General features: G+C 56.7%; 105 protein-coding genes (2 of these 105 cut by a window edge). 54 read left to right on the top strand and 51 right to left on the bottom strand.

What is annotated here, in order from left to right; genetic code table 11:
* Positions 1–8: the final stretch of a HEAT repeat domain-containing protein gene (locus Pan181_RS12545; protein WP_145247157.1), read on the top strand. It extends 1,594 nt beyond the left edge of the window; the window shows 8 of its 1,602 coding nt (coding positions 1,595–1,602); the start codon falls outside the window, past its left edge; the stop codon is at positions 6–8.
* Positions 5–547, top strand: coding sequence for a hypothetical protein (locus tag Pan181_RS12540; RefSeq protein WP_145247156.1), 543 nt, complete (start codon positions 5–7; stop codon positions 545–547). The genes Pan181_RS12545 and Pan181_RS12540 overlap by 4 nt, the downstream gene beginning before the upstream one ends.
* A gap of 38 nt (positions 548–585) precedes the next feature.
* Here the strand turns inward: Pan181_RS12540 and Pan181_RS12535 are convergent, their stop codons facing one another.
* A complete protein-coding gene (locus tag Pan181_RS12535; protein WP_145247155.1) occupies positions 586–1,962 on the bottom strand; it encodes a coiled-coil domain-containing protein in 1,377 nt (458 codons plus the stop codon).
* A 238-nt stretch (positions 1,963–2,200) separates the two neighbouring features.
* Between Pan181_RS12535 and polA the strand changes: the two genes are divergently transcribed.
* The 3 genes from polA (at position 2,201) to rho (ending at position 7,339) form a co-directional block, all read left to right on the top strand.
* Positions 2,201–4,939 carry a DNA polymerase I gene (gene polA, locus Pan181_RS12530; RefSeq protein WP_145247154.1) on the top strand — a complete coding sequence of 913 codons (2,739 nt, stop codon included), beginning with the start codon at positions 2,201–2,203 and terminating at the stop codon, positions 4,937–4,939.
* 63 nt (positions 4,940–5,002) lie between these two features.
* Positions 5,003–5,617, top strand: coding sequence for a dephospho-CoA kinase (coaE, locus tag Pan181_RS12525; RefSeq protein ID WP_145247153.1), 615 nt, complete (start codon positions 5,003–5,005; stop codon positions 5,615–5,617).
* Between the two features lie 240 nt (positions 5,618–5,857).
* Positions 5,858–7,339, top strand: a complete 1,482-nt coding sequence (gene rho / locus Pan181_RS12520) for a transcription termination factor Rho (RefSeq protein WP_145247152.1) — start codon at positions 5,858–5,860, stop codon at positions 7,337–7,339.
* Positions 7,340–7,505: 166 nt separating this feature from the next.
* On the opposite strand, the gene Pan181_RS12515 is transcribed toward rho, so the two are convergent.
* The gene (locus Pan181_RS12515) at positions 7,506–8,306 is read right to left on the bottom strand and encodes a hypothetical protein (RefSeq protein ID WP_145247151.1); all 801 of its coding nucleotides are present in this window, start codon (positions 8,304–8,306) and stop codon (positions 7,506–7,508) included.
* Positions 8,307–8,327: 21 nt separating this feature from the next.
* Here Pan181_RS12515 and Pan181_RS12510 point away from each other — a divergent pair, with 21 nt between their 5' ends.
* Positions 8,328–8,792 carry a helix-turn-helix domain-containing protein gene (locus Pan181_RS12510; protein ID WP_145244956.1) on the top strand — a complete coding sequence of 155 codons (465 nt, stop codon included), beginning with the start codon at positions 8,328–8,330 and terminating at the stop codon, positions 8,790–8,792.
* On the top strand, positions 8,780–9,427 hold the full coding sequence (locus tag Pan181_RS12505) for an IS630 family transposase (protein ID WP_145244957.1): 648 nt from the start codon (positions 8,780–8,782) through the stop codon (positions 9,425–9,427). The genes Pan181_RS12510 and Pan181_RS12505 overlap by 13 nt, the downstream gene beginning before the upstream one ends.
* Here Pan181_RS12505 and Pan181_RS12500 read toward each other — a convergent pair.
* The 3 genes from Pan181_RS12500 to Pan181_RS12490 form a co-directional block, all read right to left on the bottom strand.
* On the bottom strand, positions 9,415–12,522 hold the full coding sequence (locus Pan181_RS12500; protein ID WP_197529212.1) for a hypothetical protein: 3,108 nt from the start codon (positions 12,520–12,522) through the stop codon (positions 9,415–9,417). The genes Pan181_RS12505 and Pan181_RS12500 overlap by 13 nt on opposite strands.
* 70 nt (positions 12,523–12,592) lie before the next feature.
* Positions 12,593–13,534 (bottom strand): IS5 family transposase, encoded by a 942-nt coding sequence (locus tag Pan181_RS12495; protein WP_145244898.1) that lies wholly within the window; start codon positions 13,532–13,534, stop codon positions 12,593–12,595.
* A 71-nt stretch (positions 13,535–13,605) separates the two neighbouring features.
* Positions 13,606–14,223, bottom strand: coding sequence for a hypothetical protein (locus Pan181_RS12490; protein WP_145247149.1), 618 nt, complete (start codon positions 14,221–14,223; stop codon positions 13,606–13,608).
* A gap of 323 nt (positions 14,224–14,546) precedes the next feature.
* Between Pan181_RS12490 and Pan181_RS12485 the strand changes: the two genes are divergently transcribed.
* The 6 genes from Pan181_RS12485 (at position 14,547) to Pan181_RS12460 (ending at position 20,675) form a co-directional block, all read left to right on the top strand.
* Complete coding sequence (locus Pan181_RS12485; RefSeq protein ID WP_145244898.1) at positions 14,547–15,488, top strand: IS5 family transposase; 942 nt, start codon at positions 14,547–14,549, stop codon at positions 15,486–15,488.
* A gap of 346 nt (positions 15,489–15,834) precedes the next feature.
* Positions 15,835–16,545: a class I SAM-dependent methyltransferase gene (locus Pan181_RS12480; protein ID WP_145247148.1), complete on the top strand. Its 711-nt coding sequence runs from the start codon at positions 15,835–15,837 to the stop codon at positions 16,543–16,545.
* A gap of 140 nt (positions 16,546–16,685) precedes the next feature.
* The gene (gene ribH, locus Pan181_RS12475; protein WP_145247147.1) at positions 16,686–17,177 is read left to right on the top strand and encodes a 6,7-dimethyl-8-ribityllumazine synthase; all 492 of its coding nucleotides are present in this window, start codon (positions 16,686–16,688) and stop codon (positions 17,175–17,177) included.
* A 106-nt stretch (positions 17,178–17,283) separates the two neighbouring features.
* Positions 17,284–17,730 carry a transcription antitermination factor NusB gene (gene nusB / locus Pan181_RS12470; RefSeq protein WP_145247146.1) on the top strand — a complete coding sequence of 149 codons (447 nt, stop codon included), beginning with the start codon at positions 17,284–17,286 and terminating at the stop codon, positions 17,728–17,730.
* A gap of 100 nt (positions 17,731–17,830) precedes the next feature.
* Positions 17,831–18,757 carry a signal recognition particle-docking protein FtsY gene (gene ftsY, locus Pan181_RS12465; RefSeq protein WP_145247145.1) on the top strand — a complete coding sequence of 309 codons (927 nt, stop codon included), beginning with the start codon at positions 17,831–17,833 and terminating at the stop codon, positions 18,755–18,757.
* A gap of 481 nt (positions 18,758–19,238) precedes the next feature.
* Positions 19,239–20,675, top strand: coding sequence for an ammonium transporter (locus tag Pan181_RS12460; protein ID WP_231943829.1), 1,437 nt, complete (start codon positions 19,239–19,241; stop codon positions 20,673–20,675).
* Positions 20,676–22,765: 2,090 nt separating this feature from the next.
* Here Pan181_RS12460 and Pan181_RS12455 read toward each other — a convergent pair.
* Positions 22,766–23,326: a hypothetical protein gene (locus Pan181_RS12455; protein WP_145247144.1), complete on the bottom strand. Its 561-nt coding sequence runs from the start codon at positions 23,324–23,326 to the stop codon at positions 22,766–22,768.
* Between the two features lie 592 nt (positions 23,327–23,918).
* Here Pan181_RS12455 and Pan181_RS12450 point away from each other — a divergent pair.
* Positions 23,919–25,028, top strand: coding sequence for a phytanoyl-CoA dioxygenase family protein (locus tag Pan181_RS12450; protein ID WP_145247143.1), 1,110 nt, complete (start codon positions 23,919–23,921; stop codon positions 25,026–25,028).
* Between the two features lie 69 nt (positions 25,029–25,097).
* Positions 25,098–25,973 (top strand): SDR family NAD(P)-dependent oxidoreductase, encoded by an 876-nt coding sequence (locus Pan181_RS12445; RefSeq protein WP_145247142.1) that lies wholly within the window; start codon positions 25,098–25,100, stop codon positions 25,971–25,973.
* A gap of 9 nt (positions 25,974–25,982) precedes the next feature.
* Here Pan181_RS12445 and Pan181_RS12440 read toward each other — a convergent pair whose 3' ends face one another.
* Complete coding sequence (locus Pan181_RS12440) at positions 25,983–26,516, bottom strand: O-acetyl-ADP-ribose deacetylase (protein ID WP_145247141.1); 534 nt, start codon at positions 26,514–26,516, stop codon at positions 25,983–25,985.
* 114 nt (positions 26,517–26,630) lie between these two features.
* Entirely contained in the window at positions 26,631–26,966 is a 336-nt protein-coding gene (locus Pan181_RS12435; RefSeq protein ID WP_145247140.1) for a hypothetical protein, read from the bottom strand.
* Positions 26,967–27,233: 267 nt separating this feature from the next.
* Between Pan181_RS12435 and Pan181_RS12430 the strand changes: the two genes are divergently transcribed.
* The 5 genes from Pan181_RS12430 to thpR all read left to right on the top strand — a co-directional run bounded on the left by Pan181_RS12430 (position 27,234) and on the right by thpR (position 32,768).
* Complete coding sequence (locus Pan181_RS12430) at positions 27,234–28,922, top strand: glutamine--tRNA ligase/YqeY domain fusion protein (protein ID WP_145247139.1); 1,689 nt, start codon at positions 27,234–27,236, stop codon at positions 28,920–28,922.
* 21 nt (positions 28,923–28,943) lie between these two features.
* Positions 28,944–29,294 carry a hypothetical protein gene (locus tag Pan181_RS12425; RefSeq protein WP_145247138.1) on the top strand — a complete coding sequence of 117 codons (351 nt, stop codon included), beginning with the start codon at positions 28,944–28,946 and terminating at the stop codon, positions 29,292–29,294.
* Positions 29,295–29,404: 110 nt separating this feature from the next.
* Entirely contained in the window at positions 29,405–31,060 is a 1,656-nt protein-coding gene (locus Pan181_RS12420) for a DUF1559 domain-containing protein (RefSeq protein WP_145247137.1), read from the top strand.
* A gap of 139 nt (positions 31,061–31,199) precedes the next feature.
* A complete protein-coding gene (locus Pan181_RS12415; RefSeq protein WP_145247136.1) occupies positions 31,200–32,102 on the top strand; it encodes a PfkB family carbohydrate kinase in 903 nt (300 codons plus the stop codon).
* 90 nt (positions 32,103–32,192) lie between these two features.
* Positions 32,193–32,768, top strand: a complete 576-nt coding sequence (gene thpR / locus Pan181_RS12410) for an RNA 2',3'-cyclic phosphodiesterase (RefSeq protein WP_145247135.1) — start codon at positions 32,193–32,195, stop codon at positions 32,766–32,768.
* Between the two features lie 27 nt (positions 32,769–32,795).
* Here the strand turns inward: thpR and Pan181_RS12405 are convergent, their stop codons facing one another.
* Positions 32,796–33,905, bottom strand: a complete 1,110-nt coding sequence (locus tag Pan181_RS12405) for a DUF4912 domain-containing protein (protein WP_145247134.1) — start codon at positions 33,903–33,905, stop codon at positions 32,796–32,798.
* Positions 33,906–34,602: 697 nt separating this feature from the next.
* Between Pan181_RS12405 and Pan181_RS27030 the strand changes: the two genes are divergently transcribed.
* From Pan181_RS27030 to Pan181_RS12350, 11 genes are all read left to right on the top strand, one after another.
* Positions 34,603–34,812, top strand: coding sequence for an AtpZ/AtpI family protein (locus tag Pan181_RS27030; protein WP_145247133.1), 210 nt, complete (start codon positions 34,603–34,605; stop codon positions 34,810–34,812).
* A 16-nt stretch (positions 34,813–34,828) separates the two neighbouring features.
* Entirely contained in the window at positions 34,829–35,218 is a 390-nt protein-coding gene (locus Pan181_RS12395; RefSeq protein WP_145247132.1) for a hypothetical protein, read from the top strand.
* Positions 35,219–35,264: 46 nt separating this feature from the next.
* Positions 35,265–36,170, top strand: coding sequence for a F0F1 ATP synthase subunit A (gene atpB, locus Pan181_RS12390; protein WP_145247131.1), 906 nt, complete (start codon positions 35,265–35,267; stop codon positions 36,168–36,170).
* 47 nt (positions 36,171–36,217) lie between these two features.
* The gene (gene atpE / locus Pan181_RS26785) at positions 36,218–36,592 is read left to right on the top strand and encodes an ATP synthase F0 subunit C (protein WP_261342252.1); all 375 of its coding nucleotides are present in this window, start codon (positions 36,218–36,220) and stop codon (positions 36,590–36,592) included.
* 57 nt (positions 36,593–36,649) lie between these two features.
* Positions 36,650–37,321: a F0F1 ATP synthase subunit B gene (atpF, locus tag Pan181_RS12380; RefSeq protein ID WP_197529211.1), complete on the top strand. Its 672-nt coding sequence runs from the start codon at positions 36,650–36,652 to the stop codon at positions 37,319–37,321.
* A 54-nt stretch (positions 37,322–37,375) separates the two neighbouring features.
* Positions 37,376–38,011, top strand: coding sequence for an ATP synthase F1 subunit delta (gene atpH, locus Pan181_RS12375; protein WP_145247129.1), 636 nt, complete (start codon positions 37,376–37,378; stop codon positions 38,009–38,011).
* Between the two features lie 93 nt (positions 38,012–38,104).
* Entirely contained in the window at positions 38,105–39,622 is a 1,518-nt protein-coding gene (gene atpA / locus Pan181_RS12370) for a F0F1 ATP synthase subunit alpha (protein WP_145247128.1), read from the top strand.
* Between the two features lie 70 nt (positions 39,623–39,692).
* Positions 39,693–40,574, top strand: a complete 882-nt coding sequence (gene atpG, locus Pan181_RS12365) for an ATP synthase F1 subunit gamma (protein WP_145247127.1) — start codon at positions 39,693–39,695, stop codon at positions 40,572–40,574.
* Positions 40,575–40,643: 69 nt separating this feature from the next.
* A complete protein-coding gene (gene atpD / locus Pan181_RS12360; protein WP_145247126.1) occupies positions 40,644–42,083 on the top strand; it encodes a F0F1 ATP synthase subunit beta in 1,440 nt (479 codons plus the stop codon).
* A gap of 21 nt (positions 42,084–42,104) precedes the next feature.
* The gene (locus tag Pan181_RS12355) at positions 42,105–42,518 is read left to right on the top strand and encodes a F0F1 ATP synthase subunit epsilon (RefSeq protein WP_145247125.1); all 414 of its coding nucleotides are present in this window, start codon (positions 42,105–42,107) and stop codon (positions 42,516–42,518) included.
* A gap of 125 nt (positions 42,519–42,643) precedes the next feature.
* On the top strand, positions 42,644–43,774 hold the full coding sequence (locus tag Pan181_RS12350; protein ID WP_145247124.1) for an adenylyltransferase/cytidyltransferase family protein: 1,131 nt from the start codon (positions 42,644–42,646) through the stop codon (positions 43,772–43,774).
* 23 nt (positions 43,775–43,797) lie between these two features.
* On the opposite strand, the gene Pan181_RS12345 is transcribed toward Pan181_RS12350, so the two are convergent.
* The 3 genes from Pan181_RS12345 to Pan181_RS12335 all read right to left on the bottom strand — a co-directional run bounded on the left by Pan181_RS12345 (position 43,798) and on the right by Pan181_RS12335 (position 46,165).
* Positions 43,798–44,145: a P-II family nitrogen regulator gene (locus Pan181_RS12345; protein ID WP_145247123.1), complete on the bottom strand. Its 348-nt coding sequence runs from the start codon at positions 44,143–44,145 to the stop codon at positions 43,798–43,800.
* Positions 44,146–44,239: 94 nt separating this feature from the next.
* Entirely contained in the window at positions 44,240–45,124 is an 885-nt protein-coding gene (gene larE / locus Pan181_RS12340; protein WP_231943827.1) for an ATP-dependent sacrificial sulfur transferase LarE, read from the bottom strand.
* A 243-nt stretch (positions 45,125–45,367) separates the two neighbouring features.
* Positions 45,368–46,165, bottom strand: coding sequence for a UvrB/UvrC motif-containing protein (locus tag Pan181_RS12335; RefSeq protein WP_145247122.1), 798 nt, complete (start codon positions 46,163–46,165; stop codon positions 45,368–45,370).
* A gap of 575 nt (positions 46,166–46,740) precedes the next feature.
* On the opposite strand from Pan181_RS12335, the gene Pan181_RS12330 reads away from it, so the two are divergent.
* The gene (locus Pan181_RS12330) at positions 46,741–48,243 is read left to right on the top strand and encodes a bifunctional GNAT family N-acetyltransferase/carbon-nitrogen hydrolase family protein (protein WP_197529210.1); all 1,503 of its coding nucleotides are present in this window, start codon (positions 46,741–46,743) and stop codon (positions 48,241–48,243) included.
* 19 nt (positions 48,244–48,262) lie between these two features.
* Here Pan181_RS12330 and Pan181_RS12325 read toward each other — a convergent pair whose 3' ends face one another.
* The 4 genes from Pan181_RS12325 to Pan181_RS12310 form a co-directional block, all read right to left on the bottom strand.
* Positions 48,263–48,985, bottom strand: a complete 723-nt coding sequence (locus Pan181_RS12325) for a hypothetical protein (protein WP_145247120.1) — start codon at positions 48,983–48,985, stop codon at positions 48,263–48,265.
* On the bottom strand, positions 48,985–49,878 hold the full coding sequence (locus Pan181_RS12320) for a hypothetical protein (RefSeq protein ID WP_145247119.1): 894 nt from the start codon (positions 49,876–49,878) through the stop codon (positions 48,985–48,987). Before Pan181_RS12320 ends, Pan181_RS12325 begins: the two co-directional genes overlap by 1 nt.
* 189 nt (positions 49,879–50,067) lie before the next feature.
* Positions 50,068–52,773 carry a hypothetical protein gene (locus Pan181_RS12315; protein WP_145247118.1) on the bottom strand — a complete coding sequence of 902 codons (2,706 nt, stop codon included), beginning with the start codon at positions 52,771–52,773 and terminating at the stop codon, positions 50,068–50,070.
* Positions 52,770–53,549, bottom strand: coding sequence for a hypothetical protein (locus Pan181_RS12310; RefSeq protein ID WP_145247117.1), 780 nt, complete (start codon positions 53,547–53,549; stop codon positions 52,770–52,772). Before Pan181_RS12310 ends, Pan181_RS12315 begins: the two co-directional genes overlap by 4 nt.
* A 1,282-nt stretch (positions 53,550–54,831) precedes the next feature.
* Here Pan181_RS12310 and recA point away from each other — a divergent pair.
* Together recA and Pan181_RS12300 are read left to right on the top strand one after the other, a co-directional pair.
* The gene (recA, locus tag Pan181_RS12305) at positions 54,832–55,956 is read left to right on the top strand and encodes a recombinase RecA (RefSeq protein ID WP_197529209.1); all 1,125 of its coding nucleotides are present in this window, start codon (positions 54,832–54,834) and stop codon (positions 55,954–55,956) included.
* 34 nt (positions 55,957–55,990) lie between these two features.
* Positions 55,991–57,496, top strand: coding sequence for a trypsin-like peptidase domain-containing protein (locus Pan181_RS12300; RefSeq protein ID WP_197529208.1), 1,506 nt, complete (start codon positions 55,991–55,993; stop codon positions 57,494–57,496).
* Here Pan181_RS12300 and Pan181_RS12295 read toward each other — a convergent pair.
* Together Pan181_RS12295 and Pan181_RS12290 are read right to left on the bottom strand one after the other, a co-directional pair.
* Positions 57,493–58,173 carry a PEP-CTERM sorting domain-containing protein gene (locus Pan181_RS12295; RefSeq protein WP_197529207.1) on the bottom strand — a complete coding sequence of 227 codons (681 nt, stop codon included), beginning with the start codon at positions 58,171–58,173 and terminating at the stop codon, positions 57,493–57,495. The two genes, Pan181_RS12300 and Pan181_RS12295, sit on opposite strands and share 4 nt — an antisense overlap.
* A gap of 242 nt (positions 58,174–58,415) precedes the next feature.
* On the bottom strand, positions 58,416–59,069 hold the full coding sequence (locus tag Pan181_RS12290; protein ID WP_145247114.1) for a metallophosphoesterase: 654 nt from the start codon (positions 59,067–59,069) through the stop codon (positions 58,416–58,418).
* A 220-nt stretch (positions 59,070–59,289) separates the two neighbouring features.
* Here Pan181_RS12290 and thiC point away from each other — a divergent pair, with 220 nt between their 5' ends.
* Together thiC and Pan181_RS12280 are read left to right on the top strand one after the other, a co-directional pair.
* Complete coding sequence (thiC, locus tag Pan181_RS12285) at positions 59,290–60,633, top strand: phosphomethylpyrimidine synthase ThiC (RefSeq protein ID WP_145252180.1); 1,344 nt, start codon at positions 59,290–59,292, stop codon at positions 60,631–60,633.
* 69 nt (positions 60,634–60,702) lie between these two features.
* The gene (locus Pan181_RS12280; protein WP_145247113.1) at positions 60,703–61,239 is read left to right on the top strand and encodes a heavy-metal-associated domain-containing protein; all 537 of its coding nucleotides are present in this window, start codon (positions 60,703–60,705) and stop codon (positions 61,237–61,239) included.
* An 18-nt stretch (positions 61,240–61,257) separates the two neighbouring features.
* Here Pan181_RS12280 and Pan181_RS12275 read toward each other — a convergent pair whose 3' ends face one another.
* Genes Pan181_RS12275 through thrC form a run of 4 tightly spaced genes read right to left on the bottom strand, consistent with a single transcriptional unit; the run spans position 61,258 to position 65,328 of the window.
* Positions 61,258–62,649, bottom strand: coding sequence for an MFS transporter (locus Pan181_RS12275; protein WP_145247112.1), 1,392 nt, complete (start codon positions 62,647–62,649; stop codon positions 61,258–61,260).
* A gap of 39 nt (positions 62,650–62,688) precedes the next feature.
* The gene (locus Pan181_RS12270; RefSeq protein ID WP_145247111.1) at positions 62,689–63,075 is read right to left on the bottom strand and encodes a hypothetical protein; all 387 of its coding nucleotides are present in this window, start codon (positions 63,073–63,075) and stop codon (positions 62,689–62,691) included.
* A gap of 14 nt (positions 63,076–63,089) precedes the next feature.
* Positions 63,090–63,899 carry a 4-hydroxy-tetrahydrodipicolinate reductase gene (dapB, locus tag Pan181_RS12265; RefSeq protein ID WP_145247110.1) on the bottom strand — a complete coding sequence of 270 codons (810 nt, stop codon included), beginning with the start codon at positions 63,897–63,899 and terminating at the stop codon, positions 63,090–63,092.
* 16 nt (positions 63,900–63,915) lie between these two features.
* A complete protein-coding gene (gene thrC, locus Pan181_RS12260; protein ID WP_231943825.1) occupies positions 63,916–65,328 on the bottom strand; it encodes a threonine synthase in 1,413 nt (470 codons plus the stop codon).
* 281 nt (positions 65,329–65,609) lie between these two features.
* On the opposite strand from thrC, the gene Pan181_RS12255 reads away from it, so the two are divergent.
* From Pan181_RS12255 to Pan181_RS12245, 3 genes are all read left to right on the top strand, one after another.
* Positions 65,610–65,972 (top strand): TraR/DksA family transcriptional regulator, encoded by a 363-nt coding sequence (locus Pan181_RS12255; RefSeq protein ID WP_145247109.1) that lies wholly within the window; start codon positions 65,610–65,612, stop codon positions 65,970–65,972.
* 96 nt (positions 65,973–66,068) lie between these two features.
* A complete protein-coding gene (locus tag Pan181_RS12250; RefSeq protein WP_145247108.1) occupies positions 66,069–66,713 on the top strand; it encodes a signal peptidase II in 645 nt (214 codons plus the stop codon).
* Positions 66,714–67,093: 380 nt separating this feature from the next.
* Positions 67,094–67,576: an RrF2 family transcriptional regulator gene (locus Pan181_RS12245; RefSeq protein ID WP_145247107.1), complete on the top strand. Its 483-nt coding sequence runs from the start codon at positions 67,094–67,096 to the stop codon at positions 67,574–67,576.
* On the opposite strand, the gene Pan181_RS12240 is transcribed toward Pan181_RS12245, so the two are convergent.
* The 4 genes from Pan181_RS12240 to Pan181_RS12225 all read right to left on the bottom strand — a co-directional run bounded on the left by Pan181_RS12240 (position 67,548) and on the right by Pan181_RS12225 (position 72,850).
* Positions 67,548–68,510, bottom strand: coding sequence for a hypothetical protein (locus Pan181_RS12240; protein WP_145247106.1), 963 nt, complete (start codon positions 68,508–68,510; stop codon positions 67,548–67,550). The two genes, Pan181_RS12245 and Pan181_RS12240, sit on opposite strands and share 29 nt — an antisense overlap.
* Before the next feature lie 71 nt (positions 68,511–68,581).
* Entirely contained in the window at positions 68,582–70,471 is a 1,890-nt protein-coding gene (locus Pan181_RS12235) for a hypothetical protein (RefSeq protein WP_145247105.1), read from the bottom strand.
* The gene (locus Pan181_RS12230) at positions 70,468–72,207 is read right to left on the bottom strand and encodes a MotA/TolQ/ExbB proton channel family protein (protein ID WP_197529204.1); all 1,740 of its coding nucleotides are present in this window, start codon (positions 72,205–72,207) and stop codon (positions 70,468–70,470) included. Before Pan181_RS12230 ends, Pan181_RS12235 begins: the two co-directional genes overlap by 4 nt.
* A gap of 241 nt (positions 72,208–72,448) precedes the next feature.
* Complete coding sequence (locus Pan181_RS12225; RefSeq protein ID WP_145247103.1) at positions 72,449–72,850, bottom strand: 6-pyruvoyl trahydropterin synthase family protein; 402 nt, start codon at positions 72,848–72,850, stop codon at positions 72,449–72,451.
* A 300-nt stretch (positions 72,851–73,150) separates the two neighbouring features.
* Between Pan181_RS12225 and Pan181_RS12220 the strand changes: the two genes are divergently transcribed.
* The 5 genes from Pan181_RS12220 (at position 73,151) to Pan181_RS12200 (ending at position 78,334) form a co-directional block, all read left to right on the top strand.
* A complete protein-coding gene (locus Pan181_RS12220) occupies positions 73,151–74,245 on the top strand; it encodes a M24 family metallopeptidase (protein ID WP_145247102.1) in 1,095 nt (364 codons plus the stop codon).
* 58 nt (positions 74,246–74,303) lie between these two features.
* The gene (gene accB / locus Pan181_RS12215) at positions 74,304–74,801 is read left to right on the top strand and encodes an acetyl-CoA carboxylase biotin carboxyl carrier protein (RefSeq protein ID WP_145247101.1); all 498 of its coding nucleotides are present in this window, start codon (positions 74,304–74,306) and stop codon (positions 74,799–74,801) included.
* Positions 74,802–74,871: 70 nt separating this feature from the next.
* A complete protein-coding gene (gene accC / locus Pan181_RS12210; protein WP_145247100.1) occupies positions 74,872–76,218 on the top strand; it encodes an acetyl-CoA carboxylase biotin carboxylase subunit in 1,347 nt (448 codons plus the stop codon).
* A gap of 110 nt (positions 76,219–76,328) precedes the next feature.
* A complete protein-coding gene (locus tag Pan181_RS12205; RefSeq protein ID WP_145247099.1) occupies positions 76,329–77,657 on the top strand; it encodes a 6-phosphofructokinase in 1,329 nt (442 codons plus the stop codon).
* 62 nt (positions 77,658–77,719) lie between these two features.
* Complete coding sequence (locus Pan181_RS12200) at positions 77,720–78,334, top strand: inorganic pyrophosphatase (protein ID WP_145247098.1); 615 nt, start codon at positions 77,720–77,722, stop codon at positions 78,332–78,334.
* 5 nt (positions 78,335–78,339) lie between these two features.
* Here Pan181_RS12200 and hisB read toward each other — a convergent pair whose 3' ends face one another.
* Positions 78,340–78,933: an imidazoleglycerol-phosphate dehydratase HisB gene (gene hisB, locus Pan181_RS12195; RefSeq protein ID WP_145247097.1), complete on the bottom strand. Its 594-nt coding sequence runs from the start codon at positions 78,931–78,933 to the stop codon at positions 78,340–78,342.
* A gap of 177 nt (positions 78,934–79,110) precedes the next feature.
* Between hisB and Pan181_RS12190 the strand changes: the two genes are divergently transcribed.
* On the top strand, positions 79,111–79,338 hold the full coding sequence (locus tag Pan181_RS12190; protein ID WP_231943824.1) for a MerR family transcriptional regulator: 228 nt from the start codon (positions 79,111–79,113) through the stop codon (positions 79,336–79,338).
* Here Pan181_RS12190 and Pan181_RS12185 read toward each other — a convergent pair.
* From Pan181_RS12185 to Pan181_RS12165, 5 genes are all read right to left on the bottom strand, one after another.
* Entirely contained in the window at positions 79,324–80,154 is an 831-nt protein-coding gene (locus Pan181_RS12185) for a sterol desaturase family protein (protein WP_197529203.1), read from the bottom strand. The two genes, Pan181_RS12190 and Pan181_RS12185, sit on opposite strands and share 15 nt — an antisense overlap.
* 1 nt (position 80,155) lies before the next feature.
* Complete coding sequence (locus Pan181_RS12180) at positions 80,156–80,695, bottom strand: hypothetical protein (protein WP_145247095.1); 540 nt, start codon at positions 80,693–80,695, stop codon at positions 80,156–80,158.
* 88 nt (positions 80,696–80,783) lie between these two features.
* Positions 80,784–81,011, bottom strand: coding sequence for a hypothetical protein (locus Pan181_RS12175; RefSeq protein ID WP_145247094.1), 228 nt, complete (start codon positions 81,009–81,011; stop codon positions 80,784–80,786).
* Between the two features lie 117 nt (positions 81,012–81,128).
* Complete coding sequence (gene rsmA, locus Pan181_RS12170) at positions 81,129–82,037, bottom strand: 16S rRNA (adenine(1518)-N(6)/adenine(1519)-N(6))-dimethyltransferase RsmA (RefSeq protein ID WP_145247093.1); 909 nt, start codon at positions 82,035–82,037, stop codon at positions 81,129–81,131.
* 73 nt (positions 82,038–82,110) lie between these two features.
* Complete coding sequence (locus tag Pan181_RS12165; protein ID WP_145247092.1) at positions 82,111–82,728, bottom strand: riboflavin synthase; 618 nt, start codon at positions 82,726–82,728, stop codon at positions 82,111–82,113.
* Positions 82,729–83,191: 463 nt separating this feature from the next.
* Here Pan181_RS12165 and Pan181_RS12160 point away from each other — a divergent pair, with 463 nt between their 5' ends.
* The 4 genes from Pan181_RS12160 (at position 83,192) to Pan181_RS12145 (ending at position 86,280) form a co-directional block, all read left to right on the top strand.
* Positions 83,192–83,944, top strand: a complete 753-nt coding sequence (locus Pan181_RS12160; protein WP_145247091.1) for a DUF2071 domain-containing protein — start codon at positions 83,192–83,194, stop codon at positions 83,942–83,944.
* 42 nt (positions 83,945–83,986) lie between these two features.
* Positions 83,987–84,730, top strand: coding sequence for a lysophospholipid acyltransferase family protein (locus tag Pan181_RS12155; RefSeq protein ID WP_197529202.1), 744 nt, complete (start codon positions 83,987–83,989; stop codon positions 84,728–84,730).
* Positions 84,731–84,892: 162 nt separating this feature from the next.
* Positions 84,893–85,312: a hypothetical protein gene (locus tag Pan181_RS12150; RefSeq protein ID WP_145247089.1), complete on the top strand. Its 420-nt coding sequence runs from the start codon at positions 84,893–84,895 to the stop codon at positions 85,310–85,312.
* Positions 85,282–86,280 carry a glycoside hydrolase family 76 protein gene (locus tag Pan181_RS12145; protein WP_231943859.1) on the top strand — a complete coding sequence of 333 codons (999 nt, stop codon included), beginning with the start codon at positions 85,282–85,284 and terminating at the stop codon, positions 86,278–86,280. Before Pan181_RS12150 ends, Pan181_RS12145 begins: the two co-directional genes overlap by 31 nt.
* Positions 86,281–86,305: 25 nt before the next feature.
* Here the strand turns inward: Pan181_RS12145 and zwf are convergent, their stop codons facing one another.
* The 4 genes from zwf to gnd form a co-directional block, all read right to left on the bottom strand.
* Positions 86,306–87,760 carry a glucose-6-phosphate dehydrogenase gene (gene zwf / locus Pan181_RS12140; RefSeq protein WP_145247087.1) on the bottom strand — a complete coding sequence of 485 codons (1,455 nt, stop codon included), beginning with the start codon at positions 87,758–87,760 and terminating at the stop codon, positions 86,306–86,308.
* Positions 87,761–87,861: 101 nt separating this feature from the next.
* Entirely contained in the window at positions 87,862–88,641 is a 780-nt protein-coding gene (locus Pan181_RS12135) for an SDR family oxidoreductase (protein WP_145247086.1), read from the bottom strand.
* A 127-nt stretch (positions 88,642–88,768) separates the two neighbouring features.
* Positions 88,769–89,095, bottom strand: a complete 327-nt coding sequence (locus Pan181_RS12130) for a hypothetical protein (RefSeq protein ID WP_145247085.1) — start codon at positions 89,093–89,095, stop codon at positions 88,769–88,771.
* 84 nt (positions 89,096–89,179) lie between these two features.
* Positions 89,180–90,643, bottom strand: a complete 1,464-nt coding sequence (gene gnd / locus Pan181_RS12125) for a decarboxylating NADP(+)-dependent phosphogluconate dehydrogenase (RefSeq protein ID WP_145247084.1) — start codon at positions 90,641–90,643, stop codon at positions 89,180–89,182.
* A 204-nt stretch (positions 90,644–90,847) separates the two neighbouring features.
* Here gnd and Pan181_RS12120 point away from each other — a divergent pair, with 204 nt between their 5' ends.
* Together Pan181_RS12120 and Pan181_RS12115 are read left to right on the top strand one after the other, a co-directional pair.
* On the top strand, positions 90,848–92,242 hold the full coding sequence (locus Pan181_RS12120; protein ID WP_145252174.1) for a metallopeptidase: 1,395 nt from the start codon (positions 90,848–90,850) through the stop codon (positions 92,240–92,242).
* Between the two features lie 206 nt (positions 92,243–92,448).
* A complete protein-coding gene (locus Pan181_RS12115; protein ID WP_145247083.1) occupies positions 92,449–93,597 on the top strand; it encodes a sugar kinase in 1,149 nt (382 codons plus the stop codon).
* Between the two features lie 113 nt (positions 93,598–93,710).
* Here the strand turns inward: Pan181_RS12115 and Pan181_RS12110 are convergent, their stop codons facing one another.
* The 11 genes from Pan181_RS12110 to serC all read right to left on the bottom strand — a co-directional run bounded on the left by Pan181_RS12110 (position 93,711) and on the right by serC (position 104,907).
* Positions 93,711–94,484 carry a hypothetical protein gene (locus tag Pan181_RS12110; RefSeq protein ID WP_145247082.1) on the bottom strand — a complete coding sequence of 258 codons (774 nt, stop codon included), beginning with the start codon at positions 94,482–94,484 and terminating at the stop codon, positions 93,711–93,713.
* 258 nt (positions 94,485–94,742) lie between these two features.
* Positions 94,743–96,398: a matrixin family metalloprotease gene (locus Pan181_RS12105; RefSeq protein ID WP_231943823.1), complete on the bottom strand. Its 1,656-nt coding sequence runs from the start codon at positions 96,396–96,398 to the stop codon at positions 94,743–94,745.
* 121 nt (positions 96,399–96,519) lie between these two features.
* On the bottom strand, positions 96,520–97,221 hold the full coding sequence (locus Pan181_RS12100; RefSeq protein ID WP_145247080.1) for a transglutaminase-like domain-containing protein: 702 nt from the start codon (positions 97,219–97,221) through the stop codon (positions 96,520–96,522).
* An 84-nt stretch (positions 97,222–97,305) separates the two neighbouring features.
* On the bottom strand, positions 97,306–97,809 hold the full coding sequence (locus Pan181_RS12095) for a DinB family protein (RefSeq protein ID WP_145247079.1): 504 nt from the start codon (positions 97,807–97,809) through the stop codon (positions 97,306–97,308).
* 33 nt (positions 97,810–97,842) lie between these two features.
* Entirely contained in the window at positions 97,843–99,228 is a 1,386-nt protein-coding gene (locus tag Pan181_RS12090) for a zinc-dependent peptidase (protein ID WP_145247078.1), read from the bottom strand.
* A gap of 156 nt (positions 99,229–99,384) precedes the next feature.
* Positions 99,385–99,615: a BON domain-containing protein gene (locus Pan181_RS12085; RefSeq protein ID WP_145247077.1), complete on the bottom strand. Its 231-nt coding sequence runs from the start codon at positions 99,613–99,615 to the stop codon at positions 99,385–99,387.
* A 295-nt stretch (positions 99,616–99,910) separates the two neighbouring features.
* A complete protein-coding gene (locus tag Pan181_RS12080) occupies positions 99,911–100,225 on the bottom strand; it encodes a hypothetical protein (protein WP_145247076.1) in 315 nt (104 codons plus the stop codon).
* A gap of 98 nt (positions 100,226–100,323) precedes the next feature.
* Positions 100,324–101,358, bottom strand: a complete 1,035-nt coding sequence (locus tag Pan181_RS12075; RefSeq protein WP_145247075.1) for a DUF6768 family protein — start codon at positions 101,356–101,358, stop codon at positions 100,324–100,326.
* The gene (locus tag Pan181_RS12070) at positions 101,348–101,899 is read right to left on the bottom strand and encodes an RNA polymerase sigma factor (RefSeq protein WP_145247074.1); all 552 of its coding nucleotides are present in this window, start codon (positions 101,897–101,899) and stop codon (positions 101,348–101,350) included. Before Pan181_RS12070 ends, Pan181_RS12075 begins: the two co-directional genes overlap by 11 nt.
* A 236-nt stretch (positions 101,900–102,135) precedes the next feature.
* On the bottom strand, positions 102,136–103,755 hold the full coding sequence (gene serA, locus Pan181_RS12065; protein ID WP_145247073.1) for a phosphoglycerate dehydrogenase: 1,620 nt from the start codon (positions 103,753–103,755) through the stop codon (positions 102,136–102,138).
* A gap of 57 nt (positions 103,756–103,812) precedes the next feature.
* Positions 103,813–104,907 (bottom strand): 3-phosphoserine/phosphohydroxythreonine transaminase, encoded by a 1,095-nt coding sequence (gene serC, locus Pan181_RS12060; protein ID WP_145247072.1) that lies wholly within the window; start codon positions 104,905–104,907, stop codon positions 103,813–103,815.
* A 137-nt stretch (positions 104,908–105,044) separates the two neighbouring features.
* Between serC and Pan181_RS12055 the strand changes: the two genes are divergently transcribed.
* Positions 105,045–106,973 (top strand): chloride channel protein, encoded by a 1,929-nt coding sequence (locus Pan181_RS12055; protein WP_145247071.1) that lies wholly within the window; start codon positions 105,045–105,047, stop codon positions 106,971–106,973.
* Here Pan181_RS12055 and Pan181_RS12050 read toward each other — a convergent pair.
* Together Pan181_RS12050 and Pan181_RS12045 are read right to left on the bottom strand one after the other, a co-directional pair.
* A complete protein-coding gene (locus tag Pan181_RS12050; RefSeq protein WP_145247070.1) occupies positions 106,970–107,383 on the bottom strand; it encodes a hypothetical protein in 414 nt (137 codons plus the stop codon). The genes Pan181_RS12055 and Pan181_RS12050 overlap by 4 nt on opposite strands.
* A 162-nt stretch (positions 107,384–107,545) precedes the next feature.
* Positions 107,546–108,601, bottom strand: coding sequence for an IS481 family transposase (locus tag Pan181_RS12045; RefSeq protein ID WP_145246897.1), 1,056 nt, complete (start codon positions 108,599–108,601; stop codon positions 107,546–107,548).
* Positions 108,602–109,238: 637 nt separating this feature from the next.
* Here Pan181_RS12045 and Pan181_RS12040 point away from each other — a divergent pair.
* Both Pan181_RS12040 and Pan181_RS12035 read left to right on the top strand, forming a co-directional pair.
* The gene (locus tag Pan181_RS12040; RefSeq protein WP_145247069.1) at positions 109,239–111,371 is read left to right on the top strand and encodes a GH92 family glycosyl hydrolase; all 2,133 of its coding nucleotides are present in this window, start codon (positions 109,239–109,241) and stop codon (positions 111,369–111,371) included.
* Positions 111,372–111,570: 199 nt separating this feature from the next.
* Positions 111,571–112,914, top strand: a complete 1,344-nt coding sequence (locus tag Pan181_RS12035; protein ID WP_145247068.1) for a PQQ-binding-like beta-propeller repeat protein — start codon at positions 111,571–111,573, stop codon at positions 112,912–112,914.
* Between the two features lie 33 nt (positions 112,915–112,947).
* Here Pan181_RS12035 and Pan181_RS12030 read toward each other — a convergent pair whose 3' ends face one another.
* Both Pan181_RS12030 and Pan181_RS12025 read right to left on the bottom strand, forming a co-directional pair.
* Positions 112,948–114,363: a pectate lyase gene (locus Pan181_RS12030; protein ID WP_145247067.1), complete on the bottom strand. Its 1,416-nt coding sequence runs from the start codon at positions 114,361–114,363 to the stop codon at positions 112,948–112,950.
* An 88-nt stretch (positions 114,364–114,451) separates the two neighbouring features.
* Positions 114,452–115,343: the 3' portion of a CAP domain-containing protein gene (locus tag Pan181_RS12025; protein ID WP_197529200.1), read on the bottom strand. Its footprint extends 188 nt past the window's final position; 892 of the gene's 1,080 nt are visible here — the last part of the coding sequence; the start codon falls outside the window, past its right edge — the gene reads right to left on this strand; its stop codon occupies positions 114,452–114,454.

Genomic DNA, 115,343 nt, shown 5'->3' with positions numbered 1-115,343 from the left:
AATCATGAGCATGCTTTACCCCGTTGTTGCCCAGCGCGATGCCTGGGAGAGCCTTGGCAATCGATTCACCGGCGACCAGATCATATTCCACTGGGGCGACCTGGGATCCATGGCCGGCATCCTAGTGACGGCCGTGCTGTTCATCATGCTCTTGCGATGGTTGCATCTCCGCCAGGAATCGCGGCGCATGAGCAATGAACCGTGGCACTTATTCGTCGACTTGTGCCATGCCCATCAACTAAGCCGCCGTGAGCGACGATTGCTGCTCGAAATATCCGATGCGGCCAATCTGGAAAACCCTGCCGACGTGTTTCTGCGTCCCGAGTTGTTTAACCGGGCGCATCTTCAATCGGCCAAGCCGAGAGATCAGCGAGCCTTCGAGCGACTGAAGTTCAAGCTATTCGATGGGCTCGACAAGCTGCAGCCAGGCGACTTTATCGGCGGCACCAGGAGCAACGTGAAGATCTTCCTGCCGGCCGACATGGCCACAGGAGTCCCACCCGAGGTCACAGTCACCTTCGGTGAGCCTGATGACGACGAGCACTAACGGGAGCTCTAGCTCTACGCGAGAGTTCGATCGGTGGATTACTGACCGTAGCTGGCCCGTGGGCGAAGGTCGCCGCGAGCGGGTGCAGCCCGTGGACGGAAGTCGTTCGCATTGACGTTGCTTCCTAGATTCACGGTACGATCTTCCGGCTTGTAACCCATTTGGTTCATGAAGTCGGTGACCGAAATCAACTCGATACCCAGCGAACTGGCGTCGGCGTGCATGTCGTCCCAGGTCTTACGCAGTGCGGCGTCGTTCGTCTTATCGGAACGTTCACCGTAGACCAGGTAGCGAGTCTCGACACTCATTTCGCCTTCCATCTTGCCGGTTTCGGCATTCGGAGCTGCATCGAGGACGCCACCGTTCAGTTCGATCAGGTCCTTGGCAAGCTGCAGATCGCTACGACCATCGCTGTCGAGATCGATCAGGCCAGTCAGAGCAAAATGCTGTGGCTTGCCACGGTGCCACACTTGGCTGTAAATGTTGTCGCCAGGCATGATCGGGTCGCGAGGATCGTCGTCGGTCACGCGGCACTCGGCCATGTGATCGCTGAGCATCCGCAACACTTCCACGCTGCCTTTCTTGGCAGCCTTGCCGGCGTCGGTTTCATTGGGATCGAACACGCTAAAGGTCACCTGACGACGCAAAGCGTCGGCTGGGCCCAGATTGATCCAAACCGTGTTGTTCGCCTGGTTGACCCAGGTAATCTGGCCATCGGCCACTTCGAACGAAGGATCTTGCTTGGCCAGCATGTCTTGTAGCTTGTTGATTGTCTTCTCTAGCGTACGAGCCTCTTGGCTTAGCGTATCGATTTGACCCTGGAGATCGGTCTCCTTCTTGTCGAAGGCGGCTTCCATCTCGGTGATTTGGCTGGCTAGCTCTTTTTTGCTCTGATCGAGCTCCGCACGGGCTTGCGTGAACTGGTTACGCTGGGTGGCCGCATCTTGCTCGATCTTGGCCTTGTCGGCTTCGAGACGAGTAATCTGAGCCTGATGTCCGGTTTCTACTTCCCGCAGCTTGGTTTCCAGATCTTTGATCTTCTTCTTGTCGACTTCCTGCGAGCTGGCGAGCTGCTGGTTTTCGAGATACATCTGCTTCAGGCCGTCGCGATAGTTCCGCTTGGCCTCAGGCAGGGTACCCAGCATTTGGTCGACGTCGCCCTGGAACTGCTCATCCACAACCCCTTGTTCAGCGAACGGATCGAAGCCCATCTGCTTACGCAGAGTCTCGTTGTCGGCTTGCAGATTGCCAGCCGTGGAGCGTTGGGTCTGCACTTCCTGCTGCGAGGCGGTTAAGCGTTGCTCGGCATCGCTCCACTGCTTCCAAAACCAATAAGTGAGAGCAGCAAATACCACAAAGAAAATGGCGAAAACGATGAGCGCGATTTGCAGCGTCTGATCCTGACGGGCGGCCATGCAAATACCCTTGGTGAGTTACGTCGAAGGTGAGCGGGGCGAACGGAAAAGGTGGGATGGGGAAGGTGCGCCCGCCCGGCGATTTGAATCGGGAACTGTTCCGGTGCGGCCGAAGGGAATTCGACCTAAGTCCAATTTACTTAGGGGATTAACGCATGTCAACGAAACGCATATAACGGAACGGATGAAACAAAGGAACCTACCGGGGCATGACCCCCTGCAATCCGAACCCCTACAAATGACCGCATCTGCCGAGCCGGTGCCAGGCGATACGGTCTACGTGGTCGACGCTCACTCCCTGATTTTCCAGGTTTTTCACGCGATTGGCGAGATGACCAGCCCCCGCGGCGAGCCAGTTTCGGCCGTGTTTGGGTTCCTGCGAGACATCTTATTCCTGATAGAAAAGCATACCCCAAATTATTTGATTGCGGCCTTCGACATGCCGGGGCCAACCTTCCGGCATGACCTGTACGACGGGTACAAGGCCGACCGGGGCGAGATGCCAGCCGACCTGGTGACGCAAATTCCGAAGATCGAGCAGATGCTCCATGCCATCGGCGTGCCGGTCATCGGTAAACCGGGGTACGAGGCCGACGATATTCTCGCCACGCTGGCCCGCGAATGCGACGAGCGGCAGGTTCGCTGTCTGCTGGTGACCGGCGACAAAGACTGTCGCCAGCTGATTACCAAGCATGTGGCCATCTACAACATCCGCAAGGACGAGGAGTTCGGCTCTTCCGAGTTGTACGCCGACTGGGGGATTCGCCCTGATCAGGTTGTCGATTTTCAATCCCTCGTTGGCGATAAGATCGACTGCGTGCCTGGCGTGCCGCTTATTGGGCCAAAGATCGCCCGCGAGTTGCTCGAAACCTACGGCGACCTCGACGCGGTGCTGGCCAACGCGGCCAACGTGAAAGGGGCCAAGCGGAGCCAGAATCTACAAGAATACGCCGACGACGCCCGCATGTCGCGCGACCTGGTGCGACTCGATTCGGCGGTGCCGATCGAAATCGACTGGCAGCTCGCTCGGCCGGGCAATTACGACGGGGCTCGTATCGCGGAGCTCTGCGGCGAATTCGGCTTCCGGGCGCTCGGCGAGCGGGCGATGGCGTTGGCCGATGCCAAACCACCCGAGAAACTCGAATCCAGCTACGAAGTAGTCGAGTCCATGGAGCGACTCGCCGAGTTGGTGGAACAAATGAAGTCCGCCGACTGGCTTTCGGTCGATACCGAAACCACCAGCGTGAATCCCCGCGAAGCCGAGCTGGTTGGTATCTCGCTGGCCTGGACCGCCGGCGAGGCTTATTACATCCCGGTTCGCAGCCCCGAAGGCGATCTGAAACTCGACGCCGAAGCGGTGCTCGCTTGCCTGCGACCCGTGTTCGAAGACCCGGCGCTGCGTAAGCTGGGGCAGAACCTCAAGTACGATCAAATCGTGCTTCGCACCGCAGGAGTGCAGCTCCGCGGGATCGCGTTCGACACCATGGTTGCCAGTTACCTGCTCGATGCAGGGGAGCGGACTCACAATCTCGACGATCTAGCCAAGAAGTACCTGAATCACCAGACCACAAAGATCGACGCTCTGATCGGCAAAGGGAAGAATCAGAAGCGGATGGACGAGGTGCCAGTGTCGGCCATCGGACATTACGCGGCCGAAGACGCCGACATCCCGCTGCGGCTGATGCCGATGCTCGAGGACCGGCTGGTCGAAGACGAACTCGATGAACTCAATAGTCAGCTCGAAGTGCCGCTGATCGAGGCGCTTGCCGAACTGGAGTACAACGGCATTCGCGTCGATGTACCGCGTCTCGAAGCCTTGAGTGCTGAGTTTGGCGAAGAACTGCAACGGCTCGAAGAGGAGATCGAAGAGCTGGCGGGCCATCCGTTTAATATTGCTTCGCCGAAGCAACTTGCCGAAGTTCTGTTTACCGAACTAGGGCTGCCGGTCATCAAGAAGACGAAAACTGGGCCCAGTACCGACGCCAGCGTGCTGGAAGAACTGGCGAGCCGTCACCCGCTGCCGGCCAAAATCATCGAGCAACGTGGCTACGCCAAACTCAAAGGCACCTACGTCGACGCACTGCCGACCATGGTCCATCCGGAAACGGGCCGAGTGCACGCCTCGTTTAACCAGGTGGTCGCCGCCACCGGCCGGCTTAGCTCCAGCGATCCGAATCTACAGAACATCCCCATCCGTACCGAAGCGGGCCGGAAGATTCGCTCGGCCTTCACTTCGGCTGGCGAAGGCTGGTCGCTACTGGCGGCCGACTACTCGCAAATCGAACTACGGGTGCTCGCCCACTTCTCCGAAGACGAAACCCTGTGCCAGGCGTTTGCCGAGGGGCAGGACATCCACACCCTGGTCGCCAGCCAGGTAAACGGCGTCGGCATGGACGAAGTCACCAGCGAGATGCGCCGCGGGGCGAAGGCGGTGAACTTCGGCATCATCTACGGCCAGAGTCCGTTTGGCCTCGCCAAATCGCTAGGCATCAGCAAAGAAGAAGCCGCGAGGTTTATCAACGAGTACTTCGCCCGTTACCCAGGGGTCGAGCAGTTCATGCACCAGACGCTGGCCGACTGCCGCCGCGATGGTTACGTGAAAACGTTGCTTGGCCGCCGGCGCCAGATCGCCGGCATCCGCCCCCCCACGAAGCCCAAAGATGCTTTGTTCGAAACCCGACCAGCCCCGCTGCAGTTAAATCTTCCCGAACGCACCGCTGTGAACACCGTGATTCAGGGTACCGCGGCCGATCTTATTAAGCTCGCCATGCTGGCGATTCACCGTCGGCTGCAGGAGGAAGGTCTCGAGTCGAAGATGCTGCTCCAGATCCATGACGAACTGGTGTTCGACTGCCCCGACCAGGAACTGGAAACCCTGCGGAAGCTGGTAGTCGACGAAATGTCGCAGGTTGCTGAACTTCGCGTACCGCTGGATGTCGATCTTAAATCAGGAACCAACTGGGCCAACTGCGAATAGCCGTCTCGGACCGCCGAAGGCCAATTTGTTGCACTCATACTTACCACTAAAGAAACTCATCTCATGCTCACTATTGGACTCATCGGCGGCATCGCCAGCGGTAAGTCGACCGTCGCAGAAATGCTAGCAGACTGCGGAGCAGTGGTTCTCAATGCCGATAAAGTAGCCCACGAGGTGCTCAACAGCCCGGAAGTCCGCACGCTGCTGGTCAATCGCTGGGGACCTGGCATCCTGTACCCCGATGAGAGCATCAACCGTTCGGCTATCGCCCGTCAGGTGTTTGGCAAGTCGACCCAAGCGGTTGAAGAGCGTAAGTACCTGGAGTCGGTAGTCCACCCGAGAACCCGGTTGTTGCTTGAGGAGCATCGCGATCAACTCGCGATCCAAGGCCATAATGTATTCATTATCGACGCGCCGCTGCTGCTCGAAGCAGGGTGGGATACTGAATGCGACATGGTACTGATGGTCAAGGCGTCGGACGAACGGCGGATCGAGAATGCGGCTCGCCGAGGCTGGTCGGTCGACGAACTCAACCGCCGGGAAGATGCCCAATTACCCCTAGCAACTAAGCGTCACCGGGCCGATGTGGCCATCGAGAACAGCGGCACCCTTGCAGAGACCCGCGAGCAGGTTGCCATCTTTTGGAACGAGGTCGTGGTTCCCCAATTAGGAGATTAAGCAAGAATATGAATGTGGCATCCTGGTTGTGCCGATTATGAATTTTCGAAGTACCTTCCAGTTTGTGCCAGATTTCACTTTCCCTTTTAGCTTACTTTCTGCAATAATAGTAAACGACTCAACGGCGGTACGAGTCGCGTCTTTCCCCCATCCGTCACTTTTCCCTTTATCCCCCCACCGGCCGCGCCCTCTGTGCGTAGCCAAACCGGAACAACATCCTTCTCCAGGAGCATCGTCATCATGGCCGAAACGTCTGGCCGTGGAGCGCGGAGCGACCGTGCTCACACGTCCCATCGCAGGAAGCGTCACAGTGGTACTAATGGACACCACATCGATCCCGAACTACTCGCTAAACTCGATCGCGAAGAACCTCTAACCATCGCCGAAGAGCTCGATAAGGCCGCTGAACGCGTCCGTCGAGCAGGAGCCTCTATCGCCAAGGGTGATAAGCTCGACAGCAACGTCTACGTGGCCGAGCTGCAGCAAATGTCGATGCCCGAGCTCATCGCCACCGCAGAGCGCGAGCAGGTAAAGGACATCACGGGTCTCAAAAAGCAGGACCTCATCTTCCGCATTCTCAAGGAACGCGTGAAGCTGCAAGGCATGATGGTCGGACAAGGCACGCTTGAAATCCTGCCCGATGGGTTTGGATTCTTGCGAAGCCCCGACTACCACTACCTGTCGTGTCCCGACGACATTTATGTTTCTCCTAGTCAGATTCGTCGCTTCGGCCTGAAGGACGGAGCCACCGTGTGTGGCACCATCCGCCCACCGAAGGAGAACGAACGTTACTTCGCCTTGTTGCGGGTCGAGTCCATCAATGGCGAGGATCCCAACCTACTGAGCCGCAAGGTTTCGTTCGACGACCTTACTCCGGTGCATCCCGATGAACGGATCACCATGGAGACCGGTGGCGACCAAATCGACATGCGTGTGGTCGATATGGTAGTGCCGATCGGCTTTGGCCAACGTGGGTTGATCGTCAGCCCGCCGCGAGCAGGTAAAACCATCCTGCTTCAGAAGATGGCCAAGAGCGTGCTGGCGAACTACCCCGAGGCTTACGTCATCATGCTATTGATCGACGAACGCCCCGAGGAAGTGACCGACATGGAGCGCGAGGTCAAAGGCCCGAACTGCGAAGTGATTTCCAGCACGTTCGACGAGGCCGCTGCCCGCCATATCCAGGTCTCCGAAATGGTGATCGAGAAGGCGAAGCGGATGGTCGAGTACGGCCGCGACGTTGTGATCTTCCTCGACTCCATCACTCGCCTGGCCCGGGCGTGGAACTCCGAGTGCCCGAACTCGGGTAAGATCCTGTCCGGCGGTATCGATGCGAACGCCATGCAGCGTCCGAAGAAGTTCTTCGGCTCCGCCCGCAAGGTCGAAGAGGGTGGCTCGCTGACGATTGTCGCGACCGCGCTGATCGACACCGGCAGCCGCATGGACGAGGTGATTTTCGAAGAGTTCAAGGGAACCGGCAACCAGGAAATCGTGCTCGACCGTAGCCTGGTCGACAAGCGAATCTGGCCGGCCATCGACATCGATCGCAGCGGTACTCGCCGCGAAGAAATGCTGATGGACCCCGAAGAGTATCGTCGCGTGTCGATGCTCCGCCGAGTGCTCAGCGAAATGAACCCACCCGACGCGATGCAACTGCTCACCGATCGGCTTCGCAAGACGAAGACCAACGCCGAGTTCTTGATGAGCATGAAAGAGGCTTAAGCGTCTCTAACAAACACACCTCGTCAGGGGTGCTAATATTAATCGCACCGCAGGTGCTGGTGATCAAAGAGTCGCCAGCACCTGCGTTTTTTTATGCGAGTACAAAACCAAGTGCACGGAACCGACCAGCTTTGCGTCTACCAATGCAACTCTAAAAAGCTTGTTCTCAAACTCGACGAGCCAGTCCACCCCAGCCCAGCAAGGCGGCTAGAGATAGCAGCATCGCACTCGGCTCGGGTACCAGGGCAGGGGGGATGTTGCCTGAGTCGCCCGCAGCGAAATTGGCCTTCCATAAGTCGTAGTCGGCGAGATCGACGCCCGCGAGCCCGTCACCAGCAAAGCCAATGGACGACTCGTCGGTCGCCCCGAAATGGTCGCGCCACACGGTATAGTCGGCCAGGTTCACGAGTCCATCGCCATTGAAATCGCCCGGCGTCGTAGGCGTCCCGACGGTCAGCACGGTGTAGCCAGCGAGCCCGCCGGAGGTCAAGTACTCCAGCGTGTAGTCGTCGCCATAAGTAGCTTCGGTTATGTGCGCCCAATCGTTGAGTTCGGTAGACCAGTAACGAATGGCGTCGGTGCCTGCGACCAGATCGAGGAACTCGTCGATGGAGTCATCGGCCTCACCGAAGAGGGCAAGCTGGCCACCGGTGGTAATGGAGACGTAGGCTTCCTCGCTATTGTATGTACCGATGCTTAGACCACCTTCAGGGGCAACTAATCCCTGGTTTGAGATATGCAGAGTTGCGTTGTATCCCAGTCGCAGGAGGCCAGTATTATCATTGCCAACCGTGTCGTTCTTGGTGAGAACCCATTTTGAGCCGGCTCCCGTCACCGTAGCCGTGCCGGAACTGCCATAATATTTCCCTAACAGGGAATAATCTGCGCGAACTTCTCCCCCTGCCACAATTTGCAAGGCACCACTACCAGATTGTCCGATGACTAGTACGTCTTTCCTGAAATCCATTCCGCTGCTATATGCTGCGGAATGAAAAAGCACATTGTTTGCCTGGACCACCAGGCCCGTGGAGGTTTGGAGCAGCTAGCACGCTCAGGCGCCCGCGCGGCGCAAGTGGTGCGTCGCTGCCAGATATTATTGAAATCGGACTCGGGATGCACCGACGAAGAGATCGCCGAGCATGTGGGCTGCACGACGCGCAACGTCCGAGCCGTCCGAAAGCGGTTCTGCGAAGAGGGCGTCCAGCGGGCGGTGTACGATGCGCCTCGCTCGGGCCGCCCCCCAGAGTTCACCAAGCGGCAGCAGCAACAGGTAATCGCCCTGGCGTGCAGCGAGCCGCCCGAGGGACGGGCTCGCTGGACGCTGGAATTGTTGTGCGAGCACGCGGTGAAGGAAGGCTTCGTCGATTCGCTCAGCGTGACGGAGGTCTCGCTGTGGCTCAAGGAACACGACCTGAAGCCGTGGCGAAAAAAACTTGGTGCGTGCCCAAGCTGAACGACGAGTTCTGTGAGCGGATGGAGGACGTCCTCGAGCAGTACGAGAAGCCGCTCGACCCGAACGAGCCGGTCGTCTGCCTCGACGAGCAGCCCTATCAGAGGGTCGACGACGCGCGGCCGCCCGAGCCCGCGGCACCCGGCAAGATCGCGAAGCAGGACTACGAGTACCGCCGCTGCGGAACCTGCAGCGTGTTCGTGGCGGTCGAGCCGAAGGCGGGCAAGCGATTCGTTCAGGCCAAGCGTCACCGCAAGCGAGCCGACTTCGCCCGGTTCGTCCGCGACCTCTTGAAGCGCTATCCCGACGCAGAGCGGGTTCATCTGGTGATGGACAACCTCAACACGCACAACGAGAAGTCGTTGATCGAAACCTTTGGCGAGGAGGCGGCTCGGCCAATGCTGGAGCGGATTGTGTGGCATTTTACCCCCAAGCATGCCAGTTGGCTCAACATGGCCGAGATCGAAATCTCGGCCATACAGCGACAATGCCTGGGACGTCGGTTGGCTTCGCTCGACAAGGTTCAAAGCGAACTCTCCCACTGTTCACGCGACCGCAATCGGAAGAAAATCAAAATCAATTGGACCTTCCATCGAAAAGACGCCAAACGCGTCTTCCCTGAACTCTATAGGAAATGACTTCCGGGACGACGTACTAGGGAATTGTCGATACTCCATACAGAGTCTGCACCACTAACAACTGCTACACCAGTAGAATCAGAATTGGTTCCTAAAGTGGCCAATACACTGCGAGCCTGACCACCCGTCTCTATTGCGAATGCCCCGTCACCACTAACACCGATATTAAGGTCATAGCTATCCCACAAGGAGCCGACACCGGAAATGGTTGCCGATCCCCTCGAATAACGCCTCTCCCCGACATTGCCATGTAGTGCGTTGACTGCTCCTGCTGCTTCCACCATAAGTGCCCCACTACCGTTCGCACCGACAACAATGGTGCCAATGACGCTGTTCCATTGAGTACCTGCTCCACTGACAATAGCAGTACCAGTAGAGCCGTAACTGCGTCCCAGTATACCGCCGGAACTGGACATCATAATCCCATCGGTAATTACCAGACTCCCTTCTTCTTTATTGCCCACTCCTAGAGGTCCACCGTCCCACTGAACAGTCAAGGTGCCGCCAGTGCCGAAACTGTACTCTCTTGTTGTTCCGCTCGTAGAATCGAAACGAATATCGGCATCAAGAACGGCCCCAGTGGTTGCGATAATGGAGCCATCTCCATGAAGATCGTTTAGCGATGCAGAGAGCGAACCCGTGATAACTTGCCCTCCGGTTTCTACCGTGAGCGATCCGCTCCCCGCACTACCGATAGAGAGCGAACTCGTAATAACTTGCCCTCCGTTTTCGACCGTCAGCGATCCGCTCCCCGCGCTACCGATAGTTATGGAACTGCTGGTCCACAACGATTCCGCGCCCGTAACAGACACCGTACCCGAAGCCCCCGATTCTAAACCTAAACGAGCAATATTACTGCGGATTTCGCCTCCCGCTTCGACCAGCATCGATCCGTCTCCTTGGCGACCAATGGTAAGAAAACTGCGGAGATCCCATACCGACCCGGCACCAGTAATGATTGCTGATCCATCGGAGCCATGGTGGTAGCCGAGGTGTCCAGATCCATTCGCTACTACCGCTCCATTAGAAATTGTCAAGCTGCCTTGCTTCTGACTCCCCACACCCAACGTATATCCTTGCAATGCGACTGTCAGTGTACCTCCCGATCCAAATTCAAACTCCTGAGTGGAACCGCTAGTCGCGTCAATTTGTATATCAGCGTCGAGAACGGCTCCATTGGTCGCAGCAATCGTACCATCGCCATGCAGATCTTCTATCGCAGCATAGAGAGTATTGGCAACAACTTGCCCTCCGTTGTCGACAGTTAGTACTCCAGTTCCAGATCTACCAACGTAGAGATTGCTGCCAATGGTCAATTGCGAACCAGGACCTGAGATGGTTGTGTGTCCCGTCGAACCGAGAGACTCGCCTAGGGTTATGGAAAAATTGCTGGAGACCTGACCGCCATCTTCTACCAATAGTGTTCCATTGCCATACGCACCAACGCTTAAAGAGCCTGCAATCCACTGGGAATCGTTACCAGTGACAATTGCTAGGCCTGTGGAATCACGGCTGTTCCCAATCACGCTGTAGCCACTATGAACCTGCCCCCCATCTTGCACCAAAAGGGTTGCTTCATTAGACCCACCAACTTCAAGCCTTGAACTAGCGCTCCATAGAGAACCTGCTCCAGTGATGGTTGCTGCACATGAAGAGCCTGTCAAGTAACCTGAAGAAGAATCAACTTGCCCTCCCGCTTCTACAAGTAATGATCCATTACCGCCGCGACCTATCCAAAGTGCATTGGAAGTCCATTTCGATCCAGATCCAGTTACTGTTGCTGCACCATCGGATCCAGGCATATACCCAAGATAGCCTCTGTCACTAGAGATTTCGGTTCCGTCGGATATGATTACAGTTCCCTTGTCTTTGCATCCCACCCCAAACACACTACGACTAGTTTCGATGACTAAAGTACCACCAGCACCAAAGGTGGTGGTGATCACGTTTCCACTCGACGCACTAAGGTACAAGTCGGCATCAAGTACCGCTCCCTCAGTCGCGGTAATGCTACCATTTCCATGAAGGTCATCCAAAGATGCATAGAGTACTTTGGTAATTACTTGCCCTCCATCTTCAACTGTCAGGGATCCATGTCCACTACGTCCAACGTGGAGATCAGAATCGTTCGTCCACTGCGAGCCAATACCAGTGATGGTGACCACTCCGGTAGCTCCCTCCTCATTGCCAATGTTCGAAAACCAACTGGTGACCTGCCCTCCGTCTTCTACTCGAAGGCTTCCACTCCCATAAGAGCCGACCCAAAGGCCAAAGCTGTTGTCCCATCTGGAGCCGGGGCCAGTAACCGTTACCGTACCGATTGAACCTTCAGAAGATCCAATGGTACCAGAGCTATTACTAACCTCTCCCCCTGCATCGATGAGGAGAGAGCCATTACCAGAGACACCGACTGCAAGACTGTCAGTTAGCGACCATTCGGAACCAGGTTCTGTTACCACTGCCGAACCAGCAGAGCCAGGCAAGAGCCCTAGATAGCCCCTATCGCTAGAGATGGCAATGCCGTCGGATATTGATAAACTTCCATTGGATTTGTACCCCACCCCTAAGATATCGGAGCCGGTTTCGAGAAACAGCGTACCACCTGAACCAAAGCGAAACTCCTGCTTCGTTCCCGTCGAGGTGTTGAAGTCCAAGGTAGCATCAAGCAAGGCACCATCAGTCACGTTGACCGTGCCATCACCGTGCAGGTCGTCAAGCGAAGCTTGCAAACTGCGTGTGGTGACCACTCCTCCATCCTCCACGGTGAGTGCTCCAGTACCATTGCCGCCGATGGACAGTAAACTACTTATAGTCCACTGAGAGTTAGGGCCACTAACATTCACTGTGCCACTGGTGTTTATGTTTCGGCCTAAATCGCTGGCGCCACTAGTTAGTATTGCTCCCTCGACAATCTCTAAACTACCGTGGGATCTCCAGCCTAAATCTAGTCGATTACCGACCGCTATGTTGAGCAAACCACCTGAACCGAAACTTGTGATTATCTCGTTACCACTTGAAGCGTCATACCTCAAATTAGCATCAAGCAAGACGCTTGAGCTTACGTGAATGGTGCCATCGCCATAGAGGTCGTCCAAGGAAGCTTGCAATCTGCCGGTTGTAACCACCCCTCCATGTGCGACTGTCAGTGAGCCATGGCCTTGTTGACTAACTCCACTCGAACTGTGGAAGCCCGAGTTGGGTGAATTGATTGATGATTTTACAGCGCAAGCGGGCTTCCGTTTGTTGGTTTTCGAATACTCGGTTTTTGAGATGGCTCCCAAAGCTTTGTTTCACTCGGTACATGGTCGTTTCCGCCAAGCTTCTACGATGATAGCCCACTTCCTCTTTCCAACTCCTACGCCCCTTGCGTCGAATCTGACGAATTGCCTCGTCCCGGGGCAAAGGCTCCTCCGCAGAGTTGCCATGTTGTTTGATCTTGGCGTTGTGCTGCGGCGGAATCACCGGCTCAATGCCTTCGGATTCCAGCCCTTCATAAACCTTCCACTTGTCGTAACTACCGTCGCCGTGAAACTTTTTTACGGGCTGCTCCACCTGCTCCAGCATTTCGGGAACCGCATCGGCATCGTGGCAACTGTTCTCGGTCAAAATCTCCGCCACAATCTCGCGGGTGTCAGGATTCACCGACAAATGCAGCTTCCGCCATGTCCGCCGCTTCGACTTGCCATGCGTCCGCATCTTCCATTCGCCCTCGCCAAACACTTTCATGCCGGTGCTATCCACCACGATATCGATGTCGCCCCTCTTGTTAGCGATATCGAGCGAAACATTCAGCTTGCTGGCTCGCTTGGCGAGCGAAGAATAATTGGGAATCGCTGCCTCGACGCCCAACATCGCCACCAGCGAGCGGCCGAATCCCTCAGTCTGCCGATAGGGAAGTTTCAGCAGTTCGCGAATCGTCAGCAAGCACTCGATCGCCGTATCGCTGAAGACAAAAGGGCGACCGACTTTTGTCTGGTCGTTAGGATGTTCCCAGTTCTCCAACGCCTCGTCGCTAAACCAAATAGTGATGTTTCCACGCTCGATGAGCGACTTGTTATACTCCTTCCAGTTCGTGACTTTGTAGGTTCGTTTTTCTTTCGTAGCCATGTTCGATCTCCGTAAAAAAGGTACGTGGTTCCATTCCACGTTAGTTTTTACGGAGGTTTGTGACTAATTGTTCAACAAGGCCGTGAGCCATTGTCAATCTGGCCATTCCCAACCCTCAGTGAAGTCGTTATCAACTGCGAACCGACGCCGGTGATGGTTGCCGTGCCTGAGGAGGTAGGTGTCCATCCAATTTCTACGAAATCACTAACAACCTTCCCCCCTTCCTCAACCAGCAGAGCACCGCTTCCAGATTCACCTACCGAAAAACTATGAGTCGTAAAGATAGAGTCAGCCCCAGAGATCGTTACTGCTCCTGAGGATCCGGGATGAGACCCCAGAGAGCTATATTCACTGTAGAATTCTCCTCCTGAGTTTACTCGGAGCTCCCCGTCTCCATAGATTCCAACAACAAACCGCTCGGCATTGGTCCATTGAGAACCGTCCCCAGAAATGACTACTGTACCCATGGAACCAAGCTCTAAGCCGAGATAGGAATCATGCGAGAATAATTCACTCCCGCCATCGACAGCAATCGTTCCTTCTCCAACTCCGCCGATGTATGCAATATCATTGCTCCCCCACGTTGTCGGATCACTCGGATCGATATCCCCGCTCCACGTTATCTCTGCTTGCGACAGCAGTGGTATTGCGAACGATGCTAAGAGCAAAGCGACGGTTCGGAAAAGCATGGTATTAGCCCCCTGGGGTCGCACTCCTAAAAGAGGGTGCGGGCGATCGGCATTGGACCCGTTCAGTATAGTCGCAAACCATGATTGTGGGGATGCAACTGATTACCGACTTGCTACTCCTCTTTAACACGAGGAGTAGCGGGGAATGGAGTTAGACTGGTGGATTTCTGCTAGTCGTGATGTCTTGCGATGGTCAGTTCCTAGTCGCTTCTAGCAAGACCATCTGATGACAATTAAGGTTGGCCTTGTTGAACAATTAGTCACAAACCTCCGTAAAAACTAACGTGGAATGGAACCACGTACCTTTTTTACGGAGATCGAACATGGCTACGAAAGAAAAACGAACCTACAAAGTCACGAACTGGAAGGAGTATAACAAGTCGCTCATCGAGCGTGGAAACATCACTATTTGGTTTAGCGACGAGGCGTTGGAGAACTGGGAACATCCTAACGACCAGACAAAAGTCGGTCGCCCTTTTGTCTTCAGCGATACGGCGATCGAGTGCTTGCTGACGATTCGCGAACTGCTGAAACTTCCCTATCGGCAGACTGAGGGATTCGGCCGCTCGCTGGTGGCGATGTTGGGCGTCGAGGCAGCGATTCCCAATTATTCTTCGCTCGCCAAGCGAGCCAGCAAGCTGAATGTTTCGCTCGATATCGCTAACAAGAGGGGCGACATCGATATCGTGGTGGATAGCACCGGCATGAAAGTGTTTGGCGAGGGCGAATGGAAGATGCGGACGCATGGCAAGTCGAAGCGGCGGACATGGCGGAAGCTGCATTTGTCGGTGAATCCTGACACCCGCGAGATTGTGGCGGAGATTTTGACCGAGAACAGTTGCCACGATGCCGATGCGGTTCCCGAAATGCTGGAGCAGGTGGAGCAGCCCGTAAAAAAGTTTCACGGCGACGGTAGTTACGACAAGTGGAAGGTTTATGAAGGGCTGGAATCCGAAGGCATTGAGCCGGTGATTCCGCCGCAGCACAACGCCAAGATCAAACAACATGGCAACTCTGCGGAGGAGCCTTTGCCCCGGGACGAGGCAATTCGTCAGATTCGACGCAAGGGGCGTAGGAGTTGGAAAGAGGAAGTGGGCTATCATCGTAGAAGCTTGGCGGAAACGACCATGTACCGAGTGAAACAAAGCTTTGGGAGCCATCTCAAAAACCGAGTATTCGAAAACCAACAAACGGAAGCCCGCTTGCGCTGTAAAATCATCAATCAATTCACCCAACTCGGGCTTCCACAGTTCGAGTGGAGTTAGTCAACAAGGCCATTAAGGTTCCTAAACCGGTTCTCAGGCGAAGTGTGCACGGCTGGCTTGCCGCTGCCAATCCAATCGGCAGCCAAGTCCAATTCACCGATTATCCGGGCTAAAGCACTTGCAACGGCGGAAAAAGCCGGCCGTATCGTCTGATGGGGGCGATTTGTCTGCGACCGTATGGAACCACTCTCCTGGAGCGTGACACCGGCTGAAACGACTGCTAGTATTGAACTTTCCCAGCCTTGGTTCGCCCAACATTGCCAATGGCATCGCGGCATCCTTCGCCAAACGGTTGCAAGTTCTACTCCATTATTCATCCAGCACGATTGTTGACCGGAAAACTCGAATGGCAGCAGCGAATTTCAAACACTTTCTGAAGACGATTCTCGGCAAAGGTCCCGCGAGCAAACGCACCTGTCCGCTCTGCTCGTGGACTGGGAGACAATTCACCTACGGCGGCGCACAGAACAAAATTCGCTTCGATAGCAGTTGCCCGAACTGTCGGTCGCTCGAGCGCCATCGCTTGGCCTATCTGACCGCTACTTCGCAACCCGATCTCGACTACTCGCAAGTGCTGCACGTGGCTCCCGAGAAACAGATCGAGCACTTCCTGCGGAGCAAGGCGGGCGACTACCTGAGCATCGATTACTACAACAATGCGATGGCTAAAATGGATGTCACCGCACTGGAACTTGAGGACAATAGCAAGACACTCATTTGGATTTCACACGTGCTGGAACACGTGGAGCGCGACGATCTGGCCATTGCTGAAATGTTTCGTGTTCTCAAGCCCGGGGGAGTTGCTTTCGTGCAGGTGCCGATCTGGCGGGAAGAGACCTACGAGGACTTCTCGATCCAAAGCGAAGCCGACCGCCTGCGGGTGTTCTACCAGCCCGATCACGTCCGCTTGTACGGCATGGACATTGTCGATCGCTTCCACCAGGCCGGATTCTCTAGCAAGGTGATACGCGCGCAGGACTTTGGCCCTGAGAAGATCATCGAGCATCAACTTTCGTTCGCATCTACGAACGAAGTCTTCCTGTTCCGCAAGGGTTAACAGGCGATCTAACAAATGAACAGTCTTATGACGTAGATGGGGCAGGGCACGTGGCCGGCGCGCTGCCCCTTCTCGGCGGCTGACAATTGGCGACAATGGGAGTTTGCGATCCCACTATCCCCGTTACAGCCAGCTTGCACATGCCGAATATCATTCAGCCCGCCCAACCACCGGCCGACGCCCGCGTCGCGATTGTTGTCGCCGAGTGGAACAAAAACATCACCCAGAAACTGCTCGATGGGGCAGTCGGCACGCTCACCGAGCAGGGCATCGCCGACAACCAGATCGACGTCGCCTGGGTGCCAGGCGCGTGGGAGATTCCCCTCGTGGCCATGCGGCTGGCCGAGACCGGCAACTACGCAGCAGTTATCTGCCTGGGGGCGGTCATCCGCGGCGAGACCTCGCACGATCAGCACATCAACCGCGGCGTGAGCCTGGCGATGCTCGATATCGCCCTGGAATTCGACCTGCCCGTGCTATTCGGGGTGCTTACCTGCAATTCGCTCGAGCAGGCCATCCACCGCTCCGGCGGCAACGTCGGCAACAAAGGTAGCGAGTGTGCCGAGGCAGCGCTGCAGATGATTGGTCTGCTCGGGGCGCTCGACGTCGGCCTGCTCGAAGCCGGCGAGTAACGCAAAACCGGCCGATTCAAGTCCTTCTCGAATCGGCGTTGCTAGTCCATAATAGACTGTTTTCCCACGCTCCCATGCCGACGCCTAACCGCGTTGCCCCTCCGCCATGCCCTCCCGTCGTAGCCGTGCCCGCGAAGTCGCCCTGCAGATCCTGTTCGAGGACGATGTGAATCCGCGCGACACCGCCGAGGCGCTCACCAGCTTCGTGCAATCGCGGCTGAAATCGGAGAAAATGGAGGACTTTTGCCTGTCGCTGATCCTCGGCGTCCGGCGTAGACAAAGGGAAATCGACGACCAGCTGAACAACGTGGCCCAGAACTGGACCGTCGGTCGCATGGCGTCGACCGATCGCAACGTACTGCGTCTGGGAGCTTACGAGCTGCTGTACACCGAAACGCCTTATCGCGTCGTGATTAACGAGGCGGTCGAGCTGGCCAAACGGTTCGGCAACGCCAACTCGGCCCAGTTCGTCAACGGCATCCTCGACAAAGTCCGCACCGGCAAAGGCTCGGTCACCGCCAACTCGCAGCCGAGCGACAAGCCGGCCGAGTAACTCCGGCCGCCGATGGTCCGCCTTTTCGCTGCCGCCCGTCCCCTTTAGAATCGAGGGGCTCCCCGCAATATTTCCGCCCTCCAACCGCAGGCACGCCCCCATGGGTCTCTTCGATCGCATCCGCCAAGGCCTCAAGAAGACCAGCCAGGTCCTCAACACCGACGTTCGCGACCTGTTCAAGAGCGAAGGACGGCTGATCGACGAGGACTTCCTCGACGACCTGCGGGCGATCCTGTTCAAGACCGACATGGGTTACGACCCCACCGAGGAACTCGTGGCCGAGGTGGCCAAGAATATGCGGGGCCGCGTGGTACACATGACCGATGTGATTGACGTGCTGAAAACCAAGCTCAAAGAGCTGATGGCGCAGGACGAATCGCCGATTACCTACGCGGCCAGCGGCCCGACCGTGATCATGGTGTGCGGCGTGAACGGGGCGGGCAAGACCACCTCGATCGCCAAGCTCGCCTGCATGTTCAAAGGGCAGGGCAAGTCGGTCGTGCTCGGAGCGGGCGACACCTTCCGCGCGGCGGCTGTCGAGCAGCTTGGCATCTGGGCCGACCGCCTAGGCGTGGAGTGCGTGAAAGGGCCCGAGGGCTCGCACCCGGCCACGGTAGCCTACCAGGCGGTGGAATACGCCCTGAATAACAACATCGAGGTCTGCATTGTCGACACCGCAGGTCGCCTGCAAACGCAGAAGAACCTGATGAGCGAGCTGACGAAGATCCGCGACTCGATCCGCAAGCAAATCCCCGAGGCCCCGCACGAAGCCCTGCTGGTGCTCGATGCGACCACCGGGCAGAACGGCATCAGCCAGGCCAACAACTTCGCCGAAGCGGCCGGCTGCACCGGCATCGTGCTGGCCAAGCTCGACGGCACCGCCAAGGGTGGCGTCGTGGTGGCCATCCGCCAGCAGATTGGCTTGCCGGTCAAATACATCGGCTTCGGCGAGCAGCACGAGGACCTGGTGCTGTTCAATCCCGATAAGTTCGTCGACGAGATGTTCGACGAAGAACTCGGCGGCTAAGCCACTCTGGCTGGCGCAATCAATCTTGCCATCGACAGATGCCTTACTGCGCACTTCTCGCGCTCGCATGCTGCGATTCTAGGCATCTGTCTATCTTCCGCCGCATATCCGGAATCTACCGGTTATCCACCTGCCTGAAATCTCGGCCCACTCTGCCCGCAATCAGTGCACAGATCGCAGGCAGGCGTGCCTCGGCAGGGAGCGAAAGAAACTTTAGATATTTTATAACTTCTTTTACTGCAAGCACTTACAGCACATAGGGCAGGTGCCTCACGAACAACTGGCACGGTCGTTGCATTTCCGATGGATCGCTAGCAAATCAAGCTTCGAGCAGCAGGCCGGCGCGAGAGATCGTGATTCCAAGGTTGCTCGAGACCAAGACTGTCCAACGGGGACAGCGGCTCAGCAGGCTGTGGGTGGAACAGTGAATGACAGCCCGCCGAGCTTTGATTTCCTTCTGACTTATCAAAGGTGCGAATTGATGAATTGGCTCAGTTTTCAGCGAGTTGCCGGCGTGCTTATGCTCGCCAGCGTGCTTGCTCTTGTAGCTGCCCCCAGCATTAGCTGGGCGCAAGAAGGTGATGCAGAGACTCCTGCTGCCGAATCGGCCGAGACTACCGCCGACGACGCGGCCCCGGAAGATGAAGCTCCTGCAGAAGACCTTGGAGTTGGTTACGCTTTAGACAACGCCGTGTTGTTTATTGCTGCCGTGCTGGTGTTCTTCATGCAAGCCGGTTTCGCGATGGTCGAATGCGGTTTCAACTCGTCGAAGAATGCAATCAACATCTTGTTCAAGAACTCGATGGATATTTGTATCGGCGTTCTGCTGTTCTTCACAATTGGTTTCGGGATAATGTACCCATTCAATTATGCGAAGTTCACAGATCAGTTCGCTGATATGACGGATGAGCAGATTGCTGAAGTGAAGGAAGCCAACAAGTATGGAGCCTTCGGCGGCATTGGTCTGAATGATTACAAACTGGATCCCGGTCGTACATTCAGCCCTGAAACCGACTGGTTCTTCCAAGCTGTTTTTGCAGCGACGGCAGCCACGATTGTTTCGGGTGCTGTAGCTGGTCGCATGAAGGTTGGTGCTTACCTGATTTACAGTGCGATTTTGACCGCTTTTGTGTACCCCGTAAGCGGTATGTGGAAGTGGGGCGGTGGTTGGCTCGACCAAATGGGTTTTGCCGATTTCGCTGGATCGGCTGTGGTGCATGGTGTGGGTGGCTTTGCTGGTCTGGCTGGTGCCTTGGTGCTCGGCCCGCGTATCGGACGCTTTGTCGATGGCAAATCGGTTCCGGTCCCTGGTCACAACATCACACTGGCTGGCCTCGGTGTGTTCATCCTGTGGTTCGGTTGGTACGGCTTTAACCCCGGTAGCCAACTGGCCTTCCAAGGCACTGGCGATATCGACATGACCATGCACTGTGCAGTGACTACTACTCTGGCCGCTGGTGCGGGTGGTTTGGTAGCGACCCTGCTGAGCTGGGTAATGTTCGGCAAGCCCGACCTGTCGATGGGCCTCAACGGCATCCTCGGCGGTCTGGTCGGCATCACCGCCTGCTGCGACTGCATGACCGACTGGCAAGCCATGCTGGTTGGTGGCATCGCTGGTGTCCTCGTGATCCTCGGCATCATGATGCTCGACAAGCTTAAGATCGACGATCCTGTCGGTGCCTGGCCTGTTCACGGTCTCTGCGGCATGTGGGGTTGCTTGGCCATCGGTGTCTTCGGCCACGGCAGCCTTGGTGTTCAAGCCTTTAGCACTGCAGTGATCTGCGGTTGGTCCTTTGTAACCATGTTCATCTTGTTCACCATCCTCAAAGCGGCTGGCATCCTGCGAGTCACGGCTGAGGAAGAGCAAGCTGGTCTCGATATCAGTGAGCATGGCATGCAAGCCTACGGCAGCCACTAAATTGTAGTTCCTCCAAAGCTGGCCACACTGGTTCGGGTGGGTAAACCGCCTGGCCCACCCGAACCAAGGCCCGCCTTTCAAGATACAAACGCGACGCAGGCGGAACCAAACCAAGCTGGCCTTCATGACTCGGACAGGTAAACCGCCTGGCCTGTCCGAGTCAGGCCCGCCTTAAAACCGAACAACGACCAACGGGCGGTCGACCAGACCAAGCTGGCCTCCACAAGTTCGAGTGAGTTTACCGCCTGGCTCACTCGAACTGAGGCCGGGCTTAACCAAGCCAAGCTGGCCTACAAGGTTCGAACGAGTTTACCGCCTGGCTCGTTCGGACCAAGGCCCGCCTTAAAACCAAATCAACGACCGACAGGTGGTCGACCAGACCAAGCTGGCCTCCACAAGTTCGAGTGAGTTTACCGCCTGGCTCACTCGAACTGAGGCCGGGCTTAACCAAGCCAAGCTGGCCTACAAGGTTCGAACGAGTTTACCGCCTGGCTCGTTCGGACCAAGGCCCGCTTTAAAACGAATCAACGACCGACAGGCGGTCAACCAGACCAAGCTGGCCTCCACAAGTTCGAGTGAGTTTACCGCCTGGCTCACTCGAACTGAGGCCGGGCTTTAACAAGCCAAGCTGGCCTACAAGGTTCGAACGAGTTTACCGCCTGACTCGTTCGAACCAAGGCCCGCCTTAAAACGAATCAACGACCGACAGGTGGTCGACCAGACCAAGCTGGCCTCCACAAGTTCGAGTGAGTTTACCGCCTGGCTCACTCGAACTGAGGCCGGGCTTTAGCAAGCCAAGCTGGCCTACACGACTCGGACAGGTACACCGCCTGGCCTGTCCGAGTCAGGGCCGGACTTAACACAAGACAACGACACAACGACCTCGGGTGGTCACCTAGACCAAGCTGGCCTCATTGGTTCGGACGGGTAAACCGCCTGGCCCGTCCGAACCAAGGCCCGCCTTCGCAACTTCGATACACAACTTTTGGCGACCACAGCCAAACCAAGCTGGCCTCATTGGTTCGAACGGGTAAACCGCCTGGCCCGTTCGAACCAAGGCCCGCCTTAGACGAATCAAGCTGGATGGAGCGACGTGAACCAAGCTGGCCTCCACCGATTCGGGCAGGTACACCGCCTGGCCTGCCCGAATCTGAGGCCTGAAATCGGCCGGAACAGTGAAGAGGCAACTTAACCAAACCAAGCTGGCCTCTACGACTCGGACAGGTAAACCGCCTGGCCTGTCCGAGTCAGGGCCGGGCTTAACCCAGCCAAGCTGGCCTACAAGGTTCGAACGAGTTTACCGCCTGGCTCGTTCGAACCAAGGCCCGCTTTAAAACGAATCAACGACCGGCGGGCGTGAGACAAACCAAGCTGGCTCCATCGGATCAGGTGAGTAAACCGCCTGGCTCACCTGATCCGGAGCTGTGCCACCCAGCCAAGCTGGCCTACAAGGTCCGAACGAGTTTACCGCCTGGCTCGTTCGGACCAAGGCCCGCCTTAAACAATTCAACGACCGACAGGTGGTCGACCAGACCAAGCTGGCCTTATCAGCCCGGACAGGTAAACCGCCTGGCCTGCCCGGGCTGATGGGCTTTTATATACCGTGGAGAATCAACGCTCACTAGCAGGCCCACACCGAACCCGGACAGGTAAACCGCCTGGCCTGTCCGGGTTCGGGGGCTGTTTCTCCCAGCTTCGCACTGTTTGGGAGTATTTCGCCGACCGCTTGCAGTTTACGAGATACTCAACCGCCGAGATTCCCATCGCTGGTGCAACTCACGCCAACAGTCACTCCTACACAACGGCAAACATTGGCCTTCGTCGCTCGCGGAAAGGGTTACCGCCTGACCTTTCCGCGAGCGAACGGCCTGCCTCGCGAAGGGGACTTTCCCATTGTTGCCGCTCTCGATCACTCTCATCGCTTATTACGGTTGGGCGTTGCTCGCCAACCAGTCGCCCGCGACTTGTCCCGCGATTGCGACGAAGCTTCCCAGAAGGACGCCCCGTAAGGCTTGGGGGGTTTCACCGCCTGAACCGCCCAAGCTGGGGTGTCTTTTTATCTCCCCCTCGTCCATGAGCGATCGCTACACCTAAGGGGCACCACCCCCGAGCAAGCTCAAACCGATCGCTGTCAGCAGGAGCGATAGCAGGAACATCACCCCGCCAAGCGCCATGCTGAGCAGCAAGTTCGCCAAGAAGAACTGCACGGCAAAGCGAAACACGGTGCCGAATGACAATCGGACATCGACGATCCGCACGTTCTCCAATTTCACATCGCGGACATTGGTTACCACTGCTTGCGGTGGTTCAAATGCATTGGTCTCCACCGGCTCTTCTGGTGGATCAACCGTTGGTGGAGCAGCCGCTACTGGCGGAGCCGCCGCGGCTACAGGCGGGGCGCTAGCCGGCGCTGGGGGGGCAGGGGGCGGCGATGCTGGCTTGCCCTTGGGTGGCTTGGTAACGATCTGCGGCACTTCTTCCACCGACGGCTCCTGCGTCGATGGCTTCACCACCGGCGGGGGCTCTTCCGCCGATTCCGCGGCCACCACTACTGGCTGCCCACACCTCGGGCAGGGGAGCGTTGCTCCGAGGTGAGTCTCGGGGGCCTTGATCGAAGCACGACAATGCGGGCAGTGAAACTTGATAGGCATAGCGGTACGTCCCTGGTGCAATGAAAACCCAAACCTCTATTAAGCTAGCAGCCGGGCTGGATGTCAAATCGGGCGCCGGGTGTCCAGCTGGCGGCTCAAGAGCGTCACCCCCCAGGCCTTCAATTGTCCATTTTTCCCTTGAAAATGGACACCTATCGTGGTCCAATGGGGACTAAAACTATACACCTGAACACACTCCTCTTACTCTCCCATCGCCAACCTGTCGCTTGCTCTGGCCATCCCACTCATTCGTTTGGCCGGCGATTATGCCCCCACCTGCAGTGGGGGTGGGGCGAAATCATCTGGAGCCCACCGATGCCAGCAGCCAAAACCTCTAAAAACACCGAGCAAAACGCCCCTCGAGCAGTGAGGCCCCAAGAGGGTTTTGCCCCCACGAATCGATTCTGGCGTTTTGGGGGCAATAGATCAGCGCAGGCAAAAACTACTCTCGAAATCTTTGGGAGGTTGTTGCTAAGGTCGTCCACTTTGCCAGCCGATAAATTCACCACAGGCGTTAAGCCCTCCCTCGTCTACGCATTTACCCATCGGCAGTGCTTCGATAGCACTCGCCCCCTTATCCGGAGCAGACACGATGAATATGAAGCCCAAACTGCGTCCCATGTGGCAACGCTTGCCGATCATGGGTGGCCTGGCCGGCCTGTGTGCGTGGAAAGCACTCGGACTCCCGCGCGGCGTCTTGCCACGCGACTTCAAGAGCATCGTTCGCAACTGGGACTACGAGATGTTCTCGATGATCCTCAAATCGCGGGTGCTCAAGGCGTTTATCGATCAGCCTTGCTACTTCCAGATGCCGAAACATATCGAGCCCAAGGCCGAGGTGGCTCCGGAGTACCGCCTGAGTCACGATCAGCTCAAGTCGTTCTACACCAACGGCTACCTGGGTCCATTCGATGCGTTCACGCCCGAGCAGATGCTGAGCTTCAAGCAGGATCTGCTAGCGATCGAGAACACCAACAGCGAGACCTACGGGTTCAAGACTCCTCGGGATCGACATTTCGAGATGCCGAGAATGTGGAACTATCTGAAGCACCCGGCGATTACCGAGCGATGCGCTCAGATCCTGGGACCAGATCTGTTGACTTGGCGGTCGCAGATTTTCTATAAGGGCCCCGGTTCCCCGACGATCCAATGGCACCAAGCTAGCACGTTCATGGTAGAAGACTACCAGGACCCGGCGATTTTCCCGCCGAACCTGAGCGACATTTTCCAGCTGACCGTCTGGGTAGCCGTAGACAATACGCACCACGACAACGGTTGCTTGCGGTTCATGCCGGGCACGCACAACTCGATTCGCCCGATCAAGTTCGGCGGCAACGAAGGATTTTACGAGGCTGATTTTAGCTTGGAATACACCCCAGAAGAGGAAGCCCGCTCGGTGGAGGTACCGGTGAAACCAGGTCAGTTCATGATCTTCACCGAACGCTGCATCCACGGATCGGGCCCGAACACCACCGATAAGCATCGCCTGGCGTTCAACATGCGGGTGATTCCGACGAGCGTACCGGTTTACACCGATAAGAAGTATTACCGCAGCGTTTACAACGGCGGTAAGTACCACCTCGACAAGTGGGGCGTTGCCTTGCTGCGAGGCGAAGACAACTACCGACTCAGCCGCACGATTCCGGCCCACGAGCTGGAACGCGACGGCGCAGTAACCGAGGTACTGCGTCCCGCGGCTTAACCCTGGCTATCGTCTACCGGCGATGGCGAGGTTGCCTACGAGCTAACCCTTGCTGGAGCGCCTGGCGTTATGAAAATCCTGAAAGGCAAACGTGCACTCGTTACCGGCGCGGCTTCCGGCATTGGCCGGGAGCTGGCGCTGCGACTTGCCGATCAGGGGATGCACTTACTGCTGGCCGATCGCGATGAACCTGGCATGGCCGAGACCGCCAGGATCGCTGCCGACGCGGGAGTGAGTATCGCGACTCAGCAGTACGATGCATCGATCACCGAGTCGGTCTCGGCCCTCGCCCGAGCGGCCGAGCACCTGCCCGGCGGTGTCGACCTGCTAGTCAACAACGCGGGGATCGCCTACTACGGTCCGACCGATCGGATGAGCCTCGAGCATTTCGATCGGGTGATTTCGATCAACATGCTGTCCCATATTCGGCTGACGCAAGAGTTGCTGCCGATGCTACTTTCGCGTCCTGATACGCACATTTTGAACGTGTGCAGCATTATGGGATTGGTCGGCCTGCCAAAGGTGTGCGCCTACAACGCGGCGAAGTTCGGCCTGGTCGGCTATACCGAATCGCTACGCAGCGAATACGGCCCGCAAGGCCTCGGTGTCACCGCGCTGTGCCCCGGTTTGGTGCGGACCAACCTGTTTGATACCGCGCTGTCGAAGACGGTGCAGGATCATAAGAATCCACCGCGTTGGACGACCACCACCGCCGAGCAAGTCGCCAAGGCAGCGATTAAAGGCATCCGCCGCAATCGTCGCGTCGTGGTGGTCGAACCGATCGCCAAGACGCTCTGCGTGCTGAAGCGGTTTGCTCCTGGACTGGTCGACTTTGCTTTGCACATTGGCCGCAAACGAAAAGAAGCCAAACGCCTGGCCTACTGGGCCGCGCGACAAACTCCCCCACCCATTAGCAACGACGAAGAAACTCGCGAAGCCGCCTGACGAGCCTCGCTAAAGATTGCTGCTCTCCGCCACCTGCTCCATCACTTCCACCATACTGGGCTCAAACGCGACAAACAGGACTTCATCAACCGAATCATTCTTCGCGAGAAACTTCTCCGTCTCGCGGCGAGCAATCTCGGCAGCTTGCTGTGGAGGAAAACGATAGACGCCGCAACTGATTGCCGGAAAAGCGACCGACCGAATGTCGTGCTCAAATGCCAGACTCAAACAACTTTGATAGCACTTCGCCAATTTACCCGCCTCGCCTTGCTGCCCACCGTGCCACACGGGACCGACCGTGTGGATCACCCAATTTGCGGGCAGATTGAAACCGGGAGTAATCCGGGCCTCGCCAGTGGGGCAGCGGACCTCCGGCGCCACGGTCGGCACCTGCTCGCACGCTGCAAGCAGCTTAGGCCCGGCCGCCTGGTGGATCGCGCCGTCGACACCGCCGCCGCCGAGCATCCGCTCATTGGCGGCGTTCACAACCGCGTCGACTTTAAGAGTAGTAATATCGCCTTTAACAATACGTATGCGTTGCATGGGAACACCTTGGGTGTTGGTCACGCACAGGGTGTGACTTGCCAATCGCGAGAGACAGTCAAACAGCGAAAGGTCGACGACCAGCCGAGCGGCAGGTGGCCGAATTCGCAGCAATCACGGCACCCACGTGCGAGTGACCGTGCCGCCGAGGATGGGGCGATAACGAGTGGTGGTCACCGTCGGTACCGGCGACGCGTAGGTCGGCACCACCGGGCGTGCGACGACGGCCGGCTGGGGAGCGACGTAAGCAGGTCGCTGAACCGTTCTTACGACTGGAGAAAACGGTCGGAGCACCGGACGGTAGACCGTGGTTTGGGTATAAGTTGCGGGAACCACCACCGCTGGAGCGGGGTAGTACACCGAATGAGCGACCACCTGAGCCTGCGAAGCACTAGCAGCCCACAACGATCCCAGCAGCAAAACCGCAACACAAATAAACGCACGCATCATCAAACTCCTACTCTTATGGATTGGAAACTGGGATTTCGCAATTCATCGCGGAACATCGGATGCCGTCGTGGTACATCCCTTCGAGGTATTATTGCCCGCAGCTGCCATGAAACAACCTACGATTTACCCATTACTACTGAAATCGCCCCTTCGTGCGACGAACTCCCGTACTCCATCTAGGGTCGTTTTGATACATTTAGTTGCGAACCGCACGGAAGAAGCGGTCCCCGAATCACCCAGGCGTCTGCCCGTCAGGAAAACCTCCCCATGCCCGCCAGCCCCTCCGACGAATCCACCCCTCGCACCTCGCGGAATTTCATTCAGCAGATTATCGATGCCGATCGCGCCCGCAATCCGGATACCGTGGTCCATACACGGTTCCCTCCCGAGCCAAACGGCTATTTGCATATCGGCCATGCGAAAAGCATCTGCCTGAACTTCGGCCTGTCGCAGGAATACAACGGCAAGTTCAACCTGCGGTTCGACGACACAAATCCCACGAAGGAAGAGCAGGAATACGTCGACTCGATCATCGACGATGTGCGCTGGCTGGGCGGCGAGTGGGAAGATCGTTTGTTCTTCGCTTCGGACTACTTCGACCAGCTTTATGAATGGGCGGTTCAGCTCGTGAAAGCCGGCAAGGCCTACGTCTGCGACTTGAACGCGGAAGAAATGCGCGAGTATCGCGGCACCCTCACCGAGCCTGGCAAGAACAGTCCTTACCGCGAACGAACCGTGGAAGAGAATCTCGATCTGTTCCAGCGGATGAAGGCCGGGGAGTTCGAAGATGGCTCGCGGACGCTCCGCGCAAAGATCGACATGGCTTCGCCCAACCTGAACCTTCGCGACCCCGTGATGTATCGGGTGAAGCATGCCCACCATCATCGCACCGGCGACAAGTGGTGCATTTATCCTTCGTACGACTACACCCACGGACAGAGCGATTCGATCGAAGGCATTACCCATTCGATTTGCACGCTCGAGTTCGAGAACCATCGCCCGCTGTACGATTGGTTCCTCGAGAAACTCGACGTGCATCGCCCGCGTCAAATTGAGTTCGCTCGGCTGAACCTGAGCTACGCGGTGATGAGCAAGCGGAAGCTGCTGCAGCTTGTGCAGGAGAAGCATGTCGCCGGCTGGGACGATCCTCGCATGCTCACCATTCGCGGGCTGCGCCGCCGGGGGTACACCCCCGAGGCGATGCGGGCGTTCTGCGAACGCATCGGCGTGGCCAAGTTCAACAGCACCATCGATATGGCTTGGCTCGAGGATGCCATTCGGGAGGACCTGAACGAGCGGGCACCGCGCCGCATGGCAGTGCTACGCCCGTTGCGAGTAGTGCTCACCAATGTGCAGCCTTCGAGTTCGCACACCTGCCACTTGGCAAACCATCCACAAAAGCCCGACTTTGGCACTCGCGATGTGACCATGAGTCGCGAGATCTTCATCGAAGCCGACGACTTCATGGAAGACGCTCCGAAGAAGTTTTTCCGCCTGAAGCCGGGCGGGGCGGTTCGCTTGCGTGGCGCAGGCATTGCGGTATGCGACGAAGTCGTTAAAGACGCTGATGGTAACGCGGTCGAGCTTAAGTGCTCGTTTAATCCCGACACGACCGCCACGCACGATGGCAAAAAGGTGAAGGGCACCATCCATTGGGTCGACGCGGGCGAGGCCATCGAGGCCCAGGTGCGACTGTACGATCACCTGTTCGCGGTCGAGAGCCCCGACGATGCTCCGGAAGGTGGCACGTTCCTCGACAACCTGAATCCTAACTCGCTAGAGATCGTCACCGCCAAGGTGGAACCGGCGCTGGCCGAGGCCTCGGCGGGCGAGTCGTTCCAGTTCGAGCGTTTGGGTTACTTCGTGGTCGACTCGGTCGACTCGCTCCCCAACAAGCCGGTGTTTAACCGCACGGTTACGCTTCGCGACACCTGGGGCAAAGCCAAAAACAAATAGTAAACGTCCAAGCACATTGCTATGCGACCGCAATTCAGCATCGCAGTACTACTTGTGCTCATGGTCGTGGTTGCCATGCTGGCGACCCTCGCCCGATGGGTGGGGGTGTTTACCATCGCCATCATTTACGTAATGACGCCTACGCTGCTCGGCATGTTCCTCGGCCTGATGGATTGGGCCTCGCAACGCGACCAGCTCCGAGCGTTTCGCCGCGGACTGATCGCGGTGTTCGCCGTGGCGACACTGGCCGTCGTTGTACTGGGAGCATTATTCACAGGCAGCGGGGTCGTATGTTTATTGATTTCCCACGTACTCGTAACCGCAGTTTTATGGGTGGTTCAGTACACGGTCGTGATCGCTAGTATGGAGTAAGCACACGAACCACAGCCAAAGTTTGACAGACACAACCCACCTGCATTAGGCTTACGGCTATCCCTGCCTGACGCAGGGAATTTTCGCACCGATCATTGGGGAGCATACTCATGCGTTTTCGCCCTACTTGCATTCTGTTGGCCGCGGCCATGTTTCTGGCCCCTACCGCAGCACTCAAAGCTCAGCAGCCAGTCATCAGCCGTTCGTTTGTCTCGAACAAGTCCGTTGCGGCTGTTTCGCTTCGCCCTCAGCAGATGCTGAAGAACCCTGCGAACGCGTTGCTGCCGATCGAAGTCGCCAAGGCGGCTGGCGAGAAATACCTAGGCATGGACGCTGCCCACATTGAACAGGCGGTATGCGTGATCGAGCCCCCGCTCGGCCCCCAGTTCTTCTACGCCCTGTTCCTCAAAGCCGACCAGCCATGGGATCTGGAAAAGCTAGCTCCCGAAATCACCGAACATACGGAGCCCGGCGAGATTCTCGGGCGCAAGTGCCTGGTGAGCATCGATCCTGCTGGTCCCTGCTTCATCGTGCTTAAGGAAACGACGCTCATTGCGGCCTCGCATGGGATGTTACTCAAGTTGATGGATCCCAACGTGGAGAAAGAAGATACGGTGCTCACGAAGCTACTCGCTGGGCATACAACGAACGACGACCTGTACGTGGCGGTCGATATGGAAGGCCTGCGGCCGCTGATCAGCCTCGGCATGTTCCAAGCGGCGTCGCAAGTGCCTCCAGAACTGCAGAAGTTCTTCAACATTCCCATGTTGCTGCAATCGGGCGAATTAACAGCCACCCTCGATGGCAGCTTGCCATCGCGACTTGCCTTTCACGCGGCATCCGAGACCGAGGCCTCGCAAGTCAGCCAGTTGCTCGCTGAGGGTAAAGAACAAATCAAAGCTCAAATGCTCGCCGAAATGCAAGACTCGCTTGCCCAAATGCGTCAGAGCGGCGATCCGGTTCAATCGGCCATGGCCGACTACACCGAGCGAGTCTCTGGGGTGTACCTTGATTTGTTCCAGCCCAAGCAACAGGGCAACACGTTTATGATGTTCGACTCGCAGCAGGCCGGCGGAGCCCAGGTCGGCGCGGTCGCGGTGATTGGCATTCTCGTCGCCTTGCTGCTACCAGCGGTGCAAGCCGGTCGTGAAGCCGCACGTCGCAACGCTTCGATGAACAACCTCAAGCAACTCGACCTGGCTCTGTTGAACTACGAGAGCGTCAGAAAAGAATATCCGGCCCACGCGATCTACAGCCAAGAGGGCAAACCTCTATTGAGCTGGCGGGTAGCGATTCTTCCTTACCTTGAGGGGGGAGATGGCCTTTACCAACAATTCCACCTGGATGAGCCATGGGATAGCGATCACAACAAGCAGCTGATTCCGCTGATGCCCGCAGTGTTTTCCAGCCCCAGTTCCATCCTCGATCCCTCAAAAGGAAAGACGAACTACGTTGCACCTGTTGGGGAAGGGTTTGTGTTTGATGGAACGCAGAAGGCAACGCGGACCAGGGACGTATCGGATGGCACTTCCATGACTGTGATTCTGCTCGAAACTTCCGACGAGGCAGCAGTCACCTGGACGAAACCAGCGGACTGGTCGTACGACACAGAGAATCCGCTGAAGGGGCTGATCGGCTTGCGTCCGGGCGTATTTCTCGCCGCGTTTTGCGATGGTCACGTTTCCGCCATCGACGAAATGATCGATACCGAATTCTTCAAGGCAATCCTCACCAAGTCTGGCGGCGAACAGGTTAACGCCCCCTAAGCTCACGAAGTGGTTTCAGGAAGCAGATCTCCACTGCAAACCAATAGCACCCGTTCGGCATGGGGCTTTAAGCCAACTGGCGATTCGGACATACTGGTTGGTTCGCCATCAGAATTCACCGTAAGCCGAGAGATTACTTATGCCTTTAGTTGTTGTTGGTTCCGTTGCCATTGATAATATCGAGACCCCCACAGCCCGCCGGGACAACTGCCTGGGAGGTTCCGCTACGCACTTTTCCTACGCAGCGAGCTTCTTTACCACGGTCCGCCTGGTCGGAGTAGTAGGCGAAGACTGGCCCGCAGAGCATACCGAATTGCTCTCGAATCGCGGCGTCGATGTCACTGGACTGTCGCAGGTATCTGGCGGCAAGACCTTCACCTGGACAGGTCGCTACGAACCCAACATGAACGACCGCGAGACCCTGGAGGTCGAGCTCAACGTGTTCGGTGAGTTTGATCCCGTGTTGCCAGAAGCCTATCGCAACGCAAAATACGTGTTCCTAGCCAACGGTGTGCCCGGCGTACAGATGAAAGTGCTGAGCCAGGTGCCAGGCCGACGCTTGGCCGTAGCCGACACGATGGACCTGTGGATTCAAACCCAACGCGACGACCTCGACGCCTTGCTGCAAGAACTCGACGGGTTGGTGCTAAACGACAGCGAAGCAAAGCTGATCACAGGCACCGAAAACCTGGTAGAAGCAGGCCATAAGGTCCGCGCAATGGGTCCGAAATTCGTGGTCATCAAGAAGGGCGAGCACGGAGCGATGTTCTTCAGCGAACACGAAACCTACGTGATGCCCGCCTACCCCACGCCCGACGTGGTCGATCCCACCGGTGCAGGCGACAGTTTCGCTGGCGGCATGATGGGCTACCTGACCGAGCAAGACAACTTCGATCCATCGACTCTCAAGCGGGCCATGGCCTATGGTACCTTGACCGCGAGCTTCAATGTCGAAGGATTCGGCCTGGAACGGATGCAACAGATCACTCGCGAAGATATCGATCGTCGAATGGTCGAGTTCGAGAAGATGCTGAGCTTCTAGCGACTCGCCTGGCAACTCTCCTCTGCGGCGGTTTGGGCGCGATGCATCATCGCAGCTCAATGGCGTCGTCATGCTTGAAACACCGAACCGATGGCAAAAGTCCGAACGTTTATCGCGGTCGCTCCAGGTCCCGAAGTCGTTGAGCGGGCAGAGCGAGCGTTGATGCGATTGCGCCGCCTGGCCGACAACGTAAAGTGGGTGGAGCGTTCCAATTTGCATTGGACGCTCCACTTCCTCGGCGAATTGGACGACCAGGAAGTGTATGACGTTTGCAAGGCTGCGGAACGCGCGGCCGGTGAAGTAGAGGCCTTTAGCATGATTGCTGAAGGGGTCGGAGCTTTTCCGTCGAACAGCCGACCGCGCACGCTTTGGCTCGGTGCCGGAGAAGGGGGCGACGGGTTAGTCGACCTGCACGCGAAACTCGAAGAGCAACTTCGCCCGCTTGGCTTCCGAGGCGAAACGCGCAAGTACGTGCCGCATTTGACCCTCGGCAGGGCAGGGCGGTCACTGCGCCCCGCCGAGTCGGTGGCCTTGGCAGAAGATCTTGCCAAGCTCACCGACTTCGAAGGAGGCAGTCAAACAGTAGAAGAACTTATCGTGTACGCTAGCCGACTTCGCCGCGAAGGCCCGGAATACGCCGCCTTGGCGACCATTCCGCTGTCATAGCACGTCGAAGTTAGATGCGAAGACTGCTTAGCTATAGGGATTCGACTTGGTCGCGTCACGCACCACTGGCTCCAATTCCTTGGTATTACGTTCCACACCAAGAATGATCGTCCGCTGCTCGACCCCATCGGGGTCGGAAGCCACGACCGGCACTACTTGCCGACGATCGGGCAGGTGCATCCGCACGGCAAATGTTCCATCGGGACGGAGCTTTACCGGCTCACCTTCCACGGTTACATGCGCGCGCGGAGTGGTCGCCCCGTAGATGACGAGTTCGGCGTCAATTGCGAAACTCAGCTCTTCGCGATCGCCTTGCATGCCGTTGGCACCGTTGCCGAAACGGGTTTCGGTGGGGCGTCCCATTCGGCGCTGTAGTCGCTCTTCAAGCAACTGCTGCAGCTCCATGCTGGTACCTTCGGCGGAGTAGCCGCCGCTCATAGCGAAGATGCGATCGGCATTCTCAGCCACGTCTCCCCAACTGCCATTCACTGCGTCGGCCGAGCCAGGTACCGGAGTGGCCACCTTGCTGCTACGGCACAGACAGTAGAATGTTTCGTTGTCGCCGCGGTAGCCGAGTTCGGCACGGAATTGACTTGGTGGTTCATCGACATCGATATACCAGTGATTCACGCCGCCGTGGATCTCTACCTCGCGATAGAGCGCCGAGCTGCCATCTTCCAACACCCGGTAGACACGCAGGGTGGGTTTGGCGCCGTGCCAGTTGTGTCCTAAGGCGGTCCGAGCACGTTCCACGCTCGACGGGCGAACTTCCCAGTGGGCTTGCAACCAATAAGCATCGCGAACCATCAAGACAACTCGGTCTTCTTCTTGTCCGTTTTGCTCTCGGTCGCCAGAGATGTTTTTCATGTTCGAAAGTCGCGAACGAAGGGCTTCGATTCGCGATTTCGCCCGCCGCTGAGCGGGTGTTAGCCGCGCGGCCATTGCTCCATTGGTACTACTCTTCTTAGGCGTCGGAGGCTCAAGCTCCTCGCCGCGCCGCTTCCGTCGGCGGGCTGCCTTGGCGAGTGCATCGATCAGTTCCTCTTTACGCATGGAGTGCCAGCCCGTGACTCCTTCCTTTTTAGCCATCTGGGCGAGATCCTTGCACGTGTAAGTGCGTAATGTCGCTGCGGTCATATCTGCCTTGCTCGCTTAAGCTGAGCGTGAATAGGGCGGGTAGGTAGCAGGCCCGTAGTCACGCGATAGGTGGGACGGTGAAGTGGATGCGGGTAACACCGGCGTGGGACACGTCCCCAAGCAAAGCCCCCAATCCGCCATGCACGCCAGTCACCACCGCAACGACTGGATGCCTAAGTGTTAGAGAGTGGCCTTCCATCGGACGAGTAAGAATCCCTCCGCCGTGTACTTCTCATATTATCCGAATATGCGGTAAAACACAAGAAAATCGATCGCAACTGTCGTCATAACACGTTGCAGCATATAGCTTTACAAAAACTTTTCCGCTAGCAGAGCAGGTCGCTGCGAGGGGTGACTCAGCTACCAATTTCCGGGACTGTGAGTGCTCCACAGACCGCGGCAACTCGCATTTGCAGGCCTCCATCTGGACATTCGTCAATCGCCCTAAGTGATTATTTCCAAACACCTTAGGAATAGAAAAAGGTATTTGTGAAAAAATTCACAAATAGGACCCTCCGGGCGTTGACGCTTTATTTCACCACATTTAAACTGCTTGCACACAAGGACTTGGGGCTGATTCACCTTAACAGGTGACCCACCTCAATAACTGCAAGTTGTTTGCTGAAGGTGGTTTACGGTCGAAGAGCACTCCCACGAGCCCTCCGAAGAACCAGACGACTCCCTTCCCAGCTCTCCAATGGTAGTCGCCTACCTGTGGGCTAGCCGAGTACTGACTGTCTCGCTGGAGATGGTACTCCCCGGAGTGGGGGGACTTTGGTTAGATGGGAAGCTGGAGACCACCCCGTTGTTTACGGTGGTAGGGTTCAGCGGTGGCCTGGCCTTGGGCATGTGGCACTTACTGACTGTTACCCGAGCGTCGGCAACTGAACGCAAACAGAAACGTTAGTCCCTGAAGTGGCACCATGCCTCGTAGTGCGGTGGTTTGGCTGGTTGGCTGCCTGGCGATACTCGCCGTGTTGCTGCCGATTGGCACCTGGAGAGGGGATGCCATTGCCGGGCGCGCCATGCTTGCCGGTGTTGGAGTGTCGTTGTTTACCACAGCGGCCTGCATCGCCACGGTTAGCCTTGCCCGATGGAAACAACAACCGCTCAACCGCATGTTGCTTGAAACATGCTTGCGGATGGCACTACCAGTTAGCTTTTTGTTGGCGTTAGCGATTACGAGAAGACACTTACTAGACAACACCTACCTGCTGTACTTCCTTCCGTTTCAGTTCCTGACCATCTATGCCGGCACGGTGGGAGCAATCGGAAGCATCCCAACCAAACCGAGCAAACCGTCAGACAAATAGCGTCTGAGGCAAACGGAGTTGCACCTCCCGGACCGAATTCGACCTTATGGCCAGTCACGACCCGCTCAGCCCGGAAACACTGTTCGAACACGTCCAAGATGCGGACTCGTTCCACTTTCCGCGCGCGTTCGCACCTGCACATCACGGTCACTTCGATATCCCGCAGCCCTTCAATCTTCATCAGCCATTATGGGAGATGAAGTCGGGCAACGCGATGCTCGACAGCATTGTGTTCCCGCTCGACCTGAAACTCACCAAGTTCATGGTGCTCGAGTTGATTGCTGCAGTGCTAATCGCGATCTTCTTCATTGGACTCGCGACCAAGATTCGCTACGGGGGACTCCCCAAAGGCCGCCTGTGGAACATGCTCGAAGCGATGATTTTGTTCATCCGCGATAATGTTGCCCGCCCCTGCATCGGCAAAGACGATGCAGATCGTTACGTGCCATTTCTGCTAACGATGTTCTTTTTCATCCTCGGCTGCAACCTGCTGGGAATGATCCCTTGGATGGGGTCGCCCACCGGAGCGTTTGCCGTGACCGCTGCACTAGCGTTGATGACATTCATCGTCACCGTTGGTACTGGTATCCAGAAGTTTGGCTTCATGGGATTTCTTAAATCTCAAGTGCCACACATGGATCTACCAGGGCCGATTGGACCACCGATGAAGTTCGGCATCTTCCTGATCGAAATGCTTGGCTTGTGCGTCAAACACGCGGTGCTTTCCATTCGTTTGTTAGCGAACATGTTTGCCGGTCATATCGTGCTGGCTGTGATCGTGGCGTTCATTGCGGCCACTGCTAATACACTGTTTTTCTGGGGTGTGATGCCTGCCAGTATTCTGGGAGCCACCGCCATAAGTTTGCTTGAGTTATTCGTCGCCTTTTTGCAGGCATACGTTTTTGTCTTCCTTGCGTCGCTGTTTATCGGCGCCGCCGTTCATCCACACTAGTCGCACTGTATGCGACACGAACACAAGTTTTACAGGAGATTCCTAACGTGGCTAAAACGCTTCGCATGATGATGTTGCTGGCAATGCTCGGTCTGGTAGCAGCCCCCGCTTTCGCTCAAGGCGATGGTGAGGAAACCGAAACCACCACCCTGACTGAAGAAACAACCGACGCCGAAACTCCGGTGGTTGAAGAGGAAGTCGCAGCTGAAGGCCTGATGCTGAATAAGCTTGGTGCTGGCATTGGTGCTGGTATCGTGCTGCTCGGTGTTGGCTTCGGTATCGGTCGCATCGGTGGCCAGGCTGTCGAAGGCATGTCGCGTCAGCCCGAAGTCGCTGGCAACATCCAAACTGCCATGATTATTGCCGCCGCTCTGATCGAAGGTGCCGGCTTCTTCGCCTTGGTGGTCTGTCTGTTGGCCTAACTGCGTCTGGTACGTTCTCACCTGCGAGACCTACAACGCATGTTTGAAGGGATAACTATGTCTGCGTTGCAACCGTTTGTCCGGTGGCTAATGCTGGGCTGCATGCTGGTCGCTGTGACTGGCGCTGCCAGCCTGGCAATTGGTGCCGAGCACCCCTCCGACGAAGCGGCATCGGCCGCTTCGCACGAGGCGACCACGCACGGCGAAGCGCCCGAACCGGTGCTTAACCCGCTCGTGTTCGACCCCGACTTGGCTATCTATACGGCGATTATCTTCGCGGTATTGCTGGCAGTGCTATGGAAGTTTGCCTGGGGCCCTATCACCGAAGCACTTGATGCTCGTGAAAAGGCCGTAGCCGACAACATCGCTGCTGCAGAAGCCAAGCACGAGGAAGCGAAAGGGTTGCTCGCAGCACACGAAGCCCGCCTGGCTACTGCCAAGGAAGAAGTTCGCGAGATGTTGGAAGAGGCTCGCCGTGATGCGGAAGCCACGAAGTCGCAGATTCTCAGCGAAGCGGAAGCTGCGGCTAAATCGCGTCACGATCGAGCTGTTCGCGACATCGAACAAGCCCGCGACAGTGCCGTACGAACGCTGGCCGAAACCAGCGCCAACTTGGCGGTCGACTTGGCCGGCAAGGTAATTGCCCAGAACCTTTCGACCGATCAACAGGCCGAACTGGTTCGCGAAGCAACTACCAAGCTGGCCAATACGTCGCCTAGCAATAACTAGATGGATTGAACTGCTGGCTGCTGGCTGGCTTCCTTGTTACCAAGTGAACTGGTGATGTCTTCACCCTACTCAACAAACATCGAAAGTGCCGAAGCCATCGTGGACGTTGGCCAGGAGCAACTCGCCCGCACGTACGCCAAGGCGTTTCTGTCGGCTACCGAATCGATGGACCAGGCCGCCCTGGTTGAAGAGTTAGATTCGCTGGTGACCGATGTGCTCAAGAAGTTCCCCGAGTTTAACTATCACCTGACTTCCGACTTTCTCTCGCACGACGAGAGAGTGAAGTTGATTGATGGTGTCCTGGGGGGCCGGGCATCGGCACCTGTCGTGAATCTACTGAAGACCCTATCGCAGAACCACCGCAACGGCTCGTTGCACACGGTGCTGCACGCCATTCACAAGCTCTACGGGGAAACCATCGGCCGCCACGAAGTTCGTGTTTATGTGCCGCAAGCACTCGACGCGAAACAGCAGGCCGACCTCAGTGAAGTATTGAAGAATCGATTTGGCATGGAGGCGGAATTCCATGTTCATATCGATCCCTCTTTGATCGGTGGATTGATCGTTCAGATTGGCGACACGGTTTTCGATGGTTCAGTACGAACCACGCTCGAACGTGCTCGCCACCATATGCTTGAGCATGCGATTGAAGCCATCGAAACCAATCCTCAGCGGTTTGCTGCGGACTAAGCCGGCTGCGAACCTTGCAGCTCGGCAGTCCTATAACATAATCAACGACCATAACTTCCATTTGCGTCAAGCGAATGCTGGAGCCTCCCAAAGATGAAATTCAATAGTGACGAAATCGCGTCAGTCATTAAGGCACAGATTGCCAACTACGACTCGCAGCTCGATGTTCGCGACGTCGGCCGTGTGCTGGAAGTGGGCGACGGTATCGCCCAGGTCTATGGCCTGAGCGGCGTGATGGCTGGCGAAATGGTCGAGTTTCAAAATGGGGTGAACGGACTTGCCTTCAACCTCGAAGAAAACTCGGTTGGTGTGATTATTCTCGGAAACTATTTGGACATCTCCGAGGGAGAAGAAGTTCGCAGTACAGGTCAACTGCTGAGCGTCCCCGTCGGCGATGGACTGCTCGGCCGGGTGGTCGATCCGTTGGGAAACCCGCTCGACGGCAAGGGACCGATCAACACCACCAAGCGTCGCCCTGTGGAAGTGATTGCCACTGGTGTTGCTGAGCGTCAGCCCGTGTGCGAGCCGATGCAAACCGGTATCAAAGCGATCGACGCCATGACCCCGATTGGTCGTGGTCAACGTGAGTTGATCATCGGCGACCGCAAGACCGGCAAGACCGCCGTGGCGATCGACGCCATCATCAACCAACGCGACAGCGGCGTGAAGTGCTTCTACGTTGCTGTTGGTCAGAAAGAGTCGACCGTCGCCGGCGTGATCGAGAAGCTCCGCGAATCGGGTGCGATGGACTACACCACCGTGATTGTCGCTGGTGCAAGCGATCCTGCCCCGCTGCAATACATTGCCCCTTACTCGGGCACCGCGATGGCCGAAGAATACATGTTCGACGGCCAGCACGCTTTGATTGTTTACGACGACCTCAGCAAGCAGGCGGTTGCTTACCGTCAGCTTTCGTTGCTCATGCGTCGTCCCCCCGGACGCGAAGCGTTCCCAGGCGACGTGTTCTACTGCCACAGCCGTTTGCTGGAACGTTCGGCCAAGCTGTCGGATGCCCTGGGTGGTGGTTCGCTGACCTCGCTGCCGATTATCGAAACGCTCGAAGGCGAAGTGTCGGCCTATATTCCAACGAACGTGATTTCGATCACCGACGGTCAGATCTACCTGCAACCCGACCTGTTCTTTGCTGGCGTGAAGCCTGCTATGAACGCTGGTATTTCGGTGTCTCGTGTGGGTGGTGCTGCTCAGATCAAGGCCATGAAGAAAGTGGCCGGCGGTCTGCGTCTCGACTTGGCCGCCTTCCGCGAACTCGAAGCGTTCGCCCAGCTCGGTACCGAACTCGACCCCGCCACTCAAGCCCGTCTCGACCGCGGCTATCGCATGGTCGAACTGCTAAAGCAGGGTCAGTACCAACCGATGAACGTGATTGACGAAGTGCTCGTCATTTACGCAGGCACGAAGGGGCACCTCGACAAGATCGATGTGAATCTCGTTGCCGATTGGGAAAACGACTTCGTCAAGTTCATGAGCGACCAGAAGCCAGAGGTTCGCAATGCTCTGGTCGAGCGTCAAGCGATGGACGACGACATTGTCGAGATGATCGAAGCATCGATCAAAGAGTTCCAAGGACAGTGGGAGTCGAAGCACGCCTAACCCAAACGGAAAGGCTCGCTTTGCTACCTCTCTCGACTCGGCAACCTCAACCGCAACCCTACTTTGATTCATGGCTAACCCTCGCGAACTCGACAAACGGCGCAAGTCGATCAAGAACATCCGCAAGATTACGCGGACCATGGAATTGATCGCGACGGCCCGGTTCCGCAAAGCGATGGACCGCGCTCACGCCGCCACGGCCTACACTAACCAGATCATGAAGCTGGTTCGGGATCTCGTGAACGCTGGTGTGTCGGTCGAACATCCCTTGCTCGAGCAGCGGGAAGAGACCAAGAACGCTGCGATTCTGGTGCTGTCGGCCAATCGAGGGTTCTGCGGCGGCTTCAACGGCAACGTTACCCGCGCGGGTGTGCAACACTACAAATTGCTGAAAGAACAGATCAGCAACGTGCGTGTCGAGGTCAGCGGCAAGCGTGGGATGAACGGCTTCAAACAGGCCCGCATCGACCTGGCTCAAAGCTACACGCAGTTCGAGGATCGCCCGAGCTACGACGAAGTCGAGATGATTGCCAATCGCTACCTCGAGGAGTACGCAGCTGGCAAGCTCGATCGCTTGGACGTGGTGTACACCTCGTTCGAGAGCGCCTCGAAGCAAGTCGTCACCATCGAAACGCTCCTTCCACTGGGGGGACTCGAAACCGGCGGCGACGAACCCGCGGAAGCAGCCAGCTCGACGCTCTACGATTTCCTTCCCTCGCCCGAGAGTATCTTGGAAGAAGTCGTACCCACGAGCTTCCGCATTAAGCTGTTCAAGTGCTTCCTCGACACGGCCGTAAGCGAGCAAATCTCCCGCATGGTTGCGATGAAGGGAGCCACCGAGAATGCTGGCGAACTGATCAAACAGCTCAGCATGCAATACAACCGCGCCCGCCAGGGTCGAATTACTTCGGAACTGATGGACCTAATCGGCGGCGTCGAAGCCCTGAGCTAAGCCCCGGTCACCCCCCATCAGTCCACAATACAAATCACATTTTACTTCTGCTAACTAACAAAAAGCATTATGTCCACAGCCACGGGAAACATCGGTCACATCACTCAGGTTATCGGTTCGACCTTCGACGTGGAGTTCGATGAAGATAAGCTGCCGGCCATCTACAACGCCTTGAAGATCGAAGCCGATAACAAAGGTGTAAAGATCAACCTCACCGGCGAAGTGCAACAGCACCTCGGTGGTGGCCGCGTTCGGTGCATCGCACTGGGATCGACCGACGGCCTGATTCGTGGCCAAGAATGCGTCGACACCGGAAAGCCTGTGAGCGTTCCCGTAGGCGAAGCCACCCTCGGCCGCGTGTTCAACGTGCTTGGCGAGCCTGTCGATGGCCGTGGCGAAGTGGCGGCCGACGAAATCTGGCCCATTCACCGCGAAGCCCCTGAGCTGAAAGACCTCGCTACCAAGACCGAGGTGTTTGAAACCGGTATTAAAGTGATCGACTTGCTCACCCCCTTCGTGCGTGGTGGTAAGGCAGGTCTGTTCGGTGGTGCTGGTCTGGGTAAGACCGTTATTCTCACCGAGCTGATTGCTCGTATCGCCACCCAGCATGGTGGTTACTCGGTGTTCGCCGGCGTGGGCGAACGCACCCGTGAGGGTACCGACCTGTGGCTCGAAATGCAGGAAGCCAAGATTGGTAACACCGGCAAGAGCGTGATTGACCAAACCTGCATGGTTTTCGGTCAGATGAACGAGCCGCCAGGATCGCGTCTTCGCGTTGCCCTCTCGGCACTGACCATGGCCGAATACTTCCGCGACAAGTCGGGCGCCGACACGCTGCTGTTCGTCGACAACATCTTCCGCTTCTCGCAAGCGGGTAGCGAAGTATCCGCGCTGCTCGGACGTATGCCTTCGGCCGTGGGTTACCAACCGACCCTGGCCAGCGAAATGGGTGCCTTGCAGGAACGTATTGCTTCGACCAGCAAGGGTGCTATTACCTCGGTGCAAGCGGTTTACGTCCCTGCGGACGATCCCACCGACCCGGCCCCTGCAACTGCGTTCGGTCAGCTCGACGCGTTCATCTACCTGGAACGTTCGATCTCGGAAAAGGGTATTTATCCGGCCGTGGATCCGCTGGCTTCTTCGAGCCGTATTCTCGACCCTCAGTACGTTGGCGACCGCCACTACAACTGTGCCCGTCGCGTGCAAACCACCCTGCAACGTTATCGCGAACTGCAAGATATCATCGCGATTCTCGGTGTCGAAGAACTCTCCGAAGAAGATCGCCAAGTGGTGCATCGCGCCCGCCGTATCGAGCGATTCCTGTCGCAACCGTTCTACGTCGCTGAGGTATTTACCGGTAAGTCGGGTGAGTTCACCACCATCGACGACACCATTCGTAGCTTCGAAGAGATCTGCGACGGTAAATGGGATCACTTGTCCGAAGAATCCTTCATGTATGTCGGCCCAATTGAACAAGCAGAAGAGCAGTGGAAGAAGTCGCAGAAGTAAACGATAGGATAAGGTGCTCAGATGGCTGATCTGTCAAATAGCTCAAACGACTTAAGACTGGTAGTAGTCACTCCCGAAACGACCGTACTGGACGTTACGGCTGAGTTTGTGGCTGTTCCGTTGTTTGATGGCGAGAAAGGTATCGGCCGTTTGCATGCTCCCATGATCGGGCGTTTGGGATATGGACCACTTCGCTTTCGATTCGGCGGCGAAACCACCGTCTACTACGTGGATGGTGGGTTTGTCCAAGTACAGGACAACGTGGTCTCGATTCTCACGAATCGGGCACTGGCCACCGATCAAATCGATCTGGTAGGCGCTGACGAACAGCTTGTCGACGCCATTGCTCGCAAACCTTCGAATGACGAAGAAATGGCCATTCGCGACCGCCTGATCCTGCAGGCCCGCGCCCAAAAACGCTTGGCCAGCAAGTAGTCGTCGATTCGTTGCTGCTTATCTGATCTCGCGTTCTCACAGCAAACAGTGCGGACTGTTTGCGCTGCGGCGTATGCTGGGTATCTTGGAGTATCGGCAGTTTCACTCTCGTCCGAGCTTTCACCATGCCTAAAAAAGTGTTAGTGAGCGGCTGTTACGACTTGCTTCATGCAGGCCACGTCGCCTTCTTCGAAACCGCAGCCAAGTACGGCGAACTCCACGTTTGCATCGGCTCAGATGACAACATCCGCTTGCTCAAGGGGCATGCTCCCAAATTCAGCCAGGACGAGCGACTCTACATCGTGCAGTCGATCTCCCACGTCTCTCACGCCAGAGTATCATCGGGCAGCGGGATGCTCGACTTCGAGCCCGACTTACGCGAACTAAAGCCCGACTACTTTGTGGTCAACGAAGATGGCTCCACTCCAGCGAAACGGGCGCTGTGCGAAGAACTTGGAGTAGAGTTTGTCGAGCTACCACGCACCCCGAAGGAAGGTCTGCCGGCACGCTCATCAAGCGGCATCAAGGCGACGCTGAACCTGCCATACCGGCTTTGCCTGGCTGGCGGCTGGATCGATCAGCCGTGGGTCAGCGAAATCGCCCCCGGCTCGGCCGTCGTGGTTCAGATTGAACCGACGGTGGACTTCAGCCTCCGCAGCGGCATGGCCACCAGCACGCGCCAACACTGGCAGAAGCTTGCTGCGATGGGGACCACGACAGATGATCATGGCGAACTGGCTCGCTTGCTGTTTGGTTACGAGAACCCTCCCGGCACCCAGTACGTGGCCGGAAGCCAAGACGCGATCGGGCTCACCCACGCTGGCATAAATCGACTCGACTACGATGGAGAATACTGGCCACACCATATTGAAACGTGCCGAAGCCAGGAGGTTTGTGATTGGTTGGAGCAATCGCTGGCTATTGTCCCCCTCTTTGAACGTCCGGACGGCTACGATCCCCTGAGACAACGGCATTTGCTGCCTGAAATCGTTCGACGACTCGGGAATGCAGGTCGACGGTGCTACGAAGCAATTGTGCAGCAGGACATCCGAGCTTTTGGCAAAAGCATGACGGCAACCCACGATGCCTGGCGTGACTTATTGCCAGAAACGACGAATCCTGAGATCGACAGCATCCTGAATTCGTACAACAACCAAGGATACGGCCGCATTACCAGCGGCTGTGGCGGAGGTTACATCTTCGTTGCTACCGAAGAAGACTTACCAGGCAGTTTCCGGATCAAAGTGCGAAACTAGACGCCGCGTAATCCAAGGCCGGCCTAAATGGCCTCGGGGCCTCGTTCCCCCGTGCGAATTCGGATGCAATCATCCATCGGCAAAACGAAAATCTTGCCATCACCGATCTCGCCAGTTTCGCCGGTACGCCCACCACGAATAATGGCGTTGATGGTTGGCTCCACGAAGTCTTCGTTCACGGCGATTTGCAGTTGCACCTTGCGGAGCAAGTTCACCGAAATCTCGTGGCCGCGATAGACTTCCGTTTGCCCTTTTTGCCGCCCGAATCCCTGCACATCCATGATCGTAAGCCGTACTACTTCCACCTCAGAAAGTTCGGCTTTTACGTCTTCCAGTTTGCTCGGCTGAATAATGGCAAGGATGAGTTTCATAGGGAGGGAAAACAAGAGTGGTGGGGAATTTGAGGCAGTGCTATTCGCACTATTCTATCCACCTGAGGGGGGAGATGCCAACGGCACCTTGCTACTATTGCAAAACGGGGAGTCCTAGATTGAGGCTCCCTGATCGAAAACCCGCCAAATCAAGGGAAACGTAGCGGAATCCGATTTCGGTAAACTCTTGTACCAGCCATTCCATGAGTTCTCGCTCGCACAACTCAGCAATCGCATCTGTAGGTACTTCAATGCGTGCGAGGTCACCTTCGTGGTAACGCACTCGGCACTCACGCAAGCCAAGTTGATGTAGGATTTGTTCAGCCTTGTCTATCATTTTGAGTCGCTCAGGAGTTACCTCCTGTCCATAGGCAATTCGACTAGCCAAGCATGGGCTGGACGGTTTATCCCATACCTCCAAGTTCCAGTACTGCGCCAATGCTCGCACGGCATTCTTGTCGAGCTTACACTCCGCCAGCGGGCTGCGCACCGTGGCCATTCCGGCAGCAACAAGGCCAGGGCGATAGTCCCCAAGATCTTCTAGAATGGTTCCATTCACTAGAGTCTTTATTCCATGAGCTTCAGCGTAAGCTCCCATCACGCGGTAAAGCTCTGACTTACAGTGAAAACACCGATCGGGAGCATTGGCAACGTAGGCCGGGTCGTTAATCTCTGAAGTCGATACTTCGACATGTTCGATGCCGATCTTTGATGCAACTTCGCGTGCATTAGCAAGTTGTTCTTCGGCCAGAGAAGGACTAACACCAGTAATAGCAATGGCCTGTTCACCGAGAGCAATCTTGGCAGCGATTGCTACCACAGCACTATCAACACCGCCAGAATAGGCAATGGCACAGCTTTCGTACTCAACGATGTGGTTGAGCAACCGCTCAGCGAGCAATTCCGGAGCAATAGAATCAGCGTTTACCATAGTCGCGACAGATTGCCTTTCAAACTCTAAGGAACTTCGCTCTGGCATGGGCCTAAACCTCCTGTTGCAGAATCTGCCTTGAATGAGAGGGTCCAGTAAAGCCTGGCTGCGTGCGATACGTGATACTATTAGAGCAATTAAACCTAAATGTTAGAAAAATAACAGCTAGTCTCAACCAAAAAACACGAATCGATGCTTTTCACTACTATTCTGCTATCTAAACGTCCAGAACAGAAGCGTCACATAAGATCGAAATGGAACTTCTGCGTGATTCGATGTTTGCTGTGCGCACTACGGCAGATGGGGAGGGCGAGGATCCTGCAATTGCCGCAATTGGTCTCTTAATTCTGCAGCTTCCTCATAGCGTTCCTCGGCAATCGCCTGCTCAAGTTGCTGGCGGATTTGGTCGACTGGGTCTCCCGATTCGTCCTCGTCGCTTTCTTCTCCACTCTTAGAAAGTAGGTCTTTTCTCCACCGTCGTAAGAACTGCAATTCGCTCAACCGATCGGCGTGTTCCTCCTGCCCGTAGTCCACGAGAAACTCCTCCAGCCCACGAATACCCGAGTCGATCACATGGATCGCTGCTTCCCACTCTTCCAAATCCGCCAGTGGGGTGGCGACAGCACGGGCATGCATCATGGTGACATAAGGACGCCATTGGTCAAACTGTAGTTTGTCGCGATCATGCTTTGCATGGTTTCTCACAAATGCAAACAACTGGAGGTTGCGTGTGGTATCGCGTGCACACAGTTCATAACGTCCCAAATGCCAAAAACTCAAATATCGATGATAATACTGCACGCCTTCTCGCAGTAGTTCAGCACAGTCTTCGGGTTGAAGCAAGTACCTCGCAGAATCGGGATTCTGTTGGTCATGAGCTAGCTGTTGTTTTTGGTGATACTCGAGCCACGATTCGCAATCGTGAATTCTCTTTCCATCCGGGCGGCCATCGACGTACATTTGAAGAATTCCAAGCTCCAGGCGAAGCTGAATCCGTTCTTCCCCGGCTTCAGTCGTAATGGAACGAACCGTGACATCGTCTGGCAGGAATTCCCAGTCACGAAGAATCGGATCAATATCGGGCGACACGGCGGGCTCTCAGTTAACAGCGATGCAAAACAAGCTAAAACAAGCGGACAAATGCCCTATAAATGGTCGTAAATTATAGCGGATTCTTCTCCACTCGACCAAAGGCGATTTGTACAAGAATCATGTCCTTTCTCAAGTTTTCCTGATCGCTAGCTACTTATTTTTCGGCTACCTGGCTGGTTTTAGGTGTCGCCGAAACTACTCACGACTACCTTACAACAGTCACCTAGGCGAGTGGATTCTTCGCTACTCTCAGCTAGTGACAGAAGTAATTGCTTGAAATGATAATCTTCCCCGCATTGTGGTTACACCTGCACGATCATCTCATTGATCCAAGGCTGAAATCAACAGATGTTTTCAAGCAATGGCTAGCCTTCCCAACTGACTAGGTGCTGCCCACCGAGAATGTTGCAGAACATCTAAGCGAACTTTGAACTTCACGCTTCTTGCCAATAACGCATACAATGCTTGCTTTTGATTGATCTCCAGAAACCACAGGTCTGCGATAGTAAATGGCCAAAACATCTTCAAATATCAAGGTTCGACGATGGAAAAAATCGGATATCCCCAGCATCGTGGAGTGTCAAAATGCTGCGTATCCTCACATTGACCGTGATAGCTTAAGCGACTCACGTAAGCTCGAGATGCAACTCGACACGTTCCCTGAGGGACAGTTTCTGGCCGAGATCGATGGGAAAATAGCCGGGTATTCTACGTCGCTGATCGTGCTGCTGGATGACGATTCCCCTTGGTACTCCTACAACGAGATCACCGGTTGCGGCACGTTCAGCACCCACGATCCCAGTGGCGATACATTGTATGGCTCCGACATCGCCGTTCATCCCGACTATCGTGGACAGGGAGTTGCCGGCAAGCTCTATCAACGACGAAAAACACTACTCAAGCGTTTGAACCTGCGTCGTATGGTAGCCGGTGGGCGAATTCCAGGCTACGCCGAACACTCGAAAAAGCTATCGCCACAAAGATACATCGAATTGGTCAAAGCGGGCCAACTGAAGGACATGGCTTTATCGGCTCACTTAAAGGCTGGCTATGACGTGAAGAGCGTGCACTATGCCTACCTGAGCGATGGCGAAAGCATGAACTACGCGACCTATCTGGAGTTTGAAAACAAAGCGTTTGATCCTGCCAAGCGGATGATCGCGGCTTCGCCCATTAACCGACCGGTGCGAAAAATGCGTGTCTGCGCGGCACAGTACGAAATTCGGCCGATCACAAGCTGGGAGCAGCTGGTGATGCAAGTAGAGTTTTTTGCCGAAACAGCCGACGAATACCATTGCCATTTTCTTTTGCTTCCCGAGTTGTTTACCGCTCAACTTTTCAGCATGCTCCCCCCCGATATGGACTCGCTACATGCGGTACGCGAGGTAGCCAGATATCACGAGAAATACCTGGAACTGTTTACTGAACAAGCAACGAAACATGGACTTCATATCATTGCCGGCTCACACCCTGTTGATGTAGACGGCGAACTGCGAAACATTGCTCATTTATTCACTCCGGCTGGCAAAGTCTATACACAAGAAAAAATTCACATCACCTCGGTCGAGCGACACTATTACGATATTCAACCTGGCGATAAGCTTCGTGTGTTCGATACTCCGATGGGACGCATTGGTATTTTGATTTGCTACGATGTGGAGTTCCCCGAGCTAGCGCGTCTACTCACAGTAGCCGGCATCGACGTGCTGTTTGTTCCGTTTGCTACCGACGAACGCAAAAGCTACCATCGCATTCGCTACTGTGCTCAAGCGAGAGCCATCGAGAACGTCATCTATGTGGTGATTGCCGGTTGCGTTGGCAATTTGCCTCAGGTTCGTAGTTTTCTGGTAAATTATGGTCAGGCAGCCGTTTGTACGCCTTGCGACGTGGCATTTCCCAAAGACGGCATTATGGCCGAGGCCGATCCTAACTGTGAAACGGTCGTCATTGCAGAACTGGACCTCAACGATCTCGCTGTGCAGCGAGATCTCGGTAGCGTCAAACCACTGCAAGACCGCCGAAACGACCTTTACTCCTTGCATTCGCGAGTTCCAGTTGAGGTAATCTACACCTAGGCCTGTTCGGTGGAGCGGTTTATTCGAATAACGTTCGCCAAACCAGTCTTAGCATCATCACGTAGGCATTATCCCACGCCTGCGGGCGGAAGAACGTGACCGGCACATTCGGCGCACCGAAAAACGGCCGCAAGAGCCACGCCAACTGAATGGCAACCAGTGCGTAAACCGTCGCCCACAGCACCAGCAGTTTGCGCCAGCGCGGATTGCTGGCAATCAGCGGGCGACAGTGCCAACGCAGAATCGCTTGCCCGGCAATGCCAGCGACGCCAAACAGTAGAGCGCTGCTCAATAGTGCGATGTCGTATTCCGTCGTCGAGGCATACACCACTAGTGTTAGCGGCGCGAGCGACGACAACGTCACCGCCAACCCCGCTTGAGCTGCAGCCAACGCTCGTACCATCGGACCAAATCCAGCCCGCAAGCCGACCAGGCTACTGAACACAAAGAAGGGTGGCAACGTCAACGCAAACGACCCGCATAGCAAGATCGGCACTTTGATCGCCGAGTAGGTCATCTGTAGAAGCCACTGCGACTGCCCGGTGAAACCTCGGTAGGAGCCCATCGACGCGCCAAAGACGAAAGCAAACACAACGATGCAGACCACCAGCCGGGGCAGGGCGGTTTGCCAACGTTCCGCGTCGGTGGTCCACTCGGCCCGTCGAAGCACATCGTTGGCGTTGTGAATCAGGCGGGCGATGGGTCGGTGGACCTGCTTGAAGATCAAGGGTACCGAGAACATCAACCACCACCTAGCACGAAGTTCACCAACGTATGGAATACTTCCGTAAAGAAGTTCGATTCCCGCGCCCGAAAGAACGTGAACGGCATATCGGGTGAGCCGATAAAGGGGCGCAACACCCATCCCATTTGGGCACCCACCAACGAGAACAGCACAATCCAACAACGAAACACAATCTGCGTATGATGCCCTAAGGTTTGGCCTTCAGGCATGTCGAGTGCGCTATCGTCGATCTTGTTACTTGGTTCTGTCGCAGCTTCCTCGGAAGGTGTCTCGAGTTCAGACTCGTCTTGAGACTGCTCTTCAATAACATTCACAAACGGGCTGGGACTGCTAAACGCGGTAAGCTTGCTGATGGAGTTCACCACGCTCAGGCGATGGAGAGTTTGCAGCAGAAACAGCAACCCCAAGACGCCCGATACCGTAAACACAGCCACATTCAACAGCAAGATGAACGAGTAGCTGGTCGTCGTCAGCGAGAAGAACGCGACAATCGTTCCCATCGCAGCCAGCACGGTGATGTTGATTGAAAGCGAAGCCACCAGCAGACGCATCATGCCGAGCAGTGATAGCCGTGAGCCGACCAGCGCATTAAATACATACAGCGACGGAAGCGTGATAATCAATGTAAGTCCAAACAGCGCTGGCACTTTGATCATCGATGCCAACACTTGTAAGTACGGGCCGAAAGGATCGTCTATTCCGTGAGTTGGCGTTTTCAGTAGCGAGTACGACCCCATGCACAGGCCGTAAAACATCGACAGAATCAAGGCTACGATCGCTAAACCGCGAGCGGAGATCTGAAGCTGGTCGCTAGTAAGTTGCGAAGGGCGGGTCGCGTCGCCGCGCAATAGGCGGTCGAGCTCTCCCAGTTTTTGGGAGAGAAAGGGCATCGGTGATTTCATGGCAGGCGGGGCAGGGGGGCAGGTAGTGAATCTACAGTAGGCCTCGCCTATTCTCGTTCCGACTCTTGGTACGCCCAATACCCCAGTATGGTTCTGATATCTCCAAAAAATCTGCCAGCTTCTGCGGATAGTTATTCTGCCCCTGCTGGTCTCCAATATCCCTCCCTCGGAGCATCGCTAACGAATCACTTCGTAATAGTAAGTGCGCCAGGTGCCATCGATCTTGAACGTGCCATTCTCATTCACCGGCAACAATTCGTCGCGAGGAACCCCGTACAAATCCACAGGGCGCACACTCTTCGGCTTATCGCCCGCGATCAACACCAGCGATTGCACAGGCTCCATCAACAGCGGCGGACGGCCCTCGTTGATGAGTTGCGACCAATCGTCGTTGAACTCGCTGCCGGTTTGTTTCTCGCGAGCCATCGCGGTAATCAGAATATGCTTCGAGTCTTTCAGCTCCGCATTGTCCAGCGGAGTGAACAGCAGCGACACAAACGGAGTCGAAGTCTTCACCGCTACCGATGGCAAGCGAATCACCTGGTTCTCGGCGAATCCGATCACTCCCTGCGTTTTCGGCGAGCGGACCTCGACGATTCGCTCCCCATATCGCCAGACGAGTTCCCCGGTGGTCGAACGAATCGTCTTCGCTTCCACGTCGTGCAACGACTCGAATCCGGAGATCTCCGACTCCCCTTCCTCAAACTCAATGGTCACTCGTCCCGCGGCTAGCGCTGCAGGCGGGGTCACTCCCTTGCCGACTAGCTCTTTTGCGTCGTGTTCCCCACCAGCCAGCGATTGCCCCAGCACATCGCGCCCAGCGAACATCTCCTCGCTGGTCGCCCTTCGCAAGGCAATCGTATCGGCTTGGGCGATATGTCCGTTGTAGATCGCAAACGCCAGAGCAGGGAACTGACCAATGTAGTGCGGCGTGTTCGTTACGTACTTGCTTTGCTTCGGCCAACCATCGCCGATGCGTGTGTCGTTCATCATGAAGTGATAACTAGCATCCCATCCCTGCAGCCCAAGACCATAGAAAGCGACCAGCGGCGCTGCTTCCGCCTTCCAGGGGTTCGGCGGCATATGCGACCACTCACTGTACGAAAACGGGTGGTCTCCCACTTGAAACATCCCCACCGAAAGCAACCCCAGCCCGGGATCTCCCAAGTGGGTCTTCGTATTCACGTTGCCTTGCATGATGCGATGGCCACCTTCGCCGCCACCGAAATAGTTATGCCGATCGATGCTATCGCCCGCAGCATCGCAGTACAGATTAGCAAGACTCGCCCCAGGCCCTCCTGATCGCCAAGCGGTGGTAACCGTGACTCCTTGGAAGCCCGCATCGCGCATCTGCTGAATGCGGCGCTCGTAGTACTCGCGCTGAACATCGGTGAGGAACTCGATGTAATCACCACATCGGCGATCTTGCCCCGCGTACTCGTACAGCGGCCCATCGCTACCCCAATGGTAGGCGCCCATGAGTTCGAGTTCGCCCTGCTGCCAGTCATCTCCCTTCATGCTACGACCCCAAGTCTTGACCGCATCCTCCTGCGACCCGTATTTCTTGATCACGAAATCATGAAAACGTTTCCGCATGTCGCGCGATAGCCCTGGCATCTTGCCATCCTGCACGAGCGAATTAAACGTGTAGAAGAACACGTTACTTTCATTCTGCACTTCCATTACGGCTAGCGCCGGATCGTCTTTATAGGCCAGCCCGGTATAGGGATTCTTGTGATTCAGCATCGCCTCAAAATACTTCCAGGCCACGTCTTGGATGCGTCGATCAATGTTGATGTAATCGTTCGATACGATGGGCTCTTTTGTACCGTCGCGCGACGCGTCTTCGGCATCCAATTCAGCAAACAGATCATCATCAAGATCTTCCGAACGCAGGAATACCCCATGATGCGGGTAGACCACCGACCACGTGCTATAAATCCCCTGTTGCTTAAGTGCTGCAAACCACCGGTCGTAACGATCGACCCTCTCTGGATCGAGCTTCCCTTGATCGTCAAACAACCCGACCGCATTGATCACGGTATGCTGCCTAACCATGTTGATTCCATGCTTGCGGAACCAAGCAGCGGTTGCGTCCATTTGCTCTGGGGTATTCCCCAGCGGATGAGCACCTACTCCCCAGAACTTGCTCGGCTGCTGATCGTTCTCAAATCGCATCGCATCTTTATCGCGTTTGAGAAACCCGTGCTTACCAGCAGGAGCATCGATCAGCGCGCTCACGTCGATAATCGACTTCGGCGACAACGGATCGACATCCATCATCACCGGAAACCACTCATCGGGTTCCGCAGGGCCGTCCATCGCCACAGGCTTAGTGATGCCACTGGGAATGAACGGCACCGAAGTAAACACGGCGCAGTCGATACCACCATGGTTGGAGAGTTCGCTATCCATGCGTAAGGCCAACGAGTGCTGACCTTCGGAGAGTTCTACGTTGCCGATTTTCACCCAAGCGATAAATCGCAAATCGGGTTGATCGTTGCTGGCAATGTTCATCTGCCCTCGAGTATCGAGTGAGAAATCTACATCTTGCCAATCGCCATCGTCGATTTGGTAAGACAAATGCGACTTCACCGGATTCGCGCGGAGCCAGAAGGTATAGTCCCCAGCTTTGTCGATCGAGAAGTGCAGCTCGGCGGTTCCCTGTTTGTTGTTATCGAAATTCGTGAGCCAGCTTCCCCCCGAAAGAGAATCCTTTTTCACGTCGTCGTACCAATTGTTGTAAGTCACTCGCTTGTTCGTTGCCTTTTCGGCCTCCAACCACACGTAGCCGCTGCCATTGTCCCCACGAGCGGCAGGCAACAACGTAACGATCAGAAACGGGAGGGCGATAAGTACTTGCAACTTGGTACGAATCATCATTGAGCTCCTAGGTACAAAATCACGACCACAGGCACCGATGCTATCCCTAATACTACTGCATAGAGCGCCCACAAGGGAAACATCGCGTAGAACCGAAGCCGCTGGCCCAGTCGTTCGACCATTTCAGTCGCCGAATTGGCAAACGACTCGATGCGCGCGGAGTACTGATTTAGCCCTGCGAGAGCACGAAGCGTCGAGCGGGTCGCTTCGTTTTCCCTCTCTTCAGGCGACTTGCTTTTGCCGAGTCGAGTTACCAGGCTCGAGACCGCCGACCCAATCGTCCGCCGGTAAGCCCACGAGATCGGGCCCCCCAACCGGCCAAATGCCGACCGCACCGCCCGCTGGAGCGCCGGATCGATCACTTTGCGCTCGACCTGTAGTAAAAGTTCGCTCCCACTGGGCAAACGTACTTCGGCATTGCCAAGCTTCTGGTAGTCGTCAGCAGCCTTGCGGGTGACATCGAGACTACATACCAAGATGCCCTGTATGTTCTTCAGCCCTGCGCGAATCACTCGGAGCACTCCCAGCGCACCTCCAAACACCACGGCCGCCAGCAACGCGTACACGCTGCAGACCAGCCAAGGCAGAAGCGACAGTTCGGCATAGCTACGCATCAGTCCACAAGCAATGGTTGCCAGCAAAAGGACCCAGCCGATCGTCTTCAACACTTTTCGAATAGCCCCGGGCACGCTGATTAGTTCCACCAATTGGTCCACCAGGTCTTCGGTGCGATATCTAGAGAAATCGATTTCGGCCAAAGGCTCCTTGGCTGCCATGCTTAAACTCTCTTCTGAATCCATTTGCGTTCTCGAATTATCAAGTAAGGGACACAGCCGAGTGAACTTGCTCGCGTTCGTTCGACTGCTCCAAAGCACTGCCCATCTTAAGTAGGACGTCAGTCGGCAATTACTATCCTATTCAAGCTAACCTTTCCAGCTGCTCACCCAATCCGACCAATACCTTTCGCTTCCAGACTCGGACGGGATAGATTCCCACCGTTCACGAATAGATTCCCAATTTTCCCACCGATGGGAAAATTGAATCTGTGCCCACGCTATAAAACCAGTGGTTTTCGACTGCGAATAGATTCCCATTCCCCAAAACGCATCGAGTGGGAATCTATTTTCGCGGCGGGTAACACTCGCAAGTCGTTTACCAGTAATGAGTTGCATCGACAGCTCCGCGATAGTTGCCCAAAATAGATTCCCATGGGTGGGAATCTATTTTGGGTTGGGAGTTAGGGGTTGGAAGTTGGGAGTTAGAAAGGGTAGTAGGGTGGGTCCAGGAGCTTCCAGCGACGCAGCCCCACCACCGCTTTACCAACGCGCGCAGCAGCGAACGCCCCGCAAGCAACCACTTGCCTGCGTGTTGCTAGTCGTCTGGCATGAAAACAAGCATTACATCTCAAACCTCCTTACACCTAGAAGCCAACAGCCTTAAACACCTGCTCATTAGAACACGTCCTGTGGCCAATTCCTAGCAAAAAGTCCGCTATACGCGCTGATTCGTCGCCGTGGATTCCCAAGTTGCCAGCCCGAGACGAGTGGCAAGATTCTCTCCGACTTCTCGGACCTGGCCCGGCCCAGCTTGCGTAATAGGGTCGCCGACGAGCGCCGGTCCCCTGGGGGCTCCCCACCGCATGGATGGATCAATGCACCCCTTTTTAGCCAGATTTCAGCCTAGGAAAGGCAAAAAAGGGAACAGCCACACCCCCTACATGGGGTACTCCGCGTGGTCTAGTGAACAGCAGAAATCGGGCGAGTACTCGGAAAAGCAGCGGACCATCAAAAGTCTCCCCAACGGGTGCGACCAGCATATTTCGCCCAGTTTATCTCACTGAAAATTGGCCAGGAGGGCAAAAACTGGCTGTTTCAGGCAAAAAACTCGCCGAAAAAAAGACTTGCATCCGACAGTGAACATCAGTATGGTATTCGTACGTACATGACAGAACGCGGTGGGGGGCCTGACTGATTGTCCCGCCATCTCTTGCGTAATACCCAACCTGTAATAGATAAAAGGAGCGGACGTATGGTCGCCACCGCAACCCCGAAGAACACTATGGCCAAGAAATCGCAAAGTAAGAAATCCAGTAAGGCCGACAGCAAGGCCAAGACTCCCAAGCTAGCCATGCTGGAAAACAGCCCCGACCTCAAAAACACCGTCGCTGCGATCGAAAAGCAGTTTGGCGATGGGGCAATTATGCCGCTCGGCATCGAAGCCGACCGCCGGATCGAAGGCATCCCGACCGGGAGCCTGTCGCTCGACATCGCTCTCGGCGGCCAGGGAATCCCCCGCGGACGTATTATCGAGGTGTTTGGCCCCGAATCGAGCGGTAAAACCACGCTCGCCCTGCATGTGGTTGCCGCCGCCCAGAAAGCGGGTGGTATCGCCGCGTTTATCGATGCCGAGCACGCCCTGGACCCGAGTTGGGCCAAGAAACTGGGGGTCGACCTCGAAACCTTGCTCGTCAGCCAACCGGGCCACGGCGAAGAGGCAATGCATATCACCGAAATGCTTATTAAGAGTAACGCGGTCGACGTGATCGTGGTCGACTCGGTAGCCGCCCTGGTTCCCAAGAAGGAACTCGACGGCGAAATCGGCGACTCCCACGTTGGTTTGCAGGCTCGTTTGATGAGCCAGTCGATGCGAAAGCTGACCGCCGCGATCGCCAAGGCGAAAACCTCCGTGATCTTCATCAATCAGATCCGCGAGAAGATCGGCGTCATGTTCGGCAGCCCCGAAACCACTCCCGGTGGTCGGGCGCTCAAATTCTACTCTTCCTGCCGTATCGATGTCCGCAAGATCGGGCAACTTAAGGACGGGGAAGAAGTGGTTGGCCAGCGAGTCCGCACCAAGGTGGTGAAAAACAAGGTAGCTCCGCCGTTCCGAGTGGCCGAATTCGACATGATGCACAAAGATGGCATCAGTTACGAAGGCGACATTTTGGATCTCGGCATGGAGCAGAAAATCGTTGCCCGCACCGGCGCATGGTTCCGCTACGGCGACATGCAGCTTGGACAGGGCAAGGAAAAGGCCCGGGCTTTCCTCAAGGAGAATTCCGATATCACCGAGGAAATCAAGGATAAGATTCTTCAGGCGGGGGGCTTTGATGACCTTCTGGCCGTCAAAAGCGACTCGGCCGTTTCGGAAGACGCGGAAGAGGACTATTCCGACGACGAATAGTCGCCCGCTCCGTGGTGCCCAAAGGGAATTGCACGTGATTGGCCTGCAAATGATGTATCGAGCAAGCTTACCGCTGGCGTTGATGGGAATCCTTCTCGCCGCGCCGGCGGTAGTGCATGCTCAGCCCTCGGATACCCAGCCTCCTGCAGCAGCGGTGCTCGCTCTGCAGGAGACCTTGGCAAACGTCATTGCACGCGTGGAACCTTGCGTGGTAGCCATCAGCCGGGCCCCTGCAGGCGACCAGCCTCAGGCTGTTTCCCCGCTGCAAATGCTCACCCCATTGCCGGCCGCGCTGTACGACGGCGCCAACTCGGAGTTCACCTCCAGCGGGGTAGGGGTGGTGATCGACCCGTCGGGGCTGATTCTCACGCAGTATTTGAGTATCCGCCCTGGGGAACGTCATCTCGTCACCACGACCGATGGACAACTGCTACCAGCAGTGATCAAAGCCGCCGATCCTCGTAGCGGCTTGGCGATCTTGCAGGTCAAAGCGACCAAACTCACCGCCATCGAGATAGGCAATGCCGAAGGTTTGCGGAAGGGGCATTTCATCGTCACCCTGGGGAACCCCGAAGCCATCATCGCCAGCGGTCAGGCTACCGCAAGTTGGGGCTCAGTGACGAACCTGGCCCAGCGAGCGACTCCTTCGACGAACTTGAATAACACCCACAGCGAGAGCGGACTCGACTACGCGACCACCCTGCATCATTTGGGAACGCTCATTCAAACCGACGCCAAGCTGAACTGGACCAGCAACGGCGGTGCGGTCGTCGACCTTTCGGGCAAACTGGTTGGCATCACCACGCACACCGGCACCCTTCCAGGGCACGAGTCCCCTGCAGGCTATGCGATTCCCATGTCGGCTCCCATTCGCCGTATTGTCGACGTACTGAAAACCGGCCAGGAAGTCGAATACGGACTGCTGGGGCTCTCCCTCTCTGGAGCCGCTCCGCCGCCAGCGGGTTCTTCCCAACCCTCGGGTGCGCTAGTGTCTAGCGTGGTTCGCGGAAGCGCCGCGTTCACCGCCGGTATCCGCCCGGGAGATCGGATTGCGGAAATCGATAGCCAACCAATTCGCGATGTCCCCGACCTGCAGCTGATCGTTAGCACGCTCCCTCCCGGGAAGCCTGTGCAAGTGAAGTACTTTCGCAACGGCGAGGCGTTCGACTCTTCCATCTCGCTTTGGAAACTCTACGTCCCCGGCGAGAAAGTCGTCACCCAAGGCCAGCGATCTTGGCGGGGGATGAAAGTCGATTACTCCACCGCTTTACCTCAGGCGTTGCTGAACCGGGCAACCATGCAGGCGTTGATCGATCCCGAAGGCTGCGTGGCCATTGTGGAGGTCGATCCAGGCAGCGCGGCCGATTCAGCAGGCATCAAGCCGGGCATGTTCGTCAGCCACGTCGCAGAGCAACGAGTCACCACGCCGGATGCGTTCTACAAAGCAGTCGCTGATGCCGACGATACCGTTTACCTGCAGTTCACGGGAAGCGATGGGGAACCAGGAGAGCAGGTTCCGGCCAACCTCAACGAGCGTTAGCCAGCCAGATAGCGGCGGCGAGCAGTGAATACAGCTAGGCTACCAACTGCCAGCAGCACGATGGCAGCAGGCTCGGGCACGCTCACGATGCTTGCGGCCAAGGTAGGCACTGCCGAAAGAGCCGTCGCACCAAGGTTGTCGCGCCACACGGTGTAGTCCGACAGATCCACCTGCCCATCCGCATTGCCATCGGCGAGCAAACCGATGCCGCTCGAACCGAATTCCGATTTCCAAAGGTCGTAATCCAGCAGGTCGACAAGGCCATCCTCGTTGTAGTCGCCGCCCGGTACGAAAGTCACACTGATCAGCTCAGCTGCAGTGCCATCGAATACGGTGACTGCAACATCTGGCGTTGTGTTCGTATCCCACACATTCCCGAGATACAAAATGTCGCCGGCGGCCATCAATCCTCCCGAACCCAGTGCGGTGGCTTCCGACAATTCGTCCACCAAGGTCGGGGGAGTTTCCAGGGGAGCCAACACAAACCAGGGACTCGCGGCATCGAAAGATCCGTCCCCGGTAACGCTGGAGTCCAGCCGCCCAGTGACGGGCAACCACTGGTCGGCCAGCAGCTCGGGCGTCGACATTTCGATGCTGTAGCCTACCAAGCTGATGTCGGTCTCGCCGATATTCGACAAGCGAAACTCACCAGTCGTCAAACGAATGGTGGCCGCCAATTCCGCGCTGGCGGCTCTGCAAAAGGAACCGCAACAAGCGAATAGCGCAATGAGGATCAGGCGATTGCGAACTGATGGAAACGTCATACGGATGCGAAACTGGAGGAACTCGAATGGAAGCCGATCCCGAGATCCTCAGTATAAAGTGCGAGACCTAAGTTGGCGACTATTTTGAGCTTAGGTAATTTCTCAGGTTGGAGTGGTGTCAATTGTGAGGACAAAACCGGCCTGCTGGCTGCACTTTACCGCGGGTTTCCGCGGGGATCGACCTGGTGGAACCTGTTGTTGGTCGTGTCGTAAGCAGTGAGGTACTTTCCGCCGCAGCAATAGGTGTCGATGCAAACCAGATAGTCGAGGTCCAGAACGTCCCCTTTTTTCTGTGCGGTGTGTCCGACGACGGCCGTCTTGCCACTCTTGTGGGGGTCGGGAAGCCGTTCGCGAAGCGATTGCCACCGCTGGTATCCCCACTCCTGCTTGCGAAGCGGCATTTTGGGATCGTAATTACCGTGGGCGAAGAAGTAAGAGCTAGTCGACCAATAATCTCCCCAGGTGCGAAGATAGAGTAGGTGGTCGCGCGGCAGCTGCTGGGCCTCGGCAATGTTGTACGATTCCAGCGTCTGCTGACCTCCAACATGCCGCCAGGGTTCGGTGGTATTCGGGCGATCGACTGCCGCCAGCAGCATTTCTTCGTGGTTTCCAAGAATCGGCACCACGGTGCATTGATCTTCGAGCTCAATCATGCGGTCGATCACACCCCGGCTATCGGGTCCCCGATCGATGCAATCGCCAAGTACAATTAGGGTATCGTCGGCCGCAGGCTCGATGAGCGTAAGCAAGCCGTTGAATGCCGCGGCGCAACCATGAATATCGCCGATGGCAATCATGCGTCCTGGCATTGCAAGCTGACTCCTTCAGATGACAGAAACGAAATATTCTGCACCAGAACAGTTAGCCTGGCAACAGCCCGTAGCAGAGTTCGCCTACCTCTGCTTCGTTGACAGTAGATGATAGAGCGTTACGATGTTATAAATCCATGAATAAATAGTAGTTACGCCTTGATGCGTTGCCGGCGTAGCGTTGCTTTGATAGGAGCCATCAGCCGAAATGCCCGATCCGATTACCCAGTTAGAGTTTGCTCGTCGCGGGGATATCACCCCCGAAATGGAGTATGTCGCCCGCAAAGAGAATGTCGCAGCGGAACTCATCCGCGACGAAACCGCGGCAGGTCGGATGGTGATTCCGGCCAACACCGTGCATTTGGCGGGTCGACTCGAGCCGATGGGCATCGGCATCGCGGCAAAGTGCAAAGTCAATGCGAACATCGGCAATTCGGCCGTGACGAGTTGCATTGAAGGCGAGATCGAAAAACTCCACCTGGCGGTCCACTACGGGGCCGACACGGTCATGGATCTCTCGACCGGCAAGAACATCGACGAGATTCGCAAAGCGATTATCGCTGCCTCGCCTGTGCCGATCGGCACGGTGCCCATCTACCAGATGCTCGAAGAGCTCGGCGGCGAAATCGAAGAGATGAAGCCGCAGAACTTCCTCGACATGGTCGAACACCAGGCCAAACAAGGTGTCGACTACATGACCGTGCACTGCGGCGTGAAAATCGAGCACCTCACGTACGCGATGAATCGGGTAACCGGCATCGTTAGTCGAGGTGGTTCGCTGATTGCAAAGTGGATGATGGCCCATCGCAAGCAGAACCCGCTCTACGAGTCGTTCGACGACCTTTGCGACATCATGCGTCAGTACGATGTCACCTGGAGCCTGGGCGATGGTTTGCGTCCTGGCAGCATTGCCGATGCCAGCGACACCGCTCAATTTGCTGAGCTCGACGTGCTCGGTGAGCTGACCATGCGGGGCCGCGAACGTGGCACGCAGGTCATGGTCGAAGGCCCTGGTCACGTGCCGATGGATCAGATTCAGATGAACATCGAACGGCAAATCGAAGTATGCGATGGGGCTCCCTTCTATGTGTTGGGCCCACTCGTTACCGACATTGCCCCTGGCTACGACCACATTACCAGCGGCATCGGTGCTGCGATCGCTGGCTGGTCGGGTGCTGCGATGCTGTGCTACGTGACACCCAAGGAACACCTGGGACTGCCAGAACCCGAGGACGTAAAGCAGGGGATGGTTGCTTACAAGATTGCCGCCCATGCGGCCGACATCGCTCGCCATCGCCCCGGTGCCCGCGATCGTGACGACGCCTTGTCGAAAGCACGCTTCGAGTTCGACTGGAACGAACAGTTCCGCTTGGCACTCGATCCCGAAACCGCCCGTGCTTACCACGACCAAACGTTGCCGCAAGACACCTTCAAGAGTGCTCAGTTCTGCAGCATGTGTGGTCCGAAGTATTGCTCGATGAAGATCACCCAAGATATTCAGAACATGGCCAATGCTGGCGAGCTTCCCGACGGTGAACAACTGGTTCAGATCGAAGCGAACTAAGGCTCCGATCGCTTCGTTCACGCTGGGATTATCAGCACCGTTTTCCGTCAGTCCGAAGGAATAGTTCACATGCGCACGTTTCTAGCAATAGCATTGTTGGCCGCGATGGTTGGTTGTCAGGAGATGAATCCAACGTCGTCCAGCCGAGATTCCAAGTCGGGTAGAATTGTTAAAGTAAGCGAGACCATGGCCCTCGCTTCGGCAGATGCAAAACCAACGCTGGCCGATTTCAACAAGCAGGAACTGCCCACCGTGGAGTTCGATGTGCCAGGACTGCATTGCGTAGCCTGCTCGCAGTCGGCCTGCAGAATGCTGCTGGACATGGAAGGGGTGAAGGAAGTCAAGGCAGATGCGGCAGCCAAGAAGGTATTGGTGGTCTACGACCAAGCCACCTTCGATTCCGAAACCGCTCGACAAACGCTGAGCGATACGTTCCCTGATCCCGAAGAGTCGGATGCCGAAGAAGCTGCTGAGACGACTGAAGAGAACGATACTTCCGACGAAGAAGCCGCTGTTCCACCTGCAGTAGAAGCCGCCGAGGAGCAGGCAGCAGAAAACGCGGATGCAGCAAAAGCTCCCGAAGAAGCGGAAGAGGGCACCGAATAGCCTTTGTTTCCTCCCCGCTCAATCGTCGCTAAGTTGCCGCTCTTCTGGTCGGTAGAACAGGGCAATCGGCAACATCATCAAGGCGGTCACCACAAACGTTAAGTTACGTGGCCAGTCGGCTGCTTCGAGCACCTTGATGACGATCATAAAGATCACTCCACCCAGGATGATGCCGATGAAATTGCATTGGTTCATCACTGCAATCATCCGCCCTTTATCTTCCGGCGGCGGCAGCACCTGCAGCGATACCTGAATCGGCACGACGAACATGCCGGTAAAGAACCCTAGCAGTACCAACACTGGAATACTGCCTGCAAAGCCCAGCAGGTGATGTTTAGGTCCGCCGGGAATGGCGAGCAGGATCAAGCAAACCACCATCCCGATGGCCCCGGTCGAGACCACGCGAGGGTTAATGCTGTTCTTCGACAGCAGCCCGCCGACGACGCACCCGATGGGAATACCAACAGCCATCATTGCGGCCAACACACTGGTCCAGGTGTTATTCAGCCCGAGCTGTGTCTTGCCCAGGGAATTCACCCCTTGCTGCACCACGCTTCCTAGCATCCAGAAGGTGCTGGTCACCAACAGCGCGAGCATGATCTGACGATTCCGCAGCACCAAACGAACAATGTCGCCAGGCACGAAGAGGTCTTGCATTCTTAAAGGAGTGCCGGGTGTCGCAGCAGGGACGCGCCAGACCATTAGCGAGGTGAGCGTGCCGATCACGGCAATGCCGACGCAGATGCCAGAGCCTCGCCAGACGCCGGCGGCCGCCTGCTCGCGGGGAACTCCTTCTTGGATCAGCAATCCGGCGAGCCCCATCCCAAAGATGATGGCGATGAACGTAAACATCAAAAAGATGCCATTTGCGCGAGGCAAATCCCGGGCCCGTATCGCTTCGGGCAGAATGCCATACTTCGGTGGTCCAAAAAAAGCACTTTGCACGCCCATCAGAAATAGCACGACGAGCATGCCATTGAAGCCGATCACGTTGTAATAGAAAAAGCCAACCATGCCGGCGACCATCACCACGACTTCGGCCACCTTCGAAGCGATGATCAGCGATCGTTTGCTCGTGCGGTCCGCAAGCCAGCCAGCGACGCCTGAAAAAATAAGGAACGAGGCCGCAAACACAATCGTGGCTTCCGCCTGGCGATCGCCGCTAGTGTCGACAGCATTCTTCACCAGCGTGGGAGTGGCCAGCAACAGCAACAACTGCTTGAACAGATTGTCGTTGAATGCCCCCATGAACTGAGTGATTGCCATCCCCCAGAAACAACGATCGGCAAGCAACTCGGGCTGGTTAGCGTGTGAGTGGGTCCCCTCTGCGGCCGCGGGACTCGAAGGCGCAGGGTCGCTCGCCTGAGGTGCTGAGTAGGGATTATCTTCAGTTGGCTGGTCGGTGTTCATACCGGCGATTATGGACCGCCCAACGAATCTGGGGCAAGGTCACCTGTCGCGCTCGGGAAATCCAGCTCGATGCTCAATCCGTTCCAACACTTCTGGCAACGGATATTTGATGATCGGCAGGTCGAGTTTGATGACCTCTCGCAACCGCTCCCATCCGCGAGTTACCAAGCGTTCTCTTTCCAAAGCGAACGCTTCGTCGAGCAGGCGTTTATCAAAATCCCCTTCCACGACGACCGGTTCAAAATCGGGGTGAACGATAAACTGGGCCAACGTGGGATTGCACCGCAGGTGCCGCTCCTGCTGCGTGTGCAGCACTTCGGGATCAATCAGCCCGATCACGTAACGCAAGTACAGATCGCTATCCGTGATCTTGGCGACATCGTTGCCACAAACCTCGCACAAATAGCCTTCGTCGCACTTCGCCATATCGTGTCAGCTGGTTAGGCACCAATCGAGTTGAGTCCCAGCACATCCTGCATATTGTACAGGCCGGCGGCTTTGCCCTTGAGCCAAGCGGCTGCCTGGAAGGCTCCCTGGGCGTAGCAGTCGCGATTCGTCGCGGCAACTCGCAATTCGATCGTCTCGCCGAGCAAGCCGAACACGATGGTGTGTTCGCCAGGATTGTCGCCGGTACGGATCGCATGGTAGCCAATCTCGTCGTGGGGTCTCGCCCCTGGACGGCCCGAGCGACCATGCTGCTCGTTCGATTGGCCCATCGCTTGCGATACGATCTTCCCGAACGCCAGGGCGGTGCCGCTGGGCGAGTCTTCTTTGAAACGATGATGGCGTTCCAAGATTTCGACATCCGCCCCGGTGGGATGATCCTTCAGCGCGGTTGCAGCGATTTCCGTGAGCTTCATGGTCAGGTTCACCGCGGTGCTCATGCTGGCCGCCTTGACAATCGGAATCGTCTGGCTGGCCTCGGCAATCGCTGCTTCCTGCTGCGGACTGAGTCCGGTTGTCGCAAACACCAACGGAAACCCTCGGGCAACACACTCAGCGATCAGGGCGTCGGTCGCTTCGGGCACCGAGAAGTCGATCACCGCATCAACCGCCTCGGGCCACTCGGCAGAAAGCGGAACACCAATGTCGCCGACGCCCGCCAGCGTTCCGGCGTCTTGGCCGCACTTGGGGTTCTTTCCCGAATCGATCGCGGCAACCACGTCGATACCGTCGGCTGCTGTACCCAGGGCGATGAGTCGATGTCCCATCCGCCCACCCGCTCCGTGGATGGCTACTTTTGTTGTCATCAAGCTTGCTTGTTTTCTAGCTGTTGAGTTGAATGGATCGCACGATCGCGTCCAGATCGTTTTCTACCTGAACCGCACGGTTAGCGAAGGCCGCACGACTTACGCCGCGGCTGCCTAACACGCGGTCGAATTCCTTCTGGTCACTCGTATGATAAGCAACCGTCGCTGTGGGATCTTTGAGTTGATGCCCGGTGAGAATGCATACCACGCGTTCACTGGGATCGATGATGCCTTCTTCCCGCAGCATTTTCGCTCCGGCCACGCTGGCCGCACTGGCGGGCTCGCACCCCAAACCACTCATGCCGACTTGGGCCTTGGCATCGAGTATCTGTTGGTCGGTGACTTCTCGCACCACGCCATCCATGCACTCCAATCCACGCAGGCATTTGAACAAATTCACCGGGCGATTGATTTCGATTGCGCTGGCAATCGTATCGGCTCGCAGGTGAGCCGCGTCGAGTTCCGCGTAGTAGGTATCCATCACCTCCGAGTTTGGCTTCCCTTGGTTCCAGCGAAGCCCGCGATTTTCGACCAACTCGTAGAGCGTATCAGCTCCCTTAGCGTTAATAATCGCCAGACGCGGGATGCGATCGACTAAGCCAAGCTCTTTGAGTTCGTGGAACGCCTTGGCAAACGAACTGCTGTTACCAAGATTGCCACCGGGTACGACGATCCAATCGGGCACTTCCCAGTTCAGGCTCTCGAGTACCCGGAACATGATGGTCTTCTGGCCTTCGAGCCGGAAGGGATTCACGCTGTTGACCAGATAGATTCCCAGCCGACTGCTGATCTCGCGCACTCGCTGCATGGCGTCGTCGAAGTCGCCGGCAATCTGAATGGTGAGGGCGCCGTAGTCGAGCGCTTGCGACAATTTACCGTAACTGATTTTGCCGGAGCCGATGAAGATTACCGCCTGCATCAGCTTGCTAACGCAGCAGTAGAGGGCGAGTGACGCACTCGTGTTGCCCGTCGAAGCACAAGCCGCCCGCTTAGCGCCAATGGTGTGGGCGTGCGTGAATGCGGCGGTCATGCCATTGTCTTTGAAGCTGCCCGAGGGGTTCATACCCTCGTATTCAAGAAACAACTGTCCAGGCTTCATGCCGACAAACGAGCCGACTCCTTCGGAGGCCATCAGCGGGGTTTGCCCTTCGCCGATGGTGACTACCTTTTCGGGATCGGCAAACGGCAAAAGTTCGTGAAACCGCCACACGCCACTACGACAGAGCGGTTCGTTCCGTCGCATCCATTTTGCCTCGAACTCACGAAGCTTTTTGGGAACCGGCAGCGAATCCCACTGGTAGACGATATCGAGCAGTGAGCCGCATTTGTCGCAACTAGTGCGCACCTCGCCCACGTCGTAGGTCTCGCCACAATGAGGCATGATGCACTGCTGATAGGCAAGGTCGGTCTTGGTAGCGACAGTCGACACGGCGGCTGGCTCCTGGCGATAAATTGCGGGCCGCACAGTGGTGATTAACCCCTTTGCGGAGGGCTGATCGAAGCATTTCGAATCGCCCTAACTTAAAACAGGTAAACAAGTTAACACAATTGTAGTGTTCTATCTAGCACTAGGCAACTAAGATGCTATCCCTATCCGGAGGGGGTCATTTCGTAGACTTGTAACGGTTTTCCGGTTAGCATGGAGAATCTGTAATCTACTCCTCTTTGAGCCCCGGAAGGTAGCCAGGCGATTACCACTGGAGATTCTTGATGAAGAAAGCCGACATGCAGGTTTACAAGCAACGCCTCCTTGCACTTCGTGCTCGCCTGCGTGGCGATGTTTCGGCGATGGCTGACGCTGCTCTGCGAAAATCTGGTCTGGAAGGCGATAACTCCTCGATGCCGATTCATATGGCTGAGCTTGGAAGTGAAAACTACGAGCAGGAGTTCACCCTCAGTCTGGTTGCTACGGAAGAAGATACGTTGCAACAGATCGACGCCGCGATCAGTCGTGTCGACCAAGGGACCTTCGGCAAGTGCGTGGAATGCGATGGCGTGATCCCAAAGACACGCCTGAATGCCATCCCGTTCGCTCCGATGTGTATCAAATGTGCCGAGAAGTTCGAATCGTAGGCTTTGTTGGGCCGTAGCGATTGGACTCCATCGATTCGCAGGCATGGTGTAGAATCGCCTGCTCGACTCAATAAGTGTCTCACCTGAGGACATCGGATGTCCAACTCGACAAACAAGGCGGAATCTTCTCCATACTCTGCTCCCCAAGCGACAGAGCAGGGGGGGGAGTACCCACGCTCAAGAATTGCACTGTTCGTTCTGCCTGCAATTGTTGGACTCATCGCCGATTTGTGGAGCAAGTGGTTTTTCTTTAGCCAGAGCGATCTACGCGCTGGTGTCATCTGGTGGGTACTGCCCGACTATGCTGGAGTTCAATTGAGCCTGAACGAAGGCGCTTTGTTCGGTCTTGGTCAGGGCTATGTGTGGCTGTTTGCAATATTCGGCATCGTCGCTGCAGCAGGATTACCTGTGTGGTTGTTCCGTTATGGTGCTGCGTGTGACTTTTGGATTACTCTGGCGCTTGGTTTCGTGATGGCCGGCATCCTTGGCAATCTTTACGACCGCGTCGCATTGCATGGTGAGACGTGGTTCTTCGACCCCGCACGCCAAAGTGAAACAGCTTACGCGGTGCGCGACTGGATACTTCTGCAGTGGGGCCCCAACTATCGCTGGCCCAACTTCAATATTGCAGATTCACTACTTGTTGTCGGGGCAGGAATTGTCCTCTTGCGCGCAATGTTTGATCAATCAATGCAACAGAGCGACACCAAGACTTCGGTAGCTACTGAAAAGAAGAACTAATAAAGCTAGTTGCGACTCAGTCTTAAGAAGACAGCTCAGAATGTCGACTCGCAACAAGCAACGAAGGCTTATACTTCAGTACGATACTAGAGTATATCCACGACTGCAGTTTTTACCTATTCACTACGCTCTTCAGTAGTTTTTTTATTACTTTCCGGATCGATTCTGAGAAAAATGCGGTAAAGTGAATCGGCGTTTTCAACGATTACCCGTATACTATGTCATGATTGAGTGCTGAGTAGGAAATTAGCATTCAACTCACTTTTCCAAACGCCTTACGATTTGAACGAATCGATACCATGGAGTAAGGCGGCAACAGGCCTGGGGGGGGCAGCGGTTCAGCTCGCATTCCGTACTACTGCTGGACGAAGGAGGTTGCGATGAGAGTTTCGAGATCCATGGCTTACGCCATTCAAGCGCTCGTACAGTTGGCTACAGCCGACTCGAAGTTACCGATTCCGTGTAATCTGCTGGCTCGTCAGGGCCAGATGCCAGAACGATTTCTGCTACAGATTCTCCGCGCATTGGTAAAGAACGACTTGCTCAAATCGATCCGAGGGGTCGATGGTGGATACATTCTGGCTAAGTCAGCCGATGAGATTACCCTGCTGGATGTCTACGAGGCATTTGATCGCCCGATCATTCCCAGTATTCCACCACTTCCTTCGTTAAGTGATCACGCGCGAAGCAAAATGTCGCAACGCATGAATAGCGTTGCCGGCATTGTGCAACGCGAGCTATCGCAAACAACGATCGCCGATTTGTTGGAACCTAAGACGGAAGATTCTGATCAAGAATGCTTGAATCAGGAGGCTCCGACCGCAAATCCATCAGTTACTGGGCCGCCGTCTTGCGACCACTAGTACCGATGGCAATGTGAGTTCCTTCCAGCAGAAGTCGCACATCCACCGCATAGCCTCGTTCGCGCACCGCGCTGACGATCTTGCGGTAGTCCTTAATCCCATCCGGCAGCACCCACAACACAACTGCCGTGTTGTGCGCGCTGTACGGGCGGAGGGCTTGGTCGATTAGGTCTCCTGGCTGGAGCGCTTGCTCGGCTTCTACCCCTATGGGTGTAAAGAGTGGGCGAAGTTCTGCAAACACCTCGTGCTGGGTGGTGCGAGTTCCCATTGGACTAACATCACTGAAGGCTTGCTGCACTGCGTACAACAGCTCGAATCCATCGGCAGGCCCGATACGCGCAACACCATTTCCACGATTGAGATCGCGCAAGCGCGTTTGGGGAGAGACCGATTCAAGCATTTTGACAAGCTTATCTAGCGGGGCAACAGCAATGCGTCCCTCGCCGAGCCGTAGGTGGACGGTCTCTTCGATATTGCGGCGCACGATAGGAGTGGGGGTATTCACCAGAGTCGCTGGTTGCATAGATGCCGTGGTCAGGCCCACTTTTTTCAACATCAGCTGATGCGCTTTGGAGTCGAGGGCAGCTAGTTCCTCTCGAATTTCGAGGCGTTCCGCGCTTTGCTCATCCAGTTGTTGCTTGTGCTTTTCGTACTCTTGCTCCAGCGCGATCGCATAGGTAGTAACGAGCAACCGCTCATCTTCGCTGGTTTCAAGCTGCTGATCCACCTTCGCGAGCGACTGTGCTAAATCCGCCACTTCACGGGCAGAAGCTGCTACCTCCTTCTCAATTTCCTCAACCTGTTCTTCCTCTAGTAACTCCACAGGCTCTTGCTGAGTTTCGGCTACCGTTTCCGAAGCATGCTGAGGCTGGCTGGCCGCACGCACGCCGACCACCAACACTAATAGAATGAGAATACCTACGATGTTGGCCACGATGTCGAGGAACGAATCTTCAACACCGTTGCTGCCTGCCTGATCGTCATTTCTGCGGCGTGCCATAGATGCTACCTGATAGAAGTCGATTGGTTCGTCGCAGCGATCTGTACCTCGATACCACCTTGTCGCAGGGCGCGGGCCAGACTTGCGGCCATCTGACTGCCATCCGGCGTGACGGTCATCTTCAGCACCGGCTTCCAGTAGGTCCCCTGACCGGCCATGCCCCAATCGGCCACTTCGTCGCTAATAGCCTTGGCAATGCTGGTCGCGGCCAAACGGGGATTAGCATCCAGCGGTATGGTGCGGTCGGTTGCTCCCGGCGACAATTTGCTTGAGATCACCACCAATTGTCTTGCGCTAACTTGCATGCGAATCGTGCGCGTCACCGCTACTCCGGACCCACTAGACCCCTGCTGTCGACTATTGGGAACATAGGCCGACTCGGAACCGTCTGCTGCACTCCCTCCGGCGATCGAGCTGTTGCCGGCCGCGGAACCTTCAGCATTACTGCCCGACGCTCCGTTTGAGCCCGCTTGACTCTGTCCATTGCTTTCAGCAGCTCCCGATTTATTGTTTGTTGCTGCGTCTGCCATCGCTGCGGCCATGGCAGCCTCCATGGCTTGGTTTTGGTCACCACCACTAGCCGTGGCGGAGGAGCCCTCCATGGCTGCTTTCGCAGCCCCCATGGGAGCAGAAGCCGGACTGCCTTGGCCGAGTGTGCGATACGCTGCCTGAGGGGCGTTCGCAGCCTGTGCCCCAGACTGAGCATTGAACGGCGACCAGCTTCCACCGGTGCCGCCAGTCCCGCCTGGGGTGCTGCTATTCGGCGTCCCCCCTTGCTCAATGGCTTGCGCTAATAAGTTAGGGTTGATGCCCGAAGACTGCGGTGCACCGCCAACTGGACTCTGGCCGCCAGCCCCGATGATTCCTTGCCCGACTAAGCGGCCCTGCTGGATGCGATCGATAATACTCTCACTGGGAGCCAGCGAAGCGACGGCGCCTTCGCCGTAGTTGCGTGGAGCTCCCTCTCTCCGCCTCGCCATACGTTTCCGTGCCAGGTCGACTGCTGCGCCAATCTCATCCGTTAGACCGGGATCTGCAGCACTGAAGTCAACTTCCCAATCCTGCTCGACGATCTCGTACCCGAACTCTTGATCCAACTCTTCCAGAAGGGTCAGTACCACAAACATGGCTCTGGTCGCGTCGGGACGAACGATCACCAACGGGTAGGGCAGCACATCACTGGCTAGCCCATTCTTTTGATAGTAGCTTTGCGCTGCACGAATGGCAGATGGCAGCGGACTCCCGCTTACGAACTCGCTGTTGAAATCCTCGGCTGTGAGCTCGATACCTTCCGGCTGGAAGATGACTCGATCGCGACGACACTCGATATAAATCGGCTGTCTTCGGACACCGCTATCGCCGTTGTAAGGGACGATGGCGAAGTTCTTTTCGCTATTCTTCACCCCTTGCTTCAGTTGCTCAATTTCGCGCTCCGTCTGGGCGATTAACTCGCGCTGACGTTGCAGCTCAAAACGTGCTTCTTCCAGGTTGTCGGTGGCTCCCGAATCGAGCGCCTGCATCTCCTCAATTTGCCGACGCAGCAACCCTAATTCCTCTTGTCTGCGGCGAACATTCTCCTCAACCTGAGCAAGTTGTTTCTGCTTGTCGGAAAGAAGCTCTTTGGTCTTCGTGCGAAACTCATCGACCTCGTCCGCCCGCGACTTCAACTTCTCCAACTTGGCACGAAGAGCGATTTGCTCTTCACTCTCGAATTGCTCAGCAACGTGTTGGGCTTCGGCTTCTTCTCCAGCAACACGCTCCTTTGCCTGATCGAGCTGCACGCTTGCCATGACCGACAGCAGCACCACCAGCACCCCCATGGTGCAAAGCAGCACAGCTAGGAAGGGGAACAGCGACGAGTCCGTCGAGTTGTCGCGTCGTGATGCGCGGCTCATGCGGCGTTATTGCTAGTGCTGCCAGTGCGGGGCGAATCGAAGTCTACATGATGCACAGTTCCCCCTTCGCGGCCCATCTTGGCACTCAGCAGCTGAATAGCGGCCGAAAGGCTCAAAAGGGTCTCTTCGAAGTTGTGCGTACGTCCTAACGTGGAAAGATTCTGGTTGAGCGTTTCTTCCAGTTGCTTTACCTGCCCGGTGGCGTCTACCACTTTCAGCAGAATATCGCCCTGACGCACCAGCTGCTCTTGCTGTTCCACCGTAGCACCCGCCGCACTGACCAGGGCCTGCTGCATTTCGCGAAGCATATTTTCGCTTTGCTTGACCAGCTTCTCCTGACGGTCGGCCGAAAGCACCATGGCTTCGCCAAGGGCGGCTTCGACTTCTGCCAGATGCTGGCGATTCTCTTGCGCCAAGGACTGTTCGCTATGGGTCAATGTTTCACCATGCTTCTGCAGGGCTTCCACCAGCAGTTCAGCCATGCGTTCCAAGCCATCTCGCAGGCGACCGATCAGTTCCGTGGTATTCTGCTGCACCGATTCGGCTTGCGACTGCACCGACAGCCCCAACACATCGACTTGCTGAGTCACGATGTCTTGCAGCGTCTTGACCTGCTCGGCAATGAGCAACTGCAGCGACTCGACCTGCTGGGCGAATACGTCGTCGAGCATTCCCAGTCGATTCACCACACCATTCTCAATGGCGTTCACATTGCGGCTAACACCGTCGTTCAGCAGGGCAATGTTCTTCTCCGTCGACGAATCCATCGCCGCCAACTGGGTGCGAAGCAATTTTTCCAGGGCTTGCGACTGTTGCGCGGAAGAACTGGTAATCGCCTGAGCGTGACGTTCCAAGCTGTCGTGAAGCGTGGTTTCCAACGACTCGTTCAGCAATTGTCCCGTTGCAGCAGTAATATCAGCCCAGTGGCGTTGGCTCTTCTCAACCGTCTCCTGCAGCACCTGCGCCTGGCGTACGGTCATCGATTCCACCGTGCGAATCACCTGCTCAGCCATCCGACGAACCGCGGCCACCTGAGGATCGCTCGCCGAACCGTACTCAAAGAAACGGCCTACCATTTCTTCTTCCGTACGTTGATCCACTTGCTCCAAGAGCTTCGATTCGTAACGCTCCACCAGAAACTTGCAGAACATCAGAGGAAGCGACAAAGCCAGCGACAATGCGGTGGTATCAAAGGCCGAAGTGAGCGGCGGAATCACTTGCTCTAGCGACTTCACGATGTTGTCGCCATCGAACGAGAGATGGCCAATCGCAGCACCGATACCGAGCACGGTGCCAAGAAAACCAAAGCTGGGAACCGCCCACAGAATGACCCGCACCAGGGAATAACCACTCGACATCCGGTCGAGGTCGACTTCTTCCAAGTGATGCAGTTGGCGCTCCAGGGTCTCTGCTGAGTCTTTGCGATGAACGTAGTCGATCGCGGCACGCAAGCGTCGGATCAGATACGTGTTTTGGTAGGTGTAGGGAACCTGATCGAGCTTCTTGAGCAATCGTGGGGCCTCGCTCGTTGGCTGGCCTCCGGCGACCGGTTTCTCGAGCAGATCGCGTTCCATGACCACCGCTTCCGGCACGAGCCCCAGCACCCGAATTGCGAGCGCAGCAAAGGCGATACAGGCCAGCGACATGGTCGCCACTTCGATCCAGTGGCTCGCGAGATAGCGATCCAACAGGTCGCTATTAATCCAGTTTTGTTGCAGCAGAGCGTAGAAGCCCATACAGGCCATGCCACCCCAGATTAGAGGGGAGCGGATTAGCCAGTCGGAAAATGAAGCTATGCGTGACACGTTCGAGCATCCTTTCTCGATAGTGACGGCGGCAGTCGTATTGTAAGTGTAGAACCCTTGCGCAGCCGACCTGCGGGCCCTCATTGGTATGATCGGTCTAATCGTTAGACTCGACCAGTAAATCCCATTATTTCAGCTTCTTCGATGCCAGCATATAGCAGTGTGCGCTAAATTACGCACGGTACGAGGCAAAACACTTTGGGGTTTCCCACAGCCGTGCCTCTAAAATAGGGAATCCAGCCTCGGCGGTCTTCTCGTAGATGACTTTGGCAATATTTTCTGCGGTGGGGTTTTCGTCGATCAGGTAGAGCGGCTCGCCCATCTCTTGCAGCACCGGAACCACCGGATCGTCTTTGCACAGGATCATGCGGTGATCCAGATTCTCATCGATCCAGGTCGCCACCACCTGCTTGATGTCGGAAAAATCGAGCACCATGCCCCGATCATCCAGAGTCGGAGCTTCGATCGTAATAATCGCTTTGCCATTATGGCCGTGCAAATGCTTGCATTTTCCGTCGTAATTCAACAGGCGGTGGCCGTAGCAGAAGTCGATTTCTCGTGTCACTTGGAACATAGACAGGGCTCAGCGTTAGAGGGTGCCGATTCAAATACAGAGATAATGTATAGCGAAAGCTCGTCGATGCCCACTCGCTAGCATCCAACCGCGATTCCCAGTAGCTTGGGTCTCATCAAAGCCTTCTCACATGCCGAATAGGTCATTATTCCCCTATCCGGAAGGGATCGGGCACCTTGCCAATAGTGCCTCAGGCCCCGATATTGAAGCTTTGTCACGACCGGTCTATTGCCCCAGCGGTGATCGTACCGTCGGACCGCCAGTTTTTCGATCCATATTGCCACTTGCCAGCCTCGACCTATGTCCAACAGCGCTCCACGTCTTAAAAAACTGCGAAAACTGCTCCGCAAGGCTGGCACGGACGCACTGCTGGTCACCAATCATTATAACGCGACCTATTTGTCGGGTTTCACCGGTGAAGATAGCTACCTGCTGGTCACGCAAGACGACGAAACCCTGATTACCGACCAGCGGTTCACGCTGCATTTGGCCGATGAATGCCCGGACCTTCCATTGGTCATCCGCGGCCCCGGGCAACAGATGCTGCCAACCGTAGGCGAACTGATTGTCGAGAAAGGCATCGAGCGGCTGGGAATCGAAGGGGCGTCGATGACCATTGCAACCCAACAGGCGGTTGCAGAGCATGTACCCGACGTCAGTTTTGTGGTGACAAACGGGCTGGTGGAAGAATTGCGGACGGTCAAAGACAAGAGCGAAATCGACGCCACACGCCTGGCGTGCCAGCAGGCAGCCAAGGCCTTTATGGCCGCCCGCGCGCTGATTCGCCAGGAGTCGACCGAAAAAGAGATTGCCGCCGAACTGGAATACCAGGCCCGCCGATTTGGGGCCAAAGGGCTTAGTTTCCCCGTGATCGTGGCCGTGGGGCAGCGAGCCGCATTGCCACATGCTCAACCGACCGACAAGCGGGTGAGTGAGAGCGATTTCACCTTGATTGACTGGGGAGCCAACTCGGGGCTGTACCTCAGCGACTTGACGCGTATGGTGGTCACCGGTAGACTCTCGCCCAAATTCAAAAAAGTGTACCAAGTGGTTTTGGAAGCACAACTTAAGGCGATCGAAGCCATCAAGCCGGGTGCCTCTTGTGCAGAGATCGACAAGGTCGCCCGCGACCATATTGATGCCGCTGGATACGGCAAGTACTTTGGGCACGGACTCGGCCACGGAACCGGCTTGGAGATTCACGAAGCCCCTCGCCTGGGAAGTAACCAGGGCGAAGTGCTGCTGGAACCAGGCATGATCGTGACCGTCGAGCCAGGTATCTACCTCCCTGAGTGGGGTGGTATTCGAATTGAAGACGATGTGCTGGTCACCAAGGCCGGCCATGAAGTATTGACTGATGTTCCCAAGCAGCTCGAAGACTGCTGCTTGAGTTAACCAACTAGATAAACGTTGTGTCGACCTTTGATAGTCGGCCAGGGCGGTGGAGCAAGACATGGGAAAAGAAGGTTCTGGTAATCACGCCAACAGCGACGTTTTCGACGTCCGCCGAGTTCGTCGCCTCGTGGAATTGATGAATGAACACGATCTGTCGGAGATCGATCTCCGACAGGCCGATCAGCGGATTTGCCTGCGTAAGGGTGGTGACACCATCGTGAGCGCGATGCCGGCTCCGCAGATGATGGCCGCACCTGCTGCCGCGGCCCCGGCCGCGCCGGCCGACGCCCCTGCGGCTGCTCCCGCAGCAGCAGAGATCACTGGCAAAGTGATCAAGAGCCCCATCGTCGGTACGTTCTACGCCTCGCCGAGTCCCGATGCCGCACCATTCGTGAAGGTGGGCGACCAGATTGGTCCCGACACCACCGTGTGCATAGTGGAAGCCATGAAGGTATTCAACGAAGTTCCCGCCGAATGTGCTGGCAAGATCACCGCTGTGCTCGTTGAATCGGGCGACGCGGTGGAATACGGCCAGCCATTGTTCAAGGTCGAGTAGACGCATCCGCCCCCACTGGCTGCGTAGCTAACGCTTTTATCCACTTACTTTCTCTACTCCGATCGCCGCGATGTATCAACGTATTCTTGTTGCCAACCGAGGTGAAATCGCACTGCGGATTATCCGTGCGTGTCGAGAACTGGGCATCGAAACCGTTGCTGTTTACAGCGCGGGCGACGAAGGGGCTCACTACCTGGACTTGGCGGACGAAGCTTTTTGCATTGGCCCTGCGAAGTCGGCCGATAGCTACCTTAAGATCGCCAGCGTCATCAGTGCAGCCGAGGTCGGCAACGTACAAGCGATTCACCCCGGCTACGGATTCTTGGCCGAGAACGCTCACTTCAACGAAGTGTGTCGCAGCTGCAATATCGACTTCATCGGTCCGATGCCCGAAGCAATGTCGCAACTCGGCGATAAGAACGCCGCCCGCGATTTGGCCCGCCGAGCCAATGTACCGGTCGTGCCTGGTAGCGAAGGGGTGATCCAAAGTGAAGATGAAGCCATGCGATTCGCGCACGAGGTTGGCTTCCCCGTGCTGATCAAAGCAGTCGCAGGCGGTGGAGGTCGCGGCATGCGAGTCGCCGCGAACGATCTGTCTCTCAAATCGGCCCTGCAGCAAGCTCAGGCCGAAGCCCAAGCCGCGTTCGGCAACGGCGATGTCTATCTCGAAAAATACATCGGCCAACCACGCCATGTGGAAGTGCAGGTGATCGCCGACAACCACGGCAACGTCGCGCATCTGTGGGAACGCGACTGCTCGGTTCAACGTCGCCATCAGAAGCTGATCGAAGAGAGCCCGAGCACAAGCATCTCGAACGAGACGCGTGAAGAGATGTGCGAAGCCGCACGGCGATTGATCGCAACTGCCAACTACACTAACGCAGCGACGGTCGAGTTCATCGTCGATGGCGAAGGCAACTATTACTTCATCGAAGTAAACGCCCGCATTCAAGTGGAACACCCAGTTACCGAACTGGTCACAGGCATCGACTTGATTAAAACGCAAATTCTCGTTGCGTCGGGCGAGCCGCTGCCATTTACGCAAGACGACGTAGTGCAGCGCGGCGCTTCGATCGAATGCCGCATCAACGCGGAAGATCCCGATCGCAATTTCCAGCCATCGCCTGGCAAGATCGAACGCCTGATCGCTCCTGGTGGATTTGGAGTCCGCTGGGACTCGCATGCGCACAGTGGCTACACGGTGCCGCCACATTATGACTCGATGATCGGAAAACTGCTGGTCCACCAACCGACCCGTCAGGAGGCCATTGCATGTATGAAGCGTGCTTTGTCCGAATTGCGTGTCGATGGCATTAAGACCACAGCCAAGCTGCACCATGAGATTTTAAGCCACACGGCTTTTGTTGAAGGTCGCATCGACACGACGTTCGTCGAACGCACCTTCACGAATCTTTAACGGTTCACACCAACGCCCGGCGGGCCCTTTATTGGGCTAACCTTCACGCGGTACAATGCCGCCAAGGCGGCGTTGATTATTTTCTCACACTCTTACGACTTTGAAGAACCATGCCCGAATCTCTCACTCGTCCTTATTCGGAACAAAGCAATTTTCGCCGCGTGGCGATCCTGTTCGCCGGTGGCCCAGCCCCCGCCGCTAATGCAGTGATTTCCGCTGCCGCTGTTTCGTTTCTGCGACACGGTGCGGAAGTCATCGGCATGAAGCACGGCTACTCGAGCCTGGCCGATTTCGATCCGTCGAAGCCGCTCGAAGAAGGTCAAGATTACATCGTGATTGATCACCCCACGCTTAGCCGCACTCGCAGCAAGCAGGGCATCATGATCGGCACCGCTCGCACAAACCCTGGCAAAATGGTTTCGTCGCCTGAGCACCTGACCGACCCCGAACGCTCGGCTCCGCTCAAGGCTACTTACGAAGGCCTTCGGTCGATCGGCGTCGAAGCCCTGATCTCCATTGGTGGTGACGACACGCTGAAGACCGCCAACAAGTTCAAGATGTACCAGGACACGCTGCCTGAGGATGCCCCTCGCATCCCTGTGGTTCACCTGCCCAAGACGATCGATAACGACTACCGCGGTATCGATTTCACCTTCGGCTACTTTACAGCGGTCGACTTCCTCGCTCGCGAAGTTCGCAACCTGTTGGCCGATGCCGAAGCCAACAAGAGCTACTTCCTTGTTGAGTCGATGGGTCGCAGTGCTGGTTGGTTGGCTTATGGTGTTGCCATTGCCGGCGAAGCGAGCTTGGTGATCAGTGTGGAAGACATTCGCGGCAAGTACCGCACCAGCGAAGAGGTCACCAATCCCAAGACCGGCGAGAAGTCGACTCGCGAAGTCATGGACCTCGACAAGGTGATCAAGAGGATCGTGTTGACCATGATCACTCGCGAACGCGAAGGCAAGAAGTATGGCGTCATCGTCATTGCCGAAGGCCTTGCCGAGCTGATGCCTTACTCGTTCCTCGAAGGTGTCGGTCGCGACGACCATGGCCACATTAATATCTCGGCTATCAGTTTGCACACCATTTTCAGCCGCTTGATTGCCGAAGAGTATGAACGGCAGACCAAGAGCAAGCGTAAGGTCACACCGCTGCAGCTGGGCTACGAAGCTCGTTGTGCCGTGCCGCACGCGTTCGACGTCATGCTCGGTAGCCAGCTCGGCGTTGGTGCGTTCCGTGCTCTGGTTGAACAGAAGCTGAACGGCGTGATGGTTTCGGTTTCGGGTCAGTTGCAATTGCACTACGTGCCGTTCGAAGAACTGGTCGATCCGAAGACGTTGGTAACCGTGGTTCGATACATCGAAAACAACTGCGACTTCCAACTGCTCACTCGGTTCCTGGAAACCTACGTGAACGAAGAAGACCTCTCGTTGGTCTAACCACCACTCGGTTCCATCGCAGTCGCAGGCATTCGATTCCCTCCGTTTCCTAGGTAATCAGCATGGGCTTTCCTGAACCATTTTATCGGTGGCGTCCTCACCCCTGGCACGGCCTGGATGTTGGTCCCAATCCACCGGAGGTGGTGAACGCCTACATTGAATTGACTCCCTTCGACCGGGTGAAGTACGAACTCGACAAGAAGACCGGTTATCTTCGCGTCGATCGTCCGAATCGTACGTCGTCGTTTTGTCCAACGCTGTATGGTTTCATTCCTGGCACGTACTGCGGCAATCGCGTCCGCGACCTGATGCCGGGCGCAGAAGCCGGCGATGGCGATCCGCTCGACATCTGCGTGATTAGCGAACGGCCGATTTCGCTGTCCGAGGTCATCCTCACTGCTCGCGTGGTGGGCGGACTGCCAATGCGTGACAACGAGGAAGCCGACGACAAAATCATCGCTGTACTAGATGGCGATGCTGCCTGGCTAGGGGTGAACGACGTTTCGCAACTGCCAGAGGTGCTCGTCGACCGACTCCGGCATTACTTCAGCACCTATAAGATGCTTTCGCCGGACGAGGATCGCGTTCACATCGATGCCCCGTACGGTCGCGAACACGCCGACAAGGTCATCCAGGCTGCAATTGCTGATTACGGTGACCACTTCGGTACGGAGTAATCAAACTAGCTATCTAACGTTCCCTTGGTGCTCGGCACGCCCGGGCACCGGGGATCGTATTCTACTGCCATGCGTAACGCCCGCGCGGCGGCTTTGAACACCGCCTCGGCAATGTGATGGCTGTTGCGGCCGTAGTGCAGCATGACATGCAAGTTGCACTGGGCGTTGAACGACACCGCCTGCCAGAACTCTTCCAGCAACTCCGCGTCGAAGGTACCGATCTTCTGCGATGGGGTCGGCGCGTTATACACCAGATAATGGCGACCACTCAAATCGAGGGCTACGGTCGCTAAGGTCTCGTCCATCGGCAAGGTGAAATGCCCGTACCGGCGGATGCCTTGCTTGTTGCCAACCGCCTCGTCGATGGCCTGTCCCAGGCAAATGCCAACGTCTTCCACGGTGTGATGCTGGTCGACGTCCAAATCGCCCTGGGCTCGCACCTTGAGATCAATCACCGCATGCTTGGCGAAGAGCGTCAGCATGTGATCCAGAAAGCCAACCCCGGTCGCGACATCGGCGACGCCGGTTCCATCCAGGTCGAATTCGAGCTGGATATTGGTTTCGCCTGTCTTGCGATTGATCGAAGCTGTCCGTGTCATTTGGAAGATCCAACGAAAGTATGGGGGAATGGCTACCCTTAACCTACCAGCCAGCGGAGTTTTGCGTAGTCCCACCCGGAGGGTTCCGGGGTTTGGCCAGCCGGCCGGCCGGTTATAATTGCGACAAACGGCACGACCGAAGTCCCCCAGTCCTCCTAATTGTGCGAGTTCCGCCCGATGTCCGCTCCGATGCGAACCCCACCACCGCCTCGCGACGACTCCCTACGGGGTACCCTGACCATCGAGGCCTACGCACGCCGGCAAGGTCTTACGCAACGTGAGGTGCGTCAAATGCTCGGCACCGGTAAGGTTCCTTTCGTCCAAGTTCGTGGGCAGATTCGGGTGCCGATTGCTCCAGCGACTGACACCGGGAGTGATTCAGCCAGTGAATCAACGGATCGCTGAAGGATCATTCGCAGGTTCCTCCGGTGGTTGCGGCTTCCGTTGCTTCGGCAGCAGCGGTACCACCAGGTGCCCCAAATAGCTGGTCGGCGAGGGCTCCTCGACTCCGAACTCTTCCGGCTCATGATCGGGACAGGTGTAGGTACCAAATACGATGTCCATCAGCGGGCTGACGTTCGCGTAGTTGCCCGCCCGGCGATCCTTCGCGTGGTGCCAGTGATGCAGTTCCGGCGCGCCGATTAACATGCGTAGCGGCCCGAGCGGCAACCGCACATTCGAGTGAATGTAAATAGCCCAGATCCCTCGGAACACGACCAAGGCCGCGATCGCGTTAAGCGAAAAGCCGAGGATCACCGCAGGTAGGTTGATCAGCCCGATCGTGTAGATGGAGTCGAGCGGGTGCTCGCGGTGGGCGGCCAACCAATCGAGATGCTCGGCGGTATGGTGCACCGAATGAAACCGCCACAGGAACGCATTCGAATGCTGCCAGCGATGCGCCCAGTAAATCAGCACATCACTCAGCAGCACTGCTTCGACCGCTTGCAGCCAGACAGGCTGAGCGCCGATTGCCGAGCGGAATCCGCCCGGCACTAGACTGTCGATCCACAAGTTCACATACCCCAATACCCATAACACCAGTCCGCTCCACAGCAGGTACTGGCCGAGGAAGAAGCATAAATCGGTCCACCAGTCGGGCCGGAAAAACCGCTGCGACGCTTTGGCGGGGAACGCCATTTCGAGCGGGCGGAACAGACAGGCCAAGAACAGAAAGCTTACCGCTGCCGATAGCAGCATCGACCAAGCATTTAGCCATCCCATGCTACATGCCTTTCCCACCCGCAGTCTTCGCCTTAGGCATGTTGCCGGGCTCCGACCGAAGGTCAATCAGCGGGATGAACGACTTGGTACCTGGCAGCGTCGAGTCGATCGCAGGAGGGGGTCCTAGTTCGGATTCATCCGCTCGCCCACCAAGGGCATTTGGGGTAAACAGAGGAGGTGCTAAGCTCTCGTCCGGCGGACCGAGCTTACCCTTGTTGCCGAGCGATTCGACATCGATCGCTTTCGACTCGATTAGCGGAACCCCACTTTTGCTACTGTAAGCGCTCAGTTCTTTTGGAGTGAGCGTGTGCGGTTGCTCTGCTTCAGCGGGCTGGTTCGCTGGCTCGGGCGGGGATTCCCCGAACTCTCCGGCCGAGATCGTTAGCGACTTGGAACTCGACATCCTCATTTCGGGCCGATTGTCGTCGGGCGTGTTGCTCGCGTCGGTGTAGCTTTGGGACCTCCACCACACGAAGGCGGCCATGAGCACGACCGCCGAAATCACGGCAAACACGCGGAACAACAGGGGAGGGCGTTGCATCGGCATTTTCCTCGAGGACAGTACGGGCGGTTTTGGCACTTCCTCTTAGACGCGGCACGCCGAGTAATAGTTCCCCAAAATTGCCGCGTCAGGCCCAATCGAGCCCGGTTTCGGCCTTTAATCGATCCTCGAACTCGCCGAGCAAACCGCCGATGACATCCCACCCCTCGCGGCGGCGAACTTCGATATCCCCTTCGCGATTCACGCGAACGATGGTCCCGTTCTCAACGCCTGCTTCCCCCAGGTTCTCATGATGCAGCTCGTCGGACTCAATGATGCGATCGAGCGTCTCGCCCGTCATTTCGATAAAAGCCATGTTCGTGAGTTCTCCTTGTTGTTCCTGCCCCAAACCGATGGGGATTGTAACATAATTTCACGTAGGGAAAGGACCAACCAATGGTTGCCAGCGTCACTCGCGCAGGCAACCCACAAGCTATAGACTCCAGTCAGGCGCTAAGGCGCGAATTTTCTCCGTAAACGTCAGCAACGTATCCACGTCGAGTTGCTCAGTGCGGGTGTCGGGACCAAAGTTCATTTGCTCCAGCACCTCGTCCACCTGCTCCTTGCTCAGGAATTTCTTCATGGCCGAAGTCACGTTGGCTCGCAGGAATTTGCGGCGGTGCAAGAAGATCGATTTCACGAACTGATGAAAGTACATGCGGTCGGGAATCGCTTCTCGCTTCTCCGGATTCACCACGATGCGAATGATCGCCGAGTCGACCTTCGGACGGGGCCAGAACACCGACGGCGGCATCACCCGCACAATCTCGCAATCGCACTGGCTCTGCATCCACACGCTCAGCGCGCTATAGTCTTTCGACCACGGCTGGGCCACGATGCGTTCGGCCAGTTCCTTTTGGATGGTGGCCACCATCGAGTGCGGCGTGTGTTCGCAGGTGAGCAAGTTCGACAGAATCGGCGTCGCCACGTTGTAGGGCAGGTTTGCGACCAGCTTTAGCTGGCGACCGGGGGCTTCTTCCAGCCGCTCTCCTACGACTTCCATCACCTGCGGATTAAAGCGGTTCTTGTTCTTCAGCGCGTCGAGTTGCAGCATCGTCACGTTGTCGAAGTCGAGCAATTGCTCGCTGGCCAGCTCATACAAATGGCCATCGATCTCCACGGTCACCACTTCGGCCGCCTGCTGGGCCATCAGTGCGGTAAGCGAACCGGTGCCGGTGCCGATCTCCAGCACCACGTCGTTCGGCCCAAGGTCGCCAGAACTAACGATCATCTCCACCAAGTTGAGATCGATCAGAAAGTTCTGTCCATGCCGCGAAGCGGGCTGCACGCCGATTTCGCGGAGCCGCTGCATCAGGAACGATTTGGTTTGGCGTTCAGACATCGAGTGGTTGGTACCGTCGGTGGGGGGAGAGGGCAGGGGAGCGAGAAGTAGGCAAACTGTCGGCCGCGTTCGATCAGGCGTCGGCCTTCGGGGGCAGCAGTTGCTGTCCTTCCAGCTGACGTTCGACGTACTTGGCTAGCACGTCGGTCTCGATGTTCACCGTGTCGCCGACGTTGCGCAGGCCAAGCGTGGTGACCGATAGCGTATGCGGAATCAGGGCGATGCTAAACCGCTCTTCCTCGACGTCGACCAGCGTGAGGCTCACGCCGTCGACGGCCACCGAGCCTTTGCTGGCCATCTGGCGAGTGAGTCGCTTCGGCACGCGAATCCACATGGTGCACCACTCCGCGTCGTCGATCCGCTCGTCGAGCGTGCCGAGGCCATCGATGTGGCCGGTCACCAAGTGGCCGCCGAGTTCGTCGCCCATGCGGAGCGAGGTCTCCAGGTTCAGCCGATCGCCAGGGTTGAGCTGGCCGAGATTGGTCCGCGACAAGGTCTCTTCGCCCGCCTGAAAGCTGAGGCAGTCGCCAGCGATTTCGACCACGGTCAGGCAGCAGCCATTGTTGGCGACGCTCCCGCCGATCTGCATGGCCGCGGCGATTTCGGGTTCACGCACCACCAGGCGGACTCCGCCAGGTTCGGAGATAAGATCAGCAACTTCGGCCAGGCTTTGAACGATACCGGAAAACATGATATTGGGCTATTTAGGTGAGATGCGTCAGAGCGAATAGATTCCCATTTCGCAAAACACGATCCGTTGGGAATCTATTTTTTCCTCCACTTACGACACGGCGAAGTAAAAACAGAGCTTGTATAACAGCCGTTTTTTCATAATCGGTCGACGTAAGTAGTGCGAAACGGGCTCGAATAGATTCCCACCGGTGGGAAACTATCGTCGGCCGACGCTGCCGGGCGACCACCAAGCTGTCGTCGCGGTTCGTAGGCCAAACCTCTATTAGACCGTGAGAGGTGGCCAATTTCTACGGCTAATTTGCTACCACACCGAGTGGCGGATGTCCGTTAAAATGGGAGATCGGCAGGCAACTTGCGGTCACCGCATCCCCGGCGGTCGCCGGAGCAGGCGACAGGCTGGCGAGCCCCTCGCTCGGTACTCCGCGAATCAAGCCCTTTGAACCCATTGGCTCAGCTGCTTTATGCGAATCCCAACGATCCAAGGCATCATCGACCGGCGGATTTTAGCCAATTATCGCTGCGATCCGGCAGTGATGCAGCGGGTGTTGCCGCCGCCGTTTCGCCCTCAGCTGGTCGATGGCTACGCGATCGGCGGCATCTGCCTGATCCGCTTGAAGCAAATCCGACCCGCGTTTCTCCGGTTGCCGGTCGGCATCCGCTCCGAGAACGCGGCCCATCGCATCGCGGTCGAGTGGGACCTCAATGGCCAAACCCAGCAGGGGGTCTACATACCCCGCCGCGATACCGACTCGCGACTCAACGCCTGGGCGGGGGGAACCTTGTTTCCCGGCATTCATCACCATGGCAGCTTTCGCGTGCAGGAGTCGAGCGACCACTTTTCGGTGGAGTTCACCAGCGACGACCACGCAGCCCATGTGGCCGTGGTCGGACGAGTGGTTCGCGAGCTGCCCGCCGAATCGGTGTTCCAGGACCTCGAGGCGGCTTCGGCCTTCTTCGAAGCAGGATCACTGGGGTATTCCGACACCGCGACCACCGGCCAGTACGACGGGCTTGAGCTGCGGTGCAGTAACTGGCAGGTCGAACCGCTAGCGGTCGAGCGCGTAGAGAGCAGCTTTTTCGAGGACGAGCAGCGATTTCCCCCTGGCTCGACTGAGTTTGACTGCGCGCTCTTGATGCGTGGTATCTACCACCAATGGCAGAGCCGGGAGAGCCTCTGCTGCCCCGCGACCGAGGTTGCTAGCAATTCCCCTTAACCGGCCAATTGATATTGCTATCATTGTGCGGGAAGTGTAGTTTTGCGGCCGTTCGCTCCCTCCTACGGCCGAGATATTCCACTGAGAATCAAATCCTCACTACTCACTTCGATCGGTGGCTTTCTGTTCGCTTCGGCCTTATGGTTGCTGTTTCGAACGCTACGGCACCGACTGATTACCGGTACGCCGAACACAAATCCTTACGCGAAGGATTTGCAGGAGCGGTATTTGTATTCGGTGTGGCACGACACGATGGTGATGCCGGTGTTCGGCGGCAAGCATCGCTGCACTACCGCGCTCACTAGCCAGCACTCCGATGGCTCGTTCGTCGCCCAAGTGATTCGTTGGCGCAACGTGCCAGCAGTGCGGGGCTCGACCAATCGCATCAGCACTGGTGCCATTCGCCGACTGCTCGACGCGACCGGCACCCGCCATCTGGTGATCACCCCCGACGGACCACGCGGCCCGAACCGCAAGATGAGCATGGGCATCGTCTATCTCGCTTCGCGCAGCGGGCGGGCGATTGTGCCAACCGCCTTCGATTGCTCCCGGTGCTGGCGATGGAAGGGAAGCTGGTCGGACCTGATTATCCCCAAGCCATTCTCCACCATCGTACTGATTGCCGGAGAGCCGATCTACGTGCCCGACGGTTTGTCGACCGACGAGCTTCGCGAGTATGTCGACAAGGCCCAAGCGGCGATGGACCGGCTGAACGAGCAAGCCCGGGCGGAACTGGGTTTTAGTACCGACTCGCCCAGCGATCGCGAATCCCGCCAAGCAGCCTAGCAACCCGCGATGTCGCACGCTGCTTCGGCTACCCGTGCGCATGGCCATTTATTGTGTCGACTCTACAGGCGAGGTAGAATAGCAGTTACACGCCTGAGGCCGGCCCCGCTGATCGTTGCGAGCTTCCTCCAGTCCTCAGGCACGGACAGAGAGATGGCACCGATGGCACGCGCTTACCAGCTCGTCTGGTTCTTCGTATTTACTTGCTGGCTAATAACTCCGCCAGCCATAGCGGTGGAAGCCGACGACTTGCTTGACTGGGGTCGCGAAGTCGCCAGCGAAATCGAGTCGACGCTGCGCATCAATCGCTCGAGTCTGTACGCCGAAACGGCAACCCTCTCCGGCAACCAGACCGGTGGGATCTATGGTTCGTCGTTTGTATGGCCCGCGAACACGCAGTTTCGCATGCTCAACTCGCTCACCCAGCTCGATCCTACGACCTACGAGCCGGTGCTGCGGGCGTACTCCGATCAGCTTCGTCGTGAATACTGGAGCAACGGCTACCGCTCGGGTGCGGGGCCGAGCGATTTTACGACGACAATGGACACTTGGTGGTATCGCTGGCGGAAGCCTACCAGCTGACCGGCGAGGCGGTCTACTTGTATCGGGCAATCGAGACCTACGACTTTGTACTGTCGGGCGAAGACGACCGCGCCGGCGGCGGCATTTACTTTCGCGAAGGCTCGCAGGAATCCAAAGACACCGTGTCGACGCTGCAAGCCGCCCGCGCGGGAGCCATGCTCTACCAGATCACCGGCGAGTCCGACTACCTGGAAGATGCCGAGCGTTTAGTGGAGTGGGCCAACACTCACGTGCAGCTTAGCAGTGGAACCTACCACCAAGGCTACAACATCGACGCAATGGAAGCTCGCGGAGTCGATATCGTCAATGCAACTGGCATCGGCATCTCGGCCAATCTGGAGTTGTTCCACGCGACCGGTTCTCGCGCGTACCTGCGAGATGCCAAGGTAGTTGCCTCGGCTTCGCTCACGCGGTTTTTTGACTCCTCCACCGGAGCGATGGGAGACGAAGGCTACTGGGCGTTCGAGCTCGTCGAAGCCCTCAACGATTTGTACCTGACCGAGAACAATCCCTACTGGCTCACCAAGGTGCAGGGAGCCATGCAATGGCTGCACGACAACAAGCAGGACGAGAACGGACACTACGAGCTATTCTGGGGGCGGGGTGGTCCGCTGACCGAGACGCTCACCGAGTGGCACCTTAACGAACAAGCCGCGGTCGCCCGGGCGCTGCTCGACACCGCGAATGCCGCGCTACAGCCTGGCGACTTCAACAACGATGGCCTCGTCGACCTGGCCGACTACGTTGTCTGGCGCGACAATTTCGGGGCCGCAGCCGGCACGCTCCCTAACGACACGCTGACATCCACCATTGGACTGGGCCAGTACGAGGTGTGGAAGCAACACTTCGGCGAATCAAAGCTCGCCGGCGGGCGGATGACAGCGGTGCCGGAGCCTTCGTCGCTGGTCCTGGCATTCGGCCTAATGGTGCTTGTCGGTTGCGCGCAGCGTCGCCGAGTTACCTGCTAAACCGGGACGATTACGAAACCGGCATTTACTGCAGCACCGGACAAGTGTCGAACCACTCGCGGCCGGTTTCTCGCATCCACTCGGTCGACTCCATCGGCCCCCAGAAACCGCGTTCGTACGTGTAGACCGGCGGCTGGCTCTTGGTGGCCCAATGGTTGAGAATCGGGTCGCAAATCGCCCAGGCGGCTTCCACTTCGTCGGCACGAGCAAACAGACTGGCGTCGCCTTCCAACGCATCGAGCAGCAGCCGCTCGTACGCTTCGGGCATCACGCCATGGAACTCGCGATCGTAGCGGAAATCGAGATCGGTCTGGCGCATCCGCATGCCTGCGTCCGGCACCTTGGTTTGGAAGTGCATCTGAATGCCTTCGGCCGGCTGCACTTGGATGACTAGGCGATTCGATTCGCACCGCCGAGTCTTGCACGAATCAAACAGCATGTGCGGCGGCTCGCGGAACTGGATCACGATCTGCGTGGTGCGGCAGCTCATCGCTTTGCCGCTCCGCAGGTAGAACGGCACGCCTTGCCAGCGCCAGTTGTCGATCCACAACTTCATCGCCGCGAACGTGGCGGTTTGGCTGTCGGAGGCCACGTCCTTCTCGTTCAGGTAGCCATCGTACTGCCCACGAAACGTATCGGCGGTGAGCATCTCTTCGGTCATCGGTCGCACTGCGTGCAGCACCTTGACCTTCTCGTCGCGAACCGGATCGGCCGCGTACCGAATGGGTGCTTCCATGGCAGTGATCATCAGCAGTTGCAGAATGTGATTCTGGAACATATCGCGGATGATGCCCGAAGTTTCGTAGTAGCCTGCGCGGCTGCCGATGTCGACTTCTTCGGCCACGGTGATTTGGACATGATCGATGTAGTTGCGGTTCCAGATCGGTTCGAAGATGGAATTCGCAAACCGCAGGATCATCAGGTTCTGCACGGTCTCTTTACCGAGATAGTGATCGATGCGGTACACCTGCTGTTCGTTGAACACGCTATGGACCACGTCGTTCAGCTTGCTGGCGCTTTCGCCATCGGTGCCGAACGGCTTTTCGATCACGATTCGGCGGGGGCCGTTGTTTTCCATCGACAGCCCGACCGCGCCGAGCATCTCGGCGGCCGGCCCGTAGAAACGGGGAGCGGTCGACAGATAGTACACCCGCTCGCTCTCGACTTTGCCCTCGAGTTCGTCGAGAAACTCGCTTAGCGTAACAAAATCGTCGCGATTACCAATATCGCCCGGGTGGTAGTAAATGCTCTTGGCAAACTCATCCCACGTTTCGCGTTCGAACTTCTTGCCGGCGAACTTCTCGGTGCTCTCGGTGAGCGCCTCACGCCACTGGTCGTGCGAGAATTCAGTCCGCGAGAACCCCACTACGCGCGTCTCTTCGGGAAGCCGCCCCTTGCGATGCAGTTGATACAACGCGGGAACCAACTTGCGCTTCGTCAGATCGCCAGAAGCGCCGAAAATTACGATGGTGTGGGGCATATTGAGCGGGGAATTGCGGAAAGGGGAACTTTGCGAGGGAGAGACGGACTCGGCTGCGATGTCGCAGACGATGGCCTTTCGCTGCAGCTGGTTCCCCTTTGCTAAATGGTCATGGACGTAAAACCGCCGTCGACGTAAACCGCTTCGCCGGTGATGAAACTACCAGCGGTGCGGTGCAACAGCAGTAGTGTAGCACCCATCAACTCTTCTGGCTCGCCGAAACGTTTCATTGGAGTGTGCCGCATGATATCGGCGACGCGATCCTCGCTCAAGATTTTACGGTTTTGCTCCGCGGGGAAGAACCCCGGACAGAGGCAATTCACCCGCACGCCTTGGGTGGCGAACTCACGAGCGACGTTTTGCGTGAGGTTCAGCACTGCGGCTTTGCTGGCTGCGTACGAGAAGACCTTCGACAACGGCAAGAAACTGGTGACGCTACCGATGTTCAAAATCGACCCGCCGCGGCCGGAGTCGATCATTTGCTTGCCGAACACCTGGCACGAGTAGTGGGTACCGCCGAGGTTGCTCTTGATGATGCGGTCGAACTCGTCTTCCTCGATGTTAAAATAGGGGGTTGCGGAGTTCACGCCGGCGCCGTTGATGACCGCATCGACCTGGCCTTGGTCTTTCACCACCTTGTCGCACAGCTCTTGGATCGATTCCTTGCTCATCGCGTCGACCGCAGCGAACGACGCCTTACCCCCAGCCGAGGCGATGGCCTCGACCCGAGCCATGCCGCGCTCCTCGCTACGGCCTGCCACCACAACGTGTGCGCCGGCCTTGGCCAAGCCCGCAGCCATCTCGCCGCAGAGCACGCCGGTTCCACCAATCACCACGGCCACCTGGCCTTCGAAGCTAAAGAGTTTTTCTAAGTAGGTCATGGTTCTGCCTGTTGGGGAGTGAGTGTTGGTTTTAACCACAGAGAACACGGAGTTCACCGAGGATGTCTGTTATGACTTGTTTAGCAAACGATTCGCACTCTTCGAGTGAGGCACCAGAGCTTACGGCTCACACCGATTTCCAACTCAACCGCTCCACGCGTTTGGTGAACTGCTCACGAAGTTGGTCGGTGCTCAGTCGTTCGAAGCGTGTGTTCTTCAGGTCGACGGCCACCGCCAGCGGCACCTCGTCCGTACGCTCCACTTTGATCAGCAGCGTTTGCTGGTCGTGATAATGGGTCACCGCTAGCAACTGATGCCAGTAGTAGTACTGGCTATCGACCCACAATCCATGACGACCGAAACGGAAATCGTACGACTGCGGCCGCAGCAGCCGAACAGTCCCCCACGCGAACACTCCGATACCAAGCAGCACACAGAAAGCTTTGAAGGCCATTTGAAAGTCCCTTTTACAGTACTTTCATCCCCTGGCTGCTTACGGTTCGCTGTGTCGCGGGGGTTTTATTCGGCGATTCTGTTTTTACTCGGGCGTTTTACGCAAATCCAACCACTCGGTGTGGAACATCTCGCCCCGCGGCTTGTCGGTGCGCTCGTAGGTGTGGGCGCCGAAGTAGTCGCGTTGGGCTTGCAACAGGTTTGCTGGCAAATCGGCCCGGCGGTATCCATCGTAGTAAGCCAGGGCAGTAGCGAACGCCGGCACAGGAATGCCGATCGTGGCCGCGGTGGCCACGACGTGGCGCCAGGCGTCCTGGGCCTTATCGACGGCCTCGGCAAAGTAGGGAGCCAGCAGCAGGTTTTCGAGATTCGCGTCTTTATCGAACGCTTCCTTGATGCGATCGAGGAATACCGCACGGATGATGCAACCACCGCGCCAGAGCATGGCGCAGTCGCCGTAGTTCAGCGGCCAATCGTGCTCGGCCGCAGCGGCCTGGAGTTGCACGAAGCCCTGGGCGTAGCTCACGATCTTCGACGCGTACAACGCTTGCCGTACCTGCTCGATGAACTCCTTCTTATCGCCCTCGTACTTTTTGCCGTTCAGGTGTTCGCCATGCGGGCCCTTGAGAACCTTGCTGGCGCGGACACGTTCGTCCTTAAGGGCCGACAGGCAGCGGGCGTAAACCGCTTCGGTCACCAGTGTGCTAGGCACGCCGAGGTCGAGGGCGAGTTGGCTCATCCATTTGCCGGTGCCTTTGGCACCCGCACGGTCGAGTACTTTATCGACCATGAACTCACCCGTCTCTTCGTCCTTGACGCTGAAGATGTCGCGAGTGATTTCGATGAGGTAGCTATCGAGCTCCCCTTTGTTCCATTCGGCAAACACGTCGTACAGTTCGTCGTTCGTCAGGCCGATCGCTTCCTTAAGCAGGAAGTACGCCTCGCAGATGAGCTGCATGTCGCCGTATTCGATGCCGTTGTGCACCATCTTCACGTAGTGACCAGCGCCGCGGGGGCCGACCCATTCGCAGCAGGGGATGTCGCCGTTGGGGCCCACCTTGGCGGCAATCGCCTGGAAGATTGGCTTCACGTGCTCCCAGGATTCCGGCGTGCCGCCGGGCATCATGCTGGGGCCTTTGAGTGCTCCCTCTTCGCCGCCGGACACGCCGGTGCCGCAGTAGAGCAGACCTTGCTCTTCAACATACTTGGTGCGTCGCTCGGTATCGGCGTAGTAGGTGTTGCCGCCATCGATGATGACGTCGCCCTTATCGAGCAGCGGGATCAGTTGTTCGATCAAAGCATCGACCGCCGGGCCGGCTTTCACCAGCATCATCACCTTACGGGGCGGCTTGAGGGCTTTCACCATCTCCTCCACGGTGTGGCATCCGACGAACTGCTTGCCGGCCGCTCGGCCTTCGATGAAGTCGTCGACCTTACTCGTGGTGCGGTTGTAGACGGCTACTTTGTAGCCACGGCTCTCAACATTTAGAGCCAGGTTTTCCCCCATCACGGCGAGGCCGATGAGGCCAAAATCACATAAATCGGACATCGAGTGATCCTTTTTGGTATAAAAGGAGAGACGGCATAACGGTTTGCGTAGTTCGAGCGTACAACGATGATCAGCATTATTGGTGCTTAGGTCAATATGGCGAGGCTTAACGGTCCGTGTTGTTGCAAAGAAGTGGTGCTTTGCTACGTAAAGTCTGCCCACCGTCCCCCCTCCCTCCGTATGCGAAAGGCCCCCGTGGTGAAAATGCCCTCTAGCCTGACTCTGCTGTTATTCCTCTGTTTGTCGGCCGCCACCCCAGCGGCCCTGGCCGACAGCACGATTGCGGTCACCAACCACGAGTCGGGATCGACAGTTCGCTATTCGGTCGTGCTGCTAGAAGGGACGATTCCGAGCGACGCTGGACCGCTTACCATCGAGAACCTCAACGCCCCCGAGTACGCCGAACCGGTGCGGGTGGTGCAGCACGAAGGTAAGTTTCGCGCACTCGTGGAACTTGGCAAAGGACGGAACCGAATCCGGCTATCGACAGAGCAGCAAACCGAACCGCTCGAGTTTGTGTTGAAGTACCAACTGCAAACCAATCCCCACTACGTGCGGCTGATTTGGATGACCGACAAATCGGGCGATACCACCTACGCGACTCCCACCAGCGATACCCCGCAAGACTATGAGAATCGGCTACGCACTGCAGCCCTATTGATGCAATGTTTCACTGCCGAGCGGATGAATCAACTCGGCTATGGACATCGAACCTTCCGACTCGAGCGCGATCGCGATGGCAAAGTGATCGTTCATACCTGGGCAGGTGGTCGTACAATGGAAGAGTACCACGCGATGCCCGACGACCAGTTCTGGTGGCGCGACGTCTATCGCTGGATCGACGAAGAGCACCCCGATCCGCTGGCCAAAAACTGCGTTTTAGCCGCGTATACTCGCAAGGATCCAGCCACCGGCCAGTTGAAATCGCATACCGCGCTAGGCGGTGGAAATCTCGGACTTTTTGGCAGTGCTTCAGTCTTCTCGTGGCCCACAAGCATCGGCAGCGCAGCCGATACGTTCCTCGACGAATCGCGTTTCGATTCCACACAGGTGCACGACGATAGCGTCGGCCGCAGCACCTACTGGGGACTTTCGTCGACCACCATCGGTGCAACGCTACACGAGATGGGACATACGTTTGGATTGCCGCATACGACCGATCGCTACGACATCATGACTCGCGGATTCGATCACTTTAATCGTTGCTTTACCTATTGCGATCCAGTGAGCGGTACCAATGGTCAGCCGATTTACTTTCGGCCGAATCAAGAAGCCTACTTCGCACCTGTCAGCGCATCGTACTTGCGTTGGAGCCCCTGGTTTCAACTCGATCGCCCCACAGGTGCTTCAACTCGGCCCGACATTCAACTCACCGACACCGGAGTGACCATCACTTGCAAGTCGGGAATCCCCTGGGTTGGTATCCACGTCGGCGGCGACATCCATCATCATGAAGAACAGGACGCCCGCCGGCCGCCGAAGAAGCTGGAACTAACCTTTGAGCAGATTCGTGAGATGGTCGGTGGCAAACAACCCAGCCGCTTGCGTGCGATCAGCACGAGTGGACAGGAAGCGGCCGTGAATCTGCCGAATGGTTGATAGGCAGTGCTTCGTATCACCACGGTTCGCGATAAGTTTACAGCCGGCGTTTCAAAATCGGAAACTGGCTTTGCGTTTATCGGAGCTGATGGCCGCATTCATGCCTATAAAACAGAGGGAATTGAGGGTATCTGGGTTTTGACACTCGGTCACTGCCTGCGATAATGCGGCTTTGACAATTCAACTCCCACTATCGCTTGGATCCTATGGCTGTCCTGAATCTGCTCCCCGCCGATCAATGTGAATTCGATTTGCTCTCGCTCGGTGCCTTGGTGCATCGATTGGATCCGGGAACGACACCGTTTCGCCGGGCTCGGAACTTTGAGATTCACGTCTCGGGTGGTGAGTACAACGTCGCAGCGAACCTGGCGAGTTGTTTCGGTCAGCGGACCGCGATCGCCACTGCGATGGTCGACTACGGCATCGGCGAGTTGGTACAAGCCCGCGTGCGTGAGATGGGAGTGACCCCGCTCTACAAGCACATGAAGCACGATGGAGTCCGTGGGCCAAACATCGCAACAGTATATAGTGACCGCGGTCTCGGCGTCCGCCCGCCGGTGGTGTATTACAATCGCGCGAATGAAGCAGCCGCCCAGCTTGGTCCAGGCGACTTCGACTGGAATGCCATCTTTGCCCGCGGTATCCGCTGGTTCCACTCGGGTGGCATTTACGCAGCGATCGGCGAGAAGACTTCCGACCTGATTCTCGAAGGCATGCAGGCCGCCAAAGCGGCCGGCGCGGTTACCTCGTTCGACTTGAACTACCGGGCGAAGCTCTGGAAGACCCTGCCTGGCGGGGAAGAGAAGGGCATCGCGATGAACCGCGACATCGTGAAGAACGTCGACGTGCTGATAGGCAACGAAGAGGATCTGCAAAAGGGCCTCGGTTACGAGGGGCAGGATGTCGAGCAGCATTCAAAGCTCGATCCCAAGGCGTTCTTCTCCATGATCGAACGGGTGAAGGCCGACTACCCGAACGTGAAAGTGGTAGCCACGACGCTTCGTGAAGTGCAGTCGACGAACCGCCATAATTGGTCGGCCGTGCTCTGGTACGACGGTGCCAAGTTCCCGCAAGAAATCGACAGCTACGATCCCAAATCGGCTGATTCGCCAAAGCTGATTGGTAATCCGATGAAGCCGATGCAACTCGACGTGGTCGATCGCATCGGTGGGGGCGACGGTTTCGCATCGGGCCTGATTTACGGCCTGCTCGATGGCCGCCATCCTGAAGATTGCTTGCGACTCGGCTGGGCCCATGGGGCGTTGCTAACCACCTTCACCGGCGACGTATCGATGGCTCGCTTGGACGAAGTCGAAGCCTTGGCCCAAGGGGGGTCGGCCCGCGTGCAGCGATAAACGCTCCATCGGACGACGAACCCGCAAAAATTAAAACGGGCGTCGTAACGCATAATCGCGTTACGACGCCCGTTGTGGTTTTCCAGTCGAAGTTTTTTGGTCGTGCTCGAAGCTTAAGAGCGACGGTAAGCGATCAGACCAGCGGCCATCAAGCCCGCGATCAGCAGACTGCTGGGCTCAGGCACCGAAACCGGCGTGGCGCTAACAGTGTTGTAGATCTGGCCCAATGCAACCGTGCCATCCAGGCTCACCGCACTATTGGTATCGTACAGAGCTGGAGAGGTAAGGTTGTCGACCAAGCCGCCGCGCCAGCCATAGTTGGCACCAGTGAGAGTCGGATCGGGTTCGCCGAACGAGACGCTCTTGTTGCCGCCCCAATTCCAACCACCACCGACATTGGCCAGCGGGTATTCGGTGACCACGCCATTCACGCTTCCTTTAAGCCCCCCGTTGGCTCCGTCGAACGATGCCCACACCAAGTTCTCTTGACCAGGAACCGCAGAACCGAGAGACACGCCGATGCCACTGTCGCCGCCATCGGCGTCGGCCGGCAACGCCCCTGCATTGCCATTGCTGGTGAGGAACCAATACTCTCCGCCGAGCAGCCAGATGCCGGAACCGCTGGTCGTGCCACCGGTTTCGATTACTGCGACCGCCGATTCAGCAGGCATGTCGATATCGACCTGGGTCGGCGTCAGTTTTGCCGCCAGGGTTACGCCATCGGCCAGCGTAGGAGCGAAATAATTGGCAATGGTCGAGCCGACAACAGTGTCGGAATAGACGAGCGACGCATCGGAGTCGCTCAAGTCGGGCACAATGGTCCCCGCCTGTAAGGTTGAAAAACCCGCCATCAAGCCGATGGCAAGCAGAGTGAAACAGAGTCGCATTAGTCCCTCCACGTTGCTAAACAAGACAAGAAGATAAGAATGAGGCAACGACCTCGTCTGAGATCGCCAGCAAGGCCCCATCGGCCGTCTCTAGCACGGCCGAGAGTTTCCGCTAAAGGAATTGCCACGAGGGGGGCGTAATATGATCAGAAAAGCAGGAAAAACGGCAGAAAAAACTTTCGTGCCTCGATGCGCGGATCGCAAACCTGCCTGTTGCCGTAGAAAGTGCCAATTTTGGATGCTTGATTGGCGGTTGGGCTACGGTTTTGCGCCAGCTTTGTAAGCGGGGAGTCCCTGAATGCCGGTCTCGATTCTCTCCTGCATTTGCTTAAAACGATCGTCGTTCTGACCACCAAATTGCTGGATAAACTGCATGGTCGTCATTCCTTCAGGGAAGCCGGCGACAGAAACGATGTAGTTCTTCGCCTCAAAGTTGTTGGCGACATCACTGAGTTTCAATTTGCCATCCATTAGCTGCTGAGCCAGGTAGATGCCCGACTTGTCGGCCGCCAGATCGGCAAAGCTGAAACCGGTTCCGCGGTTCGAATCGACCAGCTCCTTGGCCATACTGATCGCTTCGGCCGAGTCTTTACCACCACTGGCTACGAGCATCGCAGCCACCGAGAAGTGCCGCGCCAAGTCGTTCCGTTTCTGCACGGTTGGCTGCCCGATATAGGACTTGCGGATCGACCGATCGGCTGGCGTGTCGATTATATTGACCAGCCGATCGATGGCAGTTAGCCGGCGAGATTGTTCTTGCGGGTCGCCAATGCCGATACCGATGCCCATGAGAAACGATTTGACCTGCTGTTCCTCGGGTACTTCGGTGGCTGCTTTCGCCGCGGACCGGACCAGTTGATTGAACAGCTCTTCCCCCTCTACCCGCCAGGGCCCAGGACGCCCGGAGTCGGCAGGATACAGACTTTGATTCGTGCGGGCGAACTGGGTCATTTCGCTCAACACTTTTCTGGTAGCCGCTGTTGTGGGATCGTCGTCACGTCGGGCGCGCAGTTGCCTGGAAAGTACGCCAGCGGCCGGATCTTCGGGTTTGGCGTAACCAAGAATCTTGTAGATTGACTTTAGACGTCGCTGCGTCGCAGGTGCCATCTCCTCGAAGCTCTCGACTCGTCGGCGACGCACTTCCTCGCCGACCATCGACATGATGAGCGTATTCACCGGGTCGTAACGAATGACATATCCAGCCCGTCGCGCCTGACCATCGCCCAGCACCGGCCGCATGGCGCTATCGGGCTCGGGGCTATGAGCGGCCCCAAGGTAGTGCCCGAGTTCGTGGAGTAGTAGTTCCAGTTTCTCATTCTCCGTCGAAAGATGCGACCACTCCCGAAGCAAAATGTGCGGTCGCAGGGCACCATGGGTTCCGCCCATGTGGATGCGTCCCTTCTTGATTTCGTACTGGCTGCTGAATCCAATCGCGAGCTGGCCAGGGAAAGGGTCAACCTCCTCTTCGAACTCATTGAGACTGTTGGTGAAGTTGTTTTCGGTATCGTTCGAGTCCCAGGTATCGACCGCCACAACGTTGAGCTTCACCATCGCATGGCGATGCAGGATCTTCGAGGCAGCTTCGACGCGTTTGCGGAGTGTTGCTTCCCATACCGAGCGACGGGTGATCTCCTCGTCGTCGACGAGTATCTTCACCGGAATAGTCGCGGCGGGCGTGGTTGCCGCCGAGCCTGGCAGTCCCGCGAGAAAGGCGGAATCGTCGCCGAGTCCGATCCGCTGCAGGTCGATGGTACCGTTGTCGCGGGCGCCAATAAAGTAGACCGCACCAGGCTGCAGGTTGTACTGAGCGATGGCTTCGCCAGTGTTTAAGGAGACCGTACTCGTGGTGTCCGCAAAGATGGGACGAGACTCCCCTGGAGTAAGCGTGACTTGCCAAGGATCCCCGCCAGGCAACTTGATCTCGATCGGAATCCTTCGGTCAGTGCGGTTAGCAATCACCACAACATCCGCCCAACATGTGGCTGAGATTAGCATCGCAATCAGCCAACAGCCAAACACGCATGGTCGAATCGGTTTATTCCACATGGTTCCCCTCCACCAGACTCAGCATTTCTTGCATGGCATGGAGATCTCGCTCACGGCCGTTGCGAGCAAAGATAGCAATGAGATTCAGAATAATACGTCGCAGCCAGTCCTGATGGCTTGCCGGAGCCAGCAACCGAGGATCGGGCTCGATGAACTTCCCCGTCGCTTGCATAATCCGCTCAAACGCCTCGGGGAGCGACAGTAGCGAGCCCCCATAGAACGGGTCGACGAACATTAGCGTCGGCTGGTCCCCCTCGGTGGTTTCGACAGCCACCATAAAATGCCCTGGCGAGTTCACCCCGTGGGCGACAAGGCCCAGTTCGCAGGCCACGTAGTAGTAGACCAGCGACAGGGTGATCGGCAAGCCTCGTCGACTTGTGACGACATTCGGCAGATAACTATTCTCAGGATTGCAATAGTCGTCTACGTTGCCGGTGAGCTGAATGACGTCGAACAGCACGTCGTGCAAGTTAGCGATCAACGCGTCTTGCGACTTGCTCGGCGAGCGATGCTCCACCGTGCGTACTAGCGCGTTGAGCGATTCCAGCGTCCGGACGGTCTCAAGCACCCCCGCTTCGTGGGCGGCGATCGCGCATGCAGCGCGCACCAGGCCGACCGGGGTCTCCATGGTTGCAATTTCGTCTCGTAGAGCCTGGTAGGCGGATGGTTGGCAGTAGGCAGGCACAGGCATCGCGGCTAGGCGGGGAAGGGCAGGGGGAACTCCTACCAGCTTACTCCGTCGAGGCGACTCTGCCCACCATTCGCACGTTTTGCCCTATCGCAGCGGGCTTTGGCCGAGTCCACGACGGCAGACAGTTAGTTGCCCCGCATGCACCATTTCGTGCATGGCTGCATAATACAACCACGATCCGTGACACGGAACACTGTTCATCGGGTGGTTCCCCTCCAGCGGCGGCATCGGCGCGGCGATTTCTTCCTCCGTGAGTCCCTCGACCACCGAAAGCAGGTTGCTCCGGCGGTCGTCCAGGTAATTCCGCACCTCTTCGACGGCGGGATACAAGCTGGCATCACTGACCGGGCTGGTGCCGATCCAGAACAATTCGGCGTATCCTTCTGGCTTATAGTCGGTTGCTTCGCGGAATCTCCAGGCGAAGCGATTATCGGCCATGGCCAGGTGTCCCATGATCCAGAGCGGATGGTTCGCCCCTGCGGTTGGTTGGTAGAACCACTCCTCTGGCTTTGTCAGTGTCTCAAGTTGCTGCAACGTATTAGTGCGTGCAGCTTCGAGCATGAACAGCAAGTGTGGTTTGAGTTCCATCGCTAAGTCCTTTGTTTAATCGTTGTCGATTCCCTAATCCGTCGGGTCGAGCCGGTCGGCCCGCTGACGATCGTCTTCCGCTTGCTTCTCATCGCCCATTTGAAGATGAGCTTCCGCCCGCCATCGCAAGGTTTGCGCATCGTACGGCTCGATCGCGTGGGCAAGAGAAAGATGGTGCAGGGCCTTACGAGGTTCGTTCTGCTTGAGATAAGCCCACCCTAAGTGGGCGTTGGCGAGAGATGAATTCGTATGCTCCACCGCGTACCGCAGGCATTGGATGCCGGGCTTCAGTTCTCCGCATCGCACCAAGGCACAGCCTCGTACTAGCTGCGCGTCGTAGTCGCTATCGTCAAACTCTAGAGCCTGATTGGCATCGCTTAGTGCTTCGTTCCATTGCTGAAGTCCGAGATACGCGAGTCCTCGCGATGTGTACGCTTCGCCATCTTCGGGATCGCTGGAAATCACCTCGCTGAATGAGGCCACCGCACCGCGGTAATCTTGCTCCTGATATTGTGAAAGCCCTCGTACGAAGGGATCGATCTCGAGCTGTGGAGCGGGCCGGTACCTGCGAGGTCGACGCCAGGCGGTGCGGCCACGTCGATGAATTGGCGGCTGAGCGTCGCGCGGCAGGAAATCGGCAGGGCTTTGCCGAAAGAACTTCGCTAGCACTTCGTATAGATGGGGATGCTCGTCGCGAAGATCGTGCGGGTGATCAAAGAACACCTCGCTGGCGACCGCGAAAAACTCTGCACGGTTCGTCGCCCCGTAATGGCTCAGCAGCCCTTGCTCTCCTCGCCTGGCTTCGCCTACCAGCTGCAAGTAATCGAGCTCGGTGACTCGGTGCCATTCGTGCTCGAGCTCCGAAGACTCCAGCGGAGGCATTCCCTCCATATCGCCATCCAAGCCGTCGAGGTGATGCGTAAACTCATGAATCACCACGTTAACGTGCCAACCACTGTTGTCGAAAGGATCGACGATGCGATCCCAGGCCAGCACGATGGGACCCCACTGCCAGGCTTCTCCCAAGCGGGGCTGATTGAGGTTCGAGCCGAGCACGGGATGGGAACTCCAGGCCGACATCTGCTCGCTCGTGGCAAAAAACCCCTTGGGATAGAGAATAATCTCCGGCACCCGCGGGAACGTATAGGGCTCATCGAGACCAAGCGACATCAGCCCGACGATGCCAGAAATAACCACTCGCATCTCGTCGGTCACCTCATAACCGGAACCTCCGGTCCAGCGGTGTTCTCCGACCATGCGGCAAACGACTTCATCCACCCGCAGGCGATGACGACTGCTGAGGTACTGATACTGCCAGATATGGCGACGCAGCATCTCGCGCCATTCCCGAGTCACGTGGGGAAGACGTTCGGCGCGATCGTCTGTGAGGCCGAGCCAGCGTGCCAGGGTGCGTAGCATGAATCAAAGCCGCAGTGGGGTGGTGCCATCAACACGAGGAGAACACTCGCGTACCTTATGATGATAGCACCAACCTACGCTTTCGCGGAACTACCCACGTTAAGCAGGCACGCCCAGTGCGGCTTGAAAACACCCGAGCGATGCAAGGCGAGCTACCTACCAAGTAACTTCTACCATGTTGTGGATGCGGCTCTCGCCAGCGAGATGGCGAATCGACTCTTGAGCCATTTGCTTCTCAAAAAAGGTCTGCACCCGACCATGCAGCCGAACCTCGCCTTCCTCGCCCGACTCAACACGAACCTTTCCAGGCGAAATGTAGGGACTCGATTCGAGGGCTGCAGAAATGCGGGCAATCAGCTGTGGGACTTCGTGGACGGTTTCGAGCATGGCGGGTGGCTCCGGTCGCGGTGGCTTACAGAAGGAGGGCGGGGTGCTGCCTTAAGGGGCGTTCCGACAACGATTGCGCGGCCTGGACAAATCCGAGCTGGAACAGCGTTGCTAGTTGGAAGCTGCGGCCCTTTGGGCTTACAAATATTAGCCATCGGTTGCCACGTGCCAGAATTTTACCTGAGAATTCTTGCGGGCTGGGAAAACCAGGGCCACAGGGCCACCGGTAACGAAAGTGCGGGTCGCACAGGGGAGTTGTCGCCAGCAACCAGAAGGGCCCAGAAGGACAGCGAGATTACAGCTCGGCCAGCATGTAGTTGCGGATGCGTTGCTTCGTTCCGGCGTCGATGTGTCCCCGGAAACTGGTACGAAGGCCTCCCCCTGCGTCTCGGCAAGCCAACACCACCAACTTTGGCTCCGCCTGCACGTGCTGCTCAAAGAACTCGGCAAACCGTGGCACCCGCTGTCGGGGAAGCCCACGGCATTCCACCATCCCTTCCGTGGTAACCACGATGCGAATTGGCCAGCTCGGATTAGCCGAGGTCCATATCGCGTAAAGCACCATGGCACCTGCAATCAGCACAAACAACATGTACGGACCGAAAGCCATAAGAAATGCCAGAGGTTACGCTAAGTAGATTACGGGATGGACCGCATCCATTGTAAATGCGTCCCCTCTGGCAGTCGAGCTATTTTTTCCACCCCGATTTATTCTGACTCACCACCAGGTAGTCGGTATTTGACGTGGAACAGATACTGGCGATCATCCTCCGCAATGCCTGCAAAAACAGCTTTGGTTCGCTGTTGACCATTTACCTCGAGACTTACTTGAGGATCGGTCGACACCTCCGTGGCTCCAACGGGGGTGAGGATGGTTATGGAGTAATCGCGGTCCCCACCAGCATGCCGGATCCCATCGGTGTAGGTCCACACTCCATCATCGAGGGTTGCCGCCTGGGGAGTAGTGACTATCTCCGTGTAGCGAACCGCCCCGTCGACAAATGCCGCATCGGTTAGTGTGACTTCGCACCGACGCTGACCATGCATGGCCGAAGTGGTGATTGGCAGGTCGTTGCCATTGATGTCGACGACCCGTAACTGACTGGTTTCGGGCGTATAAATGGTAAAGCTGGTCGGTCGATAGTAACTGCTATATTGCCGAACCGACTCAATGCGTTTCTCGGCGGTTCCATCGGGGGATAGCGTAACCGTTGCAATACTCTTGATTTCTCCGCCGCCTAACTGCCATGCCTGTGATGTCCAAGTCGATACTACCATGGCCACCATTACGCAACCGATAATCCAAACTCGGCGTTCCCATGGCGAAGCACCGCGAGTCGGTTCGTACTTCGTTTGTGGGTCCATCGGATGCTCGATTCCAGACGCCTGCTGCAAGCGAGCCATCTCGAGCCGAAGGAGTTTCATTTCCTTAAGTACATCCATTTTCAGGCGACTAGTCGCGTACCACAACTTCATTAGCACCGTGGTTTCGTAGAGCACCAGAATGCCCACCGCACAACCAATCAAAGTCTTCATGTCGTAGCTTCTCGCGAAGAAGTTGATCGCGGCTACTCCCAGGGCAACACAGATGATCGCGTATACCCAATAGATGCGTTCCACTTTGCGAACGTGGCCTGCGTATTCTTGGGTGGCTGCTTCGCGCAATGTAGCTTCTCGTTCTTCCCGCAATTGGCTATTTTCCATCAACGCTTGTCGCAGGGTATCGTCATGCTCACTCATCATGCACCTCGCTAAGAGAACGACGCAGTCGGCGTCGGGCGTAATGTAGTCTTGATTTCACCGTGCCAGCGGCGACTTCCAAAATGTTGGCAATCTGCGAAACGCTGAACCCATCTTCGTAGTACAACGACAAGATTGCGCGGTCGCTGCCCGGCAAAGCGGCCAAGGCTTGAGTTAAGTCTTCGAACTGATCGATCCGATCCACTGGATCGGGATCAACTTCTGTTCGCGATGAACTGTAAATGTGATCGGCGCGACGACGCGTCTGGCGCCGGCGGATCCAATCCCGCGCCTTGTTGCTGGTGATTCGATAGGCCCAGGCAGGAAAAGCAGCGGGCACCTCCAACTGGCCGATCGTGCGACTCATGACAATCCAAGCTTCCTGGAGTACGTCCCAGGCCGCCTGCTCGTCGTCAGTCATACGCCAGGCAAATCGCCATAGTCGGTGTTGCCACCGCTCGACCAGTTCGGTTACCGCTTGCTCCGAACCTTGCTGAGCCCGAATCACGAGTAGTTCGTCGTTAATTCGGTCACTTGTGTTCATCTGGAGTAGGGTCGCATGTGAACGCTTATCGGTTCAAACGGAACCAGAGAAACTTCCAGAATAGGCACCACTCCCTGAGGCCCCCAGCAGCATGATCAGGGGACACGGCGTCTTACTCTGCACAGCAGCGTCGCCCCTTACGGCAGGCGCATACCATTTGCGCAGTCTCTCACGCCGAACGAGCGTACAAAGGATAGCCTCTGTGAACGATCACACTTTTGGGCGTTACCGGACGACTAGCTCAACCAGTGAGGCAACTCGCCGGCAGCAGGTAGATTCACCGCCTTGGCACACGTGACTTGCGGAAGTGCTTCGATGGCGGCAATCGCTTCGTCGGAGGGAGCCCCGTCGAGATTCAGCACACCAACGGCCTGACCGCCGGGTGCAGTACGACCGACTGCCATCTGGGCAATGTTCACCCCATGCTCGCCGAAAATGGTCCCCACCGAACCAATCACGCCCGGTAGGTCGTGATGGTGGAAGATGAGCATCGAACCATCCAGGTAAGCTTCGAGGCGTTGCCCGTCGACAGCCACCAAACGTGGCATTTCTTTACCGAACAGAGCACCGGTAAACTTTTGGCACCTATCGCCAGCGAAGAGTTCCAGCGACATCGATGCCCGAAAGGCTCCCATGTCGCTGTTCGACTCTTCGACAAGCTCGATCCCGCGGTCGTGCAACACCACTTCGGCGTTTACCAGATTCACTGGCTCGTCCATGGCTCCTTCGAGCAGACCGGCCGAGAAGGCCGAAGTCAGCAGCTTGGTGTCCTTGCCAGCAATCTCGCCACGGTACATCAGATGACACGAGGAGAGCCCGCTGGGTTGAACGCAAGCAGCCAAACGTCCCAATCGATAGGCCACATCGAGATAGCCGCGGAGCGATTCGAGGGTCTTCGGATCGAGCGGGGTAACATTCACCGCGTGGCGAATAGCACCCGTCGTCAAGAAGGCGGTGAGCAACTCCACCGCTTCGGTGGCCACCGAAGTTTGAGCCTCTTCGGTGCTCGCACCCAAGTGAGGAGTGCAAACGACGCCGGGCATGCCAAACAGCGGATTCTCGGTACAAGGCTCCTCGGGATAGACATCCAGGGCCACACCGGCCAGCTTGCCCGATTCCAGGCCGGCCGCCAGAGCCGCTTCGTTGTAGATGCCGCCGCGAGCGCAGTTGATGAGGCGAGCGCCGGGCTTGATGATCTCGAGCTGCTCCATATCGACCAGATTGCGAGTCTCTTCGGTCAGTGGAGTATGAACCGTGAGATAGTCGATGCGAGGCAGTATCTCATCCACGGTCTTCACCAGTTCGATCCCCAGCGACTGGGCGCGCTCTTCGGTCATGAACGGGTCGTACCCCAGGATGTTCATCTCGAGCCCCTGCGCCCGCTCGGCCACTGCCAAGCCAATGCGTCCAAGACCAATCACACCAAGCGTTTTACCGGCTACCTGAGTACCCATAAACTTGCCGCGGTCCCAACGCCCTTCGATTAGGCTCTGGTAAGCGGGCGCGACATTCCGCGAGAGGGCCAACATCAGCGCGACCGTATGCTCGGCCGTACTAAGGGTGTTACCGGCCGGGGTATTCATGACCACGATGCCGGCTCTGGTAGCAGCCGCTTTGTCGATGTTGTCAGTTCCCACCCCCGCTCGAACCACCGCTTTGAGCTGGCGGTTGCCTTCAAGGGATTCGGGCGTAATCTTCACTCCACTGCGACAGATCGCTCCATCGAATCGGTTCAGAGCCTCGCGAAGCTCTTCGCCTTTCAGACCGGTGATCACTTCGTAGGTAATGCCAGGCGCAGCTTCGAGCATGTCGAGGCCTTCCTGTGCCAATTTGTCGAGTACGATAACGCTGGGCATTGGATTCAAGCTGGGAGTAGAGGGGGAGGGAATAGAGGGAGGAAGCAAACGCTGTCACTACGCCTTTTTGCTGGCGAAATCCTTCATGAAGTCGCGCAACGTTTCTACACCAGCCACCGGCATGGCGTTGTAAATCGAAGCACGGATACCGCCTACCGAGCGATGCCCCTTCAGGTCGGTGAGTTGCTGAGCCTTCGCCGCACTAATGAACTCGGCACTTAGTTCGTCAGAAGGCAACCGGAATGTCACGTTCATCAACGAGCGACAATCGACCGCAGCATGGCCTTGGTAGAACTCGGGATACGCGTCGAGCACTTCGTACAGCATGGCCGCCTTGAGCTTATTTTGCTCGTGCATTTTTTCCAGGCCGCCGATTTCGTCGATCAACCAGTCAGTCACCAGCTTCAACACGTAAATGCCAAACGTGGCAGGTGTGTTCCACATCGAGTCGGCATCGGCGTGCGTCTTGTAATTGAGATAGCCAGGCAAGCTATCTTTCGAACGTTCTAGCAGATCTTTCCGCATAATCACGACGGTCAGACCAGCCGGTCCAGCATTTTTCTGGGCACAAGCGTAGATCAGGCCGTATTTCTTGATATCAACCGGTTTGTGCATCACGTCGCTCGAAGCATCACACACCAGTGGAACGTCGCCAACTTCCGGCTCTGCAGCGAATTGCACACCTTGAATTGTCTCGTTCGAAGTAATGTGCACAAACGCAGCGTTCGAATCGAGATCCAACTCGCTGGCCGCCGGCAAACGGGTGTAGCTGGTATCGCTACCATCCCAGGCTTTGCGGACACCACCTTCTTTTACGGCTTCCTGCGACGCATTTTTGCCCCAACTTCCGGTGATGATGTAATCGGCCGACTTCTTTTCGTCGGTCAGCAGATTCATCGGCACCATGGAGAACTGCAGTCGGCTACCGCCTTGCAGGAACAAAACAGCGTAATCGTCGGGAATCTGCATCAATTTACGCAGGTTCGCCTCAGCCGCTCCAGCGATCTCCAAAAAGGGACCACTTCGGTGGCTTATTTCGATGACGCTCGCTCCCACACCGGGAAGTGAGAGCATTTCTGACTGAATCTTCTCCAAAACGCTCAGGGGGAGCGTGGCGGGGCCGGCGGAAAAATTGTAATTTCGAGTGCTCATCGCGGTGGTAAGGTAGATAGGTAGGGAGATGTAATGCCAACGCGTCATGATTGTAACGCCCGTAGCCACGGTAGTTTAGGGCCCAAACGGGCATTTGCGCCGACCAACAGACACGATGTCTTACCCATTTTTCCAACATGACACAGATTGCCAGCCAATTGTTCAATCAAGTTCGCACCTGGTGGACCTCCTTAAGCCATCGAGGGGCGATTGAGGGACAAGCGTTATTAGTTTTCTTAGCCGCATTTTGCGGTTTGCTGGCTGGCTATGGTGCCGTGATATTCACGTTCATCATCGAATTTGTTACCAGCCACACCTACGGCGGCGCTGTTAACCGCATGTCAGAATCCCAATGGTGGGGCTTGGCAGTGCTAGTGAGTCCGGCCATTGGTATTCTGGCCGTGGCTGCCATTACACGACGGTGGGCTCCTGCGGCTCAAAGCCATGGCGTGCCGGAAGTTATCTGCTCTGTTGCTCGACACGACGGAGTGATCCCCCCTCGCGTGGGGTTCATCAAAGTCATTGCCAGCGGGCTCACCATCGGTATGGGTGGAGCCGTGGGCCGCGAAGGGCCTATCGTGCAGATCGGGGCGACGCTTGGGAGCGTTTTTGGGCAGAAGTTTCGGCTCTCGGCCCGCAATATCAAGTTGCTTGTTGCCGCCGGTGCAGGCGCAGGCATCAGCGCTACCTTCCATGCTCCACTGGCGGGAGTGATTTTTGCCAGCGAGATTATCCTCGGCGACTTCGCTGTGCAGTCGCTCACGCCGATTGTGATCGCTTGCGTGATCGCTGATATCGTTCAAGTGCATGTCGGCGAACACCGCTTCGAGCCCGCCTTTCAGGATCTGAATTACGACTTCGGCGGCGCCTGGCTGCAGTTACCTTCGTTCTTGTTGCTTGGGCTCATCGCCGGATTGGTGGCCGTTGGCTTCATCAAACTTCTGTACTGGATCGAAGATGTATGCCGCGAATGGCTGCCGGTTTGGTGGAAACGTGCCATCGTCATTGGTCTTCTGATCGGTGCCGCGGGCGTGTTGTATCCCCATGTCCCACCTCATTTATCGGATGTTCGTGCGACCGAAATGGCAGAGGGTGAGCAACCGATGCCTCCGCTGTTAGGGGTAGGCTACGGGGTGGTGGATCATGCATTACATTTGCAGCCGACGAAAGCAGGGGTTGATCCAGATCTGCCTCACTACACACCCGATAAACAAGTACTTGTCGCCCCCAATCAGATGATTCAAGAGTTCATTTGGTTGTTGCCGCTGGTGTTCCTGAAGCCGCTAGTCACCAGCCTTACGCTCGGCGGTGGTGGATCGGGCGGTGTGTTTGCGCCGTCCCTGTACATCGGTGCGACGCTGGGTGCCTGCATCGGCATTGTCATGCAGTGGATCCTCCCCGAGTACACCCCCTCGCCCGGTATGTATGCCATTGTCGGCATGGGGGCCGTCGTCGCAGGTACTACGCACGGTACGCTCTCAGCAATCTTAATTGTGTATGAGATGACCGGCCGATACGAGATTATTCTGCCCATCATGGCGGCAGCCGGATTGTCGAGCCTTGTCGCCAGCATGATGGAACCCGACAGCATCTACTACAAGAAGCTGACCCGCCGGGGCGATATAATTGCTCGCGGTCACGACTTGCACGCGCTCGATCACATCATGGTCCGCGACGTGATGGTCCGTGTTTTCCCATCGCTCAAGCACACCGACACGGTACCCGAAATCGTAAGAATTGCCCGCGAAAACCCCGATATTGAGAGCCTTCCCGTCAACGACGAAGAAGGCAAACTCATCGGCATCATCCGCGCGGAAGATCTACACCGAGTGCTCGATAGCGACATCTCGCCACACCTGGTGAACGCCGAAGATATCGCGCTTCGCGCGCCGATCTCGGTGGAGCCCTCCGAAAACCTCATCGAAGCGTTACGCGACTTTGGCACAAGAGATGTCGAAACGTTGCCTGTTGAGGTCGGCAAGGGTGCTAATCGTCGCCTGGTAGGATTGCTACTTCGTAGCGATGTGATGTCGCGGTATCGTCAAGAGATGCTCAACGGGCATTAATCGCCGGCTTGTTGCTGTTCTTCTACATCCTCGGGATTTGCTTCTTCGTTAGAAGTGCTTTTTGTAAACGCTTCGTACCCAACACTTGCAAGCCCGACGAGCGTAAGCCCTAGCAATCCCAATGCTACGAGCATGATCCAGTTATGCTCCCTGCGCAACAAGAATCGTGCGACTCCTGAAAACAAGGCAAAACTTGTCATCAATACCAGGAGTGTTTTGAGAGTGACTTGAAATCGCGGTTGGCCACTTGGTTGCAGCAGAAGGTTTAGTTCAATCAAAAGCACGATTGTGGTAATCGTCTGGTTGACAATAAACACAATGCAAAATGGATAAGCAGCCCGATTAGGTCCCAGATGAAGAAACATTGCTTCGAGTACAAAGAGCGATACGGCAATGACAGGAGTCATCATGGCGGCCAAGGACTCCACCAGTCGGCCACTCCTGGCGGCAGCCACCGTCAATACGATGCCCGTGATGGAGCAAATGATACCACTGAGCAGTATCGACTCAATTTCAATCGAAGCGATATAGGTACTAATCTGTAGTAACCAACACTTAATCTGACAGACAATCTAGTTAGCGACCAGTTGCAAGTTCTTGTCCAGTCGCTTTTCGTTGACGATCGATTTGGCATCTTCGAAGGTTTCCATTGGCGTTTTGCCGTAACAGTAGCGACCGCTGTGCGGTCGCTCGTGGTTATAGCTCTTCATCCACTGGTCAAGATCTGTTTGCAGCTCCTCGATCGAGCTGAACATCTTCTTGCGGAATGCGACCTGGTAAAACTCCTGCAGCATGGTTTTGTGGAATCGTTCACAGATGCCGTTGGATTGTGGCCGCTTGGCCCTGGTCTTCGAGTGATCGATGTTCTCGATCGCCAGGTACAGTTGGTACTCGTGATGTTCACGGCTGCCACAGTACTCGGTGCCACGATCGGTGAGCATGCGCAGTACCGGCACGTCCTCTGCTTCGAAGAATGGAATCACCTGATCGTTTAACATATCGGCCGCGACCAACGCATTCTTGCGATCGTACAGCTTGGCAAACGCAACTCGCGAGTAGGTGTCGATCACCGTCTGCTGATAGATTCGCCCGACGCCCTTGATGGTGCCGACGTAGAACGTGTCCTGCGCCACCAGGTAACCGGGATGCTCGGTTTCGATTTCACCATGAGCTTCCTTCTCCAGCTTCGCTTTCTCCAGGGCCACGACCTGGGATTCGGTAAGGATAATACCATCTTGAGCCACTTTGGCCTCCAGAGCCTTCAGCCGCTTCTTGAACGTCTCCAGCTCATGCCGCAACCAGACGCTACGGACACCACCTGACGAGATCAGGATGCCCCGTTTCTTCAGTTCGTTGCTCACACGGACCTGGCCATAGGCCGGTTGTTCGAAGGCCATTTCGACCACCGCTTCTTCGACCTCCGCGGCCACACGATTCTTGACGACGGGCTTCTTCCGCGAGATCTCCTTGAGGGCCTCCTCACCGCCGTTGTCGTACAACTCTTTGAAGCGATAGAAGCTATCTCGCGAGTAGCCAAACACTTTACACGCTTCGGAGACGTTGCCCAGCCGCTCAGCGAGTTTCAGCAGGCCCAGCTTGTTCTTGATGATTTTCTGATCGTTACTCATCTCGGACACTCCTTGGGGGAAATGAGGCGGCCGCCGGCTGCAATCACTGCTATCACTCGCTGCGCTCGTTCAAGCAATGATTGCAGCCGGTACTCTAACCTCAAACCTTGGTTAGTGTCAGATTAAGTTTTGATATCTACAACTAATCGCGAGCGCCAGCACATGGATTGCCGTGAAGGCAATGAGATTTCGATGCTTCGTCATCTTACGAACCTAGGATTCCGATTTTCCTGAATCGTGATTCTTCGTTTTCATCTACTACCGCGTGCGGCGCACAGTTCGCGGCGTACCCATCGCTTCCAACAACTGGCCGAAGCTATTCGCCGCTCAAGGTCCAAGATTGGTTCACTTCGCAATTGCCTAGTCGATTTGTCCCTCCCCCCCTCCATCGCTCAATTCGGCCCATCGCTGGTGACAGCATCCCCCACTTAGCTGACAGCGACTCCAAGCCACCACAAACGATCAGACAACGATTGGTTTTTCCATCCTGCGGCCGCCCGATACACCTCTCACCAAGGCGGGCATCCGTGGTATGATACTGACTTGAGCAGGTCACGGTCACTCACTGCCCCAAGTGCCCCCCGGCCAGTTGTATCTAGTATTATCAACTCCGCACCCCTTATAGGCAGTCGATTCGATGATCGCGTGGCGCACCCTCGTAGTTCTATTTCTATCCACCATTGCTCTTCCCGCTCTTGGACGCGAACCCGTTGAATGGGTTGATCCCACGATCGGTGGTGTTGGCCAACTGCTGCAACCAACCCGTCCCACGGTGCAGTTGCCGAACAGCATGGTACGGGTCTATCCGATGCGCAACGACGTCTTGGATGACACCATCGAGTCGTTTCCACTCACGCTGATCTCCCACCGACTTGGCGAACTCTTCTCGATCATGCCGGGCGACGAGAGCCACGCCCCGTGGGACCAAGAAACCACGACTCCTTACTACTATAGCGTTCGATTCGACGATTCATGGATCGTCACCGAGTTCACTCCCGCCGAGCGTGGTGGCGTGTTCCGATTCACGTTCCCCAACGAGAAAATGCTGATCAACTTCTCGAATCGGCATCAAGGATATCTCAAAACTCTGGACGACCAGACTGTCGTTGGCGAAGAAAACTTCGATGGCATGAAAGCCTATCTGTACGCCAAGTGGAGCCAGCCTGTCGCGATGGATGTTGATGGGGGAGATCGCAAACACATCAAGGTGACCGCCGAAGCCAAGACCATCGAACTTCGCTATGCGGTCTCGTTCATCAGCGTCGACCAGGCCGAGAGTAACTACAAGAACGAAGTAAGCGAGACTGCCTTCGACACGCTTCGCGACAATGGCAAGCAGCAATGGAATGAGGTGCTGGGGCGGATTCGCGTAAAGGGTGGTACCGATGCTCAGAAGCGAGTGTTCTACACTTCGCTTTACCGCTGCTACGAGCGAATGATCTGCATTACCGAAGATGGCAAGTACTACAGTGCCTACGACCACAAAGTGCATGAAGATGACCGACCGTTCTACGTCGACAACTGGATCTGGGACACATTCCGCGCCCTCGAACCGCTTCACACGCTGCTCTCGCCTGAAATGCAGGGCAACAAGATCCAGAGCTACGTTCGCATGTACGAACAATCGGGTTGGATGCCTTCGTTCGCTGTACTGTGGGGCGACCACGCTTGCATGAATGGCAACCACGCGGCAGCCTGGATTGCCGACGCCTGGGTGAAGGGGGTCGATAACTTCGACCTCCCAACCGCCTACGAAGGGCTCTGCAAGAACTCGCTGGAGGCCACTCTACTGCCATGGCGGAACGGCCCCAAGTGTTCGCTCGATGACTTCTACCACGAGCATGGCTACTTCCCCGCATTGCGTCCTGGAGAGAAGGAAACCGAACCAGCCGTGCATGGTTGGGAGAAACGCCAAGCAGTGGCGGTTACCCTCGGCAATTCCTACGACGACTGGTGCATCGCCCAACTGGCCGAGGAGCTTGGTAAGCAAGAAGACTACGAGTTGTTCAGCAAGCGGGCGGATTTCTACAAGAATCTCTGGAACGCTGACAAAGGGTTCATGTGGCCCAAGCATGCCGACGGAAGTTGGATCGAACCAATGGATCCCAAGTTCGATGGCGGCATGGGTGGTCGTGACTACTACGACGAAAACAATGCCTACACCTATAATTGGGACGTACTGCACGACTTCGATGGTCTCATCGACTTGATGGGCGGCCCTGCGGCGACCGAAGCCAAACTCGATCAGTTGTTCCGCGAAGGTTTAGGACGCTCCAAGTACGACTTTTGGGGCAAGTTCCCCGACTCGACAGGGCTGATTGGCCAATTCGTGGCCGGCAACGAGCCCAGCTTCAGCACCCCCTATGTGTATAATCGCGTGGGTGCCCCGTGGAAAACCCAAAAGCGCATTCGCAGCATCCTCGAGTCGTGGTTCACCGATACCATTCACGGCGTGCCCGGCGACGAGGATGGCGGTGGCATGTCGGCCTGGGTTGTCTTCTCGATGATGGGTTTCTACCCCGTCACACCAGGTCTACCCGAGTACGATCTCGGCAGTCCTATTTTCGACGAGGTGGAGATTCTACTTCCCAACGGAAAGACGTTCCGCATCGTCGCGCACGATAATTCTCGCAACAACAAGTACATCGAGAAAGCAACGATCAATGGTACTCCGCTCGACGGTTATCAGTTGCAGCATGCCGATGTTGCGAAGGGTGGAGTGCTTGAACTCCAGATGAGCGATACACCGCCCCATGCAAGTGCGGAGTAGCACTACGAATAACGGAGCCGACACGACTGGAGAATTGTGCAACTATTTTGCAGAATTCTTCTAGGGACGGCCTGTCAATCTGCTTTAAGATATTTTCCAACCACTTTTTTCGCCAGGGATGCTTCCATTGGCCATGGACTGTCACTGCGCAGAGAGTGGACGAATGCCCCTACTTCTGCACTTACGGAACGAGAAGAGCATGAGAGTCCTGATCGCGCTATTATTGGTTATTGGTATTTCCCTTTCTACCGCTTTACATGCTACGGATTGGCCTCAGTGGCAAGGCCCCAATCGGGATGCAGAATCGACCGAGTCGGGTCTGCTGCAAGAGTGGCCCGAAGGCGGTCCCGCTCTCGCCTGGCGAGTCGACAACCTGGGAGGCGGCGACAGCGCTCCCTCGATCGTCGATGGCTGCTTGTATGGCATGAGCAATCGCGACGGGCAGGAGATCGTCTGGGCGCTCTCCGAAGCCGATGGCAAGGAGCTTTGGACAAGCAGCATTGGTCCCGCAGTGGAACAACGCATGCCGCAATCCAAAGAAGGCCCTGGTGGCACCCCCACTGTGGATGGCGACCACCTGTACGTGGTCGGCATGGGAGGAACCATTGCCTGCCTGGAGCGGGATGGTGGCAAAGTAGTCTGGAAGCGGAGCATGACCGAAGACTTCGGCGGTATTGTTCCTCCTTGGAGCTACCGCGAGTCGCCGCTGGTCGATGGCGAGAAGGTGCTGTGCACTCCCGGGGCGACCGATGCCATGGTAGTCGCTCTCAACAAGCAATCGGGTGAAACCATCTGGACCACCAAGATGCCCGCCGAAGAACCGAAGCCGGAACAACCGGCAGAAGAAGAGGGTGGTCGGCGTCGTGGTCGTGGCGGCTTTGGTCGGGGCCCTTCGTCGGGTGCTGCCTATTCGTCCCCCATCGCGATCGAGGTAGATGGCGAACGTCAGTACGTGCAGTTCGTGGCAAAAAGCGTGCTGGGAGTCTCGGCGGACGACGGCAAACTGCTGTGGGAATACGCGAAGCCCGCCAATTCGAATCGCATCAACTGCTCCACTCCGCTTTATAAGGATGGGCTGGTATTTGCCGCGTCGGCCTATGGCAATGGCGGTGGTGCGGTAAAACTGAGCAAGAACGACGATGGCACCTTTACTGCCGACGAAGTGTACTTCACCAACAAGATGCAGAACCATCATGGCGGAATGATCGTCGTCGATGGATGCTTGTACGGAGCCAACGGTGGCAACGGCGGTGGATTCATGGCATGCCTTGATTTCCAGACTGGCGACGTCCACTGGCGCGAACGCGATGCACCAAAAGGCTCGCTGGCGTACGCCGATGGCCGTCTGTATCTGCGCACCGAAAATGGCAAAGTGATGCTGATCGAGCCGAGCTCGGAAGAACTGCTGATTCGTGGAGAGTTCGAACAGCCCGACCGCGCCGATGCTCCCGCCTGGGCCCATCCGGTGATTGCGAATGGTAAACTTTACATTCGCGACCAAGGCCTTCTGCTTTGCTACGACATCAAAGCGTCCGGCGCATAGAACTCGATGCCCATCGAATGAAGAACCCGGCCATCAATTAGCGAGTTGCTCGACGTATCTGCTGAGCAATTCCAGATTCTGGCTGAACACCTGGCTCGACAGGTATTTTTCTCCTGATGCAAACTTTGGCTGTCCTACGAGTGGCTCACCATCGAAAGTGGTGAGCCACCTTCCTTTTTCGTCGAGTTGTTCGACGACCGATCCAGCCTTCTCGGCATCGACTGCACTCACTCGACGAGCGGTTCCATTCAGAACGCGTTGGAACTCAGCTTTCAGTTCCGGCAAGCGAGACTCGGTTTTCCAACCGTAGTGGCTCGGCAGCTTAGTATCGTCGTAGGTTAATTGATACGACTTGCCTCGACGGGTCATGTAGAGTGGTCGGTTCGTTTGCAACTCGTAGTATCGGGCGAGTTGCCCATTGGGTAGCAACGATCGCTCCAGGTACGCCAGGGCAGGGGGGAGCGGTTGCAGGTACTTGGTCTCTCCAGTGGCTTCCGCGATCACCATCAACGTGGAAATTGTCTCCTGCGACTCATCCCCGCTCACGCCTGGGGGCTCGAACGCCCGCGCCCAGATCGGCTGCATCTGGTAGTTGTACTGCTGCGCCCAACCTTGCTGGGATGCTGGCATTTGCGCGAGGATCAAGAAATCGCCAAGCTGCTTCAATGCCTCGAGATACTTTGCGTCGCCATAAATCCGATGAGCTGCAATCAGCACCTCGGCGACGTACCCACACACATTGTCGTTAAGCGTGTAGTAATTCCAGTACTCTTTGATGCGTCCTTCGGTGCGCCAGTCATAGTCGGGATAATTCGCACGCTTCACCGGCTGCTCACTTACCGGTGCTTGCCACACCTGGGGAAATGCTCCACACGGGAACTGGGCTTCAAGCAACGAGGTTAGAGCAACCTGTACCGACTCGTGAATCGCTTCGTTTTTGAATTGCAACGCTTCATCCACATGCATCAAGAACAGGATCGCCGATTGTGTTTGGCCATCGTCGAGCGATGAATAGTTTTTACCCGCCCCATGGCCATTGCGATATTCCGCCAAGCGTTTTCCGTGGGGATCGAAATCGATGCAGTTGGTCCACCCTCCGGAGCGAAGCTGCCCGTAGACAAGTGCCTTGGCCGTGTCGGTAGCCGCCTCCAGGTAAAAGCGATCCCCCGTCGCCCGATACGCTCGCAAGTAGGCCATGCCGACCGTTGGTGTGCCAGGGGGCTGCACCCAGATTTGGTCGGCCGTCGCAGGGCCTTCGCCCCACCGCTGCAGGAGATCGGGAGAATAGTAGTAAACGTACCCTCCATGCGATGCAACTTGCTCGCGATAGTACGTCGCTGCTTGCTTCATCGCGGTAACTGCCTGATCACGCGATACAGGCTCGACTGCCCAGCTTTGGCAAGGCAGCAGGTATATTACTACGAGCAACAGCCATGGTTTGTCGCGCATCGCTGGCCTCCTCGATTGGGAGTCTGCTTCGTCGGGCTAGAGCTCCTACTCGATAGTCTCGCTTAAATGGCACACTCCGTCTGCAAGCCTAACCGCGTCCAAAAAGCTGGGTCCAGTGCTTTCCGTCACGCCCGACGCCTACGGTCTTGTGGTCACTAAGCATGTTCTTGTGATGCCCTGGGCTATGGAACCAGCCTAAATTGACGGATGGTCCGGTGCCGTAACCAGCAGCGATGTTCTCGCCAGAGGCCTTAGCCCCGAAGCGCGCTGCGCGATCGGTGAAGGACTTCTTTCCAGGGATAGGCGACTCGTGCGAAAAGAAATTGTGCTCACGCATATCGTGCGAGTGGTCGCGAGCCGCTTCGGTAAGTTGCAGATCGATCAACAGTGGTTCAAGCCCCAGAAGAATGCGGGTCAAGTTCAGCGACAAGACGCATTTGGACTCTTCGGGATCGAGTTTACGAGCCAGCGTTTCGTTGGCTTTTAGTATCGCCCGCGTCTGGTCACTCATTGGCAAGGCCAAACGCACTGCGATTTCTTCCTCTTGAATCAGGTATTCATCGAAGGTCGTGCCCGCATCCCCTTCGCTAGCATCATCCGCACCGGTTTTGGGAGTAAATTTAGCGAGGTACCCGTTGGCGACTTCCCACAACTTGCCAGCAGGCAGCAGTCGCTGACGTTCTTCCACCAGCCGGCGATTCGAAGCCAGCACTTCGGTGCGATCCACCAAGGCGATCTCTGCGAGTCGCTCCATGGCAGGATCGCCGAGTTGCTTGATCTGATCCTTCGAGAGATTCGGATCTAGTCGCAATTGATTGACTTGGGTCTGCAGTTTCTCGATCTCGGCCTTATCGGCCTTGGCAAACTTCTGAGCCGCGGTGCCCGACGCCGACTTGAAAAAGTCCTGACGATACTTGCTCACAGCCGGGGTGAGCTGGGCTTCGATCATGCCGCGAATGTCGTCTACCGCTTGCGGGCTA

Source organism: Aeoliella mucimassa, assembly GCF_007748035.1.
Lineage (GTDB): Bacteria > Planctomycetota > Planctomycetia > Pirellulales > Lacipirellulaceae > Aeoliella > Aeoliella mucimassa.
This window is presented reverse-complemented; position numbering and strand designations above follow the sequence as displayed.

Bases quoted from the DNA above. Each gene is read 5' to 3' on its own strand.
- Pan181_RS12080 (WP_145247076.1), bottom strand. From the start codon at position 100,225: ATGGCTTTCGGTCCGTACATGTTGTTTGTGCTGATTGCAGGTGCCATG.
- Pan181_RS12040 (WP_145247069.1), top strand. From the start codon at position 109,239: ATGATCGCGTGGCGCACCCTCGTAGTTCTATTTCTATCCACCATTGCT.
- recA (WP_197529209.1), top strand. From the start codon at position 54,832: ATGGCCAAGAAATCGCAAAGTAAGAAATCCAGTAAGGCCGACAGCAAG.
- Pan181_RS12150 (WP_145247089.1), top strand. From the start codon at position 84,893: ATGGCACGCGCTTACCAGCTCGTCTGGTTCTTCGTATTTACTTGCTGG.
- Pan181_RS12345 (WP_145247123.1), bottom strand. From the start codon at position 44,145: ATGAAACTCATCCTTGCCATTATTCAGCCGAGCAAACTGGAAGACGTA.
- Pan181_RS12315 (WP_145247118.1), bottom strand. From the start codon at position 52,773: ATGATGATTCGTACCAAGTTGCAAGTACTTATCGCCCTCCCGTTTCTG.
- ftsY (WP_145247145.1), top strand. From the start codon at position 17,831: ATGGGTCTCTTCGATCGCATCCGCCAAGGCCTCAAGAAGACCAGCCAG.
- Pan181_RS12130 (WP_145247085.1), bottom strand. From the start codon at position 89,095: ATGGCCTTCAAAGCTTTCTGTGTGCTGCTTGGTATCGGAGTGTTCGCG.
- Pan181_RS12490 (WP_145247149.1), bottom strand. From the start codon at position 14,223: ATGCTTTTCCGAACCGTCGCTTTGCTCTTAGCATCGTTCGCAATACCA.
- Pan181_RS12535 (WP_145247155.1), bottom strand. From the start codon at position 1,962: ATGGCCGCCCGTCAGGATCAGACGCTGCAAATCGCGCTCATCGTTTTC.
- Pan181_RS12115 (WP_145247083.1), top strand. From the start codon at position 92,449: ATGGCTGTCCTGAATCTGCTCCCCGCCGATCAATGTGAATTCGATTTG.
- atpD (WP_145247126.1), top strand. From the start codon at position 40,644: ATGTCCACAGCCACGGGAAACATCGGTCACATCACTCAGGTTATCGGT.
- coaE (WP_145247153.1), top strand. From the start codon at position 5,003: ATGCTCACTATTGGACTCATCGGCGGCATCGCCAGCGGTAAGTCGACC.
- accC (WP_145247100.1), top strand. From the start codon at position 74,872: ATGTATCAACGTATTCTTGTTGCCAACCGAGGTGAAATCGCACTGCGG.
- Pan181_RS12185 (WP_197529203.1), bottom strand. From the start codon at position 80,154: ATGGGATGGCTAAATGCTTGGTCGATGCTGCTATCGGCAGCGGTAAGC.
- Pan181_RS12110 (WP_145247082.1), bottom strand. From the start codon at position 94,484: ATGCGACTCTGTTTCACTCTGCTTGCCATCGGCTTGATGGCGGGTTTT.
- Pan181_RS12100 (WP_145247080.1), bottom strand. From the start codon at position 97,221: ATGCCTGTGCCTGCCTACTGCCAACCATCCGCCTACCAGGCTCTACGA.
- Pan181_RS12280 (WP_145247113.1), top strand. From the start codon at position 60,703: ATGCGCACGTTTCTAGCAATAGCATTGTTGGCCGCGATGGTTGGTTGT.
- Pan181_RS12325 (WP_145247120.1), bottom strand. From the start codon at position 48,985: ATGTTCTCGGTACCCTTGATCTTCAAGCAGGTCCACCGACCCATCGCC.
- Pan181_RS12290 (WP_145247114.1), bottom strand. From the start codon at position 59,069: ATGCCAGGACGCATGATTGCCATCGGCGATATTCATGGTTGCGCCGCG.
- Pan181_RS12050 (WP_145247070.1), bottom strand. From the start codon at position 107,383: ATGATGACTCCTGTCATTGCCGTATCGCTCTTTGTACTCGAAGCAATG.
- rho (WP_145247152.1), top strand. From the start codon at position 5,858: ATGGCCGAAACGTCTGGCCGTGGAGCGCGGAGCGACCGTGCTCACACG.
- Pan181_RS12430 (WP_145247139.1), top strand. From the start codon at position 27,234: ATGCCCGCCAGCCCCTCCGACGAATCCACCCCTCGCACCTCGCGGAAT.
- atpA (WP_145247128.1), top strand. From the start codon at position 38,105: ATGAAATTCAATAGTGACGAAATCGCGTCAGTCATTAAGGCACAGATT.
- Pan181_RS12225 (WP_145247103.1), bottom strand. From the start codon at position 72,850: ATGTTCCAAGTGACACGAGAAATCGACTTCTGCTACGGCCACCGCCTG.
- Pan181_RS12540 (WP_145247156.1), top strand. From the start codon at position 5: ATGAGCATGCTTTACCCCGTTGTTGCCCAGCGCGATGCCTGGGAGAGC.
- rsmA (WP_145247093.1), bottom strand. From the start codon at position 82,037: ATGTCTGAACGCCAAACCAAATCGTTCCTGATGCAGCGGCTCCGCGAA.
- Pan181_RS12120 (WP_145252174.1), top strand. From the start codon at position 90,848: ATGCCCTCTAGCCTGACTCTGCTGTTATTCCTCTGTTTGTCGGCCGCC.
- Pan181_RS12350 (WP_145247124.1), top strand. From the start codon at position 42,644: ATGCCTAAAAAAGTGTTAGTGAGCGGCTGTTACGACTTGCTTCATGCA.
- atpG (WP_145247127.1), top strand. From the start codon at position 39,693: ATGGCTAACCCTCGCGAACTCGACAAACGGCGCAAGTCGATCAAGAAC.
- Pan181_RS12135 (WP_145247086.1), bottom strand. From the start codon at position 88,641: ATGACCTACTTAGAAAAACTCTTTAGCTTCGAAGGCCAGGTGGCCGTG.
- Pan181_RS12075 (WP_145247075.1), bottom strand. From the start codon at position 101,358: ATGATGAGTGAGCATGACGATACCCTGCGACAAGCGTTGATGGAAAAT.
- Pan181_RS12435 (WP_145247140.1), bottom strand. From the start codon at position 26,966: ATGATGCGTGCGTTTATTTGTGTTGCGGTTTTGCTGCTGGGATCGTTG.
- Pan181_RS12420 (WP_145247137.1), top strand. From the start codon at position 29,405: ATGCGTTTTCGCCCTACTTGCATTCTGTTGGCCGCGGCCATGTTTCTG.
- Pan181_RS27030 (WP_145247133.1), top strand. From the start codon at position 34,603: ATGGTAGTCGCCTACCTGTGGGCTAGCCGAGTACTGACTGTCTCGCTG.
- Pan181_RS12085 (WP_145247077.1), bottom strand. From the start codon at position 99,615: ATGCTCGAAACCGTCCACGAAGTCCCACAGCTGATTGCCCGCATTTCT.
- Pan181_RS12255 (WP_145247109.1), top strand. From the start codon at position 65,610: ATGAAGAAAGCCGACATGCAGGTTTACAAGCAACGCCTCCTTGCACTT.
- gnd (WP_145247084.1), bottom strand. From the start codon at position 90,643: ATGTCCGATTTATGTGATTTTGGCCTCATCGGCCTCGCCGTGATGGGG.
- thpR (WP_145247135.1), top strand. From the start codon at position 32,193: ATGGCAAAAGTCCGAACGTTTATCGCGGTCGCTCCAGGTCCCGAAGTC.
- dapB (WP_145247110.1), bottom strand. From the start codon at position 63,899: ATGACAACAAAAGTAGCCATCCACGGAGCGGGTGGGCGGATGGGACAT.
- Pan181_RS12355 (WP_145247125.1), top strand. From the start codon at position 42,105: ATGGCTGATCTGTCAAATAGCTCAAACGACTTAAGACTGGTAGTAGTC.
- Pan181_RS12250 (WP_145247108.1), top strand. From the start codon at position 66,069: ATGTCCAACTCGACAAACAAGGCGGAATCTTCTCCATACTCTGCTCCC.
- zwf (WP_145247087.1), bottom strand. From the start codon at position 87,760: ATGCCCCACACCATCGTAATTTTCGGCGCTTCTGGCGATCTGACGAAG.
- Pan181_RS12205 (WP_145247099.1), top strand. From the start codon at position 76,329: ATGCCCGAATCTCTCACTCGTCCTTATTCGGAACAAAGCAATTTTCGC.
- Pan181_RS12480 (WP_145247148.1), top strand. From the start codon at position 15,835: ATGGCAGCAGCGAATTTCAAACACTTTCTGAAGACGATTCTCGGCAAA.
- Pan181_RS12395 (WP_145247132.1), top strand. From the start codon at position 34,829: ATGCCTCGTAGTGCGGTGGTTTGGCTGGTTGGCTGCCTGGCGATACTC.
- Pan181_RS12510 (WP_145244956.1), top strand. From the start codon at position 8,328: ATGAAAAAGCACATTGTTTGCCTGGACCACCAGGCCCGTGGAGGTTTG.
- larE (WP_231943827.1), bottom strand. From the start codon at position 45,124: ATGCCAGAGCGAAGTTCCTTAGAGTTTGAAAGGCAATCTGTCGCGACT.
- Pan181_RS12180 (WP_145247095.1), bottom strand. From the start codon at position 80,695: ATGCAACGCCCTCCCCTGTTGTTCCGCGTGTTTGCCGTGATTTCGGCG.
- Pan181_RS12070 (WP_145247074.1), bottom strand. From the start codon at position 101,899: ATGAACACAAGTGACCGAATTAACGACGAACTACTCGTGATTCGGGCT.
- serC (WP_145247072.1), bottom strand. From the start codon at position 104,907: ATGAGCACTCGAAATTACAATTTTTCCGCCGGCCCCGCCACGCTCCCC.
- Pan181_RS12275 (WP_145247112.1), bottom strand. From the start codon at position 62,649: ATGAACACCGACCAGCCAACTGAAGATAATCCCTACTCAGCACCTCAG.
- Pan181_RS12190 (WP_231943824.1), top strand. From the start codon at position 79,111: ATGTCCGCTCCGATGCGAACCCCACCACCGCCTCGCGACGACTCCCTA.
- Pan181_RS12415 (WP_145247136.1), top strand. From the start codon at position 31,200: ATGCCTTTAGTTGTTGTTGGTTCCGTTGCCATTGATAATATCGAGACC.
- Pan181_RS12230 (WP_197529204.1), bottom strand. From the start codon at position 72,207: ATGGGCTTCTACGCTCTGCTGCAACAAAACTGGATTAATAGCGACCTG.
- nusB (WP_145247146.1), top strand. From the start codon at position 17,284: ATGCCCTCCCGTCGTAGCCGTGCCCGCGAAGTCGCCCTGCAGATCCTG.
- Pan181_RS12425 (WP_145247138.1), top strand. From the start codon at position 28,944: ATGCGACCGCAATTCAGCATCGCAGTACTACTTGTGCTCATGGTCGTG.
- hisB (WP_145247097.1), bottom strand. From the start codon at position 78,933: ATGACACGGACAGCTTCGATCAATCGCAAGACAGGCGAAACCAATATC.
- ribH (WP_145247147.1), top strand. From the start codon at position 16,686: ATGCCGAATATCATTCAGCCCGCCCAACCACCGGCCGACGCCCGCGTC.
- accB (WP_145247101.1), top strand. From the start codon at position 74,304: ATGGGAAAAGAAGGTTCTGGTAATCACGCCAACAGCGACGTTTTCGAC.
- Pan181_RS12090 (WP_145247078.1), bottom strand. From the start codon at position 99,228: ATGCTACGCACCCTGGCACGCTGGCTCGGCCTCACAGACGATCGCGCC.
- Pan181_RS12455 (WP_145247144.1), bottom strand. From the start codon at position 23,326: ATGCCTATCAAGTTTCACTGCCCGCATTGTCGTGCTTCGATCAAGGCC.
- atpB (WP_145247131.1), top strand. From the start codon at position 35,265: ATGGCCAGTCACGACCCGCTCAGCCCGGAAACACTGTTCGAACACGTC.
- Pan181_RS12515 (WP_145247151.1), bottom strand. From the start codon at position 8,306: ATGGATTTCAGGAAAGACGTACTAGTCATCGGACAATCTGGTAGTGGT.
- Pan181_RS12460 (WP_231943829.1), top strand. From the start codon at position 19,239: ATGAATTGGCTCAGTTTTCAGCGAGTTGCCGGCGTGCTTATGCTCGCC.
- Pan181_RS12030 (WP_145247067.1), bottom strand. From the start codon at position 114,363: ATGCGCGACAAACCATGGCTGTTGCTCGTAGTAATATACCTGCTGCCT.
- Pan181_RS12320 (WP_145247119.1), bottom strand. From the start codon at position 49,878: ATGCCCTTTCTCTCCCAAAAACTGGGAGAGCTCGACCGCCTATTGCGC.
- Pan181_RS12405 (WP_145247134.1), bottom strand. From the start codon at position 33,905: ATGACCGCAGCGACATTACGCACTTACACGTGCAAGGATCTCGCCCAG.
- Pan181_RS12450 (WP_145247143.1), top strand. From the start codon at position 23,919: ATGAATATGAAGCCCAAACTGCGTCCCATGTGGCAACGCTTGCCGATC.
- polA (WP_145247154.1), top strand. From the start codon at position 2,201: ATGACCGCATCTGCCGAGCCGGTGCCAGGCGATACGGTCTACGTGGTC.
- Pan181_RS12495 (WP_145244898.1), bottom strand. From the start codon at position 13,534: ATGGCTACGAAAGAAAAACGAACCTACAAAGTCACGAACTGGAAGGAG.
- Pan181_RS12485 (WP_145244898.1), top strand. From the start codon at position 14,547: ATGGCTACGAAAGAAAAACGAACCTACAAAGTCACGAACTGGAAGGAG.
- Pan181_RS12165 (WP_145247092.1), bottom strand. From the start codon at position 82,728: ATGTTTTCCGGTATCGTTCAAAGCCTGGCCGAAGTTGCTGATCTTATC.
- Pan181_RS12220 (WP_145247102.1), top strand. From the start codon at position 73,151: ATGTCCAACAGCGCTCCACGTCTTAAAAAACTGCGAAAACTGCTCCGC.
- serA (WP_145247073.1), bottom strand. From the start codon at position 103,755: ATGCCCAGCGTTATCGTACTCGACAAATTGGCACAGGAAGGCCTCGAC.
- Pan181_RS12270 (WP_145247111.1), bottom strand. From the start codon at position 63,075: ATGGCGAAGTGCGACGAAGGCTATTTGTGCGAGGTTTGTGGCAACGAT.
- Pan181_RS12310 (WP_145247117.1), bottom strand. From the start codon at position 53,549: ATGGCAGCCAAGGAGCCTTTGGCCGAAATCGATTTCTCTAGATATCGC.
- Pan181_RS12095 (WP_145247079.1), bottom strand. From the start codon at position 97,809: ATGGAACTCAAACCACACTTGCTGTTCATGCTCGAAGCTGCACGCACT.
- Pan181_RS12245 (WP_145247107.1), top strand. From the start codon at position 67,094: ATGAGAGTTTCGAGATCCATGGCTTACGCCATTCAAGCGCTCGTACAG.
- atpH (WP_145247129.1), top strand. From the start codon at position 37,376: ATGTCTTCACCCTACTCAACAAACATCGAAAGTGCCGAAGCCATCGTG.
- Pan181_RS12035 (WP_145247068.1), top strand. From the start codon at position 111,571: ATGAGAGTCCTGATCGCGCTATTATTGGTTATTGGTATTTCCCTTTCT.
- Pan181_RS12055 (WP_145247071.1), top strand. From the start codon at position 105,045: ATGACACAGATTGCCAGCCAATTGTTCAATCAAGTTCGCACCTGGTGG.
- Pan181_RS12160 (WP_145247091.1), top strand. From the start codon at position 83,192: ATGCGAATCCCAACGATCCAAGGCATCATCGACCGGCGGATTTTAGCC.
- Pan181_RS12045 (WP_145246897.1), bottom strand. From the start codon at position 108,601: ATGAGTAACGATCAGAAAATCATCAAGAACAAGCTGGGCCTGCTGAAA.
- Pan181_RS12445 (WP_145247142.1), top strand. From the start codon at position 25,098: ATGAAAATCCTGAAAGGCAAACGTGCACTCGTTACCGGCGCGGCTTCC.
- Pan181_RS12440 (WP_145247141.1), bottom strand. From the start codon at position 26,516: ATGCAACGCATACGTATTGTTAAAGGCGATATTACTACTCTTAAAGTC.
- Pan181_RS12175 (WP_145247094.1), bottom strand. From the start codon at position 81,011: ATGGCTTTTATCGAAATGACGGGCGAGACGCTCGATCGCATCATTGAG.
- Pan181_RS12200 (WP_145247098.1), top strand. From the start codon at position 77,720: ATGGGCTTTCCTGAACCATTTTATCGGTGGCGTCCTCACCCCTGGCAC.
- atpF (WP_197529211.1), top strand. From the start codon at position 36,650: ATGTCTGCGTTGCAACCGTTTGTCCGGTGGCTAATGCTGGGCTGCATG.
- Pan181_RS12235 (WP_145247105.1), bottom strand. From the start codon at position 70,471: ATGAGCCGCGCATCACGACGCGACAACTCGACGGACTCGTCGCTGTTC.